Origin of the sequence: Streptomyces sp. NPDC051963 (assembly GCF_044593495.1) — a bacterium.
Taxonomy (GTDB): domain Bacteria; phylum Actinomycetota; class Actinomycetes; order Streptomycetales; family Streptomycetaceae; genus Streptomyces.
Window position 1 is genome coordinate 169,791 of record NZ_JBIUCC010000006.1, and the last position, 112,544, is coordinate 282,334.

A 112,544-nucleotide genomic window follows, 5' to 3' on the forward strand; every position below is an offset into this window, starting at 1 on the left:
CGCGCCGCGATGCCGCTGATGTGGCTACTGCAACAGCCCCCGATCGAGCGCAAGTTCCTGCGCCTGATGTGGGGACCCGACGGCACGAACCTCATCGAGTCCGCACGTGCGCTGCATCGCCAGGCGCTGGCCGAGCAGACGGCCGTCGAGCACACCCCATGAGCACGGGAGATCGGGCCACAGGAGCCTGGTCATGAGCGAGTCGCCGGGAGGCAGCCGTGCGACCGACCACGAAGGAAACTCGATGCGCGCAGCGATGTACGACCGTTACGGACCGGCGAATGTGTTGACGATCGTTGAACGACCCGAACCGACGATGCAGGACCTGATGGTCGAAGTCGTCGCGTCCAGCGTCAACCCCAAGGACACGTTCGTACGCAAGGGTCGATTCAAGTACCAGGCAGGAGCCCGGTTTCCCAAGGGCACCGGATACGACTTCGCCGGGATCGTGACCGCCAGCCGCGTCGACGACATGCCGGCCGGCACGCCTGTTTACGGCATGGTGAAAGGGTGGGGAGGACGGAGCGCAGCGGACCTGGTGTCATGCCGTCGCCAGGAGGCCGCGCCGGCCCCCCGGTCCCTGCCCCTGATCGACGCGGCAGCGATCCCGCTCGCCGGCCTGACCGCCCTGCAAGCCCTGCGCGACAACGCCTCACTCAGGCCGGGCCAGTCGGTGCTCATCAACGGAGCCAGCGGCGGGGTCGGCACCTACGCGATCCAGATTGCCAAAGCCCTCGGCGCAGAAGTGACCTCCGTGTCGAGCTCTGCCAGCCAGGAACACTGCCGACGACTCGGCGCCGACCACACCCACGACTACGGACGCGGACGACTCCCCCCGGGACAACGCTACGACGTGGTCTTCGACGTATTCGGCAACCTCTCGCGCCGCGAAGTGACCACCGTCCTCAAGCGGACCGGCCGCCACGTCACGACCGTCCCGTCGGCTGCCAATCTGGCTGCGACAGCGCTTACCCGGTTTCTCCCGCACAGGACATCCCTCGTTGTTGTGCGCTCCAACCACCACGACCTGCTTGAGCTCAGCCGCCTCGTGCAGGAAGGCGCACTGGTTCCGGAGGTCCAACGGCGCTTTCCCTTGACCGAAGTCGCGGCGGCCCATGCGCACGTCGAGAGCAAGCACACCCGAGGAAAAGTTCTTGTCGTCAACTAGCCCCGATCCTTCAGCGTCCGGTCAGTGGTGATCGGCTCGGTGGGGCACCTGGTTCTCCCTCGTGTTTGTGGGATCGAGAGCGCGTTCCCACACCTCCGCAGTGGCATGGATTGCCGACTGCTCGGCCTTGCGTTGTTCAGGGTGAGGGAGCGGGTTACTGAACAACCGGACGGGCGTTGGAATCGGTGTAGCGGGGCACGAGCAGCCGGTCCGGACCCGGGCACACCACGGCGCCCTGGGATCCGGCGGTGCGCAACCTCCCCGCCGTACCACCTCCGACCGACCGAAAGGGCAAAGACGTGAACCGTAACCGGATGGGCCGACACCCAGCCGCCACCCCGGTGAACACCGCCGGCATCCGCCGACGGACCGCAACGACTGCGGTGACACTGGCGATGGCGAGCACCCTCGGATTCGGCCTGATGACGCCGACGGCGTCTGCCGCCAACGGGCCCTGCTACGACGGGCGGTGCAAGACCACCGTGTCCGCACCCAAGACCATCACGGTCAACAGCCGCACGTTCGGGTTCGGGAAGCTGAAGATCACAAGCATCAGCTCCCGGTCCGTGAAGATGTCGGCCGCCAACGGAAGCCTCACCGGCAGCGCCAGCCCAGGCGGCACCGTCCAGTTCAACAACCTGAAGATCTGGGTGAAGTCGGTCTCCGGCAGCAAAGCCAAGCTCCAGCTCTTCCCCACACGTCACTGAGCCTGCCCTTGAATCCCGGCACGGTCCTCCGTGCCGGGATTCGCCCTTCCCGGTACCGGCAGTGCCGTAGGGCGTCCGCGCACTTCACCCTGGGTCCACACCCACTCCGGGTTCGACACCGGCCGTCACCGCCACGCAGAAACTCTCACTCCCAGACCACGACATTGCGCCGCACCGGCACCGTCGAAGCATCGGCCGCGAACAGTTCCGGCGAGTGCGCGCGGATGCGCTCGATGTCGCTGAAGACGGCGCGCAGATGGGTGCGCATGGCGGTGCGGGCGAGCGGGACGTTCCCGCCGACGATGGCGTCGAAGATCTCGAGGTGCTGGGTGGCGAAGACGGCCGGTGACACGTTCTCGTGCAGGCCGAGGCGCCGTGCCCGGTCCAGATGGCCTTTGGCCGCGGCGACGGTGGTCCAGACGTTGGCGTGTCCGCTCAGTCGCATCAGGCCCTGATGGAACGCCTCGTCCAGTGCGAAGAACTCCTCCAGGCCGAGGTCGGCGCGCTGCTGGCGCTTCAGGTTGTCCCGCAGTTCCTCGACCACCGCGGAGTCGAGCTGCTCCGGCAGATCCTCCAGCGAGGCGAGCTCCACCGCCTCCCGCAGGAACTGTGCGTCGGCGACCTGCGCCGGGTCCACCCGCGACACGAACGACCCGATCTTCGGGAAGACCTGCACCAGGCCCTCCTGGGCCAGCATGATCAGGCTCTCCCGCACCGGGGTGCGGCTGACGCCCAGTGACGCGGCGAGTTCGTTCTCCGACAGGGCGGCGCCCGGGGCGAGTTCGAGGGTCAGGACCATCTGACGCAACTTGATGTAGATGTCGCGTCGACTCGTCCGCCGCCCGTTCGATTGAGCCATGTGCACATCCTACGTAGCTGCGGAAAGGGTCTTGTCCATCTGCGCGACAGATGCTTGTATACAAGTACTGCACGACAGGATGGGAGCCGCAAAGTGAGCAAGATCGAGCGGGCCGAGGTGCTCGTCACCTCGCCGGGGCGCACGTTCGTCACGCTGCGTATCACGACGACCGACGGGGTCATCGGACTCGGTGACGCCACGCTCAACGGTCGCGAGCTGGCGGTGGCGAGCTATCTGCGCGATCACGTCGTACCGCTGCTGATCGGCAGGGACCCTGCCCGTATCGAGGACATGTGGCAGTACCTCTACAAGGGCGCCTACTGGCGGCGCGGCCCCGTCACCATGACCGCGATCGCCGCCGTCGACACCGCCCTGTGGGACATCAAGGGCAGGACGGCCGGCCTGCCGGTCTACCAGCTCCTGGGCGGCCGCTCCCGGGACGGCGTGCTGGTGTACTCCCACGCCAGCGGCACCGACGTGCCCTCACTGCTGGACGACGTCGAGCGCTATCTGGAGCTCGGCTACAAGGCCGTACGGGCGCAGGCGGCCGTACCCGGAGTCGGGGGGACGTACGGCGTGCGCAAAGGCACGGTCTACGAGCCGGCCGCGACCGACCTGCCCGACGAGCAACCCTGGGACACCGAGGCCTATCTCGGCTTCGCACCCACCTATCTGGAGGCAGTGCGGGAGCGCTTCGGCTTCGGTTTCCATCTCCTGCACGACGTGCACCACCGGCTGACGCCGATCGAGGCGGCCCGGTTCGGCAAGAGCGTCGAGGGCTGCCGGCTGTTCTGGATGGAGGACCCGACGCCGGCCGAGAACCAGGAGGCGTTCCGGCTCATCCGTGAGCACACCACGACACCGATCGCGGTCGGTGAGGTGATGAACTCGATCTGGGACGTCCAGCACCTGATCACAGAGCAGCTCATCGACTACGTACGCACCACCGTCGTCCATGCCGGCGGGATCACCCACCTCCGGCGGATCTTCGACCTCGCCGCGCTCTACCAGGTGCGCACCGGCTCCCACGGAGCCACCGACCTCTCCCCCGTCAGCATGGCCGCCGCCGTGCACCTCGACATCTCCGTGCCGAACTTCGGCATCCAGGAGTACATGGGCCACCCGGACGAAACCGCCGAGGTGTTCCGCACGGGCGTCACCTTCGCCGACGGCATGCTGCACCCCTCCGAGGAGCCGGGCCTCGGCGTCGAGTACGACGACAAGGCGGCCGAGCGCTTCCCCTACCAGCGGCGCTACCTCCCCGTCGCGCGCCGCCTCGACGGCTCGGTGCACGACTGGTGAGCGCCGTGCTGAACCGTGCGTCGGTCTCCCGGCTGGCCCCCGCGCTGCGGCCTGCGGTCGACCCTGCCGAACTGCGCACCCGCGTCGTCCACTTCGGCCTCGGCGCCTTCCACCGGGCGCACCAGGCGGTGTACACCGAACAGGCCGCGGCGCGGTCCGGCGAGCCCTGGGGCATCACCGCCGTCGCGCCGCGGTCGGCACAGACGGTGCAGGCCCTGCGGGAGCAGGACTGTCTGTACTCGCTCACCGAACGCCGTCCGGACGCAAACGTCTCCCGTGTCGTGGGCGCGGTGGTCGGCGCGCTGGCCATGGGACCCGATACCAAGGCCGTCGATGCCCTGCTCGCCGACCCCGAGGTGACGGTGGTGACCCTGACCGTGACCGAGAAGGGCTACCACCGGTCCCCGCTCACGGGCGGCCTGGACACCTCGGCCGCGCCCGTCGCCGCCGACCTCGCGGCAGACCCCGACGGGCCGCTCGGCACGGTGGTCGGGCGCCTGACCGCCGGGCTGGCGGCGCGGATGCGCGCGGGCGCGCCCCCGATCAGCGTCGTCTCCTGCGACAACATGGCGGGCAACGGCGCCGCGCTCGGCCGGGTCATCCACGACTTCGTGCGCGCGTCCGCCTGGCCGGACCGTGCGCAGATCCTGGACCGGCTGGCCGAGGCGGTCGCCTTTCCCGCAACGGTGGTGGACCGGATCGTGCCCGCCACCGGTGAGGCCGACCGGACGGCGGTCGTCACCGCGCTCGGGGTGCGCGACGCCCTCCCGGTGACGGCCGAGCCGTACCGCCAGTGGGTGCTGGAGGACTCCTTCGCCGCTCCCCGGCCGCCCTGGGAGTCGGACGGCGCCCTGTTCGTCCCCGACGTCGCGCCGTACCAGCTCACCAAGTTGCGCCTGCTGAACGGCTCCCACTCGGCCCTGGCCTACCTCGGCACTGCCGCGGGCCTCACCACCATCGCCGAGACCATGACGGCCGACTGGGGCGAACGCCTCGTGCGGGCCCTGTGCGCGGAGGTCGCCCCCACCCTCCCCGCCGGCCGCCCCGATCCGCTCGCGTACGCCGACGATCTCGTCATACGGTTCCGCAATCCCGCGATGCACCACCTGCTCCGGCAGATCGGCTCCGACGGATCGCTGAAGATCACGGAGCGCTGGCTGCCCGCCCTGCGCGAGCTGCGCGCCCGCGGCACGAGCACTCCGGTGCTCGAACTCGCCCTCGCCGCATGGGTGTTGAGCACCCAGCGGTCCGACGCACCCACCGACCCCGCGGCCGACGCGCTCGCCGCACGTTGGGGGCCCGCGACCCACCCCGCCGAGACGGTACGCGCGCTGCTGCGCGTCCTCGGCGCGGCCGACCTCGCGGACGACGACGCCCTCACCGCCACCGTCGCGGACCGGCTGCCCGCCCTGCGCGCCGGGCACATCGAGATCTGAGCGCGTCCCCCTCCGACCGTCTCACTTCCCCCTCCCCCACCTCAGTCCCCACTTCATTCCCCGAACAACGGAGTTCACGATGAAGGACAGCGTCATAGCCGCTCAGCAGACGCCAACCGCGCAACGCACCACGGGCGATCTGGCCCGTGCCGCCGTCTCGGGCTGGCTCGGCACGGCGATGGAGTTCATGGACTTCCAGCTGTACTCGCTGGCCGCCGCGATCGTCTTCAACAAGATCTTCTTCCCGGACGTCAGCCCGGCCATCGGGCTGATCGCCGCGATGGCCACGTACGGCGTCGGATACGTCGCCCGGCTCGCCGGAGCCGTCTACTTCGGGCGGATGGGCGACCGCATCGGCCGCAAGAAGGTCCTGTACCTCACCATCCTGCTGATGGGCGCCTCCACCACTCTCATCGGCGCCCTGCCCACCTACGCCACCATCGGCATCCTCGCGCCCATCCTGCTCGTCGCACTGCGACTGATCCAGGGGTTCGGCGCCGGCGCCGAGATCGCCGGGGCCACCGTGATGCTGGCCGAGTACGCCCCGGTCAAGCGGCGCGGCCTGGTCGCGTCGCTGGTCTCGCTCGGCACCAACTCCGGGACCCTCGCCGCCTCCGGGCTGTGGGCGGTGCTGCTTTCCGTGCTCAGTGAGGACCAACTGCTGTCCTGGGGCTGGCGGTTGCCGTTCCTGCTGAGCTTCGTCCTCATGCTGTTCGCGGTCTGGCTGCGCCGCGGCCTCAAGGAGAGCCCCGTCTTCGAGGAGCGCCCCGACGTGGTGGACGGCGTGGCACTGGCCCGGGACGAGGTCGAGTCCGCCATCGCCACCGCCGACGAGCAAGAGAGCAGCGTCCTGGCGGCCGGGATCCGTCAGCGCAAGGGCAAGGCGTTCTTCCTCGCACTGGGGCTGCGCTTCGGCCAGGCGGGCAACTCCGGGCTGGTCCAGACGTTCCTCGTCGGCTACATCGCCACCAACCTGGCCGTCGGCCGGTCCGTCCCGACGGACGCGATCGTGTGGGGCTCGCTGCTGGGCTTCGCGACCGTACCGCTGGTGGGTCTGCTCGGCGACCGCTTCGGACGCCGCGCAATCTATCTCGCGCTCACCGCACTGACCGTCGTCATAGCCTTCCCCGTGATGCTCCTCATCACCTCCGGCTCGACCCCGGGCGTGATGCTCGGCATGGTTCTCGGCCTGAACGTCGGCGTCCTCGGTCTGTTCTCACTGGAGAGCGTCACGATGGCCGAACTCTTCGGCTCCCGCACCCGGTTCACCCAGCTCGCGCTCGCCAAGGAGATCGGCGGCATCCTCGCCACCGCCATCGGCCCGGTCCTCGCGGCCACGCTCACCGCCGTCACCGGCAGCTGGTGGCCCATCGCCGCGATGCTCGTCGTCTACTCGCTCATCACCTTCGTCAGCGCGCTGCTCGCGCCCGAGACCCGCGGACGTGACCTCGTCCGGCTGGAGGACGCCGTATGAAGACCGTGACGGAACGCGACCCCCTGCGGGCGGTCGCCGCGCAACCCCGGATGCGGGCGGTCGTCGTGCACGGCCCCGGCGACCTGCGCATCGACACACGGCCCCGGCCGGTGCCGGGCAGGGGCGAGGTGCTGCTGGCCCTGGAGTGGGGCGGGATCTGCGGATCCGACATCGCGTACTGGAAGAACGGCGCGTCCGGCACCGCCGCGCTCGCGCACCCGCTGGTCCTCGGGCACGAGTTCGCCGGCCGCGTCGCCGCGCTCGGCGACGGGGTCAGCGGCCTCCGCGAAGGACAGCCGGTCACGGTCCACCCGGCCCAACTGGTCGGCGACGGCGCCCTTCCCGAGCGCATCGCCGGCCGCACCAACCTCTACCCGCGGGTCCGCTACTTCGGCTCGGCGGCCTTCGACCCGCACACCGACGGCGGGTTCAGCGAGTACCGGACGGTGCCCGCGAGCCAGATCCGGCCGCTGCCCGACGGCGTCGACACCCAACAGGGCGCCCTGGCCGAGCCGTTGGCGGTCGCTCTGCACGCCGTCGGCCGGGTCCCCGACCTGCGTGGCCGCACCGTCCTGGTCAACGGCTGCGGACCGATCGGCTCCCTGGTCGTCGCCGCCGCCCGGCACCGCGGCGCCGGCACGGTCATCGCGGCCGACCTGGCGGCCTCCTCGCTGCAGGTCGCCCGCGCCATGGGCGCCGACGAGACCCGGAACCTCTCCCACGGCGAGGCGCTCCCCGAGGACGTGGACGTGGTCTTCGAGGCGTCCGGCGCCCCGGCCGCACTCGGGCCGGTGCTGCGGGCCACGGCCCGCGGAGGCACCCTCGTCCAGGTCGGCAACCTGCCGGGCACGGCCGTGCCCGCCGCCCTCGGCGACCTGGTGACCCGCGAGATCAGCTGGATCGGCTCGTACCGCTTCGTCGAGGAGATCGACGACGCCCTGCGCGCCCTGGGCGACGGCCTCGACCTCACCCCGCTGATCACCCACCGCTTCCCGCTGGAGCGCGCCGAGGAGGCGCTCTCCGTGGCCGCCGACCCGACCAGCGGGAGCAGCAAGGTCATGCTGCGCCTCGCCGCCCAGGCGTGAAGCCGCCCAGGCGTGAAGCCCTCAGTCAGGAGAATCCCGTGACCGTCACCTCCCCCGTGGCCGACGTCGTCTGCGTCGGCGAGACGATGGTCGTCCTCAGCCCGCAGGACGACCGCCCGCTCGCCGAGCAGCCCGCACTCGGCCTGGCCGTCGGCGGCGCCGAGTCCAATGTCGCCTGCGGGCTGGCGGGCCTCGGGCATCGCGCCGCCTGGCTGAGCCGCGTGGGCGACGACCCGTTCGCCCGTCGCATCCTGGCCGAACTCACCGCGCGCGGCGTGGACGTGAGCGCCGTGGAGACCGATCCGGAGCGCCCGACCGGGGTCTACTTCAAGGACCCTGGCCCGGACCGCACCCGCACGCACTACTACCGCGGCGGCTCGGCCGCCACCGGGATGGGCCCGGAACTCGCCCATCACCCCGCACTCCGCCGGGCCCGGGTCGTACACCTGTCGGGCGTGGCCGCCGCCCTCTCCGACAGCTGCGCCCGACTGCTCAGGGCGATCCTCGACGGCCGCCCCACGCACGGACCGCTCGTGTCCTTCGACGTCAACCACCGCCCCGCGCTGTGGCGCGACGGCGGCGCGGACGCCGCGCAGAGCCTGCTGGCCCTCGCCCGATCCGCCGACATCGTGTTCGTCGGACGGGACGAGGCCGAGGAGGTGTGGGACACGGCACGCCCGGACGACATCGCGGACCTGCTCGGCCCCACGCCGATCGTGGTCGTCAAGGACGCCGAGCACGGCGCCACGTCCTACGCCCGCGGCGTGCGGACGTACGTGCCCTCGCTGCCCACCAAGGTGGTCGAACCGGTCGGCGCAGGCGACGCGTTCGCGGCCGGATACCTCGCCGGCGTGCTGGAGAACCGCTCCGAACGCTCCCGGTTGCGCCTCGGCCACCTGGCGGCCGCCGCCGCGCTGCGCACGCGGGACGACGTCCCCGTCATGCCGCCGCGCGCGGAGATCGACCGGTGCCTCGCCCTGGACGAGGACGCCTGGGCCGCCACGGCGCCCCGCTGAGCACTGCCGACCTGTCACCACCCCGCCGTAGGAGAACTCCCGCCCATGAACGCCGACTTCCTCTCCCAGCTGTCCGAGGACCGTGTGATCGCCGTCGTCCGCGCGCCGGAGATCCCCGACGCGGCCGCACTGTGCGCGGCCCTGCGCGCCGGCGGCATCCGCTGGATCGAGTTCACCCGCACCACCCCCGGGCTTGCCGAGCACCTGCGCCGGGCGGTGGCCGACGACGGGGACGGCATCGGCGCGGGCACGGTGATGACCGCCGAGCAGGCCGAGGAGCTGATCGACGCGGGCGCCGGATACCTCGTCACCCCCGGCTGCCGTCCGGAGGTGGCGAAGGCCGCGTCTGCGGCAGGCGTACCGCTGGTCATGGGGGCCCTCTCCCCGACGGAGGTGGGGCTGGCGCTCGACCTCGGCGCGGACGCGGTGAAGATCTTCCCCGCGCGCGCCTTCGGCCCCCGCTATCTCCGGGACCTGGCCGGCCCGTTCCCGGACGTACCGCTGGTGGCATCCGGCGGCGTCAACGCGGACAACGCGGCCGGCTTCCTCACCGCCGGGGCACGTGCGGTGTGCGCCGGCTCGGAAGTCGTTCCGCCTGCCGTGGTGGCGGCAGGCGACTGGGCGGAGATCACCAGGCGTGCCCGTGCCTTCACCGATGCGCTGCGGTGACGGGCCGTGCGGGCCATGCGCGAAGGCCAGTTACTGACCTTGTTGCCATGATGTCGTCCATGTGAGGCCGGTTTCGGCGCGCCGAGTTGCTGATGGGCGGCGATAGCCGGCTGCCGGTAGCCGGTCCAGATGAAACAGAGTCCGCCACACCGCTGGTGATCGGCGTGCCGCCCGGGTCGTAGACCAGGCGTTGGCGTTCACCGCGCCTGCGGCAAGCCGGCAACGATGGCTGCAATGAACCCAAGCTCCAGGCAGCATGGCGGTGTGGCTGATCTGCTGTGGGATGACGTGAAGTGTCTCCTCGACCCGGACCTGATGGGTTCGCTGCCGGACGTGCGTGTCCCTGATGCCTCAGTGCACAACTGGCAGGACGTCCTCGATCTCGTCGTGGAGAGGGGCTGGAAGTGCCAGTACTCCGAGGGAGAGACGGTGCTTCCCCTGCCCCGGGCGGAGGCCCTGCTGTCCCGACCAGCGGATGCCGAGTGCCCTAACCTGCGCATCTGGCTGACGGCTGATGTGCTGGTGATCTTCCGCTTCTATTCGGACGAGGAGATCGATTTCGACGTTGATCTGAGGGAGTTGCAAGGACAGGAACGACTCGATGTGTTCTGCGGCTTCCTGCGGGAGATCGGGCGGCGGTTGGGCAAGCCGGTGCTGATGGATCCGGAGGGCGCCTATGGCCGTCCCGTGCTCGGCTTCGATGTCGAAGCTGATCGAGTTGTCCTCCTCGCGGAGCCGCTGGTCTGGTGACTGAGGCTGAGGGCCGGAGTTCGTGAAGGTGCCATCGCGGAGCGGGATCCCGTTCAGCCACCTGGGCCGTGTGCAAGGTGGAGCAGATCTGCCAGGCGCAGCACACGTCCGTCGAAGCCTGGGAGTGGGACATGATCGCCGCGCGTATAGCGTCTTCGAAGCTGGTGGTGGTGCGCAGGGCCCAGACGGCGGAGCCCAGGCAGGGCCAGACGGCACCGTTGAACTCGGTCGCCTGATCTGGGTGCCAGTCGGGCGCGAGGACGGTGGCGTAACGGTCCCGGTGCTCGGGGTGGACAAGAGCCAGGATGTCCGGGGAGCGCTGTGAGGGGGGCGGTGTCCTCGAACGTGACGCGGATGAGTTCGTGGAAGATCGCGGTGCCCTCCCAAGCTGCGCGGTCGCCGTGGGTGAGGGCGGCGATGCGGCGCGCCGCGTCCATCGTGGCTTCCTGGCCGGCGGCCGCGAAGTGGACCGCGGAGGTCGATGCCCGCATCAAGGAGCCGTTTCCCGCTGCGCGCTGGTTGACCTGGAAATGGATCGCGGCGGCGAGGTCCCAGGGCATGCCATTGGTCAGGACGTCCTCGGTCTGCAAGCCGATGTCCTTCGGTTCTGACGCTGCCCACCGCTGGAAGCGGGCGAAGATGTCCGGCAGATCCAGTCCGCCTCGCTCCAGCAGGGACTCCGCGACGAGGACGGCCATCTGCGTGTCGTCAGTGGCCTCGCCGGGATCCCAGCCACCGCCTCCGCACATCTCGCCACCGGCACCAGGCGCGGGGAACCGTGCGGAGAAGGCTCCCTGGGGACCGAACTCGAAAGGGCCGCCCAGGGCATCACCCACCGCTGAGCCGACGATCGCGCCGACGGCCGCACAGCCCTGTTCCGTCTTCGGCTTCCCGAACCATCCGCGGCGAACGCGTCTCGTCTACGAAGGTGCGCCGCTTGAGGCGCCTTGGGTCTGAGACACCCGTACAGGTCACACATCGAGTGCCTGCCGACGGGCAACCCGACAATTCGACGCCGATACCGGCGGTGAGGCCGAGTGGCAGGACGCTCGCACTGAGGACCCCCTCCATAGAGCAGCTCACTCAAGCCATCGAGGACGCGCGGCCCGACACCACGCCGACGCTGATCCCGCTGCACAGCGTCACCGCCAACGTGCTGCGGATCAAGGTGGATTGGAGCCACACGCCGGGCAGCCGACCGACGAGGGCGACGGACCGGCACCCTCTGACTCAGCACACCGTGAGATTCGCTGTTCCGATGGCGTCAGCGAGTTGCTTCACGCGGTCGTCGCCGAGCCGTTCGCGGCGGGCTAGCCGCGGTGGCCGGCCAGGAAGTCCGTGATGTAGCTCATCGTCTTCTTGGTCGACCAGGGCCGTTCGCCGGTGCCGGAGGAGGCACTCGGCGAGCTCTGGGCGATGGCCGCCGTGACGGTCGTGTCGCCGTGACCGGCTCCGGTGAGAACGACGCGCTTGGCGTCGACTCCCTTGTCCTCGAGGGCGGTGAACAGGTTGAGCGTTTGGCTGGGCGAGACCAGCGGGTCGGCGCTGCCGTGCAGGAGAAGGAAGGGCGGTGTGGAGGAGGAGATATGCGTGGTGGGGTCGGCGGCGGCCATCTGGCTCGTGTACTCCTTGATGGACTTGGTGGTCCCGGCGCCGTAGACCCATTGCGCGGCGGGATTGCCCGCGGTGTAGTTGCCGTCCTTGGCTGCCTGGTCGTAGTCGGCAGCAAGTTCCGACAGGTTGGCCGGGCCGAACTCGTCCACCACTCCCTGGACCTCGCTGCTCTGGTCGAGGTGGTCGCCGACGTCGTAGGTCTTGTCGCCGTTGGTGACTCCGGTCATGGCCGCCAGATATCCGCCCGCCGACTGGCCCCACACGAAGACCTGGTCCGTGTCGATCCCGTAGGTGTCGGCGTTGGCGCGGAGGTAGCGGATGGCGGACTTCACGTCGGCGAGGGCGTCCTTGTACGTGGCGCCGCTGGTCGTGGTGCGGTATTGGATGCTGGCGACCACGTAGCCCTGGTCGGCGACATAGGTGCGCTGGTCGAGATTGGCGGTGCGGTCCGACATCATCCAGCCGCCGCCAGTGACGTAGACGACGAGGGGCTTCTTGCCCGAGGACTTGGGTACCTGGATGTCGAGCTTCAGGTCGGTCTTCTCACCGTGGGTGGCCGGCGAGGCGTAGGTGATGTCGTCGGTGGACCCGACCGCCGACGTGTCACAGGTGATCGCCGGGCCGGTGGGGTTGATGACCGTGCTGGTGCTGTTGTCGGCCTTCTTGATCGTTTTCGCCTGTACGAGGTTCACCCGGCCACCGTCCGAGCTTCCTGACGGCACGCCCGTAGGTGCGCCGTCGCTTCCTGTCGTCCCCGAAGTGGATGTCGGACAAGCGGAAGTCGACGCCGACGCCGACGCTGCGGTCTCTCCGGCCGATGAGTCGTCCCTCCCACAGGCGGTCAGTCCCCCACCTGTCACGAGAGCAACCACCACGAGGGCTGCGATCCGCCTCGGATGCCGAGGCCGTGCCTCCCGCTTCCGCTTGTAGTGACCTGCGACCGGGTCGTGTCCATGCATCGCGCCTTCTCCCACTGATATCGAACGGAAGTAGAAGCGGAGAAAGGATCTCCGTTTCCGAGTCCGCCCACCGTAACACGAAACGGAGACTAGATCTCCGTTTCGAGTGTGAGGTGCAAGGCCGCAACAGCCTGCCTGTGCCGCCGGGCCTGCGGGGGACGGTGCGGTCGTACGATGCACCAGGACGATCGCGCCTTCCGAAAGCGAGACCCCGCATGGCGGCACCCCCCGCATCCGGCGAGACCGGCGGCTCCGGCGGGGCACCGACGCCCAGACCACGGCGTGACCGCGAGCTGAACCGCCGTAAGCTCCTGGCCGCCGCGCGCGAGGTGTTCCGCGATCACGGCCTGAAGGCCACCCTGGACGACGTCGCCCGCCACGCCGGGCTCGGGGTGGGAACGGCATATCGCCATTTCCCCAACAAGCAGGCCCTGATCGACGAGCTGGTCGACGACATGTTCGCGCGCGTCGAGGAAGCCACTCGGGAGGGAGCCGAGGACACCGACACCTGGCGCGGACTGACGGTCAGCCTGGAGCGCGTCGCCGAACTTCAGGCGCTCGACCGCGGCCTGCGCGAGGTCATGCTCCACAGCGACCGTACGGCGTCGGCGGGGCTGCGACACCGGCACCAAATCAGGCAAAACGTCGATCTCGTGGTCGACCGGGCCAAGAAGCAGGGCGTTCTGCGTGCGGATGCGGAGCCCTGGGATCTGGTCATGATCCAGCAGATGCTGGCCGCGGTGACCGAGCGGAGCGGGCAGCCGGATCTGTGGCGCCGCTATCTGAGGCTGTTGCTGGACGGGCTACGAGCCGATCCCCGGCGCACACAGCCGCTACCCGGCGCGGACTACGGCAAGCGGTTCGACGTACCGGAACCGAATTGGATCGACCCGCCCCAGCCTGAAACGGCTGGGCCGCACCCGCCGCGCGGCTGAAGGACGATTCTCGACTTGGCTCTTGACGGGACGAGCCGCGCGCACAATCCCCTTCCACACCGGACACGCCGACACGCCGGACCGCACCTTCCGCACCATTGCGGGCTCGACGGATCAAGAGGTCCGGGCGGTGGTGTTGACCGGCATGGACATTGACGTCGAGCGCTATCGCCGAGCGCCGGCAGGTCACGTTCCACGCCAGGTGAAAGGTTCCCCACCACGACCGTCTCGTCGCGGTGCTCAGGAACGCCCTCGTTCCTCCTCCGCAGAGGAGACCTGGAGCCGTGGAGCTACTTTCCGAATGCCAGGCGGAAGTCCTGCCAGGTCTCCTTCGAGGCACCGTTCGCGCCGCATGCGGGAATGGTGTCGTTCTTGTCGGCAGCCACGATGTAATGCTGACCCACTGTGAAGGTCAGGCTTTCCGGGAGGGCGGGGTCGCTGTTCACCAGGACTGTGTCCGTACCACCACCACGCAGCCAGTGATCGACGTGGAAGGTGACCAGGGGTCCCTTCACAGAGGTGGCTGTGCCGTAGAAGAGCGTCGGGTATCCGGCAAATTGGTCGGGAACAGGCGCGGCGCACTTGCGGATGCCGTCGCCGGCGAGGGTGAGAGACAGCGGGGCGTCGGCTGTGGTCGAGTGGCCGTTTCCTGAATTCACTGTGATTCCTGCGGTGATACCCCCTCCGACAAGCAGAGCGGCGGCGGCCGCAAGCCCGAAGAGACGTCGGCGTCCCCTTCCTGCGGCGGCCTTCGCTGTGCGAGTTGTGGTGTCGGTGACGGTGTTGTCGGACAGGGATACGGTGTCGGCGCGCAAGGCAGCCTCCACAAGAAGGTTGATGTCAGGCAGCGGAGCTCGTGAGGTCAGTGCGGGGTCCGCGTCCCTCAGCAGAGCCAGCAACTCGTCGTCCTTCACTGACCGCTCCTTCCTTCACTCATCTTGTGTCCGGCGCGCTCGGCGTTCTTTCGCCCCGACTGGAGCTGTTCGGCGATTTTCTTCTTCGCCCGGTGCAGCCGCAGACTCACCGCATTGGACGTCATTCCGGTCGCCTCCGCGATCTGCCGCGGCGCCAGTTCCTCCCACGCCCACAGCCGTATCACCTCGCGATCCAGTTCCCCGAGTGCGTCGAGCGCGGCGTGCAGGTCGCCGTGGTCGGTGGCCACGGCCGGAGGCTCCTGCTGAACGCCGATCAGCCGCTCCACCAGGCGGAGCCTGCGTCGATCCGCCCGGCGGGCATTGGCCAGACAGCCCCGCGCGACCCCGTAACACCAAGGGAGCACCTCATCGCGATCGGGCAGGGACCCGTTTCTGACCCCGGGTACCTGGTCGATGCGACGCCACAGCACCAGCAACGTCTCGGACAGGACGTCCTCGACCATGTCAAGGGCCGATCGTCGCACCAGATACCGGTGCAGAGGCTCCGTCACCACCTGCGCCAGTCCTTCGAAGCGTGCCCGCCGCTGCCGACGGGTCTCCTGTTCCGTCATGGATTCCACGACCCATCCCTGTCCGACACCGGCCAACATCTTTCAACGCCTGTCAAGCCAGGGGTGTTCGGCCGCGGTTTGAAGCGTGTCGATGCCTGATCACTGAAGTCGTCCCTGGGCAACCTCGCCGGCACTCGGCGCATGCCCGCGGAAACGGGCGCCGACCAGTAACCTTCCGGGGCCTTGGCCCGGTACGACTGTGAACGTATCCCTCGCCCGTAGTACGGCGGCTGCCGTACAGCCCAGTGACGGTGCCCGGGGGATGTGCGGGTGCGCCGCGGGCGACACCTTTGGCACGTCGGACTCGACGCCAATTCATGAACCCTCGTCTTTCGCCCTGCCACATCCCATTGCGCGCGAACCGGCCGGAACATTTCGGTGCGGTCCGCGGGAGGACAGACCATGCAACGCCTATTCGTCGGCATCGCCGCCGCCTCACTGCTGCTCGCGGCCACCGCCTGTGGATCGTCCGGGAATTCCGGCGACTCCGCGTCGGAAAGTGGCGGCACTACCAAAGTCAAGGTCGGGGTCATTCCGATCGTCGACGTGGCCCCCATCTATCTCGGCCAGAAACAGGGGATCTACGAGAAGTACGGTCTCGACGTCTCGATGACGACGGCGCAGGGCGGCTCGGCCATCGTGCCGGGTGTGGTCAGCGGCCAGTTCCAGTTCGGTTTCAGCAACACGACCTCGCTGATGGTCGCGCAGAGCAACGGCATACAGGTGAAGGCGGTCTCCAGCGGTGTGGCGACCACCGGAGTGGACGGCAAGGACTACGGCGCGCTTGTCGTCAAGAAGGGGAGTTCCCTCAAGTCCGCGAAGGACCTTGAGGGGAAGACGGTCGCCGTCAACACGTTGAAGAACATCCTCGACACCTCGGTCCGCGAGTCAGTGCGCAAGGCCGGAGGCGACCCGGCGAAGGTGAAGTTCGTGGAGCTGGCCTTCGACCAGATGCCCGCCGCTCTGGAGAAGGGCCAGGTGGACGCCGCGATGGCGGTCGAGCCCGCGCTGACCACCATCCTGAACCAGGGGGGCGTGGAGATCGCGTCACCGTATGTGGACGTGGCCAAGGATCTGACGGTCGCCATGTACTTCACCTCTCGGACGTACGCCACGGAGAACCCCGACGTGGTGAGCAAGTTCCAGCAGGCCACCACCGAGGCGCTGACCTACGCGAACAGCCACCCTGACGAGGTCCGCGACATCGTCGCCACCTACACGGAGATCCCGGCCTCCGTCCTGTCGAAGGTGACGCTGCCGAAGTGGCCGCAGGACATCAGCCGGTCCTCGGTGGAGACCCTGGAGAAACTCGGCGAGCAGGACGGCCTGTTCAGGACCGCCCCGGACCTGGATGAGCTGCTGCCGTGAGGAATCCGAACATCGCACTCGGCGCGGCGGGACTCGCGACCTTCCTCGCCCTCGGCGAGGCCGTGCCGCGACTGGGTCTGGTCAGCGCGGACTACTTCCCACCGCCGAGCAGGATCGCCGGCGCGCTGGGCGACGAACTCGGCGACGACGCCTTCTGGTCGGCGCTCGGCGACACCCTGACAGGCTGGGTGATCGGCCTGGGGATCGCGTCGGGCGCGGGCATCCTCTGCGGCCTGCTCATCACGGTCGTACCGTTCCTGCGCCAAGTGACCTCGTCGACCATCGAGTTCCTCCGTCCCATCCCGTCCGTGGCGCTGATCCCACTGGCGGTGCTGCTGTACGGCACCGAACTGCGCTCGGTGCTGCTGCTGGTGGTGTACGCGTCGTTCTGGCAGGTGCTCATCCAGGTCCTGTACGGCGTCCAGGACGTCGACCCCGTCGCCGACGAGACAGCACGGTCGTACGGCCTTGGGACCTGGGCGCGCATCCGGCACGTGATGTGGCCGACCGCCCTGCCCTACGTCATGACCGGCATCCGGCTCGCGGCGGCAGTGGCCCTGGTGCTCGCCATCACGGCCGAACTGGTCATCGGCGCACCGGGACTCGGCTCACTGATCGCGGTCGCCCAGGCGTCGCAGGCCGTACCGCACATGTACGCGCTGATCACGGTGACCGGGGTCCTGGGTCTCCTGATCAACCTGGGGGCCCGCGCGGTGGAGCGACGGGCCCTGGCATGGCATCAGTCCATACGCGGGGAGGCCGCGCTGTGAGGGCCCTGACACGGCAGGTGCTGTTCGCGGTGGGTCTGCCCGCAGTGCTGCTGGGGCTGTGGTGGGCCGCGTCGGACGGGAGCACCGACCCGTTCTGGCCGCCGCTGCGCACGATCCTCCGCACCTTCCCCTCGGTGTGGACCGGCGAACGCCTGGGCACGGACGTGCTGCCCAGCGTGCTGCGCCTGGCCGGCGGCTACGCACTGGCGGGCCTCGCGGGCGTCGGCCTGGGCACCCTCATCGGTTCCCATCGCGGAGTGCGGGCCTTCTGCGAACCGGTGCTGGAGTTCCTGCGGGCCGTGCCACCGCCTGTGCTGGTGCCGGTGATCATGCTGTTCGCGGGCATCGGCGACACGATGAAGATCGTGGTGATCTCCAGTGGCTGCGTCTGGCCGGTGCTGCTCAACACGGTGGAGGGCGTGCGCGCGGTGGACTCGGTGATGCTGGAGACGGCGCGTTCGTATCACATCCGCGGTGTCGGGCGGCTGCGCCACCTGGTGCTGCCCTCGGCGAGTCCGCAGATTGTCGCCAGCCTGCGCCAGGCCCTCTCCATCGGCATCATCCTCATGGTCATCAGCGAGATGTTCGCGGCGAACAACGGCATCGGCTTCACCGTGGTGCAGTTCCAGCGCAGTTTCGCCATCCCCGACATGTGGACCGGAATCCTGCTCCTGGGACTGCTCGGCTTTCTGCTCTCCGTTGCCTTCCATTTCGCTGAGCGCCGGGTGCTCGGCTGGTATCACGGCCTGCGCGCGTCCACCCGGCGGTCGTGAATGAGCATCGCGAAAGGGCGAACCATGCTCGACATACGTGGCCTGCGGAAGACCTACCAGGGGTCCGGCCGGCAGGTGGAGGCGGTCCGCGACCTCACCTTCACAGTGAAGGCCGGTGAACTCGTCTGTCTGGTGGGACCGTCGGGCTGCGGCAAGACGACCCTGCTGAAGTGCATGGGCGGCCTGCTCAGTCCGACTTCGGGACAGGTGCTCCTCGACGGCGTGCCGGTGACCGGCCCGCCGCCCGGAATGGCGATCGTCTTCCAGGAGTACGGGCGCAGCCTCTTCCCTTGGATGAGGGTCGCTGACAACGTCGAACTCCCCCTGAAGGAGAAGGGGACACCGAAAGCGAAACGCCGGGAGCTCGTCACCGACGCCCTGCGGTCGGTGGGACTACCGGACGCCGCCGATGCCTATCCCTGGCAGTTGTCCGGGGGGATGCAGCAGCGCGTGGCGATCGCCCGTGCGCTGGCCTACGAGCCCCAAGTCCTTCTGATGGACGAGCCGTTCGCTGCTGTCGACGCCCAGACCCGCGCCGACCTCGAGGACCTGGTACGGGTCCTGTGGCAGGAGCGCGGGATCACCGTCCTGTTCGTCACCCACGACATCGACGAGGCGGTCTACCTCGGCGAGCGGGTCATCGTTCTCTCCGCCTCGCCGACGGTCGTGCAGGACGAGCTGCACATCGATCTGCCCGATGAACGGGACCAGTTGCACACCCGGGTCTCTCCTCGCTTCACCGAACTGCGCACGCACGTCTACGAGCAGATCCAGGCGGCGAAGCGAGCCACTCGGGCGGACGCGTCCACGATGTCGTCCGCGCCGGACCCCGACGGGCGTCCGGTCGGCTGAGCCGGGCCGACGGCCCTCCGGATCGCGGTCACCGTACCGGAGAAGCAATCTCCGTTTTGCCGTAGGGTGGCGGCATGAAGGACACCGCGATCCGGGTCGTCATCGCCGACGATCAAGCTCTGCTGCGGGGTGGATTCCGCATTCTTATCGACTCGGCCGACGATCTGGAGGTGGTGGGAGAGGCGGAGACCGGCCGCGAGGCCATCGAGATCGTCCGCCGCACCACACCGGACATCGTGCTGATGGACATCCGTATGCCGGAGCTGGACGGTCTCGCGGCCACGCGGGAGATCGCCTCGGACCCGGATCTGGACGGCGTCCGCATCGTGATCCTCACCACCTACGAGGTGGACGAGTACGTCCTACAGGCTCTGCGGGCCGGGGCGTGCGGCTTTCTGGGGAAGGGGATGCGTCCCGCGGAGCTGCCGGAGGCCATCCGGATCGCGGCGCGCGGCGAGGCGCTACTGTCACCCAAGGCCACCCAGACCTTGATCACGAGGTACCTCTCCCTGCCCGACGCACCACCGACAGTCCTCTCCGGCGAACTGACCGAACTCACCGACCGGGAGCGGGAGATCGTGGCGCTGGTGGCCGAGGGACTGTCCAATCAGGCGATCGCCGAGTACCTGGTCATCTCCCGTCAGACCGTCCGCACCCATGTGCACCGGGCCATGGCCAAACTCGGAGCCCGGGACCGGGCACAGCTCGTGGTGGTCGCCTACCGAACAGGGCTCGTCCGCCCGGCAGCTGCTGGGCGCTAGCCGGAACCGGGTCGAGGAGCGCAAGCCAGAACCGGCGTTCAGGGCTTCGCGGGAAGCGCGGGAAGCGCGGGAAGGAATGCGTCCACGCTGAACTCCTCTCGGCCCTCCACGATGTCGAGGCGACCACCGACGGATGCAGCCCGCTCACGCAGACCCAACAGGCCACGACCTGTGCCCCAGGAGAAATGCCGCTGATCCTCGGTGCGGGTCACCGGGTTGACCACCGAGACCCGGAGCCGGTGCGCTGCGAAGGACATACGGACCGTCGCGGTCCGGGGCGTGGCGCACTTGAGCGCGTTCGTCAGCGACTCCTGGATGATGCGGTAGCCGGCCATGCTGACGGCCGGACTCAGACCGAAGGTCCTGTCGCCGCGCTCCATGTCGACCGCCAGGCCGGCGGCTCGGAACCCGTCGAGGAGATCGTCGAGACGGTCCAGGGAGGGCATGGGATCCGGCGGCGGTGTCTCACCGTCGGGCTGACGCAGGACGGTCAGCATGGTGCCGAGTTCCGCGAGCGTGCTGCCGCTCGCCGTGATGACGTGCTCGATGGCCGCCTCGGCCGCCTCGGGCTCTCGGCGCAGCAGATGGGCAGCCGCTCCGGCCTGGAAGTTGATCACCGTGATGCTGTGCGCGACGATGTCGTGCAGGTCGCGGGCGAGCCGCAGGCGCTCCTCGACCACCCGCCGTGACGCCTCCATCTCCCGGGTCCGCTCGGCGCGCAGGGCGCGATCCTTGATGGCCTGGATGTAGGCGCGGCGGTTCCTGGTGGCGTCGCCGATGGCGACGGCCGCACCGAGCCACGCGATCAGCATGAGGTTGGCCGGATCGAAGATGCGCACCCCCGTCACGATCGCCGTGAAGAGCATGATCATGGTTCCGGCGATCGAGCCGGTCATCAGGGCGCGAGTGCGCGGGGCGGACACGGCCTCGGAATACAGGGCCACCAGACAGCACACGATTCCCGGGCCCGGCTCCCTCATCCACAGCAGGGCGACGAGGTAGCCGACGGTCGTTCCCGCGAGCGCGGCCGCCGGCGCACTCCGTCTCACCGTCAGCGGCGCCGCCGACAACAGCGTGAACAGAGTGGCGGGCCACACCGAGACGCCCTCCCTAAAGAATCCCGGGAAAATGAGGGCGGCCCAGACAAGGGCGATCAAACCGTCGACGAGAAGCGGATTGCCGAGCGCCCGGCCACGTATTCCGTCCAGCACACTCACCATCCCCGGACTCCGGTGGGTCTTTCCTCGCGACAGGTCGCGCACACAGCCCGCGCCGTTCACGGTACGCGCCTCAACTGGCCTGTACACCCCACCCGTCGTGCCGTACGCCGATCCACGTACACCGCAAGGCACGATACGGCGGGCGCCGTACGCGCGAGAGACGGTATTCAGGGGATGCGGAACCATTTTTCAGAAGGCAGTTTGAATCCATCACTTCCCCCACGCGACGAGGCCGTTGCATCCTCGTCGGTCCCACCGACCGTGCCGAGAAATATGCGAAGTGATTGCCCGATATCGACCGACCCGGCGCGACGCTCTTTCTCAGGAAAAGCACAGCATCAGTCGCTCGCCCCTGTCAAGGAGTTCCACTCGTCGTCAATAAGGTCACACAAACCCGCACCCCGACAAGGATGTTGATGTGAAGCGCCGAATATTCCTTTCCGGCATGGCAGCCACCGCCGCAGGAGCGACCGCCGCCCTGTACTACGGCGGATCGCAAGGCGCAGCGGCTTCGGCCGGAGGCACGCTGACGTTCCCCAAGGACTCCTACACCACGGAGACCAAGACGATCACAACGGCCGACGGTGCCGAGAAGAGCGTCACGTACCGACTCTGGGAGAACATCGTCTACGTCGCCAATCCCGTGGACCCGACCTACCAGTGCCTCAACGTCCAGCAGCCGGTCGAGATCGACGGGCGGGCCGTCGACGCCTCCCATGCCCCGATCTTCTTCTCCATCCCGCTCGGCGGTTTCCTCTCCGGCACACCCGCCGGCCGCACCAACCCCGGCGGGAGCCCGTCCCCGAGCGACAGTTCCTCGGCCGACCCCAGCGCCACCCCGACCGCGTCGCCCACGACCAGGCCCCCGCTGCCGCCCGGGGCGGGCGACCAGGGCGACAACTCGGCCCTGGCCCTGGCGGCCGGCTACGTCGTGGTCACCTCGGGCGCGCGCGGACGGGACAACGTCAAGGACGGCAAGTACTACGGCAAGGCTCCCGCCGCCCTCGTCGACCTGAAGGCGGCCTTGCGGTACATCCACAAGAACAAGGGCGTGCTGCCCGGCAATCCCAACAAGATCATCACCAACGGCGGCAGCGCCGGCGGCAACTTCTCCTCGATGATGGGCGCCTCGGTGGGCAGCACGCTGTTCGACCCCTACCTCCGAGAACTCGGCGCGGCCGCGGCGAGCGACGCGGTGTTCGCCTCCGCCGTCTTCTGCCCCATCATCGACCTCGGCAACGCCGACAAGGCCTACGAGTGGATGTACGGCTCGGCCAAGCTGGACGGCGAGCTGGTCGACCAGACGGCCTCGAAGCAACTGACCGCACAGTTCGCGGAGTACCAGGCCTCGCTCGGCCTCCGTGGCGTGGGCCGGTTCGGCCGGGTGACCGCCGCCAACTACGACCGGTACCTGCTGGAGAACTACGTACAGCCGGCCGCGACCAGCCATCTGCGGGCGCTCTCCGAGGCCGACCGGACGGCCTATCTGGCCGCCAACCCGTTCATCACGTGGTCGGGCGGCAAGGCGACCTTTTCCTGGGACGGCTACATCGCGCACATCGCGCGGTCCCGTCCGGTGCCCGCCTTCGACGACAAGGCCTTGGCGCAGCCGGAGCCGGGCTACTTCGGTGACGAGACCCATGTCTCGCGGCACTTCACCACCTTCGGCCTGCGGTACGCGACCGGTGACAAGACCGCCACGGTCGACCGCGACATCCCCCACAAGGTGCGGCTGACCAACCCGATGACCTACCTGGAGGAGCGCAACCCGCGCCGGGCGAGGCACTGGTGGCTGCGGATCGGCACCAGTGACACGACGCACTCCCTGACCGCGATCACCAACCTCGCCCTCAAGACGCAGAACCTCGGCGACGACGTCAACCTGAAGATGTACTGGGACGGCGGCCACGGCGCCAACGAGGACCCGGGCGACCTGATCAAGTGGATGGGCGAGATCACCGGCTACACCATCGGATAGCCCCACGGCGAAACCTGGCCGGACCTCCGCGACAGTTCGCCGTGGCGTGAACACCTGAGCGGGGCACCAGAACGGTGCCCCGCCTGCACTGCTGGTCAGCGTTGGAAGGCGCGGACCGTCGAGAAGGACGCGTATCTGGCGGGGGTCCGTCAGTCGTCGGCGATGCCGGTACCGCTGAGGGCGGGGACGGTGTTCTCCGGATGGGCCAGGGAGCGGGCGCTTGCCCGGAACTGGGCGAGCTTGTCGAGGATGGCGTGACCGACCGGGAGGTGTCCCCAGACGCTGATGCCCTGATGAGTGCTGGGTTCCCACGTCGCCTCGTCCACGACGACGGGGTTCCAGCCGACTTCCCAGTCGAAGCCGGAGGGGGTGCGAGCGTAGTAGGAGAGTTCACGGTCGTTGCTGTGCTGACCGACGGACAGCGAGCCGAAGCCGAGTTCGCGGACGCGCTGGTAGCTCTGAGCGACGTCGTCGAGGGTGTCGGCCTGGATGTTGAGGTGCTGCACGCGGGTGCGGATCGGGTCGATCGGCACCATGCGGGGGTTTGCCACCGCGATGGTGTGGTGGCGTTCGTTGACGCGAAGGAAGCGGATCTTGACTTTGACGCCGCTCATGGTCTCGTCGATGTAGTCGGTCAGGCGGGCGTCGAAAACGGTGTTGAAGTAGCCGCGGATCTGCGTCGGCCTGGTGGAGCTCAGGGCGATGTGACCCATGCCGGCATCTCCGGTGACGAAGCCGGAGGCGAGCATGCGCAGGGGCTCGGCGGACTTCACCGGGGTGGTGTAGATCTCCTGGGTGATGCCCTTGGGGCCGGGGAAGCGCAGCAGGCGTTCGACACCGCGCAGGGCGGCTTCTTCGTCGGTTCCGACGACGAGGGGCACGCCGTGGGCGCGGATGCGGGCCTCGATCTGTTCGAAGGAGAAGTGATCGTCGATGTGCCAGCCGGTGACGACGACGTCTTCGGCGGGGCCGCGCCGCAGAAGGAAGCGGCACTCCTGGTCGTCGAGGCGGAAGCGCATCAAATCACGGGAGAGCGCGTCGTGATGCATGCCGATGGCGTCGGCGCCGAACCGGCGCCAGTCGGCGAATCGGTTGGTCTCGATGATGATGTAGCCGAGGTGGACGGCTCCGAAGACCGACGGGGCGTCGTGCCCCTCATGCGTGTTCATCGGTGGCCTGCCAGGAAGTCGGAGCAGATGCGGTTGAACAGGTCTGCTCGCTCGAACTGCACCCAGTGCCCGGTGTTGGCCACCAGGTACAGGTCGCAGTTGGGCATGCGGTCGGCCAGCATGCGGGCACCGGAGGGGCGGTTGACCTTGTCCTCGGCACCCCACAGCACGAGGGTGGGCACGGACAGTCGGCTCAGTCGCGGGTCGCGGGTGAAGTCCGACTTCCACAGGGTGCGCAGTGCGCCCGGCCCGGAGGGAAGCTTGGCGGGCGGAGAAGCGATGACCTCGGGGTCGATGCTGGCCTGGTAACGGTCTTCGATGGCGGAGTCCGGGACACTGGCGGCGTTGAAGACGAGGTAGTTGCGGATGAACGTCTCCAGCTTCAGCCGGGACGGTCCGTCGCCGGTGTAGTAGCTGAGCAGGCTCTTCATGCCACGGGTGGGCACGGCGCGGGTGGTGCCGGCCCCGGCAGGGCCCATCAGCAGCATGCGGTCGACCCGGTGGGGAGCGTCCAGGGCCAGGCGTAGGGCACAGGCGCCGCCATAGGAGTTGCCGACCAAGTGGACCTTTTCCAGGCCGAGTTCGTCCAGCAGACCGCGGATGAGGCCGGAGAGGTAACCGAAGGGGTCGGCGCCGTCGACGCCCTTGCTGCTGCGGCCGTAGCCGGGCATGTCGGGCACGATGACCCGGTACCTCTCGGCCAGCCGGGCGATGTTGCGGACGTAGTTGGAGACACCCGAGGCGCCAGGGCCGCCGCCGTGCAGCATCACCACCGGCGGGCCGTCACCCGTCTCCGCAACGAAGATCTTCTTTCCGTCGACGTCATACGTCGTCTCCTGCATCGTCGGCAGGTCGGTCGGCGTGGTCATGTCGTTCCTCGCTTTGCGGTGATGGTCGGGTCGGCGAAGGGCTGTTGTCGGGGTGAGGCCCGTCGGCGACGGTGGCGCTGTGCGGCGACGGGCGCGGCGGCGTGGGCGCCGGGGCAGTTCTCAGTCCACGGAGACGGCTCGGGCACGCGAGAAGATCCTCGGCATCGCGATCGAGGGCTACGATCTTCGAATTACCGTAGCGATCGATACAATTAGAATGAGTGTTACGGTAACCGTGGTGCCGGATGCAGTCAAGGTTCGGCGTGATCAGGAGGGAAGTGCTCATGGCCGGGTCCCAGGCCACTCGCAAGAAGCGCGCGAACGGCATCGAATCGCGGCAGCGCATCCTCGACGCCGCCGTGGAGATCGCGGGAGAGCGCGGGTACGAGGGCACGTCCATCGCGGCCGTCAGCGTCAAGTGCGGGCTGCCTGCCAGCTCGATCTACTGGCACTTCAAGGACAAGGACGACCTGATCGCCGCCGTTATCGAGCGCAGCTTCGACACCTGGCTGACCGCGGTGGAGCTGCCGGGTGAGGGAACGGGGACGCCTTTGGAGCGGATCACCGTCATGGCCACGAGCGTGGCGAAGTCGCTGGTCGACGCCCCTGACTTTCTGCGCCTGGGCCTCATGCTCGCCCTGGAGCGACGGCCCAGTGAGCCCCGGGGCAGGACCGTTTTCCTCCAGGTCCGGGAGACCGCCCGCCGCAGGATCGCCGAGTATGCGCAGATCCTTTTCCCGGAGCTGAACGAGGACGCGATCCGAACGCTGACCACCTATGCCGTCGCAGGCGTTGACGGCTTGTTCGTGCAGCGACAGATCGACGGGAACTCCGTCGAACTGGTCGCATTGTTCGAACTGCACGCCCGGCTGGTGCACGATGCGGCACGCCTGATGGCGACCGACGAAGCCCGGTGAGCGTGAGGGCGTCTGAGCCCTCCGCTACGAAACAGCCCTTCCGCTACTGCGTCCTGCCCATGTACATCAGCTCCCAGATCGCGGAATCCGTGTGGCTCTCGACCACACTTCCCGCCCTGAGATGCTCGATGCGCAGCTCGCCCTCGAAGCGCAGGTAGGCGCCGTCGAAGCGAACCAGCTTGGCCGCCAGTCTCTTTGGCCCCTGGAGGCTGTCGATCAGCTTGTTCAAAGACAGATCGCGGTGGCGGGTGAAGGTGGCGGTGTAGGTGTCGTCGCCGTCAGCGTAGGTGTAGCGGACCACGTTCCCGACCGGCTTGCCCGTCGTGACGTCCGTATAGACGCCGAGCGTCTCGAAGGAGACCTTGGCCGGGTCGTCGGCGATCACCCGGCCGCCCTTGGCCAGCATGAAGACAGGCAGTGGCGTGCTGCCGTACGCCTTCTCGGCGGTGATGTACGAGGCGATCACGGCATAGGGGCCCGCGCCGCCGCGTCCCCAGTACCAGTGGTTGATGAGTGAGTTCATCGGGGCGTTGCCCCAGTTGTGGTCGTGATAGCCGACGCCGGCGGAGGAGCGGGCCGCACCGTCGACCGTGTAGGTCGCCATCACCCGGCCCTGGGGAACGGCGGGCAGCCAGTTGAACTCCTTCTCGCCCTCCGCGCCGAAGTACCAGTGGCCCGTCGCGGGCCGCCAGGAAGGGATGTCGCCGGTGAGAGTGACCTCGATGGCGACATTCTCGATCCGGGCACTGATCGTGTACGCGTGCAGATCGCCACGGAAGAAGTGGTCGCCGATCCGGACGTCACACCCCTCCTGGGACGCCGAGAACTTCTCGGGCTTCCACTCGGCGACCTTGCCGTGACTCCTGCCGTCGGGAAGGTCCAGGTCGATCCGGATCATGGGCGAGAGCGGTCGGCCGACGTCGGCGAAGTCCTTGGTGAAGAACGCCACGACCAACTTCGCACCGTCGTCGAGGTGGGCGTCGAAGTACCACCACTCGTAGGTCCCGGCGCTTCCGTCGGTGCGCCTGCCGTCCTCCCACGACTGCACGACGGCGGGCTCGATCCCGATGAGGTCGAAGTCTGCGGGAGCCGATCCCAGGCGAGCCAGTGACGTTCCCATATCAGGACCTTTCCGAGTTTGTTCAATTGCGCGACGCGCGACGGATCGGTGACTGCAGTGGTCCGTGGGCCTGTGCCGCCCTCGGCTACGAGGCGGTCTCGATGTGAAGCCTCGATGCGCTCCTGGGCATGGGCGCGTGTTCATCCGCGACCTGTCGCGCGGGCCCGAGTGTCGCCGCGGCAGGCGTGAGCGGGGGTGCTCACGGTGCAGCCGGGGCCGTATTCGGGAACGTAACACGCTATTGGCGACCCGACAACAGGAGGTACGAGCGGCCGGCGGGAGTGCCGGAGAGCGTCGCATTGCACGTGTCGGGAAGTCCTGCGGGCAGGGGGTACGTCGAAATCAGCGGGGTTGCTCCCGCCCGCGTACCGTCACTCCCCGCGGCTCTCCGGCCCGAACTCCTCGATGATCAACAGGAGGGTCCGCTCCAACAGGGCGAGTGTCTGCTCTCGACTCAGGGTGCCGCGGTTGAGCCACTCATGGGTCGCGGACCGTGCCATCGCGCCGAATGCGCGGCACATGCCGCGCAGCGGTCCGTCCGCCTCGGTGCCGGGGTCGATGCCGAGTGCCCGCAGGGTCTGGTCGACGGTGGCCTCCTCCGCCTCCCGCATGACGGAGTCGATGTCGGGGTCATGGCCGTGCGACAGCGCGTCCACGGTGACCAGCCACATGCCGCGGTTGCGGTCGACGACGCTGAGGAAGCGGTCGATGACGCCGTTCACCCGCTCCTGGAGGGTGCCCTTGGGTAGCCGCTCCAGCACGGAGTCGGGCACGGCGACCATCTCGTGCAGCACCGTCAGGTAGAGCTCTCGCTTGCCGCCGAAGTAGTGGTTGACCAGGCCTCGGGTGACGCCGGCCTCGCGTGCGATGTCCGCCAGTGACACCGCGCCGTAGGGCTTCTCGCCGAAGGCGCGGCGTGCGCAGGCGACGATCTGGTCGCGGCGCGCTTCCGGCTCCATCCGGGTCCGTGCCCGGCCTTCGGTGGGGACGGGGGCTGTCACGGTTTCATCCTTTCACGGCTCCTGCCGGCGAAGGTCGGCGCAAGCCGTGGTGGTACGCCGGGCGCCGCCTCCGGACTCCGCGGGGCTATCGAGTCGGGTGGAGGGCGATCAGTTTCGGGCCGGTCATGGGGGCGAGGACTCCGCGTGTGTGGGGTGCCGGTCCGGACACTCTCGCCGTTTATTGGCGACCCGTCAAGAAACGGGGGCGAAATGGCCCGGCAACTATTGACTGGGCGCCAATAGCGGGTCGACAGTGTTGCCACACCCACGCCCGGTGCGTGCCGGGCACCGCGGGCTCCGGCAGCCTCCTTCGAGTGAACCCGACTCCCCCGACAGCAAAGGAGCTGCACGGTGACGCCGACCACCCCCCGGACATTCTGCGAAGCGTTCCAGCGGACGGCAGCGCGCCAGGCCGACCGGCTCGCCCTGCGTACCGTCGGTGACACGACGACGCTGCTCTGGTCCGAGTACGCCGACCGGGTCCGGGCACTTGCCGAGGGGCTGACGGCGCTCGGTGTGCGCCGCGGCGACACGATCGCGCTCATGCTGCGCAACCGGGCGGATTTCCACGTCGCCGACACGGCCGTCTTCCATCTCGGAGCAATCCCGTTCTCGGTCTACAACACCTCCTCCCCCCATCAGGTGGCCCACCTGCTCAAGGACTCGCGGGCCCGCCTGGTGATCACGGAGGAGCGCTTCCTGCCCGTGCTCGACCATCCCGCTCGCGAGGTGGACGCGACGGTCGTCACCGTCGACGGCGCCTTCCCCGGGACCCTGTCGCTTGACGACGTCTCCGCCCGTACGGTCGAGGGCTTCGACTTCGAGGCGATCTGGCGCTCCGTACGGCCGGACGACGTACTCACACTGATCTACACCTCCGGTACGACCGGGCAGCCCAAGGGCGTCGAGATCACCCACCGCGCCGAACTCGCCCAGTGCGCGGGCGCGAACGAACGGCTCGGCATCAACGCCTGCGACCGGATGATCTCCTTCCTGCCCTCCGCGCACATCGCCGACCGCTGGTCCTCGCACTACACACAGATGACTGCGGGAACCGAGCTGACGACCGTCGAAAACCCGCGTGACATCGCAGCCGCCCTCGCCGACGTCCACCCACAGGTCTTCGGAGCGGTGCCGCAGATCTGGCAACGTCTCCACAACGGCCTCCGCGCGGCACTGGATCAGGCCGCGGACAGCGAAGCCGACCCGGCACGCCGACAGGCACTGTCCGACGCCCCCGGTCTCGCCCTGCGCTACGCCGAGGCCGTGGAGCGGGGACAGCTCACCGCCGAACTCGCCGAACAGTGGGCGGCGTTGGACTCCGAGGCACTGGCACCATTGCGCCGGCGGTTCGGCCTCGACCGACTGCGTGTGGCGGTCTCGGGGGCCGCGCCGATCGCGCCGAGGCTGCTGCTGAGCCTGCGCGGCCTCGGTATCCCGGTGAGCAATACCCTCGGCATGTCCGAACTATCGGGGATGTCGACCTACTCGCCTCCCGGTGAGGCCCCAGCCGCTTCGGTGGGCCGCCCGTTGCCGGGCGTTGATGCTTCGATCGCCGCGGACGGCGAGCTGCTGGTCCGCGGCGAGATCGTCATGCGCGGCTACCGGGATGCCCCCGAGAAGACCGCCGCCGCGCTGAACGCCGAGGGCTGGCTGCGGACCGGCGATATCGCGACCATCGACTCGGCCGGTGTGATCACCCTGGTGGACCGCAAGAAGGACCTCATGATCAGCACGGGCGGCAAGAACCTGTCACCCTCCGCCATCGAGGGAGCCGTCCTCTCCCACACTCCCTTGCTCGCCCATGTGGTCGTGATCGGCGACGAACGCCCCTTCGTGACCGCGCTGCTGGTGCCCGACCCCGATGCGGTCACCGCTTTCGCCGCACGGCACGGCCTGGACGGCGGACCTGCCGAACTGTGCCGGCATCCCGCGGTCCGCGCGGCGATCGAGACGGGGTTGGCCACGGCCAACTCCGTCCTGTCCCGGCCCGAACAGGTCCGCGCACACATCGTGCTGACCGAGGACTGGCAGCCCGGCAGCGAGTTCGTCACCCACACCCGCAAGACGCGCCGCGGGCCCATCCATGAGCATTACGCCTCGCAGATCGAGGCGATGTACACCGAGCACACCGCAGCCAACGGCACCGGCCGATCCGGATAAAACGCCCGTGCTGAAAGGAGCCGACCGGTGTCGGACAGGGATGGGTCGTGGAATCCATGACGGAAGAGGAGACCCGTCGGCAGCGGCGGGCACGCTTCGAAGGGCTGGCGCAGGTGGTGACGGAGCCTCTGCACCGGTATCTGGTGCGACGATCGGCCCCTGACATGGTCGAGGACGTCCTGTCCGAGACGATGCTGGTGCTGTGGCGTCGCCTCGACCAGGTACCCGGGGTCAGAAACGGGTCCCTGCCCGATCGCGACGAGGTGCTCCCTTGGTGTTACGGGGTCGCGCGGGGCTGTCTGGCCAATGCCCGCCGGGCGGATCGACGCAGGCTCCGCCTGGTGGAGCGGCTGATCGGCGTTCAGCAGGAGCCTCCGGCCGTGGCCACCGACCACGGCGACCTGCACGCCGCGCTCGACGCACTCGGGGAACTGGATCGCGAGGTGATACGGCTGTGGGCGTGGGAGGAACTGGCGCCGCGGCAGATCGCGGAGGCGACCGGAATGACGTCCAACGCGGTGAGTCTGCGGCTGCACCGGGCGAAGAAGAAAATCGCCGAACAGCTCCAGTCGGGGCGAAAGAACGCCGAACGCGCCGGACACAAGATGAGTGAAGGAAGGAGCGGTCAGTGAAGGACAACGAATTGCTGACCCTGCTGAGGGACGCGGACCCCGCACTGACCTCACAAGCTCCGCCGCCCGACATCAATCGTCTTGTGGAGGCTGCCATGAAAACCGACTCCGTAGCGCCGTCGGAAAACACCGACTTCGACACCACAACTCGCACGGCGAAGACCGCCACCGGACGGGGGCGCCGACGTCTCTTCGGACTCGCGGCGGCTGCCGCGCTACTCCTCGGCGGTGGTATCACCGCGGGAATCACGGCGAATTCCGGGAGCGGGCACGCGACCGAAGCCGTCAAGGAGCTGAATCTCACCGGGAACGGCAACGCCAAGTGCCAGGCACCTGTTCCCGACCAACTGGCGGGTTACCCGACGCTTTTCTATGGAACGGTCACCTCTGTAAAGGGGCCCTTGATCTCCTTCCACGTCGACCATTGGCTGCGCGGTGGTGGCACCAGCACGATCCTGGTGAGCAACAACCCGGACTTCCCGGAGAACCTGACCTTCACGGTCGGCCAGCATTACATCGTGGCTGCCGAAAGCGACGGGTCCATTCCCTCGTGTGGTGCGAACTGGGTCTCGGACGAGACCTGGAAGCAGTTCAGCGACGCATTCGGAAAGTAGCGTCACGGCTTCGGCCGCCGGTCCCGAGCACCATGACGATCTCGTCGCGGTACTCGGGACCGCCCTCATGCCGCACGCGGCGGGCCGCTGTCCGTCACCGCACCGCGACTTCGCACCGGATGGCATGGCGGCCGAGGACCGAGTCGTCGTTTGGTCGGTGGTGCCCCCGATCCAGCGGCCCCATGGGTAGGTGGGGGCAGTGCCGCCCTGGCCCGGAGGCCGATCGGGCGTTGCAGCCCGGTTCGCCGGTTTGATGGTCGTGACGGGCGGATGTGTGGTGACGCCTGATCCGCCCGGCAGGGCTGAGGTGTGCGGGTGTCAGCGGAGGTGGACGCGGTCGCCGGCTACCGGACTGCTGGTGGAGGTCAACTCCCGTTGCCGCCATGCTCCCGGCGGGTGTCCATGATGGCGCCGGAAGGCTGCGGCAAACGCGTAAGGCGAGCTGTAGCCGATCACGTCGGCGATTTTCGCCAGGCTCAGCTCGCCGTTGCGCAGGTGGTCGCGGGCCAGGGTCATACGCCAATCGGTGAGGTATTGCATCGGGGTCTGGCCGAGCACGTCTCGGAAGGTTCGCGCAAAGGCCGCCCGGGACAGTCCGCTGATCTCGGCGAGTTCGGGGACCGACCACGGGTGCCCGGCATCCTCGTGCATGGCTTGCAGGGCTGCACTCAGCCTGGGATCCGCCGATGCCCGGTACCAGCGTGGTGCGGTGGTGCTCTGGCGGAAACTGGTACGGATGGCAAGAACCAGAAGTATGTCGAGGAGACGGTCCAGCACAGTGGGGTAGCCCGGCTCGGGCGACGCCAGCTCCCGGGACAGCAGGCCGATCACGTCGCGGAGGGGATCGCCGATGGCTGCCGAGAGTGGCAACACCTGGGGCAGGGCATCGAGCAGGCCGCTGCCGATGTCCCCCGAAAATCGGTAGGCACCGCACAGGAACACCGTCGCCTGTGGGTCGTCCGAGCGACCGTCGGGCCCGTGCTGCGCCCGGAACTCCTCCGGTTCGAGGCAGTCGGCGCCGGGTTCGTGGCCGATGTAGTGATCGGGGCCCCCGCGGACGAGCGTCACGTCGCCCGGCGCGAGTTCCATCGGACTCTGGGAGGCGTCGTCGAACCACAGCCACCCGCGCCCCCGTACGACGGCGTGCACCGCGAGTTGGATGGAGCCCCCCAGCCGCAGCCCCCAGGGGGGTGCCGCCACCGTGCGGGCGAAGACGGCGCCCGAAGCGCGCGCCCGCGCGAGGTGGTCGTACAGCAGATCCATGCGTCAAGCATTGAGCAGGGCGGTCACGACAGTCAATTGCGTGAGCGTTTGAAACAAAGAACCAAGAGGATCACGCATTGATTCGCTCATTGAGCGGTCTCACCATGGATCCATGATCGATGCACAGCAGACGACACTCGTGCTCGGCGGTACCGGACGAACCGGATCGCTGGTCGCGCGGAAACTCATCGAGCGGGGCCTGAACGCACGTACGGCCTCGCGCCACGGCGCCGACGTGCTGTTCGACTGGGACGCCCCGGCCACCCACGCCCGCGCCCTGGACGGCGTCGACCGCGTCTACCTCGTCACGCCCGTCCTGCGAATCACGTACGCCGACCTGGTGTCCGACTTCCTCGACCGTGCCGCGGAGACCGGGGTGCGACACGTCACGTATCTCAGCACCCACGGCAGTGAACAGGCGCCATCGAAGGTCGACATCCGCGCCGTGGAGCTCGACCTCGCGCGCCGGGGAGCCTTCACCCACTCCGTCCTGCGTCCCGCATGGGTCATGCAGAACTTCAGTGACGAACACCTTCCAGTCATTGAAGGCGCCATCACCGTACCGACCCGTGGCGGCGCGGAAGCCTTCGTCGATGCCACGGACATCGCCGCGGTCGCGGTCGAGACGCTGGTCGACCCTGACGCCCATGCCGGCGCGCAGTACGCACCGACCGGCCCGCAGTCGCTCACGGTCGGCGAGGTCGCCGCCATCATCGCCGATGTGACCGGCACACCCGTCAGCCACAACGACATCGACGCCGACGCCTGGATCGGCGGCGCGGTCGCCGCCGGCCTCGTACCCGGCGACTACGCCGTGATGCTCCGCTGGCTGACGGAGACCATCAGCTCCGGCAACGGGTCCCGGCCGAACGACGACATCGAGAAGGTCACGGGCAGACCGCCGACCACCTTCCAGGAATTCGCCCGGCGAAACGCGGCCGCGTGGAACCTCGGGGCAGTCAAGTGACCGCGCCCATCAATGACTTCGACGACCTCGAAGACCTCAACTACAGCGACTACACGGCGCTGGACCCCTTCTTCCAGATCATCGAAGAAGGACTGGCCGGCTTCGTCGACGGACAGCACTTCTTCGATCTCCTGGCCGAGGACGTCGTCTTCGCCTACGTGATCTCTGTTCCCGGATACCCGCGACGGATCGAGGGACGCCGGGCCGTGGCCGAGCTGTACCGCGGCTACGGCAGCACCATGGTCCTGCGGAGCGCAGACGAACTGGCCGTTCACCGGGATCACGCGGCATCGGTGATCGTGCTGGAGTACGCGGTGCACGGGCAGGCCGTTCACACCGGGCGGGCCTACGACAACCACTTCGTCTCCGTGATCACCATCAAGGACCGCAAAGTCACGCACTGGCGGGACTACTTGGACCCCGTCGCAGTCTTCAACGCGATCGGCTGGCCCGAACAGTGACCAGCCAACGGGCCCGGCGGAGTGATCTCCACCCTCCCCGGGGCGGTTCGCCTACCGCACCGCACGCTGAGCGGCCGGCCGCCGGGCACGACGTATCAGATTCTGCGATCGGCTTGCCCCTTGCGAAGCAGTGGGTCGGACGAATGTCGAAGAGTCGCCATCGACGACCAGTTGGTGGAGCTCTCGGCGCCCTCAGTCGACTTGACGCCCCCAGGACGAACGGCCATTGTGGAACTAAGACGACCGGTCATATTGGCCGAGCGGAATGTCTGTCCGCGGACGGCAGTCGCGGGCGGATCTGGCGTGCGAGCCACCGACGAGCAGGGAGTGCCATGTCCACATACCGAGCGTTCGAGGTCACGGGGACGCGGAAGTTCGAGCTGGTGGAGCGTGAGGTACAGGAACCGCCGCTGGGACATGTGCGACTGCGGGTCGAGGCGTGCGGCGTCTGCCACTCCGACGTGGTGGCCGTCGAGGGGATGCGGCCCGACCCGTCCTCACCGGTGGTCCCCGGACACGAGGCCGTCGGCGTGATCAACGCGGTGGGTCCCGGGGTGACGACATGGCGGGTCGGCGAGCGGGTGGGTGTGGGATTCCTGGGCGGCCACTGCGGAGTGTGCAACTTCTGCCGGCGTGGTGACTTCGTCAACTGCGCGGACCAGCCGCAGACAGGCAGTGACGTCGACGGCGGATATGCGGAGTCGATGGTCGCCAGGGCCAGCGGCCTGGTCCGGATCCCGGAGGGGATCGGCTCGATCGACGCGGCGCCGCTGCTGTGCGCGGGACTGACGGTGTTCAGCGCGCTGCGGCAGATCGAATACGTCCCGGGCGCGCTGGTCGCCGTGCAGGGTATCGGCGGTCTCGGGCACCTGGGCGTTCAGTACGCGAACAAGCTCGGGTTCCGCGTCGCCGCGATCGCCCGGGGCACAGGGAAGGCGGAGTTGGCCAAGCGGCTCGGCGCCGACCACTACATCGACAGCTCCACCGAGGATGCGGGCGCGCAGTTGCAGAGGCTGGGCGGCGCAGTCGCGGTCATCGCGACCGCCGCGAGCGGTGCCTCGATGTCGCCGCTTGTCTCCGGACTGGCGCCGCGCGGCCGCATGGTGGTCGTCGGTGCCGCCATCGACCCGATCCAGGTGCAGACCACCGACCTGATCTTCGGTACCCGCACTGTCGCCGGAAGCCTCACCGGCAGCTCGATCGACAACGAGGACAGCCTCCGGTTCGCCAAGGCCCGGGATGTCCGCCCGATGACCGAAGTCATGCCGCTCGCTCAGGCGCCCCAGGCGTACGAGCGCATGATGTCCGGCGAAGCCCGTTTCCGTATCGTCCTGAATATGGCGGTCTGAAAATGAATGCGAAAGACAGCCTCAAGGATCTGACGATCGCCGCACACGGTGGCCTCGACCGGTGGACGGGGTTCACATCACTCACCGCGCACCTCCGCAACGGCGGACCATTGTGGGGGATCAAGGGGCAGGAGGGTGTCCTCGCTGACGCCCATGTCCGCGTCGACCTGCACAGCCAGTTCGCAAGCCACTTCCCGATCAAGGAGGAGGGTCGGCGCACTGCCCTCACCCCCAACCGCGTCGCGATCGAGACCGACGCGGGTGAGGTACTGGCCGAACGAGACAACCCGCGGGACTCGTTCGCCGGCCATGTCCTCGAAACCCCGTGGGACGAACTGCAGTTGGCGTACTTTGCCGGATACGCCATGTGGACGTATCTGACCGCGCCTTTCTCCTTCACCATGCCCGACTTCACGACCGAGGAGCTGACGCCCTGGGAGGAGGGCGGGCAGACGTGGCGGCGGCTGAAGGTGACGTTCCCCGACACCATCGCGACCCACTCCAAGGAGCAGACCTTCTACATCGGCAGCGACGGTCTGTTCAAGCGGCATGACTACAACGCCGAGATCGTCGCTGGCGGCCCGGCCGCACACTACCCCTCGGAATACCGCGAGTTCGACGGGATCAAGGTCCCGACCAAACGGCGGGTCTATGCCCTCAACGAGGATGGAACACCCAACCTGGATCTGCTGCTCGTCACCATCGACCTCGACAAGATCACGCTCGAATGACAGGCGCTGCACCACACCACCGACCCCTCGGCCGTCCGCGACCGGGGGCTCGGTGGTCGCGCTCCCGGGTCATGGAACCGTCGGGTCACGGAACCGAAGAAGCACCCCACCTACTCAGGCGAGCAGGGTGCCGAACACCGTGCCGAAGAACACCTCGTAGGAATCTTCCGAATGCTCGGACCGGGCGGAGATGAGCGTTCCCTCCCAGGCATTGAGGATGAACCGGGCGAGCGTCTTCGCATCTGTGGCTGCCGCGACCTGGCCCGACTCCTGTGCCTGGGCGATCGCAGCTGCGAGAGCCTCGGCCCAGCGCTCCAGGCTGACCCGTACCGCCTCGCGGATCACATCGCTGTGGTCGGCCATCTCCGTGCCGAAGCCGCCGATGAGGCAGCCGCGCGAGTAATCCCGGCCGGTGTTCTCGTCGCGGAGGAATTCGAAGTGGCGCCGCAGCCGCAACAGCGGATCGACCGACGCGTCGGTGAGCTCCGGGAGCCGGCGGCTCTCGCCGTACCGTTCCAGGGCCACCACGGCCAGCGCCTCCTTGCTCACGAAGTGGTTGTAGAACGACCCCTTCGGGACACCCGCGCTGTCGGTGATGTCCTTGACGCCCGCCGCGTTGAACCCGCGCGCGTGGAACTGGTCGACCGCCGCGTCGACGATCTCCTCGCGCACACTCCTTCTGCTCACCGGGAGTACCCCTTCACGGCAATATGACCAACCATCTTAAAACTTTACCATGCACTGTCAGTCACCATTCGGCCGCAGGCCATTACGTCTCGGTCGAAGCCTCCGCCAGGCGGGGCAGCGATGATGGAGCGCCCGCTGCACGAGGAGTTCACCCGCCGCCTCGCGGAGCGAGCGGAGAACGTCCCCGTCGGACTCCACTCCGACCCGGCGACGGAGGCGGGCGATCCCAGCCGGTCCCAGACCTCCAGCCGCTGATGCCCCAGTCCGCCGTCCAGTCCTCGACCCGGGACTCCCCCGACCGGAACAAGCCGCTGCCGGGTTCGGGGATTGCCCGGATAGAAAGCGCTCTCTATGCTGACAGGCGTGGATTCAGAAGGCGTCGTCGAGGACTCCTATTTCGACTACTGTCCCTGGGATTTCGCGCATCGGGCCTCCGCCGTGCAGCGCGAGACGCAGGATGCACACCAGAAGCGTCTGACTGACGAGGCCGGTGCGAGTCTTGGGCCGCGGTGTTATGTCTCTTCGGCCGCTGCCGTGTTCGCTGATGTTCTGTGTCTGGGCGCCGACTCCTACATTGCGGGGCATGCCTATGTCACCGGTGAGGTGCGGGCCGGGCGTGACTGTTCGGTCAATCCGTATGCGACGGTGCGGGGACGGGTGACGCTCGGGGACGGGGTGCGCATCGGAGCCCACACCTCTCTTCTCGGCTTCAATCATGGGTTCGCCCCGGACCAGCCCGTACACAGGCAGCCGCTCACCAGCGAGGGCATCGTCGTCGGGGATGACGTGTGGATCGGCTCGCACGTCGTCGTCCTGGACGGGGTGACGATCGGCGATCACTGCGTGGTGGGCGCGGGTGCGGTCGTCACCAAGGACCTGGCACCGTGGACGATCGCCGCCGGCAACCCGGCCCGCCCGCTGCGTGATCGTCGCGGGCTCGGCGGATCAGCGGCCGACCCGCCGGATCATGACCTGGGCGATGCCGTGGCCCGGTTCGCCGAGCGAGCCCGGGCACAGGCTGCCGATGTGCTGGCTCGTTGCTGGAGCGACGACACCCGCCGCTACAGCGACCGGCCGGGCGTGTCCGCGACGGTGCGCGCGCACTGTGATGCCGTAGAGATTGCCGATCTGCTGCTGGGTGCGCCGCCGGAACAGATGGCCGCCGCTGAGCATGCCGAGAGGCTGCGCCTGCTGCAGGATCCGGCGAGCGGACTGGTGCCTGAGCTCGCACCCGGAGGTGGCCCGGGCCTGCTGCCCGCGCCGGCCGACGATGGGTGGATCGAGGACGGCGGTGCCGAGTACCACGTGCTCTCGGTGGGCTGTGCGCTGGAGTTGCTGGGATCCCTCTTTGCCCACCCGGTGCATGTCGTGGACCGCATGACGGCTGGTCAGCTGGTGGCGCGGCTGGAGGCGTTGCCTTGGCGGACGGGCGCGTGGTCGGCGGGTGCGTGGGTGGACTGCTGGGCCACCGGTGCGTATCGCAATCTGGAGCTCGCGGGTGAGGCTTCCGGCGGTTCGGGTGCCATGGAGGCGTTGTTCGGCTGGCTGGGCACGCGGGTGGATCCGTGGACGGGGATGTGGGGCGCGGCGGCCTCGCCGGCCGAGGGTCGGCTTCAACTGGTCAACGGCTATTACCGGTTGACTCGTGGCTCGTTCGCGCAGTTCGGGCTTCCGGTGCCGTATGCGGAGCGGGTGGTGGACACCGTGCTGGCCCATGCTCATGACCCTCGGTGGTTCTCGGCGGGCCGTCAGAATGCATGCAATGTGCTGGATGTGGCGCATCCGTTGTGGCTTGCGGGACGCCAGACCCGTCATCGGGAGGGCGAGGCGCGGGCGTGGGCGAGTGAGCAGCTGGCGTCGGCGCTGGGGAACTGGCGTGACGGAGCCGGCTTCGGGTTCGGCCCGGCGGGAGAGGGCGGCTCGGGTCCCGGCCGGGAGCCGGGGCTTCAGGGCACCGAAATGTGGCTGGCCATCGTCTGGCTGCTGGCCGATCTGGTGGGAGTGGCGGACCGGCTGGGCTATCGGCCGCGGGGTGTGCACCGCCCCGAGCCCGTCCGGTCGCCCATGTTCACGACGCCCCACCGGGGTCTGTTGTGAATTGAGGGCATGGGTGCCCTCAATCGTCCTGACCGGGCATCGATCATGCCGCCGACCGACCGTGGGATGGAGACGCCGAAGTCGGACGCGACCTCCGGGAGCAGTCCCGTCATGACGAATTCGGTGTTCCGATCCCGAAGGTCCCGACCGCGAGGGCCAGAAGCGTGAGGGCGTGGCGTTCACGTTTCCGTCCAATGCGGGTGCGTTGTACGGGAGTTGCGCGGTGCCCGCCCCGTATGGGGGCCCGGGGCGGGCGCCCTTGCGAGGTCAGCCGAGGGCCGGGTAGTCGGTGTAGCCCTGCTCGTCGCCGCCGTAGAACGTCGCGGGGTCGGGCGTCGCGAACGGGCCGCCCTGCTGGAGCCGCTGCGGCAGGTCGGGGTTGGCGATGAAGAGCGCGCCGAAGGCCACCGCGTCGGCGGTGCCGTCCTCGACCAGGCTCAGCGCGTCCAGGCCCGTGGGGTTCGGGTGGGTGAAGGGGTTGAGGACGAACGTGCCCTGCCACTGCTTGCGCAGCTTGAGGGTCAGCTCGCGGTCCGGGCCCTCCATGAGGTGGACGTAGGCCAGGCCGAGTGGGGAGAGCGCCGTCAGCAGTTCGCCGTAGAGGTTCGGCAGGTCGCTCTCGACGATGTCGTTGAGGGGGTTTCCGGGCGAGATGCGGAAGCCGACGCGGTGGGCGCCGATCGCGTCGGTGACCGCCTTGGCGACCTCCGCACCGAAGCGGATACGGCCCTGGATCGTGCCGCCCCACTCGTCGTCACGGAGGTTGGCGTTGTCGGAGAGGAACTGCTGGATCAGGTAGCCGTTGGCGCCGTGGATCTCGACCCCGTCGAAGCCCGCGGCGATCGCGTTGCGGGCGGCGGAGACGAAATCGGCGATCGTCCCCTGGATCTCGGCCGGCGTGAGTGCCTTCGGGGTGACGCAGGGCTGAAGGCCTTCGGCGGTGAAGACCTTGGTGTCAGCGGCCACCGCCGAGGGGGCCACGGAGGTCACGCCTTCGGGCAGCAGGCTGGGGTGTCCGATGCGGCCGGTGTGCATGAGCTGGGCGAAGATCACGCCGCCCTTCTCGTGCACGGCGTCGGTCACCTTGCGCCAGGCCTCCACCTGGGCGGAACTGTGCAGGCCGGGGGTGTCGGGGTAGCCCTGCCCGACCACGCTGGGCTGGATGCCTTCGGAGACGATCAGGCCCGCCGACGCGCGCTGGGCGTAGTAGAGGGCCGTCGCCTCGGTCGGCGACTGGCCGGGGCCGTAGGCGCGGCTGCGCGTCATCGGCGACATGACGATGCGGTTGTTCACGGTCACGCCGGCGAAGTTGAGGGGCTCGAATGCGGTGGTCACGGGACTCCAAAATGTGGTCGACCAATCAATTCCTTCCGACTATACATTGGCCGACCAAGGAACATATTCGAGGGGTCTTTCGGTATCAGGCCGTGGAGGTGGCGCCGGAGGTGCCGTCCGCGGGCGGCGGGGTCGTGAGGTTCGCCTCGATCCGGGCCAGTACCTGCATGGCCTGGCGGTACTCCGCTTCGGTGAAGCCGGCCGCGGTGACTTCTTCCAGGTCGCGCCAGGCCTGCCTGACCCGGTCCCGCAGGGCCTGGCCGGCGCGGGTGGCGCTCACCACGACGGCCCGGCGGTCGTCCGGGGAGGGCTTACGGGTGACGAAACCGGACTGTTCCAGGCGCTGGAGCATCTTGGTCACGGTCGACGGATCCAGCCCTAGCGTCTTGATCAGGTCCGCCTGGCGCTGCTCGCCGCGCTCCCACAGCTGCATCATCAACAGCTCCTGGCCTGTGTACAGGCCGGTGTCGCGCAGCAGGCCGCCGGCCACGATCCGGTGCACACGGGCCGCACGGAAGAGGGCCTCGCTCATCGGAGCGTCGGCGACGGTCGGTACCGGCTCTTCGCTCCCCGGTACCGAAACGGATTCCCGTGGCATGGTTGTCGCTCCTCCTGGCAGATGGGCCCGTCCCCGGTAGTCCCGGCCGGGTAACGCTCACCCATCATTGCATTGGCCAGCCAACGGAATCCGCCGTGACCGACGGTTCGGGCCCGCGCGCCAAGGCGCGCGGGCCCTCCCACGTGATCACATGGCGGGTCAGCCGCCGATGCCGGACTGCCGGGCGGCTCCGATCAGTTCGGCCGGGCGGATGAATCCCGCGACAACCCCGTCCACGGTGGCGGCCGTCCACTGCCGGACGAACACGGCGCCCGTGGGATACAGGGCCGACAGCTTCTCGGCGGTGAACGGGATGGTCGTACCGAACAGGAAGCAGAACGACGCCCCGGACTGCCCGAGACCGGACAACGTGGCGACCGGTGCGTCGACCGACGGTGTGCGGATGCCGCCCTCGGCGTTGCCGTGAGCGTCTAGGACGAACGCGGGTGCCGAGCCGGAGGTGTCCACCTCGAGGCGGGGCGCCCTGGCCGGGGGGACACCGGTCGTCACCCAGCGGTTCAGCGCGAACTCCGCGGTGTCCAGGACGTAGTGCGCCTGACCGGTGTTGATCGGCGAGCCGCAGCCGGGCCGGGTGGGGGGACTGAGCATGGCGTTCAGCCCCTGGAGGCCGACCGCGCCGCTGCCGTCGTCAACCGTGCCGAGGCCGATGTAGGCGTCGGCGTGCGAAGTGCCGGCCATCTCCCAGAGCCGCAGGCGGGAGGAGTCGTCCTGCCGGGCCGACAGCGAACCCAGCGCGATCACGTCGGTTTCGGCCTGCACGGCGAGCACCGGTGCATCCAGGTCCGGGCGGAAACGGACGACGGCCGGAGTCGGGACGTCCTCCTGGGGGGCCTGCGACAGTGGCGCGCCGGTGTCCCGCCGGCTGTGCACGAGGAAGCCGTCGTACACGGACGCCAGGGGCTGGATCGCGTTGATGTACGTGGTGAGGCGGAACGCCGACTGCGACTCACCGTTGGCCAGCACGGTACGGGGGCGGAGCCCGTCGAGGACCGTGGCGGCGGAGTCCCTTACGGCCTGGCCGGCCTGGCTGAAGATGTCGTACGAGTAGCTGTCCCCGGGGTGGGACAGCGCCTCGTAGCGGACCGGATCCGCGGTCTCGGTGGCGGTCACTCCGGTGGCCTGGGCGGACACGCCGACCCAGGCATAGCCCTCGCGGATCAGTTCGTTGTGGGCGTAGATCCACTCCGGGGCTGCGTCCACCCCGCCGGTGACGTTCAGCCATTCCACTACGACGGTCCCGTTGAAGCGGGCCGGATCGGCGGGGCGGTTCACGACGACCCGGGTGGTGTACGACGCGGTGCTCGCCGGCGTCACCTGCCAGCGCCCGTCGGAGTCTAGGGGTGCTTCCGGTACGTAGGACTCGGCGTTCCCGGAGAGGAAGAACTCGGACTGCGTGTATCGCACGCTGCCGAGGTCGAATGCCGTTCCCGCCAGCACGACGGCACCGTTTCCGCCGGTCACCGGGCCGGTGACGGTCGGGCTCGCCGCCATGTGAGCGGCTGGGCCGTGGTCCGCGGCGACCGCGGAGGGAGCCGCGAGCGGGAGCGGGAATATCAGCGCAGCTGCCAGTAAGAGGTGGGGACGGACTCGTGCTGCCCACTTGAATTTCATGTGCATGACAACTCCTGCCTCAGAAAACGCGGCCGACGTCCTGGCGGACGATGGTCTGCATGCTGTGTTCTGCCAGGGCTGCGATGGTCATGGAGGGGTTGCAGGCGCCGGTGGAGCCGGGGATGCGGGCGCCGTCGAGGACGTAGAGGCCCTTGTGGCCCAGGACACGGCCGGTGAGGTCGACGGCGTCGCCCATCGGGACGCCGCCGAGGGCGTGCCAGGTGGAGGGGGCCTGCGCGTTGGTGTCGATCATCATGCCGCCGCCGGCCGCGGCGATGGCCTGCATACGGGTCGCGATCTGCGCTTGGAGCTCCGCCTCCGCCTCGGCGGGCCAGGTCAGGACGGCGTCGTCGGTGTCGGCGTCGTAGGCCCAGGTGCCCGCGCCCTCGACGATGCCGAAGCCGACGACGGTCAGTGCGGTGACGCCGGTCTGCTGGATGGGCGAGCCGGCGTGGATGACGGTGAGGGGGATGGAGCTGGTGGTGTCCGTGCCGCCGACGCAGGCGGGGCCGCCCTGGGTGGTTCCGGCGTCGCCGGCGGTCGGGTTGATCCAGGCCCAGATCCGGTCGCCGTTGTTGCCCCACTGGGTACCGATGGCGTCAGGCAGGTCCGGGATCAGGTTCTTGGCGCGAGACTTGACCAGGAGGCGGGTGGTACCCGGGGAGCCGGCGTTGAGGAACACGGCGTCGGCGGTGATGCGGATCTGCTCCTGAACCGTGCCGGTGGTGTCGATGCGGTCGACGGACAGGACCCAGCGCTTGTTCGCGTCCATCGCGAGGTCGCGCACGACGTGCAGGGGCGCCACCTCGACCAGGCCGGTGGACTCCGCCTGGGCGAGATAGGTGACGTCGATGGAGTGCTTGCCGCCGTTGTTGACGCCGAAGGCGATGTCGCTGGTGGTGTACGTCGGTTCGTACTGGCCGGTCAGCTCGCCCCTCACGTAGCTCCAGTCGACGGGCAGCGGCACCTTGAACGGGGTCAGTCCCGCCTTGGGTGCGACTTCCTGGAAGAGACGGGAGGACTTGTAGGCGTCGGAGGCCAGGATGTCGTAGGGGATGGTGGAGATGCCCAGCATCCGGGCGACGGTCGGGTAGGCCCACCGGTTCAGGTCGTCATAGAGGCCGGCCGCCACCGGGATCGACTGGGCGAAGTTCGCCTTCGTCGGCTGGAGGGTCATGCCGTGGTACATGATCGAGCCGCCGCCGACCGCCGCACCGACCATGGCGGTCATTCCCTTGCCCACGACGGGTTCGAGTACGCCGGTGTAGGGCTCCCACGTCTGGGTGCCGCCGCCGACGACGGCGTGGTCGGTCAGCCAGGCGGAGCGGTTGTCCATGTTGCCGAAGCGGCAGAACGTGGTGGCGTTGGGACCGGTGCGCCAGCGCAGTCCCCGCTCCAGGACCAGGGTGGACACTCCGGCCCGGGCCAGCCGCAGCGCGGTCACGCCGCCGCCGAAGCCGGTCCCCACGACGACGGCCCGTGCACGCCGTTCGGTCACGGATGCCGAGGCCGCGGACGTCGTGGCCGCCGCCTTGGCGGCGCCGGCCAGGGACCCGCCGAGTGCGGCCGCGCCGAGTGCCGCCGCACCGAGCATCTTTCGGCGGCTCACACCGGAACCGAGGTGAGGGGAAGAGCTGTCGGACATGAGACTCCCGTCGGGAGGGGCTTCTCGTGGCTGCGGGCTCACGAGGGCCGGACTGTGGGGGGCGAACTCATCGGCGGCTGGGGTGCTGCGTACTCCACCCGCTCGGGCTCGGAACAAGGCAGCGATGGCCTGCTCCTCGAAGTCGACCGGCAGCAACCGAGATTGGCGTGTCCATGAAGAAGTTGAAACGCCCGTCACCGTAGCATCAGCTGTCTCGCCGTGCCACAAAGTCGCAGTGCGACATGAATTAAGATCAGCGCAACTGTGTCGAGGAGGGGTGCATGGGCGGTCAGCCCGGTAGCCGCACGGGGCGACCGCCGTTGACGGAGCGGCGCCGCGAAGCGACGCGCATGGAGATCGCCGACGAGGCGGTCCGGCTCTTCGTCGCCCAAGGCGTGGCGGCGACCACCGCGGAGGACATCGCCTCGGCCGCCGGAGTGTCCACGCGCACCCTGTGGCGGTACTTCCGCTCCAAGGAGGAGTGCGCGCGCCCCCTGCTCACAGCGGGCCTGGACCTGGTGACCGAGCGCCTACGGGACTACTGGAGCGGAGGCAGCTCGCTCACCCGGGCCATGCCGAGCGCCGACGACCCCGGCGTGATCGGCGCGCGGCGCCTGGAAGCGCTGCGGGATCTCGTACGTCTGAGCCGTGACGAGCCCGGGCTGCGTGCCGTCTGGCTGGAGACACACTTCGACGCCGAGGCGGTGTTCGCCGCAGCGATAGCCGAAGGCACCGACCGGCCCGAGATCGACCTCGCCGTCCGACTCGAAGCGGGCATGTTCAACGCCGCACTACGCATCGCCGTGGAGGACTGGGCCCTCCAGCCCGACCGACCGAACAGCCCACCACTTCGCGAATCCCTCGCCCAGGCACTGCACGTGATGACCGAGCTCATCGATTCCGAGCGTTCCGCGACTCCCGGGCGGCGGATGATTCACTTCCCGGGGACGGGCACACGCCCCGGGTCATAGCGGGGCGCGACAACAAGCCGCCCCAGCCCTCGGCGGTCCGACGCAGACGCACCCACGGCCTTTCGAGCCACAGTGGGCTGCCGCGCGCCACGCCGCGACCCCCTCGGGGCTGAGCACCCGACACCGCATGCCCTGGGCATGGTTCCTGCGGTGAGGCCCCGTGATGCAGATCAGACCCAAGAGCCAGTCGCTTGGGTCGGCAAAATATTCACCCAGATGCAGGGAATGAATCCGATGCGGCGTACGCTGATGACACACGATTTGCCGACCAACTAATTAGGCTGATCGCCACACCACACGTCCGCACCCCTTGGAAGAGGTCCTGCCATGACCGCACAGACCGCTACGCCGTTCACCCCCGAGAACTCCGCCTTGCTCCTCATCGACCACCAGGTCGGCACCATGAGCTGGGTCGGTTCCATCGCCTTCGAGGAGATGAAGGCCAACGCTCTCGGCCTGGCCAAGGCCGCCAAGGCCCTCGACATCCCGCTGGTGCTGACCTCCTCCATGGAGGAGTACGCCCAGGGCCCACTGCTCGCCGAGCTCGCCGACATAGCGCCGCAGGAGTTCGCCGCACGCATCCAGCGCCAGGGCGTCGTCAACGCCTTCGACGACAAGAACTTCGCCGACGCGGTCACCGCCACCGGCCGCACCCACCTGATCATCGCCGGGGTCACCAACGACGTCTGCACCGTATTCCCCGTCCTCACCGCCCTCGCGGCCGGTCACCCCGTCCAGGTCGTCGCCGACGCCGGCGGCTCCCCCGCCAAGCTCGCCGACGACATCGCCATCCGCCGCATGGACAAGGCCGGCGCCACCATCACCTCCACCAACCAGCTCCTCGCCGAACTCGCCCAGAACTGGACCACCGAGAACGGCGGCAAGATCATCAACATCGTCATGGAACTCCTCCCCCAGAGCTGAACCAGCGACCACGGAACGGGGTGTGGGGTGAGCACCGCGCCACGCCACACCCCGCCCCACCACGGCACTTCTCGCCCGGGAGGGCTCCATGCAATTCGGCATCTTCAGCATCGGTGACGTCACGGCCGACCCCGCCACGGGCAGGCCCCGCACCGAGCACGACCGGCTCAAGGCGATGGTCGCGACCGCGGTCCACGCCGAAGAGGTCGGCTTCGACGTCTTCGCGACCGGCGAGCACCACAACCCACCGTTCGTCGCCTCGTCCCCGACCACCCTGCTCAGCAACATCGTCGCACGCACCGACACCATCATCCTGTCGACGTCGACCACGCTGATCACCACCAACGACCCGGTGAAGATCGCCGAGGACTACGCGGTGCTCCAGCACCTCTCCGACGGCCGCGTGGACCTGATGATGGGCCGCGGCAACACCGGGCCGGTCTACCCCTGGTTCGGCAAGGACATCCGCCAGGGCATCCCCCTCGCCGTCGAGAACTACGCGCTGCTGCACCAGTTGTGGCGCGAGGACGTCGTCGACTGGGAGGGCCGCTTCCGCACCCCTCTTCAGGGGTTCACCTCGACGCCGCGTCCGCTGGACGGCATCCCGCCCTTCGTGTGGCACGGCTCCGTGCGCAGCCCCGAGATCGCCGAGCAGGCCGCCTACTACGGCGACGGCTTCTTCGTGAACAACCTCTTCGGGTCCATGAGCCACTTCACGAAGCTGATCAACGTCTACCGCGAGCGCTACGCCCACTACAGTCACGGCACCGCGAAGCAGGCCGTCGTGGGAGCCGGCGGCCATGTCTTCGTGCGCAGGAACTCCCAGGACGCGGTGCGCGAGTACCGCCCCTACTTCGACAACTCGCCCGTGTACGGCGGCGGTCCGTCGATGGAGCAGTACATGGCGCAGACCTCGCTCACCGTGGGCAGCCCGCAGGAGGTCATCGACAAGACGCTGTCCTTCCGCGAGTACTTCGGCGACTACCAGCGTCAGCTGTTCAACATCGACATGGCCGGCCTGCCGCTGAAGACCGTCCTCGAACAGCTCGACCTGCTCGGCGAGGAGGTACTCCCCGTACTGCGCAAGGAGTTCGCCTCGGTACGCCCCAGCGGTGTTTCGGAGGCGCCCACGCACGCGTCCCTGCTCGCCGCGCGCTCCGAGGAGGCGGCCAAGTGAACGCGAACACGGCCCAGCGGCTGCACCTCACGGTCGTATCGGCCGGTCTCAGCGTCCCTTCGTCCACCCGCCTGCTGGCCGACCGCCTCACCGAGGCAGTCCGCGGGCAACTGGCCGACGCAGGGCGCGAGGTCGACGTCCAGGTCGTCGAACTGCGCGACCTGGCAGCCGACATCGCGGGCAACCTGGTCACCGGCTTCCCCTCACCCACCCTCGAGAAGGCCATCGAGACGGTCACCTCGGCGGACGGTCTGATCGCTGTCACTCCGGTCTTCTCCGCCTCGTACAGCGGGCTCTTCAAGTCGTTCTTCGACGTCATCGACAACGACGCGCTCACGGGCAAGGCGGTGCTGGCCGCCGCGACCGGTGGGACGGCCCGTCACTCGCTCGCCCTGGAACACGCTCTGCGTCCGTTGTTCGCCTACCTGCGCGCGGTCGTCGTGCCGACCGCGGTGTACGCGGCCTCCGAGGACTGGGGCGGCAACGGCGATCCCCTCACCGACACGCTCCCCCACCGGATCGTGCGCGCGGGCGGCGAGTTGGCCGGACTGATGCGGGGTCGTGCGGATTCTGCTGCCCGGACGACAACCGACGACACCGCCGTCGTACCGTTCGCGCAGCAGCTGGCGGCGCTGCGACCTGCCTGACGCGCATCACCCGAGGCCGGGATCTCGAGTGACGGGCGACCGCCTCCGTCACGCCGTTCCACCAGGACGCCGGCGAACAGGCGGCACGGATCAGCGCACCAGGGCACCCGCCATGAGCCTGCGGACCACCTCGGTCAGCAGATCGGTGCCCGCGCTGATGTCGTGGTCGTCCGTGAACTCGCCCTCGTTGTGGGAGATTCCCTCGATGCTGGGCACGAACAGCATGATCGAGGGGGCGACGTCCTTCATGTTGACCGAGTCGTGGCCCGCGATGGTCATCATGGTCTGGTGGCTGAGGCCCAGTTCGTCGGCCGTCCGGGCGGCGAGTTCGACGCCGGCCGCCGGGAACGGGGCCACACCCCAACCGTGGGTCTGAACCTGCTCGATGGAGACCGACGCACGCTCCTCGATGCCGGGGATCGACTCGGCCAGCTTCTTGGCCGCCGCGTCGAGAAGCGCTTCGTCGGGCGAGCGCAGATCGACGTGCATGCGCACCTCGCGTGCAACCACCACCGGGGAGTTGGGCTCGACGGTCATCTCGCTCACCGAGGTGTGCAACGGCACGTCCGTGCTCTGCTCGGCCAGCTCGCGCACCGCCACGACGAGGAGCGAGGCGCCGAACAGGGCGTCGCGCCGGTCCGCCATGATCGTCGACCCGGTGTGCGACTGCTCGCCGCGCACCACGACCTGGTACTTGCGTGCCGCCCAAGTGGCGTCCACCAGGCCGATGGTGAGCCCCTTGTTCTCCAGGTCGCGGCCCTGCTCGATGTGGATCTCGGCGTACGCCGCCACGTCCGGTCCGGGGTAGTCGCCGATCGTACCGATCTCGCGGAGGGCGGCCTCGACCGTGGTGCCCGCGGGATCGGTGGTCGTGAGGGCGGTCCGGGCCGGCAGCTTCCCCGTGAACACCGCGCTGCCCATCATGCTCGGCTTGAAGCGGGAGCCTTCCTCGTTGAACCAGTTGACCACCGCCACGTTGTACTTCGGCGCGGTGACCGAGTCGCCGCCGAACCGCTGCACGGCCCGGTGCGCGGCGTGCGCAGAGGCGAGGACGCCGTACGCCCCGTCGTAGCGGCCGCCCAGCGGCTGACTGTCCAGGTGGGAGCCGGTGAGAACGTACGGGGCTCCGGGGGTGACGGTGAAGAGGCCGAACTGGTTGCCGACGCCGTCGTAGCGGACCTCGGCGCCGCGGTCGGTGAGCCACTGGTGGAGCCAGGCGCGCTGTTCCCCGTCGGCGGCGGTGGCGGCCTGGCGGTCCACTCCGCCGGCGGGGGTGGCACCGAAGGCGGAGAGGGTCGCGAAGTCCTTCAGAAGGGTGGCGTCGGGGGTGCTCATGTTCACGTCCTGTCGGGGGGTGTGGGAGGGGGAAGTCGGGGGCTCAGGCGGCGGTCGCCGGTGCGCGGACCGCGGGGTCCTGGATCAGGTGCAGTACGGCCGGGAGTCCGCTCGCGCGGGCGCGGCGGAACGCCTCACGGAAGTCGCGGTGCGAGGTCACGGTCTCGCCGTACGCGCCGTACGAGCGGGCCCACGCCGCGAAGTCCGGGTTGGTCAGCCGGGTGCCCGACGGACGGCCCGGGTAGGCGCCCTCCTGGTGCTCGCGGATCGTCGCGTAGCAACCGTTGTCGACGACCAGGGCGACGAACACGGCGCCGTGTCCCACGGCGGTGGCCAGTTCCTGGCCGTTCATCAGGAAGCAGCCGTCGCCCGCGACGGACACGACCTCACGTCCGGGGAAGGCCAGCGAGGCGGCGACGGCGGCCGGTATGCCCATGCCCATGGCGCCGTTGCGGGGTGCGACGAGGGAGGCCGGGGTGCGGTGCGGAAGGTAGCGGGCCGGCCAGAGGGCGTGGTTGCCGGCGCCGTAGGTGATGACCGCGTCGGATGCGAGCTCCTCCCGCAGTACGCCCATGACCGCGGCGAGGTCGACATACGCGTCGTCCTCCGAGGCAGTCGGCTCGGGCGAGGGAGCGGGAGTGGGAGTGGTGAAGCGGGCGTGCGCCTCCCTGGCGGCCTCGAACCACTCGGCGTCCGTGTCCGGCGACGCGGACATGGTGACGAGGTCGAGGACGAAGGACGGCGCGTGCGCCGAGACGAACTGGTCGATACGGCCGCAGTGGCCCTGCGCGTCGCCGGGCAGGACGAGCACCGTCTCCGAGTCGAGGCCGCGGGTGTATCCGTCGCTGAGCACGTCGCCACGGGGGGTGCCGAGGAAGACCGTGAGGTCCGCCTCGTCCAGAAGTCGGGCGGCGTGGTCGCCGCGGCCGTAGCCGAGTGAACCGGCGTAGGCGCCGGTTCCTTCGAGGTCGTGGGGGACGGCGTCGTAGGCGCGGAAGTCGGCGAGGACGGGGATCGAGTGACGCGTCGCCCAGCGCATGAGTTCCTGGCCGCTCTCCGCGGTCCACCCCTCGCCGCCTACGACGACCAGCGGGCGCCGTGCGTGCTCGAACCGGCGCACCAGCTCCTTCAGCTCCGCCTCAGCGGCGCGGGGACGTGGTACGGCGAGCGGCCGGACCCCGCCGGTGGAGCCCGCGGGCAGGGTGAGGACGTCCTCGGGAATGCCGATCACCACGGGACCGGGCCGACCGCTCCGCGCCACGTGGACGCTTTCCGCGACGACACGGGCGGCGGCGGTCGGGTCGTCCAGCGTGACGACCTTCTTCGCGGTGCTGCCGAACCACCCGGTCAGGTCGAACTCCTGGAACGCCTCCCGGCCGCGGTCGGCCACCGGGATCAGCCCGACGAAGAGGAGCATCGGGGTCGCGTCCTGGTACGCGGTGTGCACGGCGATGAAGGCGTTCGCGGCGCCCGGCCCCCGGGTGACCATGGCCACCCCGGGCAGCCCCGTCAGCCTGCCCTCGGCCAGCGCCATGAAGCCCGCACCGCCCTCGTGCCTGGTCACCACCGTCGAGATCGGCGAATCGTGGAGGCCGTCGAGCACGTCGAGGAAGGATTCGCCGGGAACGCCGTACACCCGCCGTACGCCTTCGCGCTCCAGCTGCGCGACGATCAGATGGCCGGCGGAGAGCGGGCGCTCGGAGGGCTCGGGAGACTCGGGTGCGACGTTCGCCATCGGGGGTCTGTTCCTTCTCTTGAGGCCGCGGTTGCCCGGCCAGTGTTGCTTTCGGATCGGCCGGAGACACGGGGCAAAGGCCCCCGGATACGGGCGTCGCGGTGTGCAGATGAACAGGGCCGGGCATGCGATCGATGTACGTCCCCTGACTGTTCTTCTGCCCGACCCCACGTCCGTAACAAGAAGTTTTCATCCGGGCTCCGAAGCGCGACGTGGCCCATTGGTCATGTGCACAGTCGACGGTCCGTGGCGGTGTGCTTCTGCTCCTTGTGGCCGGTGAAGTGGTCGATGCACGGTGGGCCGACCCGATGGCGCCCGCACAGCACCCAGACGCTTCCTCTGCTCACACCGGAGTCCCCATGACCGCTCCCGCTTCCCCGCCAACCGCAGACAGCCGGCTCGACGCGACGAAGATGCGCAGGATCTCCCTCGCCAGCATGGTCGGCACCACGGTCGAGTGGTACGACCTGTTCCTGTTCGGCACCGCTTCCGCGCTGGTCTTCGGCGAGGTGTTCTTCCCCGAGTTCGACGGGGCCGTCGGCACGATCCTGTCGTTCCTGACGTTCGCCTCCGCCTACCTGGCGCGCATGGTGGGCGCCGTGCTCTTCGGTCACTTCGGAGACCGTCTCGGCCGCAAGTCCATGCTGCTGATCTCCCTGACAGCGATGGGCGTGGCCACCTTCTGCATCGGCCTCGTCCCCGGATACGACACCCTCGGCGTGGCCGCGCCACTCCTGCTGCTCGGCCTGCGCGTCGTGCAGGGCCTCGCGCTCGGCGGCGAGTGGGGCGGTGCCGTACTGATGACCGTCGAGCACGCACCGCAGGACCGGCGCGGATTCTTCGGCTCCATGGTCCAGATCGGCGTGCCGATCGGGACGCTGCTCGCCAACGGCGCGTTCCTGCTGGTGGCCTCCACCACGAGCAGCGACGCGCTGTACTCGTGGGGCTGGCGGATCCCCTTCCTGGCCTCGGCGATCCTCGTCGGCATCGGCTTCTACATCCGGCTCCACATCGAGGAGACGCCGTCCTTCCAGGCGGTCCGGCAGGAGGGGGCCAAGGCCAGGATCCCGTTCTTCGCCCTGATGGCCCGGTACTGGCGCCAGGTGCTGCTGGGCGGTGTCGCGACACTCTCCACCGGGTCGACCTTCACCTTGATGGTGGCCTCCGGTGTCAGCTACGGCACCAACGACCTCGGGCACTCGAAGAACCTGATGCTGTGGGCGGTCATGGTGTCCTGTGCCATCGCCTTCCTGGCCATCCCGTACTTCGGCCGGCTGTCCGACCGCGTGGGTCGCAAGCCCGTCATCTACGCGGGCATCGCGGCGGAGGCCGTACTCGCCTTCCCGTTCTTCTGGCTCCTCGACACCGGATCCGCGCCCCTCGTCTTCGTGGCCTACGCGCTGATGATGCTCGCGTTCTCCGCCAACTACGGCCCCATCGCGACCTTCCTCGCCGAGCTCTTCGGCACCCGGGTCCGGTACTCGGGCCTCTCGGTCGCCTACATGCTGTCGGGCCTGCTGGGCTCCGCGGCGACCCCGGCCGTCACCGCTTGGCTGCTGACGGCCACCGGAAGCAGCTCCTCGATCGCCTGGTACGTACTCGGCGCGGCGACCTTGTCCCTGCTGGCCCTGCTCCTCCTCGCGGAGACCCGCTTCGGGGACATCGACGAGCCGGGCGTTGCGTCCCCGCCTGCCGCACGGCCGATCAGGGCCGTCGTATGAGCACCGCGACAACGGCAGCAAACGGGGGCGGGATCACACGGATCGAGTCGGCGCCTGGCGTTCCGGCCGCCGTAGGTCCTTACGTCCAGGCGACGTCCGCCGGCGGCTTCGTCTTCACCACCGGCCAGATACCCGCCGCCCCGGGACAGTCGACCGGCACCTTCGAGGACGACGTGCACGCGACCCTGCGCAACCTCGAAGCAGTGCTCCACGCGGCGGGCTCCGATCTCGACCACGTCGTCAAGGTCAACACCTATCTCAGCTCATCCGACCAGCTCGCGCCCTACAACCAGGTCTACGAGTCGTACTTCGCAAACCGCCGGGCGGCGCGGACGACGGTGTGCGTGGGGCTGTGGGGCGTAACTCTGGAGATCGACTGTGTCGCGGTGGTCAGGTCGGAGGCGGCACGGTGAGCATCACGGCCCCGGACCAAGTAGCCCCCGGGCACGCGAAGTTGCTGGAACGACTCCAGCACGTCGACCTCCCGACCCTGGGCCACTTCCTCGAAGAAGGCTTCGTCGACCCGGCCGTACGGCGGCTGGGGCAGCCGCGGCGGATGGCCGGTACGGCCGCCACCCTGGCCCTTCACGCCCCGGACGCCACGGCGGTGAACCGCGCGCTCGTCGCACTGCGCCCCGGTGAGGTGCTGGTCGTCGACATGGGCGGCGACCACACGCACGCGCCGATCGGCGCCGTCACGGTCGCGGCGGCGCGAGCGCGTGGGGCCGTGGGCATCCTCGTCGACGGGGTGGTGACCGACGTGGACGCGCTCACGGATCCGCACTCCGGCCTGCCCGTCCACGCCCGGGGCACCACCTGCCTGACCACCAAGCGGCTGGACGGCGGAGGAGGGCGGCACCAGGTTCCCGTGGACATCGGCGGTGTCCGCGTCGCGCCGGGGGACATCGTCCTCGGCGACGCCAACGGCGTGATCGCCCTGCCACCGGCCGCGCTGGCCGCCGTAGTGCACGAAGCGGAACGGTCGGACGCAGCGGAGCCGGAGCTGCTCCGGCGGATCCGGGCGGGCGAGGACCTGCGGACGCTCCTCCACCTCGGCTGATCCACCTCGGCTCTGCGAATCAAGGAAGACACACATGACGGAATACAAGATCGTCGATCCGGCCACGAACACCCTCGTGCGGCGATACCCGACGTCGGACGACACCACGGTCGACCGCGCGGTCGAGGCAGCGGCAGCGGAGTTCGCGTCCTGGCGGCGACGCCCGATCAAGGAGCGCGCCGATCTCGTGCTCGCCGTGTCCCGGGAGTTCGAGAAGCGGCGCGAGGAACTGGCCGCGATCATCACCCGCGAGATGGGCAAGACCACCCGCGAGGCCCTGGGCGAGGTGGACCTGTCGGCGGCGATCTTCGCTTACTACGCGGAGCACGGCCCCGACTTCGCCGCGGACCAGCGGCTCGACATCCGCGGCGGCGACGACGCGGTCGTACGGTCCGAGCCGCTCGGTGCGCTGCTCGGTGTGATGCCGTGGAACTACCCGTACTACCAGGTCGCCCGGTTCGCGGCCCCGAACCTCGTCCTCGGCAACACCGTCGTCCTCAAGCACGCCCCGAGCTGCCCCGAGTCGGCGCAGGCCATCGAGGACATGATGAGGGCGGCCGGGCTCCCGGCAGGCGCGTACATCAACGTGTACGCGACGAACGACCAGGTCGCCCGCGTCATCGCGGACCCGCGGGTCCAGGGCGTCTCGCTCACGGGCTCGGAACGGGCCGGGCGTGCGGTGGGCGAGATCGCGGGCCGCCACCTCAAGAAGTACGTCCTCGAACTCGGCGGTTCCGACCCCTTCGTCGTCCTGCCCGACGCCGACCTGGAGGCCGCCGTCGGCGCGGCCGTCGAGGGCCGGATGGGCAACGCGGGCCAGGCGTGCACCGCCTCGAAGCGGTTCATCGTGGTCGACTCCGTCTACGACCGTTTCCTGGAGGCATTCACCGAGGCGGTGCGGGCCCTGACCGTCGGCGACCCCACCGACGACGGCGTCTCCTTCGGCCCCCTCTCCTCCGAGGAGGCCGCCCGGACGGTGATCGCGCAGGTGGACGACGCGGTGGAGCGGGGCGCGACGGCGATCACCGGAGGCAGGCGCCCGGCCCGCGAGGGCGCCTTCGTCGAACCGACCGTCCTCACCGGCGTCACCCCCGACATGCGCGCCTACCGGGAGGAGATCTTCGGCCCGGTCGCGGTCGTCCACCGGGTCCCCGACACGGCGGCGGCGATCCGCCTCGCCAACGACACGCCGTACGGCCTGGGCAGTGTCGTGTTCGGGCGCGACCTCGCCGCCGCGAAGGCGGTCGCCGACGCGCTCGACGTCGGCATGGTGTCGATCAACGGCCCCTCCGGCACCCAGGAGGACCTTCCCTTCGGCGGGGTCAAGCTCTCCGGTGTGGGGCGGGAACTGGGTGCGTACGGCATGAGCGAGTTCGTGAACCGGAAGGTCATCCGCGTACGGGGATGAGCCCGTGGCTGCCGGGCGAGGAGGAGCAGGCCAGGATGGAGCACATGCACACGCCGCATTCGCCCTCGGCCCTCCCTCCACCGGACCCGCATGTCGTCGCTCTGGCACGGCAGTGCCTGGAGGACATCGACAGCCTGGTCGACGAATGGGCCGAGTACGTGGGGCCGCTGCGTGCCTCCTACTCGGATCTGGTCTCCCCGCAGGACTTCCGCGACAGCGCCTGGCAGGCCTTCGAGGTCCTGCTGCGCACCGTCGCCCGACTGCCGGTGCCGGAACACATCGCCGGTGTCTCCGAGCGGGTCGGCGAACAGCGCGCCCGGCAGGGTGTTCCGCTGGACGCACTGCTCCAGGCTGCTCGCGTGGACTTCCGGGTCGTGTGGGCCGCCTTGGTGCGGCGCGCGGGTGACGAGGGCAAGGCCCAGTTGGTCAACTCCGCCTACTACGTGTGGGAGGCGGTCGAGCACCACGTCACCGGCATCATGACCGCCTATCAACGCACCGTGCTGGAGATGGGGAGGCGGACGGAGGACGAGCGGCGACTGTGGTTCAGTCGGCTCCTGGACAGCGACGGCCGCAATCCCACCGTGGTGCAGGACGCGGCACGGGCGCTCGGGTTCCAGGCGTCCGGGCGCTTCCTGTGCGCGGTCGCACCCGGCGGCGGTGAGGCGTCGCTGCGCGGAGTCGCGAACGCACTCCGTAACCTCGGTGCCCCGCTGCAACAGCAGGCGGTCGCCTCGGACATGGTCCTGGTCGTCCAGTTGAGCCCCCGGCTGACCCGGGACGCGGTGCTGACACAGCTTCAGGGAACACCATGCGGTGTCTCCTCCGAGGTGACCGGGCTGACCGAGCTGCCCCGCGCGGTGGCCCTGGCGACCGCCACGGCCCGCGTGCTCCCGCCCGACGCCACCGAACCGCATCGCCTGGAGGACAGCTGGCTCGACGTCCTGGTCCACCGGGCCGGGGACCTCGGCCGGGATCTGGCGGCCGACGTGTTCGGCGGGCTGCACACGGGAGTTCTCCCCGCGGAGGCGGACCGGCTCCTGGAGACCGTCCAGGTGCACCTGTCGGGCAGCGGATCCGTCGCCGACACGGCCGCCGCGCTGTACTGCCACCGCAACACGATCCAGCAGCGCCTCAACCGCTTCGCCGAACTCACCGGCCGCGACCCCAGACGCCCCGAGGACGCGGCCCTGGTGGTCCTGGCTCTCAGCGCACGTCGCCTGCGACAGGTGTGACGGTCCCAGTGCCCCGTAGGCCGGGTCGCCTACCTCCGAGATCGATCAGACCTCCCGCGGCCGTCACCCGGAGTGCGTCATGGGCAGCGTCGCCCTGACGTAGCCCTTGTCCTTGTCGACCACGTTCCGCAACGGACGGCCCTCCTTCCTGCGTCCGAGGTTGTCCAGGAACAGGTCGGCCAGGTCGGCGCGCCAGCCGGTGACCTCGCCCGCGGTGTGAGGGGAGACGATCACGCCGGGCAGGTCCCACAAGGGTGAGGCGGCGGGCAGCGGCTCCTGGGCGAAGACGTCCAGGGCCGCCCCGGCGAGCCGGCCGTCGGCGAGGTGACGGGCCAGCGCCTCCTCGTCGACGAGGGCGCCCCGGCCGATGTTGACCAGCCGGGCGCCGGGCTTCATCGCGGCGAGGACGGAGGCGTCGACCATGAGGCGGGTGGCCTGGGTGAGCGGGGCGGCGAGGACGACGTAGTCGGCGTCGGCCAGTGCGGTGCGCAGGCCCGCGCCGTCGCCCGCATGCACCGTGCCGAAGTCCGGGTCGTCCGCGCGTGCGGTGCGCCCGGCGCCGGTCACGCGCATGCCGACGGCGCGCAGCATGCGGGCGATGGCCCGTCCGATCGGCCCGGTCCCCCAGACCAACGCGCCGCGTCCGCCGATGCGTTCGCTGTCACGCGGCCGCCACTCACGGCGCCGCTGGTGTTCCCAGGTGCCGGGGAAGTCCTTGGCGAGGGCGAGGATCAGGCCGAGGACGTACTCGGCGATGGCCTGGTCGTAGACGCCGCGCGAGTTGGTCAACATGACGTTCGGGTTGCCGACCAGCGCGGGGAAGAGCTGTGAGTCCACTCCGGCGGCGGCCACATGGACCCAGCCGGGAGCCAGAGCGGGATCCTCGGGCCAGGCCGCCGCGACCGCCAGGGTGATCGAATGCCAGCAGAACAGGACGTCGGCGCCGGGCAGGAGGAGCGGCAGTTCCTCCTCGGTGGCATACACCGTGTCCGCGAGACGTTCGATGGCCCCGGCGTTCGGCGGCAGGATGCCCCGGTGCAGGACGACGAGCCGGTCAGCCACGGGCGTCCACCACGGGGATCGCGAGGTACTTGTACTCCAGGAACTCGTCGATGCCGACGCGCCCGCCCTCCCGCCCGAGCCCGGACTGCTTGACGCCGCCGAAGGGCGCCGCCGGGTTGGAGACCAGCCCGGTGTTGATACCGACCATGCCGGTCTCCAGCCGCTCCCCCACTCGCAGCGCACGATCGAGATCCTGGGTGAACAGATAGCCGACCAGACCCCATTCGGTGTCGTTGGCGGCCCGAACGACCTGCTCCTCGTCGTCGAACGTGAGGATCGCGGCGACCGGCCCGAAGATCTCGGCCTGCATCAGCTCCGAGTCCGCCCGAACCTCGGTGATCACGGTCGGCGGGTAGAAGTGCCCCGGCCCGTCCGGCACTTCGCCCCCGGTGATCACCTTGGCGCCGCGCGTCACGGCGTCCTGGACGAGTCCGTCGGCCTTGGACCGCCCCGCCGCATCGATCAACGGGCCCACCTGCGAGCCGGGGTCGGTACCGGGCCCGACCCTGAGCGCCGCCATCCGCTCGGCAAGCCGCACGGCGAACGCGTCCGCGACCGACCGGTGGACGAAGAAGCGGTTGGCGGCGGTGCACGCCTCCCCCATGTTCCGCATCTTCGCGACCATCGCGCCCTCCACCGCCCGATCGAGGTCGGCGTCCTCGAACACGATGAACGGCGCGTTGCCACCCAACTCCATCGACGTCCGTACGACCGTGTCGGCGCACTGGGCGAGCAACAACCGCCCCACCTGGGTGGAGCCGGTGAAGGACAGCTTGCGCACGCCTCCGCCGCGCAGCAGGGGTTCGACCACTGCGGCGGCGTCCGTGGTGGTCACGACGTTGAGCACGCCGTCCGGGAGTCCGGCCTCGGTGAGGATGCCGGCGAGGGCGAGACTGGAGAGCGGGGTCTGCGGGGCGGGCTTGAGGACCATGGTGCAGCCGGCCGCGATCGCCGGGCCGATCTTGCGGGTGCCCATGGCGAGCGGGAAGTTCCAGGGCGTGATCAGCAGACAGGGGCCGACGGGCTGGCGCATGACCAGGACACGGTTGGCACCGTCGGGTGTGCGGGTGAGCCCGCCGTCGATGCGTACGGCCTCCTCGGAGAACCAACGGAAGAACTCGGCCGCGTACCCGACCTCGCCGCGGGCCTCCGCGAGCGGCTTGCCCATCTCCAGGGTCATGAGGAGAGCGAGGTCCTCACGCCGGTCGAGGATGATCTCGTAGGCGCGGCGCAGGATTTCGCTGCGTGCGCGCGGGGCGGTCGCCGCCCAGGCCTCCTGCGCCGCCACCGCCGCGTCGAGGGCGCGTCGCCCGTCGGCGGGCGAGGCGTCGGCGACCTCGCACAGCCGTTGCCCGGTCGCGGGATCGTCCACGGGGAAGCGGGCGCCCTCGGTGGCGTCCTGCCAACTCCCTTCGATGAACAGCTGCTTGGGGACGGAGTCGATGACCTTCGTCATGAGGAGGTGCCTCCGGGCGGGTTCGGGTCGAGCAGTTGGGCCAGGTGCCGGGCCTGCGGGCCGTCGGGGCCGGTGAGGTGGGCCGCCTGGGTACGGCAGCTGAAGCCGTCGGCGAGGACGGTGTCGGTCGCTTCGAGGGCGGCGAGTTTCGGAGCGAGGGAGAGACCGGCGACGATCATCGAGGTGGCGTAGTGCTCCGCCTCGAAGCCGAAGTTGCCGGCCAGTCCGCAGCAGCCGCCCGCCTCGTCGACGTGGTCGACGCCCAGGCGGCGCAGCAGCGCGGACTGGGTCGTCTCACCGAAGACGGCGTACTCGTGGCAGTGGGTCTGGAGGGTGACGCGCTCGGGTACGACAGCCGGTTTCCAGTCGGCGTCGGCGAGTTCGGCCAGAGCCGAGGCGAAGGTACGGACGCGGGCGGCGACCCGGCGCGCTGCCTCCGTGCCCAGCAGCGCGGGGGCGTCATGGCGGAGTGCGGCGGCACAGCTCGGCTCGGGGACGACGATCGGCAACTCGCCCTCGGCGTCGAGGTGTTCGACGGTACGGGTCAACACGCGCCGCGCTGTGCCGAGTTGGCCGGTGGTGAGCCACGTCAGCCCGCAGCACAGTCCGCTGCGCACCGTCGCGGGGAGCCCGGCGTCGGCGAGGACGCGGGCCGCCGCTCCGGCGACCTCGGGCCGGAAGGCGCGGGTGAAGGAGTCGACGAGCAGGACGGCGGCGGGGTGTTCGGGCTGCGGAGGCAGCTGTCCGCGCAGGGCCCGGCGCGGGGCGAAGGCCGGGATGGAGCGCTCGGTGCTGACTCCGCCGAGCCGCGCGACGAGCCGCCCCAGGGGTCCGCCGAGTACGGCGTTGACAGGCCTGGCGGCCCAGCGGGCAAGCGCCGACCACCAGGGCAGCCAGCCCAGGCTGTAGTGACTGCGCGGACGCAGCCGGCGCCGGTAATGCCGGTGCAGGAACTCCGACTTGTACGTCGCCATGTCGACGCCGACCGGGCAGTCGGCGGCGCAGGCCTTGCAGGACAGGCACAGGTCGAGGGCGTCACGTACGTCCGTTGAGCGACTGCCGTCGGCGATCACGGTGTCGGGGCCGCCGCGCAGCATCTCCTGGAGCAGCCGGGCCCGGCCCCGCGTGGAGTCGCGTTCGTCGTGCGTCGCACGGTAGCTCGGGCACATGGATCCGCCGACGTCACTGCGGCACCGGCCCACTCCGATGCACCGGCCGGCCGCCTCGGCCAGTCCGCCTGGATCCTCCGGGAAGGTGAAGCCCGTGGCAGCCGCCCGCGAGGTGATCGGATACAGCGCCAGGTCCGCGTCCACGGCCGCCGGATCGACGATCACGCCCGGGTTGAGGAGGCCGTCGGGGTCGTAGAGCCGCTTGTAGGCGGCGAACGCAGCGCGCATCCGGGGGCTGTACATGGTGGCGAGGAGTGCGCTGCGGGCACGTCCGTCGCCGTGTTCGCCGGAGAGAGTCCCGCCGTGTGCGACGACCAGGGCGGCGGCCTCCTCCAGGAATGTCCGCATGGCCGCGGCGCCCTCCTCGGTCGCCGGATCGAAGTCGATACGGACGTGGACGCAGCCCGCCCCGAAGTGCCCGTACAGCACACCGGTGAAGTCGTGCTTGGCGAGCAGGGCGCGGAAGTCGCCCAGATAGTCGGCGAGTCGGTGCGGGTCGACGGCTGCGTCCTCCCAACCCGGCCAGGACGTACCGCCGTCGACGAGACGGGCGGCGAGCCCGGCACCGTCCTCACGCACCCGCCACAGCGAACGTCGCTCGGCAGGGTCCTCGACGACCCTCCCCGCCACCATCCGCTCCCCCGCACGGAGTTCACCGAGCAGCTCGGCCGCTCGCCGGTCGGCGTCAGCCTGGTCGGCGCCGTCGAGTTCGACGTACAGCCAGGCGGCGCCCTCGGGAAGACCGGTGACGGCCCCCGGCCCGCGCCGGTGTCGCAGGGTCGCGACGATGGCCTCGTCCATGCCCTCCACGGCGGTGGGCCGGTGGAGCAGGATCGCGGGGACGTCCCGGGCGGCGTCCACCACGTCCCGGTAGCCGAGCGCGAGCAGCGTCGTGGCCTCGGGCACCGGGTGCAGCCGAACGGTGGCGCGGGTGACGACCGCGCAGGTGCCCTCGGTGCCGACCAGGGCTCGGGCGGCATGACGGCCGTGCTCGGGCAGCAGGTGATGGAGCTGGTAGCCGGAGACCTGGCGGGGGATGCGGCCGAGTTCGGTGCGCAGGGCGGCGAGGTTGTCGTCGACGAGGCGGGTGAGGGCGGTGTCGAGTGCGGCGATCTCCGGGGCGTCCCCGGACAGGCCCCCGACCCCGGCCACTGCCCGGACACCGCCGGCCGTGACGATCTCCAGCTCCTCGACGTGCTCGACCGTACGGCCGTAGCGCACCGAGTGGTTCCCGCAGGCGTCGTTGCCGATCATCCCGCCGAGGGTGCAGCGGCTGTGCGAGGAGGGGTCGGGGCCGAAGAACAGGCCATGGGGCGCGGCGGCGCGCTGGAGGTCGTCGAGGACGACGCCGGGTTCGACGACAGCGGTGCGGGTGGCGGGTTCGATGGAGATCACCTGGTTGAGGTGACGGGAGAAGTCGAGGACCAGGCCGGGTCCGACGGCGTTGCCGGCCATGCTGGTGCCCGCCCCGCGTGCGGTGAGCGGGATGCGCAACTCACGGCAGGCCCGTACGACCGCGACCACGTCCTCGGCGGACCGCGGAAAGGCGACGGCGAGCGGCGGCACCCGGTAGTTGGAGGCGTCGTACGCGTACTGGGCGCGCCGACCGTCGCCGAAGTCGACCTCAAGTCCCGGCGCGGTACGCGCCAGCACGTCGACCAGGGAGCGCGCGTCGCTCATCCGGCCGTGCCCACCGCGACCGCCGCCGACCACGCACGCAGCCCCTCGTCGATCGCGGCCGCGTCGACGATCAGCGGCGGGATCATGCGCACCGCATTCCCCCACGGGCCGCAGGGCAGCAGGAGCAGCCCCTCCTCGACAGCGGCCTTCATCACCCGGGACGCGGCCCCGGGGTCGGGCTCACCGCTCTCGGTCACGAACTCGCTCGCCAGCATCAGCCCCAGCCCGCGCACATCACCGATCGCGGGGGTCTTCGCGGCGACCTCGTCGAGGCCCGCACGCAGCCGGGCCCCCATGGCGGCCGCGTTGGCGACCAGGCCCTCCTCCTCGACAACGTCGAGGGTGGCGAGGGCCGCGGCGCAGGCGACGGCGTTGCCGCCGTAGGTGCCGCCCTGCGAGCCGGGCCGGGCCTTGTGCATCAGCTCGGTGGACGCGGCGATCCCGGACAGGGGGAAGCCGCTGGCCAGGCCCTTGGCGGTGATGAGGATGTCGGGGCGGACGTCGAAGTGCTCGTGGCCCCAGAAGCGGCCGGTGCGGCCGACACCGGTCTGGATCTCGTCGAGGATCAGCAGGATGCCGTGCCGGTCGGCGCGCTCGCGCAGCCCTTGCAGGAAGGCGGCGTCGGCGGGGACGTAACCGCCTTCACCGAGAACCGGCTCGACGATGATCGCCGCGGTGTCCTCGGGATCGGAGACGGTCTGGAGCAGGTGGTCGAACTCGCGCAGCGCGAACCGGGTCGCCGTTTCCTGGTCCCAGCCGTAGTGGAAGGCGTGCGGGAAAGGCGTGATGACGACGCCGCCCATCAGCGGGGCGAACCCGGTGCGCATCTTGGTGCCCGAGGTGGTCATCGAGGCGGCGGCGACCGTACGGCCGTGGAAACCGCCATGGCACACGACGATGTTGGGCCGCCCGGTGGCCTGGCGGGCGAGCCGCAGCGCGGCCTCGACCGCCTCGCTGCCGGAGTTGGCGAAGAACAGGCTGTCGAGCCCCTCCGGCAGGACCGTGCCGAGCCGCTCGACCAGGCGTTGCAGCGGCCGGTGCATGACCGTCGTGTACTGGCCGTGGATCAGTGTGGCGACCTGCTCCTGCGCGGCGGCGACCACCTTGGGGTGGCAGTGACCGGTGCTGGTGACACCGATGCCCGCCGTGAAGTCCAGATAGCGGCGGCCGTCCGTGCCGTAGAGGTGGACGCCCTCTCCGCGTTCGGCGACGACGGGTGTGGCCTGGCGCAGATGCTCGGACAGTTGGCTCATACGGCGGCTCTCCCACGGCGTGAGAAGGGTGCGGGGGACACCTATCACCCTGTGGGCTGTGGGGTGGGAACGTCAACGAACAGACTGTCCACTCGGCGTTCTCCGGCGGAACACCGTGCTCATTGACGGTGGCCGTGAGCTGAACCAGGGTGATGGCCAACCCCGGACCGCCTCACCGCTCACACCCCACACCTCGGTGACCTGTCGGTCTCTCCGGCGTACAGCGGCGTACGCATTCGAATGCTTGACGCATGACCTCCTCCGTTCCGCGTCCCCCCAGGAGCCTCAAGCATGTCCCTGACCTCATCCACCACCGGTGGGGCCGCGTCGCTCGACGACGCGCCCGTCAGTCCCTTCCACCGCCGGATCATGGCCGTCGCCATGGGCGGCCCGTTCTGCGACGGCTATCTCCTCGGCGTGATGGGCGTCGCCCTCGGCCTCATCACCCCGGCCCTCGCCCTGGACACCCTCTGGACCGGCCTCATCGCCGCGTCCGTCCTGGTCGGCGTGTTCATCGGCGGCGCGGTCTTCGGACCGGTCACCGACCGGGCGGGCCGCCATCTGATGTATGTCCTCAACCTGGCCGCCTTCGTGGTCTTCTCGGCGCTGCAGTTCTTCGTCACCGAGGCCTGGCAGCTGATGGTGCTGCGGCTGCTGATCGGCATCGCGATCGGCGCCGACTACCCCATCGCGTCCGCCCTCACCACCGAGCTGGTGCCCCGCAGGCTGCGCGGCCCGGCGCTGTCCGGCCTGGTGCTGGCCTGGTGGGTCGGGTACGGCGTGAGCTACTGGGTGGGCTGGGCGCTGACCGGCCTCGGCGACGACTCCTGGCGCTGGATGCTGGCCTCCGGCGCGATACCGGCGCTGGTCTTCCTCGTCTTCCGGGCCGGTATCCCCGAGTCGCCGCGCTGGCTGGCCTCGCGCGGCCGGATCGACGAGGCGAAGGCCGTCGTACGCAAGCACCTCGGCCACGACATCGACACCGACGAACTCCTCTCCGAAACCCGGCAGGAGCAGCGCGGCGGCTCCGGCCTCGGCAATCTCGTCGAGATCTTCAAACGCGGCTACACGGTCCCGGTCGTCTTCTGTTCCGTCTTCTGGATCTGCCAGGTCGCACCCGCCTTCGCGGTCCGCTCCTTCCAGCCGCAGATGCTGTCCGCGTTCGGGGTGGAGAGCACGTACGGCGCCAGCGCGCTGATCACCACGATCGCGGTGGCCGGCATCGCGCTCGGCCTGGTGGTCGTCAACCGGATCGGCCGCCGCTCGCTGCTGATCAGCACGTTCATCTGCATCAACGTCTCACTGATTGCGCTGGCCGTGCTGCCGGTGCACTGGGCGTTCTTCGTGGTCGCCCTGTTCGCCGCCTTCCAGTTCTTCGAAGCGGCGGGCAGCGGCCTGCAGTTCGTCTACCCGAGCGAGCTGTTCCCGACCGACCTGCGCGCCACGGGCGTCGGCATCGCCACCGCGATGAGCCGCGTCGGGTCCGCCACCTCCACCTTCCTGCTCCCGATCGCCGCCGACGACCTCGGCGTGCGCGGCACCCTCGGCATCGCGGTCGTGATCACCCTGATCGGACTCGCCGTGTCGTACTTCCTCGCCCCCGAGACCAAGGACCTGGGCCTGGCCGAGGCCAGCAGCCGTTCCTGAGCCCCTTTTGAACACCCCTCCCCCACCTAGGAGTTCACTCCATGCGCAAGGTCGTCAGCTTCGACTGCTACCGCACCCTCATCAACTTCGACACCCGAGCCGCCACCCACGAGATCGTCAAGGACCGGCTCGCCGAGTTCGGCGTCGACGCGGACCGGTTCCACCACGACGCGTACGTCATGCGCTTCCAGGGCGTCGTCGACGAGTACCGCCCCTACCGCGATGTCGTCCGCCGCACCCTGCGCAACGTCATGCTGCTGCACGGCCTGGAGTACCGGGACGAGGACGGCGACGCGCTGATCGAGGCCATCAAGGAGTTCAAGCCGTTCCGCGAGGTCCCGGACGCGCTGCGCCGTCTGAAGAGCGAGTACGACATCGCCATCCTGTCCAACAGCGAGGACGACCTCATCCAGTACGCGGTCGACGAGTTGGGCGTGGAGTGGGACTACGTCCTGACCGCCGAGCAGGCCGGCGCCTACAAGCCGCTCCCGCAGGCCTTCGAGTACCTGATGAAGGCGACGGGCCGCGGCCCCGAGGACATCATCCACACCGCCCAGGGCTGGGAGTACGACATCATGCCGACCAAGCGGTACGAGGGCATGCGGCGGATCTGGGTGAACCGGTACGGCTTCCCGGGCTCGGCCGCCTACCAGCCGTACGAGGAGATCAAGGACCTCTCCGGGCTGCCCCCACTGCTCGGCGTCTGAACCCGGCCCATATGAAAGGACGTTGAAAGGACACTCCGTGAGCACCCGCACGTTCGGCCACTCCACCCCGGCCAATGGCCGGATCTCCCACTGGTTCGCCGAACTCCCCACCCCCCGCCCGGCGTTGCCCGGCGACCGCGACGCCGACGTGTGCATCGTGGGTGCCGGTCTGACCGGCCTGTGGACCGCGTACTACCTGAAACTGGCCGACCCCTCGCTGCGCATCACCGTCCTGGAGGCCGAGTTCGCCGGCTTCGGCGCCTCCGGCCGCAACGGCGGCTGGGCGTCCGGGCTCGTCCCCGGCAACCGCGACCGGCTCGCGCAGCAGTACGGCCGCGAAGCCGTGCTCGACTACCAACGCGCCATGAACGAGTCCGTCGACGAGATCATCGCCGTCGCCGCACGCGAGGACATCGACGCCCACATCGTCAAGGGCGGCACCCTGCGCGTGGCCCGCACACCGGCGCAGGCCACGCGGCTGCGGCACAAGACCGAGGCCGACCACGAGTGGGGAGTCACGGACGCCGTGATGCTCACACCCGAGGAGGCCGCGGACCGCATCCGCATCGCCGACGTGACGGCGGCGGCCTGGACTCCGCACTGCGCGCGACTACAGCCCGCCGCCCTGGTCCAGGGCCTGGCTGAGACGGTCGTACGACTCGGCGTGACCCTCTACGAGAAGTCCCCGGTGACGGTCATCGAACCGGGTCGGGCGGTCACCCCGCACGGCACCGTCACGGCACCGGTCGTACTGCGCGCAACCGAGGGCTTCACCTCGTCACTCAAGGGGCTGCGGCGGACCTGGCTGCCGATGAACAGCTCGATGATCGTCACCGAGCCGCTGCCGAAGGAGGTGTGGGAGGAGATCGGCTGGGCGGGTCGGGAGACGCTCGGCGACACCGCGCACGGGCACCTGTACGCCCAGCGCACGCCGGACGACCGGATCGCGATCGGCGGGCGCGGAGTGCCGTACCGCTTCGGCTCACGCACCGACACCGACGGACGCGTCGATGACCGTACGATCGCGCAGCTCACCGAAACCCTGTACGCGGCGCTCCCGCAGACCACCGGCGCCCGCGTCGAGCACGCCTGGTGCGGAGTGCTCGCGGTCCCCCGCGACTGGTCGGCGACGGTGGGCCTGGACCGCGCCACCGGCCTCGGCTGGGCCGGCGGCTACGTCGGCCACGGCGTGACCTCGACCAACCTCGCCGCGAGAACGCTGACCGACCTGGTGCTGGGCCGTGAGTCCCGACTGACCCGGTTGCCGTGGACGGGGCATCGCCCCGGCACCTGGGAGCCGGAACCGTTCCGGTGGTTGGGGGTGCGCGGGCTGTACGTGGCCTACCGACTGGCGGACCGCCATGAGGCGGGCGACCGGCTGCGGACGTCACCGATAGCAACCATCGCGGATCTCATCGCACGGCGACCATGACGCCCCGCGCCGGACCGACGCGCCCCTGAGCTGCTTGCGCGTCCCTCGCACCACCCCTCAGAGTGGTCCGGAACCACGTGCCGGACCACTCGGCACCACGTCTCCCGGGAGACCGCGCCATGCCGTTCCTCACGGTCGCCGACGTACTGCGACTGCCCGTCATCGCGGCCGGCCTCCCCCGGGTGGCGGCCGGTGAGGAGCAGCTGGACCGAACCGTCCGGTGGGTCCATGTCACCGAACTGCTCGACCCCGCCTCCTTCCTGGAGGGGGGCGAGCTGGTGCTGACGACCGGTATGCCGCACCCGTCGGATCCCACCCAACTACGGGGGTACGTCGACCAGTTGGCCGACGTCGGCGTAGCGGGCCTGGTCGTGGAGCTGGGCCGCCGGTACCAGCAGGCGCCCGGGGAACTGGTCAGCGCCTGCCGGGAGCGCGACCTGCCCCTGATCATGCTGACGCGCGGGGTGCGCTTCATCGAGGTCACCCAGACCGTGCACGCACTGATCCTGGACGCGCAGGGCGAGTTGCTGCGGCGCGCTCAGCAGGTGCAGGAACTGTTCACCTCGCTCACCCTGCGCGGTGCGGAAGCCGAGGAACTCGTACAGACCGCCGCGGACCTCGCCGCATGCCCGGTGGTGCTGGAGAACCTGATCCACCACGCGCTGATCTGCGCACACGCCGGCCGCACGGACGGGCAGGTCCTGGAGGCCTGGCCGCGCCGCTCGCGCACCGCGGAGACGCCGGACCGGGCGGCGGTCAGCGGGCCCGAGGGCTGGCTGGTCGCGGGTGTCGAGGAGCGGGGCAGCCGGTGGGGGCGGCTGATCATGCTGCCCCTGGCGTCCGGGCCGCCCTTCGGCCCGGAGCACACGATGATCCTGGAGCAGGCTGCCACCGCCCTGACCCTGGCCCGGCTCACCGGCCGCCCCGCATGGGACCGGCGTGCCCACAGCTCCGTCCTGCTCGATCTGCTGCACTGGCGCTATCGCAGCCGCACGGAGGCGCGGCTGCGGGCCGAGGCCCTCGGACTCCCCACCACGGGCCATCGCCTCCTCCCGGTCGTCGTCGACCACCCGAAGGCAGCGCACGGCGGCACGTCGGTGACCGATCACCTTGCCAAGGAACTGCACACCGCGGGCGTCAAGGCACTGGTCGGGGACCTCTCCGAGCGGCGTACCGGGCTGCTGATGGCCCTGGCCCGAGCGAGCGCGTGGCAGCCCGTCGTCGAGCGACTCGCCCGCGATCTGCGCGCCGTGGCCGGGCAGGACGTCGTCGTGGCGGTCGGCCCCTCGGTCACCGAACTGGGCGAGGTCACCCGGTCGTTCCGCGAGGCCGAGCAGGTCGCCGACGCCATCGGCCCCGCGTCACGGGGCCGCCCGTTCCATGTCACCTCCGACGTCGGCCTGCCGGAACTGCTCTACTCCCTGCGCGACGACGTCCGCGTCCAGAAATACGTGGAACAACATCTCGGCCGCCTCGTCCAGCACGACGCGCGCCACGGCAGCGACCTTCTCAGCACCCTGCACGCCTACCTCGACGCCGCCGGCAACAAGTCGATCGCCGCCAAACACGTGGGCCTGTCCCGCCAGGCCTTCTACCAGCGCCTGCACACCATCGAACGACTCTTGGCCACAGACCTGGAGTCCGGCGCCCAGCGCACCCAGCTCCATGTGGCGGTGACGGCACTTGAGGCGCTGCACGGCCGGGATGCGGCAGAGGTGCTCGACAAGTCTCCGCTTTGATCTTCGACGGGGTGGGAGCGGTATCGGCTGTGCCGCCGGCACCACGCCATCGCCCGCGTCAGGCGTCCAGCGCTGCCAGCACCACGGACCTGGCCTCCTCCTGGACCCGGCGCAGATGGTCCGGGCCGAGAAAGGACTCCCCGTAGATCTTGTAGACGTCCTCGGTGCCCGAAGGCCGGGCGGCGAACCAGGCGTTGGCGGTCGACACCTTGATACCGCCGAGGGCGGCGCCGTTGCCGGGTGCCTCGGTGAGCACCGTGGTGACGGGCTCGCCGGCGAGGGTGTCGGCGGTGACCTGGCGCGGGGACAGCTTGGCGAGCAACGCCTTCTCCTCACGGGAGGCCGGTGCGTCGACGCGCGCGTAGGCGGGGGCGCCGAAGCGCTCGGCGAGCCGGGCGTAGTGCTGCGAGGGGGTCTTGCCCGTCACAGCCGTGATCTCGGAGGCGAGCAGGGCCAGGATGATGCCGTCCTTGTCGGTGGTCCACACCGAGCCGTCGCGCCGCAGGAAGGACGCGCCGGCCGACTCCTCGCCGCCGAAGCCGAGCGTGCCGTCGGACAGGCCGTCCACGAACCACTTGAATCCGACGGGGACTTCGACCAGCGGCCGGCCGACGTCCGCCGCGACCCGGTCGATCATGCTGGACGACACCAGGGTCTTGCCGATCCCGGCGCCCACGGGCCACTGCTCCCGGTGGGAGAACAGGTACGAAATCGCCACGGCCAGATAGTGATTGGGGTTCATCAGCCCCGCGTCCGGCGTGACGATGCCGTGCCGGTCGGCGTCGGCGTCGTTGCCGGTGGCGATGTCGAAGCGGTCGCGCTGCTCGATGAGCGAGGCCATGGCGTACGGCGAGGAACAGTCCATGCGGATCTTGCCGTCCCAGTCGAGCGTCATGAAACGCCAGGTGGGGTCGGCGAGCGGGTTGACCACCGTCAGGTCCAGCCCGTGCTGTTCGGCGATCCGGCCCCAGTAGGCGACCGAGGCACCGCCCAGCGGATCGGCGCCGATGCGCACGCCGGCGGCCCGGATCGCCTCCAGGTCCAGCACGTTCGGCAGGTCGGCCACGTAGGTGCCGAGGAAGTCGTAGCGGCCGGTGCCGGGTGCGGTCAGCGCGCGGCTGTACGGGATGCGCCGTACGTCCTTCAGACCGCCGGCGATGATCTCGTTGGCCCGGTCCTGGATCCAGGAGGTGGCCTCGGAACCGGCCGGGCCGCCGCTCGGCGGGTTGTACTTGAAGCCGCCGTCGGCGGGCGGGTTGTGCGAGGGGGTGACCACCACACCGTCGGCGAGCCCCGAGGTGCGCTGACGGTTGTGGGTGAGGATGGCGTGCGACACCGCCGGGGTGGGCGTGTATCCGTCGGCCTCGTCGATGAGGACGGTCACCTCGTTGGCCGCGAACACCTCCAGCGCCGTGATCCGCGCGGGCTCGGACAGGGCGTGGGTGTCGGCGCCGAGAAAGAGAGGGCCGTCGGTGCCCTGCCCCGCGCGGTACTCGCAGATCGCCTGGCTGGTGGCGGCAATGTGGTCCTCGTTGAACGCCGCCACGAGGGACGAACCGCGATGCCCCGAGGTGCCGAACGCCACCCGCTGCCCCGGCTCGGCCGGGTCCGGGTGCAGCGCGTAGTACGCCGTGACCAGGCGGGCCACATCGATCAGGTCCTCGGGCCCGGCGACCTGCCCCGCTCGCGCGTCCTGCATGTGCCCGCTCCTCCACAAGGGTCGACCATTCAGTACGGCCCTCATTCTTCCCTGCCCGGCCCGCCGCTGCGCACTCAGCTGCGGTCGAGTTCCGCTGCGCCTACCTGACACGATTCCGGGGTGACGTCGCTCCACGTTTCTGGATGCTGCCCACCGGTCAGGATGGTCCCGGAGAAACGTCGTCATCGCAGATCGGAAGGCACTTCTTCGTTTCCGGAGAAACTGTCCACAGGTGTCAGGTCGGTGGCTGCGAGCGCAGGTCGCGGCTCGCTCGGTGCCAGCCGCCGGAGCAGCAACGGGGTCATCCGCCGATAGGCCGCGGGATTGACCGCGCCCAGCCAGTGCGAGGCCCGGACCGTGGCACCGATGTTCAGACCGAGGTCGCCGAGCACCTCGTCGACGTTGTGCATCGAGAACGGGATGATCTTGGTGCCGCGGCAGTGATGCGTGTCCGTGGCCTCGTCCATGAACGCCAACTGCTCGACGACGGCCCGACGCATGGCCTCGGGGTCGGGCAGCGCCACCGCCTCCGCGAGGTCGGCCGCGATCCACAGGGCCGCCATCTCGGCGTTGAGCGGACTGAAGAACGAGGAGTTGTAGCCGTTGAAGTAGAGCCCGGGAACGCCGAGGGGCAGGATCTGCCGGTAGAGCATGAAGTTCCCACGCTCGTCGAGCAGTTGACGCCGGGTCTCCTCGGGCAGGAACGGCACGCCCTGGGTGAAGCCGGTGGCGCAGAGCACCAGGTCGGCGCGGAGCGTGCTGCCGTCGCTCAGCTCGGCCGCGGGACCGCCAGGCCCGCCGAGAAGCCGCGTGATGGTCCGGTCGCGGTGGACGGTGATGCTCCCGTCCGCGACGCCCTCGAAGAAGCCCTCGCTCGCCAGCCCGATGGCTCCGCGAACGATGTCCTCCATGTGGCCGGCCGGAACCAGGCCGAGCTTCGCGAGGCCGAACTGCCGTACCGAGACCGATCCGATGGAGTTGATCATCCGGCGGCGCAGGCCGTTGCCCGGGCCGTGCAGGAACTTCTCGACACCGCGCAGTCGCAGGTAGCGGAAGAGTCCTTCGCCGAGCCGGGTGAGCAGCAGCAGCTTGAAGTTGAGGAACCCGGCGATCTTGCGCGGTACCTTCCACAGCAGCTGACGGGCGATCACATCGGTGCCGGCGGCGACGCCGCTGATCGCCGCCGCGACGTCGCAGGCCGACTTGCCGTACCCGACGACGAGTACGTGCTTGTCGCGGGCCTCTTCGGCGTCGTGGAACTCGGTGGCCGCGCGCAGCCGCCCGCCCGCCGCGGTGAACTCCTCAAGGCCCGGATACGCCGGGACCAGGGGTTCGCAGAACACTCCGTTGGCGATGACGAGTCGGTCGAACTCCTCGACGGCCTCCGCTCCCCCGGCGTCGCGGGTCTCGACCGTCCAGCGGCCGTCGCCGACCGGGCGTGCCGCCGTCACCTCGGTGTTCAGGCGCAGGGCGGATTCGAGGCCGAACTCGGCGGCGTACGCGGCGAGATAGGCCTGCACCTGGGCACCACTGGGCCATTCCGGGTAGCTCTTGGGCATGGGGAAGTCCGAGAGCGAGTACTGGGCCTTCGGGCTCTGCGTCGTCACGCCCGGGTAGCGCCTGGTCCGGCTCCACACACCGCCGACGTCCGGGGACTTGTCGAAGACCCGCACCTCGTGGCCGGCCTGGGTCAGCACTTTCGCGGTGGCGAGACCGGCGAAGCCGGCTCCTATGATCGCGAGCCTCATGGCTGGGCGACCTCGGGCGGCAGCTGCAGCTCGATGCCGAAGTCCTCCATGATCTTCTTCATCAGCGAGATGTCCTTGGGGCCGGGCGGCATGTCCGCCAGCGCCTGGTAGTAGCGCTCGAGCCCGGCGGGCGAGACCACGGAGATCACCCGCGACTCCTGCTCGTACGGGTTACGGAAGGCGTGCACCACGTCCCGCGGCAGGAACAGGTAGTCGCCGTGTTCCAGGACGAAGTCCTCGCCGCCGAGGTGGACGTCGAGGCGCCCGGCCAGGCAGATGAAGGACTCGTCCTCGCGGGTGTGCACGTGCGGGGGCGGCCCGTCGGTCCGCGGGGGGATCGTGTACTCGAACAGCGAGTACGCGTCACGGGTCGACTCGCCGTCGGCCTTCTTCGTGATGCCGAGCCCGATCGCCGCGATCGCCTGTCCCTCGCGCGAGGGCAGCATGTAGCCGCCGCCTAGAGTCATCGTCGTCTCCTTGAGGTCGCCGCACCGGCCAGCCGTCGGTGTATCAGCGCTCACAGCGTGCGGGCCGCCCGGCCCGACCGGCAATCAGGAGTCCCACTCAGCGGGACTCCCTTCTGGCCCGCGGCAGTCAGTGACAGCCGGCGACGGTCACCGACGCGAGCAGTAGGCCCGGGACGCGGCCGCCGCGGCCAGGCGCACGGCGGGGCCGATCGCCTGCGGCCGGATCAGGCCGGAGGGGCCGGTGACGGACAGCGCGGCCACGACCTCGCCGAGCGGGCCGAAGACCGGGGCTGCCACGCAGCTGACCCCGATGTTGCCCTCCTCGCGTTCGACCGCCCAGCCGCGCGGCGGGATCGCGGTCAGCTCGCGCAGGATGGCCATCGGATCGGTCAGCGTGCGCGGCGTCCTGCGCTCCAGGCCTGCGGCCAGCACCGCGTCGATGGTCGCGGTGTCGCTGTAGGCCAGGATCGCGCGGCCCAGCGCCGAGCAGTGCGCCGGGATGATCCCGCCGACCTGGGAGAGCATCGGCATCGGCCGATGGCCGGTGATCTTCTCGACGACCAGGATCTGCGCGCCGTCGAGCACTCCGAGCTGCACGGTGACCTTGGTCGCGCTGTGCAGGTCCTGGAGGAAGGGCAGCACCGCCTCCCGCAGTTGGAGCCGGATCGGGGCCAGGCTCGCGATCTCGAACAGGCGGTTGCCGATCCGGTACCGGTCCTTCGGCTTGTCGAGCCAGCCGAGCCGGATCATCCGGTCGGCGGTGCGGTGGGCGGTGGAGCGCGGCAGACCACTGCGGGCGACGAGGGCGGCGAGGGTCAGGTCGCGGTGCGTCGCGTCGAAGGCACCGAGGATCGCCGCGGCGCGATCGAGGCCACCCGCGGCCGGAGCGTCGCTGTCCCGCTCAGCGGGACTCAACGTTGGTTCCCGGGTTCATGCGGCCCACGATAGACCCGTCTCGACCGGTGACCCGGTCCGGGAATCTCAGTGCCCGCGAACTCCGGTGCGAGGAACCAGCGGTGCTCGAAAACAGCGGCATTCGGAACCAGCAGTGCTCGGAACCAGCAGTGCTCGACAACAGGAGGCTGCCATCAACGCTCGCAACGCCCTCGTCGGCGGGGGCAGTGCCGGAATCGGGTACGCCGTCGCCGAACAGCTCCTGCGGTCGGGCCACCGCGTCGTCATCACCGGGCGGCGTTCCGAGCAGCTGGAGTCCGCGGCACTGCGGCTCGGCAGGGACACCGGTGGCACCGTCCACACGCTGGTCAACGACGTGTCGGAGCCGAAGTCCGCCGTGGCGGCCCTCGACGAGGCGGAGAGCCGGTACGGCGCGCTCGACGTCCTGGTGCTCAACGCCGGCGGGCCCCCGCCCGGCCGCATCCTCGAAGTCGATGACGAACACTGGCAGCAGGCCTTCGAGTTGCTGCTGCTCGGCCCGCTGCGCCTGGCGCGGCTCGCCCTGCCGGGCATGGCCGCACGGGGCTTCGGCCGGGTCGTCTTCGTGACCTCCGCGGCGGTGCGCCAGCCTCAGCCCGACCTCGCGACGTCCGTGGTCGTGCGGTCCGCGGTCACCGCGGCCGCCAAACTGCTCTCCCGGGAGTTCGCGGCCGATGGGGTCACAGTCAACTGCGTGGCGCCCGGCGCCACGGCGACCGAGCGCCGCCGCGAGATCCTGGACGCCCGCGCCCGGACCACCGAGGTCCCGTACGAGGACCTCGACGCGGCGGACGCGGCGGGCATCCCGGCCGGTCGGGCCGGGCGGCCCGAGGAGATCGGGGCGGCCGTGACCTTCCTGGCCTCGGCTGCCGCGGGCTACATCAACGGGACCGTGCTCACGGTCGACGGCGGAAGGACGGAAACGATCTGATGGCACAGTCAGGAGACGGATTCGCGCTGGCAGACTTCCTCGGCGCGCTCTCCGACACCGTACGGCCCGGCGCCGCGCGCCCGGTCGTCGTGCACGCGGCGGAGCTGGAGACCCTGCCGGCCGACCAGGTGCACAACCCCACCACGCTCTCGATCGCCGGGAAGCTGCCGACCACCACCTTCGAGATCTTCCGGCAGACCATCCCGCCGGGGCTCAGCTCGGACATGCAGCGGCACCACCACGAGACGGTGCACTTCGTCATCAGCGGCGAGGGGTACAGCGAGGTCGAGGACGAGACCGAGTCCTGGTCGGCCGGCGACTTCGTCTACACCCCGCCGTGGACCTGGCACCGCCACTACAACGCCTCGGCCACCGCGCCGGTCGAGTTCCTGACCATCGAGAACTCCCGGCTGCTCGGCCTGCTGGGCGTCGGACGGCGGCAGAGCGCGGGCCTGGCCACGGTCGCCGAGGCCCGGGCCCGCTTCGGAGAGGACTCACGATGAGCGCACTGCCCGAACACATCAGCCTCTGGGGCGAGTTGGCCGACGTCGACCACGAACTCCGCCACGTCGACGTGGGCGGCGTACGCACCCGGGTGCTGCGGGCCGGGTCGGGCCCCGACCTGATTCTGCTGCACGGCACCGGCGGGCACCTGGAGGCATACGCCCGCGACATCGCGGGCCTTGCCGCGGACTTCCGCGTCACGGCCTACGACATGGTCGGTCACGGCTGGTCCGACCTGCCGGACAAGCCGTACACCATCGATGTCCTGTCCGACCATCTGCTCGGGCTGATGGACGCCCTGGGCATCGGCTCGGCGCACCTGTCCGGCGAGTCGCTCGGCGGCTGGGTGGTCGCCTGGACGGCCGCGCACCACCCGGACCGTGTCGCGCGGCTCGTTCTCAACACTCCCGGCAACATCGCCGACAAACCGGAGGTGATGGTCCGGATGCGCGAGAGCACGCTGGCCGCCGTCCGGGATCCGAGCGACGAGACGGTACGCCGCCGGGTGGAGTTCCTCTTCCACCACAAGGAGATGGTGACCGACGAACTGGTCAACCTACGCCGCGCGGTCTACGGCCGCCCCGGCTTCCTCCAGGCGATCACCAACACGCTCGTCCTCCAAGACCCCGAGGTACGCAAGGACTTCGCCTGGCGCCCGACCTGGGTCGGCAAGGTGATCGCGCCGACGCTGCTCCTGTGGACCGACCACGATCCCACCGGCGGGCTCGACGAGGCCGAACTGCTGCTGCGCTGGCTGCCCGACGCCCGCCTGCACGTGATCACCGACGCGGGCCACTGGCCGCAGTGGGAGAAGCCGGGCGAGTTCCTGCGCGTCCACCGCGACTTCCTCGTCCTGGGCAAGGACCCCTCATGAGCGAGATCATCGGCCTGGTCGGCATCTCGCACTCGCCGTTCGCCACCATGACTCCGCCGCGTGGGCCCTCGGAGCCCGGCGGCAGGTTCCTCGCCGACACCGCCCGGGTGGCCGAGGCCGTGGCCCGGCTGGCGCCCGACGCCGTCGTCGTCATCGGCCCCGACCACTTCCACGCGAACTTCTACGACCAGATGCCGCCGTTCGTCCTGGGCGTCGAACAGGCCGTGGGATTCGGCGACTTCGGCAGCCGGTCCGGGCCACTGCCGGTCACCGCACAGCTGGCCTGGTCGGTGCGCGACACGCTCGCGGAGGCCGGATTCGACCTGTCCCTGTCCTACTCCCTCACCGTCGACCACGGAGTGACACAGGGCTACGACATGGTCTGCGGCGGGCGTCCGGTCCCGCTCGTACCGCTGATCGTGAACACCGCCGCCCCGCCGCTGCCGAGCATGCCGCGCTGCGTGCAACTCGGCCGAGCCCTCGGCGAGGCCCTCCGCGGCGCCGACTTCCCCGTGCGCGTCCTCGTCGTCGCCAGCGGCGGGCTCTCCCACTGGCTCCCGCCCAACGATCCGCGCGACCCCGCGGTGGCCGGCGAGCGGCGCGAGGCCGTCATCCACGGGCGCGCGAATCTCCAGGCCTTCGCCGCGGCGCGCGAACCCCGGGTCCGAGCCATGGGTGGCGATCCACACGCGCACGTCAACTCCACGTGGGACCGCTGGTTCCTCAAGCAGCTGGCCGCCGCGGACCTCTCGCCGATCACCGCTCTGGGAGACGAGGGCTTGGAAGAGCAGGCCGGGAGCGGCGGGCACGAGATACGCACCTGGCTCATCGGCCAGGCCGCCGTGGACAGGCCGTTCGTCTGGACGAGCTACGAGCCGGTCCCCCAGTGGATCACCGGCATGGGTATCGGCACGACCTTCGAGGTGAACTGACAGGCCCGCACCCGCTTCCACGCTCCACAGCAGCGCTGGTGAGGCGCTGAACCGGCTCCGGCGGGGCACCGACGCCCAGACCACGGCGTGACCGCGAACTGAACCGCCGTAAGCTCCTGGCCGCCGCACGCGAGGTGTTCCGCGATCACGGCCTCAAGGCCACCCTGGACGACGTCGCCCGCCACGCCGGGCTCGGGGTGGGAACGGCATATCGCCATTTCCCCAACAAGCAGGCCCTGATCGACGAGCTGGTCGACGACATGTTCGCGCGCGTCGAGGAAGCCACTCGGGAGGGAGCCGAGGACACCGACACCTGGCGCGGACTGACGGTCAGCCTGGAGCGCGTCGCCGAACTTCAGGCGCTCGACCGCGGCCTGCGCGAGGTCATGCTCCACAGCGACCGTACGGCGTCGGCCGTCGGCATCGCGCGGTTATCGGGAGAGGCCGGAGGACTGCTGTCGGTCCTGGCCCTCGGCGAGTGTGGCCAGGGTTTCGGCGATGCCCGGCAGGAGGTCGGCCGGGATGTGGTCGAGGACCCGGCGCCGGGCGCTGGCGAGGTGGGCGGGCTGAGCCGCGTGCATGGCCTGCAGTCCGGCATCGGTGAGGACGGCTTCGCTGCCGCGTGCGTCCATGCCGTGGCGTTCCTTGCGCACCAGGTCATGGCGGGACAGGCCTTCGATGATGCGTGTGATGCGCGGCGGGGTGACACCGGAGGCCGCCGCGAGCGCGGACATGCGCATGCGGCGGTCGGGCGCCTCGCTCAGCAGCAGCAGGACGGCGAACTCGGTCATGGTCACACCGGTGCGGGCCATGTCCTGCTCCAGCGCGCGCGGCAGGGAGTGGACCAGACGTCCCAGGCTCTGCCACAGCAGCAGCTCATCGGCGGTCAGCGGATCACTGGCGGGAGTGGTGTCGGTGGCGGGGGGCTCCATGCCTCCACTCTATTTGACTAGTTAAGCAAGTGGTGTGATGCTTGCTTAACTAATTAAGTAAGAGGTGATCGCATGTCTCCCCGAGCACCCGCACCGGATGGATTCGAGCACGCCGTCGCCGATGTCGGCGGTGTCCGACTCCACTACGTGACCGGCGGATCCGGCCCCGCAGTCGTCCTCATCCACGGCTGGCCGTTCAGCTGGATCGAGTGGCGGGCGCTGCTGCCCCCGCTCGCGGCGCGAGGCTTCACGGTCATCGCACCCGACCTGCGCGGATCCGGCGACTCACAGATCCCGGCCGGCCACTGGACCAAGCGTGAGGAGGCCGATGACCTGCACCGCCTGCTGAGGCACCTGGGCCACGACCGGGCTTTCGTGGTCGGCACCGATGTCGGCACGATGACCGCTCACGCCTGGGCCCAGAGCCATCCCGACGACGTGGTCCGGCTGGTGCTCAGCGAGGCGTTCCTGCCCGGCTACGGCCTGGAGGAGCACATGAACCCCGCCACCGGCGGCTCGTGGCACTTCGGCTTCCACGCCCAGAGCGACCTGGCCGCCATGCTCACCGCCGGCAAAGAGGAGCCGTACCTGTCCGGCTTCTGGTCGATGATGACCGGCGGCGGCATCACCGACGCCGACCGCGCAGACCTGCTGCGCGCCCACACCCGCCCCGACGCGATGCGCGGCGGCTTCGAGCACTACGCCACCCTCGTCCAGGACGGGCAGACGGCCCGCGCCGGTGATCGCCTGACCATGCCCGTCCTCGTTCTGAACGGCGAACACGGCCTGCCCCAGGACGTGTTGCTGGCGGGCGCCCGCGCCGCCGCGACCGACGTGCGCCACGACACCGTCCCCGGAGCCGCGCACACCTTCGCGGCCGACAACCCGGCCTGGACGGCCGACCGGCTCGCCCGGTTCTTCACCACCACCCCAGCCGCCTGAACCCCGTCACCTGGCCTCCGCCGCCTGACGCGCGGCACGACACAGCACACGGAGCACCCCTCATGCAGATCCTCGTCATCGGCGCCACCGGCTACGCAGGCCGCCGTGTCTCAGCCGCCCTGGCCCGCGCCGGACACACCGTCCTGGGCCTGGCGCGCGACACCTCCGCCCCCGCGGCCCTCGCCCTCACCGCCGACGAAGTCACCCCGGTCGAGGGCGACTTCACCAAGCAGGACACCTGGCGCGGACACCTCGACGGCACCGACGCGGTCGTCCACCTGCTGATGGACATGAGCGACCCCGTCGGCAGCGACCAGCGCCTCTTCGCCGAACTGCTCGCCGCCCAGGAACGCGACGGCCGCCGCCGCCACCTGGTGTTCACCACCGGCATCTCCTCCTACGGCCGCACCGGCCTGCCCCTCATGGACGAGAACACCCCCGGAAACCCCGAGAGCCCCATCGGCTTCCGCTTCGCGCTGGAACGGGAGTTGGCCGCCTCCGGCCTCGCCCACACCGTGGTCCGCCCCGGGTTCATGTACGGCGGCCCCGCGAGCACCTCCATGACCGGCCAGTGGTTCGCCGCCGCCGAGGCGGGCAGCCCCGTCTTCTACGGCGACACCGGCAAGCGCTGGAGCTGGGTCCACGTCGACGACCTCGCCGACGCCTACGTCCGCATCCTCGACAACCCCGCCGCCGTCAACGGGGAGACCTTCGTCATCGCCGACGACCAACGGCTGACCGCCCTGGACATGCAACGCACCGCCGTACGCGCCGCCGGCCACACCGGTGAGATAGCCCTGGCAAGCGCGGAGGCGGGCGGCATGATGCAACTGGCCGCCGACCAGGACGAGTTGGTCACCAGCGCCAAGGCCCACCGCCTCCTGGGCTGGACCCCCCGCCACACCTCGTTCACCGACGACCCGACCCGCCACTACCGCGCCTGGAAGGCCGCCCGTCCCGCCGCATGACAATGCCGCCGGGCGCGGGCAACGCGTCCGGCGCCCCGCTCTCCGGTCCCCGCCTCCCCCGCCGCACGGGCACCGCGTTCCGGGCCAGGGCCCAGAGCCCGCCCTGCCCGGATCAACCCACGATCTCGCTGCTGCCGACGCCACAGGATCACCGACGCCCTCGCCGGGGCGGGCCTGAAGGGCCCCTCAGTGGTTCCGCGCGGCCGGATCGGCATACTCCGTGGGTGCGGTGCCCTTGGCCGGGAACGAGGAGGGGCCGGCGAGAAGACGGGCGATCGTTGTGGAGCCGACTCCGTGGAGCAGAACGCTTCCGAGCACGGTGAGCGTCATGGCGTTGAAGGCGGTCTCTGCGTAGATCCCGTCCGGGAGGGCGTTGTAGGCGAGCAGGCCGAACACGATCGAGGTGGTACCGCGTGGTCCGAGCGCTCCCAGCATGAGCCGTTCACGCCAGGTGAAACGGGAGCCCAGGAAGGCCAGCAGGATGGGGAGAATCCGAACGACGGTGAGCGCGGCGACGCAGAGCAGTGCCACGGGCCAGCCGATGTCTTGACTCAGCACGTCCATCGCTGCGTTCCCGAAGAAGAACCACATGCACATCGTCATCATCGAATTGGTGTCCTCGATGAGCCGGAAGTCCGAGGTGTCGGGAGCCGGGGCTCCCCGTCGGCGGGCCGGCGCCTGGCGCAGGTAGCGGAAGGCGATGCCGCACACGAATGAGGCCACGAAGCCGTTCCCCTCGACCGCCACGGTCACCGTGTAGGCGAGCAGCGGTGTGACCAGCACGAGGATCCGCCGGGACTGCGCGGTCATCCAGTGCTTGTCCTCGGCCAGGTTCATCAGCCATCCGAGGAGAAGCCCCAGCAACAGGCCGGCCACGAGCGCCTTCGCCGCAAACGGCACGGCGGTACCGAGCGCCTGCATGGGCGTGTGCGTCTGGGCCGTCGAACCGGCCAGGATCAGCGCGAACAGGAAGACGGGTGACACGATCCCGTCGTTGTAGCCGCTCTCCAAATTGAGGACGCTGCGTACCCTGGCCGCGATGCGCGGGTCGCGCACCAGTGTCTCGGCCGGGGCGAAATCCGTCGGAACGATGATGCACGCGATCAGCAGCAGCATCACCAACGGCAGGCTGGGCACCAGCAGCGAGCCCAGCAGGACCATCGCAAGCAGGCTCAGCGGCATGGCCACCAGCAGGGCCCGGCAAGCCGAGCCCGGGTCGTTGCCGAGCAGTCGTCCGCCCGGCAGTTCAGTGGCGTCGACGAACAACAGGACCGCGAGGATGACCTCGGCCACGTGCTGGGCGACCTCGGAGTTCATAGTGGCGGCGATCTCGCTGTGCGTGAACACGCCGGTGGCGATTCCCGCGAGGACCAGCACCAGAGGAGCCCGGACATGCCACTGTTCCAGCCTCCCGGCGACAAGCGACCACCCGCCGGCCACAACGGTGATCACGATCAAGATAGAGGTCATTTGGTGTCCGGCCGAGCCGCCTTGCCTTTCGGTGCACGCAGAATTCTCTGAGAAAGCGCGGAACATTCAACTGCTATGGGATGGAACTAGGTTGAGCGTTTGCCTACTCGCCTGATGAGTTCGGCGGCCGTCTTCTTCCCGCTGTCGTGCGAGAAGTCGACCTGATCGGTGATCACGCCGGCCCAGAACAGGGTGTCGTCGACCGGCCGGTAGATCTCCCGGCCGCCCGGCGCCTCCTCCTGTGCGAAGGCGGCCCGGGCGAACGGGTCCTTGATCCATTCGTGCTCGATGACCTTGACGGGTGTGAGCTTGCGGTCGCCCGCCACGCCCCGGATCACGTCCAGGACTTCACGGTGACGGCGTCCGGCGGGCATGGCCAGCAGACGCCTGGCCTCGTCCCCCTCCGCCCCCATGTCGACCACCTGCCCCGAGAAGCCGGGCACCCCCTTGGAGGCGTTCCACAGGTACCAGGGCACGCCGGCCTCGACGATGTCGTCGGCGTCCTCCGGGATCACCGGCCTGGCGAACTCCATGAGGACCTTGGTGACCACGACGTGCCGTACGGCCTTGAAGGCCTCCACCTTCGCGGCCGGCAGCGGCGGAGAGAACTCGACGGTGTCGGCCGCCAGTACGGCGACGGGCAGGGCCACCACCGCGGAGCGGGCCCGGTAGGTGACGCGGCGTCCCTGCCGCTCGGCGTGGACCACGACTCCGGCGGGCGAGTGCTCCACGCGCCGTACCACCGTGCTGAGTTGGACGGGCAGCTTGTCGGCGAGCGGGGCGAGGATCTGGTGGTAGCCGCCGATGACACGGAAGTTGATCAAGTCGGTGTCGGCGGGGGGTTCGGTGGTCTTCTTCCACGGGCCGCCCGGTCGCGTACGGGAGATCGTGACGGTGTGGGCGTGGGTCTTCAGCCGCTCCGCGCGGACCAGGTCCCAGGTCGAGGCGTTCGCTCCGTGGATGAACTCCGGCCCGCATTCCACCGGCACGGACATCCCGGTCCGATCGGTCCACAGGCGGCCGCCTATGCGATCACGGGCCTCGACGACCACGACCTTCCTCCCGGCATCCGCCAGGACCCGGGCGGCGCTCAGCCCCGCGGCTCCCGCACCGATGACGATGACGTCGAGGTCGCCTCCGCGCGCTCCTCCCGTGCTCGGCGTCGAAGGGTCGGTCCGTGCCGCGCCGGCCGAGCATGCGGCGAGGGAGCCGGCCAGGAAGCCTGCGGCGGTACCGATGATGACGCCGCGACGGCCCACCAGGGGGCGTTCGTTTTCCACTGCGCCTCAGCTCTTCCACTCGTGAACGGTGTGCGCACCAGTTGCGCGCACCATCCACGCTCGCCGACCCGACGCCGGCTCCGACAGCCCCTGACCGGCGGGTGTATCCCCGCCGGGTGGGGGGGTGCGGCATCCGCGAATCCGGTGGTCAGGGCAGCCGGCACGGTGTCAGGTGAGGGTGTTGCTGAGGAGGCCGGGCACAGGGCGGGCAGTCGGTGGCGGGGTGCTGGTCGGCCGCGGCCCAGGCCAGTTCGGTGGCGGTGAGCCCGTCCGCGCTCCCCCCACGCGTCAAAGGCGGCGAGGGCGACCAGCGCCGCGTCGACGGCCTGAGCAGGCACCTTCCGCCTGATCGTCACCGGCCATCCCGCGCGTCGATCCTTGACCGTGCCGGTGCCGACAAGGGCATGCAGGTGTCGAACGGCGCCCGTAGATCACAGGACCCCGCCTCGGGCCACGGACGATCCGATGCCGACCCCGACAAGAAGAGCGCTGAGGACGCGTCGCAGGCGGGGCTCCACCTCGACGACGGCGTGGCCGAGCCGCGGGTCGCTTTCGTAGAGCTCCCGAAGTTGCGGGCCGGGAGTGGCCATCTGCCACAGGGCCCCGGCCATGCTGGTCGCAGCTGCGACGGTGTCGACGCCCTGCAGCTCACCCAGTCCGAGCAGCCGCCGCAACTCGTCCCCGATCCGCTCGACCTCGGCGAGTGTCACCAGCTTGAAATCACGCACCGAGTCGATGGACACGTTGCGTTCGAGGTTCATGGGCGCCTGCGCGAGCAGGTCGCAGAACATGGGGCGCGCCGCCAACGTGGCGGCGATGACCGAGGCAACCTCTTCGGGGGTGGCGCGCTCCCTGCCCGCGAGATCACCGCACAGCGCGGCGGACCACTCCCGCCATCCTTCCGCGGTGAGCTTGAGGAAGATCTGCTCCCGCGTCTCGAAGTAGCGCAGCAGCGCGGACTTGTGCATGCCGACTTCCGCGGCGATGTCGGTGAGCGTGACGTCGCGGATGCCGCGCCGCCGCCCGAGCACACGGGCCGCGTCCAGGATCGCCGCTTCGCGCGCCTGCTTGGCCTCGACGCTGCGGGCTCGCTGGAAGACGGGCTCAGTCATGCAGACATCATAGGAGCACGTAAGGCAACGTCGTTGCGTTATTAGCGCAACGGTGTTTCACTAAATACATGAGTACCGACATGAAAGAACAGGTCTGGTTCATCACCGGCTCGTCCCGCGGCTTCGGCCGCGCCCTGGTCGGCGCCGTCCTTGAAGGCGGCGACCGCGTCGCAGCCACCGCTCGCCACCCCGAAGACCTCGCGGAGGAATTCAAGGAGTACGGCGACCGCATCCTCCCGCTCGCCCTGGACGTCACCAACCCGGACGCGGCTCACGAAGGCGTCCGAGCGGCACTCGCCCACTTCGGGCGCATTGACGTGCTCGTGAACAACGCCGGCTACGCGAACGTGTCCCCCATCGAGACGACGGACGACGACGACTTCCGCGCCCAGTTCGAGACGAACTTCTGGGGCGTCTACAACGTCACGAAGGCCGCGCTGCCCGCCCTGCGCCGGCAGGCATCGAGCACGGTCGTACAGTTCTCGTCGGTCGGCGGGCGCGTCGGAGGTTCGCCGGGAATCGCCTCCTACCAAGCGGCCAAGTTCGCAGTGGACGGCTTCAGCCGCGTCCTCGCAGTGGAGACCGCACCGTTCGGCGTACGCGTCATGGTCGTCGAACCAAGCGGTTTCGCCACCGACTGGTCCGGCTCCTCCATGACGGTCCACCCGGTACCCGACGCCTACGACGTGACCGTGGGCGCGATGAACCGGCTGATCCGCCAGAACACGGCCGGGGCGGCCGGGGACCCCCAGCGCGCCGCCGAGATCATCGTGCGCACCGTCCGGGGCGGCCGGGTACCCAGCCATCTCCTGCTGGGCGTGAACGCAGTGACCATGTCCCTCGACTACTCACGCCGCCAATTGTCCGAGGCGACCGCGTGGGAGAAGGTCAGCCGCTCAGCCGACTTCGGCGAGCCGTACCCCGTGGAGTTGCCGACCGAGAACACGGCCGACTAGGGCCTGGCAGCAGAACGCTGCCGGTGACAATCGCCATGCCCACCAGTGACAGGACCATGTGCAGGCACGCAAGTCCGGTCATGAGCGGTGTGAGAGCGAGCACTTGCTGCAGGTGGTAGGCGAGGAACTGGAAGGCGCCGAGCATTCAGATGCCGCCGATCGCGACCATCAGACAGGCGGCGCCCCGGTTCCGGTCGCGCACGACCCGCATCGGCAGCAGGGGCTGGTCGACCCGGGTCTCGATCCACACGAACAGCCCTAGGCACAGTACGCCGGCGACGAGCGACCCGCTACCGCGCCCGATCTCTGGGCCCTCCCTACGGAGGTGCGGGCGACGCCGGCCGGTCCGTGTGGTCGTCCTGGTCGTGGTCGCCGCCCGCCCGGGGACGGTCACGACCCGGATCACCGCTGAACGTCCGTAACCCCTGTCCAGCCGTCGAGTACGGCCCGTGTCGGCATGGCCTCCCAATCCCCGGGGACCGTGCACAGCAGGGCGCCCGCGAGGGCGGCGGTGTCGAGGCACCGTTTGACGTCGGCGCCAGCCATCAGCTCGCTGAGGTACGCGCCGACGAAGGCGTCACCCGCGCCGACCGGATCGACGACCTGGACCGGGACGGCGGCCTGCCGGTGGTGGACGCCGTCCACGAGGGCCGCGGCCCCCTCGGCGCCGAGTTTGATCACGGCACCGGCGGGGCCGAGGTCGGTCATTGCCGTGGCCAGTTCCTCGGGGTCGTCGCTACGCTCGCGGCCCAGCACGAGGGCGGCCTCGTCGTCGCCCGCGAAGACGATGTCGGCCCGCTCGACCAGCCTGCGCAGGACGGGTGCCGCCGCCTCGGGCGACCACAGTGCGGACCGGTAGTTCACGTCGACCGACACCTTCACCCCCGCCTCACGAGCGACGTCCACGGCGTGGAACACCGCCGCGGCAGCGGTCGCACCGAGGGCCGGAGTGATGCCGGTGACGTGGAGCAGCCCGGCGCCGGCGACGAGTGCGTCGTCGACGTCCGCCGTAGCCAGCCGGGCACCCGCCCCCTGCGCGCGGTAGTACCAGACCTTCACCGCCCCACCCGGCAGCCGCTCCTTGAGCATCAGACCGGTCGGCGCGTCCGAGTCCCGTACGGCGTGCACGTCAACGCCTTCCGCGGTGAGTTCGCGTACGACGCGGTCGCCGACGGAGTCCGCGCCGAGCCGGCCGATCCAGCTCACCGGGGTGCCGAGCCGGGACAGCGCGATCGCCACGTTGCTCTCGGCTCCTCCGATGCCGAGCGCCATGTGGGGCACGTGTTGCAGATGCCCGACGGTCGTGGCGGCGAGCAGGCCCATCGTCTCGCCGAGGGTGACGACCCCGCCGCCGCTCATGAGCGGGCCTCGACGACGGCGTCGAGGGCACGCCTGGCACGGGCGGCGAGTGCCCCGAGGTCGCCTCCGGCCAGCGCGTCGCCGGACAGCGCGCCACCGAGTCCGACGGCCAGGGCACCGGCCCGTATCCAGGTCCCGACGTCGTCGACGCCGATGCCGCCGCTGGGCATCACGCGCACGTCGGGGTAGGGATCGGTGAACGCCTTCAGGTGCGCGGGGCCGACGGTCGAAGCGGGGAACAGCTTGACCGCCGTCGCCCCGGCGTCCCAGGCCATGGCCAGCTCGGTCGGGGTGAGCCCGGCCGGATAGACCGGGACACCGGCCTGCCGGGCCACGGCCACCACATCGCCACGGAAGCCGGGCGAGACGAGGAAGCCAGCTCCCGCGTCCAGGCTGCGCCGGGCCTCCTCGGCGGACCGCACGCTGCCCATGCCGAGGTCCGCGGCCTCGCCGAGGTCCTTGCGCAGCCGCTCCAGCTCGTCGAGGGCGCCGGGGGTGGTGAGGGTGAGTTCGAGGCAGACGAGTCCGGCGTCGGCCAGGGTCCGGGCCGCGGGCAGCAGATGCTCGGGGGTGTCGGCGCGCAGCACGGCCACGACTCCCGTGCGCAGCAGCGCGTCGGCGGGTTCGGTCCGCTGGGCGGAGAGGGTGTGGGTCACGAGGTGCTCTTTTCGGGCATGGGCTTCGGCGGGGCCGTCGCATCGTTGAGGAGGGTGAGGTCCCGGTCGCGGGTCTCCGGCGCCATCCGGGCCGCGACCAGGCTGATGATCATCATCAGAGTCATGTAGGCGGCGACCGGCACCCATGAACCGGAGAACGCGGTGAGCAGGGAGGCGCAGATCAGCGGGGCGACACCGCCGCCCAGCACCGAGGAGAACTCCCGGCCCAGGGTGACGCCGGCGTAGCGGTAGCGGCTGCCGAACAGTTCGGGGAAGTAGCTCATCTGCACGCCGACCGCGCCCTGTCCGGCCAGGACGAAGCCGAGGATGATCGCCACGGTGATGGCGTACGGCGACCCGGTGTTCAGCGCGATGAAGGTCGGTCCGGGCAGCAGCACGAGGGCGGCCAGGATCGCCATGTACACGGGCCTGCGTCCGACGCGGTCCGAGAGGATGCCGAATCCGATCGCCGCGATACCGCCGCAGGTCGCCCCGATCATCAGCACCTTGGGCACGAACGAGGAGTCGACGCCGACCGTGGAGACCAGGTACGAGGCCATGAAGACCTGGTAGGTGTACGACTGCGCGCTGATGCCGACGTTCATGAAGAGCACCAGGAGCATGGGCTTGCGGCCGTGCTGGAAGACCTCCTTCACGGGCGACTTGGGCTTCTCGTGCTGCTTCTTGAGCTCCTGGAAGACCGGGCTCTCGCTGAGCCTGCGCCGGATGAGGACGGCCACGACGGTGACGACCAGGCTGCTGGCGAAGACGACCCGCCAGCCCCAGGCCATCAGGGCTTCCTCGGACAGCGTCTGGGCGAGGATCCAGGCGAGGGCGCCCAGTACGGTGCCCAGGGCGGCGCCGGTCATGACGAGCGAGGCGAGCCTCCCGCGCCGTCCGACCACCGCCGTCTCGGTGAGCAGGGTCGCGCCGCCGGACTGTTCGGCGCCGGCTCCGAAGCCCTGGAAGAAGCGGCACAGGACGAGCAACGCCGGGGCGAGCAGGCCGACTTGGGAGTACGTCGGCAGCAGTCCGATGGCGAACGTCGAGACGCCCATCAGGAAGAGCGTGGTGACCAGGACCCATTTGCGGCCGAGCCGGTCGCCGTAACGGGAGAAGAACAGGCCGCCGAGGGGTCGGGCGGCGAACCCGACGGCGTAGGCGGCGAAGCTGGCCAGGAGGGCGACCGCCGGCGTGGCGTTGGGGAAGAACAGGTCGCCGAAGACCAGGGCGGACGCGGTGCCGTAGATGACGAAGTCGTACTGTTCGAGCGCCGTGCCGACGAGGCCGGCCCACGCGGCGCGGCGGATGGCTTCCGGGTTGGCGGGGGTGTCCGTGGCGGGGGCGGGGGGTGCGGAGTCGCTTGCTATGGGTCCGGTGGACGTGTCCATCAGCCATGCCTCCTTGAATGGGATGGATCGGGGACGAAAGAAGGGCAAAGCGGTACGGAAGGGTGCGGCGAACTGCCGGGCCGCCTCAACGCGGCTGTCGGCTTTGGATGTTCAGGCAGCGGTGCCGTGCGGCCGGACGACGACCTTCAGGTGCGTCGGGTCCGTGACCGGCGCGCGCAGGGCGTCGGTGGCACGGTCGAGGGGAAAGCGGCCCGTGAGGACGGACGAGAGGTCCACCCGGCCGTCGGCCGCCAGGGCCAGCGCGGTGGGGAACGCGTGGGCGTAGCGGAAGGCGGTGACGAGGTCGATCTCCCACCGCTGGAGGTGCGCGAGTGGCAGTCCGTCGACGGCGGGAGCGGCCTGTCCGACGACGGTGGCGCGTGCGGCGGGCTTCAGGGTGCGAAGCCCCTGCCAGAGTGCGGCGGGGTGGGCCGAGCACTCCAACAGCCGGTCCATGCCGGTGAGTTCGAGGTCCTGTGCGGCGGTGTTGACCACCGCCGTGGCGCCGAGCTTGCGGGCCTGGGCGAGCCGGGCGTCGTTCACATCGGTGACGATCACCTCGGCCGCTCCCGCGGCCCGCGCCACCTGGGCCACGAGGATGCCGATCGGTCCTGCTCCGGTGATCAACACCCGGTGTCCGAAGGTGACTTCGGCCCGTCGCACGGCCCAGACCGCGACCGCCAACGGCTCGATCAGTGAACCGAGCTCCAGCGGAACCCCGTCCGGCAGGGGATGGACGGCCCGGGCGGGGACGACGACGTGTCCGGCGAGGACTCCATGTGTCGGCGGTGAGCCCAGACAGGTGCCGTGCGGACAGAGGTTGTAGCGGCCCGAACGGCAGGTCTGGCAGGTGCCGCAGCCGACGGCGGGTTCGATCGCGACCGGGGTACCGGCCTCGACACCGGCCTGGGGGCCGGCCGCAGTGACGACACCGGATGCTTCATGACCGAGGACGGTCGGCTGTCGGAGCACGTTCTGGCCGTTGCGGCCGCTCGCGAAGTAGTGCATGTCGGAGCCGCAGATGCCCACGGCGTCGATCTCGACGAGCACTTCGTCGGGGCCGAGGGTGCGCAGGGGGACCTCTTCGATGCGGAGGTCGTCCGGGCCGTGCAGTACGGCGGCTCTGGTCGTGGTGGGTGTTCTGGGAACTGACACGGTCTCACATCCTTGTGAGAGGGGTTGGGTTGGAACTCAGGCCGCCAGCAGCGGCTCCGAGTCGGCGGCCTCGGCCGCGGCGCCCGCCGCCGCGTCCGTGCCGTGCCGGGCGAGGATGCCGATGAACTCGGCGACCCGCTCGGTGAATTGGGGGTGCTCGGCGAGCCGGTCGCCGAGCAGGCCGCCGTTGATGACGGCGGTGACGAAGTCCCGTACGGACGTGGTGCGTTCGGCTGTCCGCCGCAGCCCCTCGCGGGCCGGGTCCGCCATCGCGGCGGCGTGCGGACCGGCATCGAAGCCGATTGGGGGCGCCATGCAGCACAGGTACGCGGCGACGGTCAGCGCGAGATGGTGGGGCATCCGTCCGCCGCGCAGCTGCCTGAGCGCCGGGTCCGGCACCCGCTGGCGCAGCTTGACGGAGCCGTCCGAGCCGACCTGCTGGGTGCGGTGGCCGAGGGCCGTGTTGGCCCAGCGGTCGAAGAGCTGTGCCACGTAGGCGTCGAGGTCGAGGCCGGCGGGGACGGTGAGGCTGGGCAGGTAGTCGTCGTGCAGGACGCGGCGCGCGGCCTCGGCGACGACGGGCCGGGCGATCGCGTCCGGGATGGTGGCCCGGCCGTCGAGCGCGCCGAGGTAGGCGATGAGCGAGTGGGTGCCGTTCAGCAGTCGCAGTTTGAGCAGCTCGTACGGCTCGACATCCTCGGTGAACAGCGCGCCGCCGTGCTCCCAGCCGGGCCGTCCTGCGGCGAAGCGGTCCTCCAGGACCCACATGGTGAACGGCTCGGCGGCCACGGGGACTTCGTCCCGCAGGCCGAGCCGGTCGGCGACCGTTCGGCGGTACGCGTCGGTGGTGGCCGGGACGATCCGGTCGACCATGGTGTTCGGGAACGTCACGGCGTCGGCCAGCCACGGGAGGAGTTCGTCGCGCTCGGCGGCCGGCAGTGCCTCGGCGAACTCCCGTACCAGGCGCGCGGTCTGCTCTCCGTTGCCGGCCAGGTTGTCGCAGCTGAGCACGGTGACGGGCGTGGCGTGCGAGCGCAGGCGGCGCTGAAGGCCTCGTACGATCAGGCCGATCGTGGTCCGCGGCGGTGTGTCGCCGCGCAGGTCGGACCGTACGCCGTCGTGGTCAGTGTCGAGGTGCCCGGTGCGCGGCGAGAAGGTGTAGCCGTGCTCGGTGACGGTGAGCGAGACGATCCTGGTGGCCGGGGCGGCGACGGCGTCGAGGACGGCGTCCGGCTGCTGGGTGGCCACCAGAGCTCCGGTGTGCACGGCGGGAATCGTGACGCGGGATTCCGTCGGCGAGATCTCGACCACGCCGTAGCGGAAGTCCTGGGCCCGCAGCGCGTCGGCCACGGTCGCCGAGCGGCTCGCCACTCCGAGGATCCCCCAGGGGCCGTCGGTGTGGTCGAGGGCGGCCGCGGTGTAGACGGCCTGGTGGGCGCGGTGGAAGTTGCCGAGTCCCAGGTGCACGATGCCGGTGTCGGCGAGCGTGCGCCGGTGCAGGAGCGAAGAGCCCGTCACCGTACGGGAGTTGAGGGTGGGAAGGTCCGTGGTCGTCATCTCGGCGGTCACCAGTCCGTCATCGAGCCGTCGCGGCGGCGGGCCACGGGCAGGTAGGCGGGTTCGTACGGATACCGGGCGGCCAGGGCCTCGTCGACGTCGACGCCGAGGCCGGGGGCGTCGCCGGGGTGCAGATGCCCGTCGGCGTAGCTCCACTCGTGCCGGAACACCTCGTGGACCAGCGGCTCGTAGCCCATGTACTCCTGGATGGCGAAGTTGGGCGTGGCGAGGCCGACGTGCAGGGACGCGGCCAGCGCGACGGGTGAGACGTCGGAGGGGCCGTGCGGGCCGAGCTTCACCTGCCAGACCTCCGCCAGGGCGGCGATGCGGCGCAGATGACTGATGCCGCCGGCGTGCGTGACGCAGGTGCGTACGTAGTCGATCAGCTGCTCGGTGATGAGCGTCTGGCATTCCCAGACGGTGTTGAAGACCTCGCCGATCGCCAGCGGTGTCGTGGTGTGCCGGCGTACGTGGCGCAGCACTTCCTGGTTCTCGGCCGGGGTGACGTCCTCCAGCCAGAAGAGGTCGACGTCCTCCAGGGCACGGCCCAGGCGTGCGGCCTCGTTCGGGGTGAGGCGGTGGTGGGCGTCGTGGAGGAGCTTCACCTCGGGACCGACGTGCTCACGGGCCGCGGCCAGCGCGCCGGGGGCGTGCCGCAGATAGGCGGCGGTGTCCCAGACCTCCTCGACGGGGGCGGCGCCGCGGCCGGCCGGCTCGTATCCGGCGTCCGGACTGCCGACGCCGTAGACGATGTCCAGGCCGGGCACACCTGTCTGGGCCCGGATGGCCTGGAAGCCGCGCTCGCGCTGGGCGTCGAGGGAGTCGAGCAGCTGCGGGACGTCCCAGCCGGTGGCGTGGGTGTAGGTGAGGACCCGGTCGCGGACGGCGCCGCCGAGGAGTTGGTAGACGGGCTGGTCGGTGGCCTTGCCCTTGATGTCCCACAGGGCGAGGTCGACGGCGCCGATGGAGGTCATGGTGACCGGGCCGCGCCGCCAGTACACCCCGCGGTACAGGTACTGCCAGGTGTCCTCGATACGGGCCGGGTCTCGGCCGATCAGCAGCGGGGCGACGTGGTCGCGGAGGTAGGAGGCGACGGAGAGTTCGCGGCCGTTGAGGGTGGCGTCGCCCCAGCCGACCAGCCCCTCGGCGGTGGTGATCTTGAGGGTGACGAAGTTGCGTCCCGGGCTGGTCACGATGACGTCCGCCGAGACGATGGTGTCGTGCTTGCTCATCGGACCCTCTCCACAACGTTGTGCAGCCCCTCGCCGGCTGCCAGCCGGCGGATGTTGGCTGTGATGTCGGACATCCGGCGGGCGAAGGTCTGCCGGGTGAGCCCCGAGGAGTGCGGTGTCATCAGCACGTTGGGCAGCTCGTGGAAGGCGTGACGGCTCGGCGCCCCCGTGTTGCCCGAGGCCGGGTAGTCGTACCAGACGTCGATCGCGGCGCCCCCGATCACGCCGTCGCGCAGGGCGGCGTACAGCGCGTCCTCGTCGACGACCGGGCCGCGGCCGACGTTGACCAGGACGGCCGACTCGCCCATGCGGGCCAGTTCCGGCGCGCCGATCAGCCCGGTGGTCCGCTCGGAGAGCGGTACCGAGACCACGACCACGTCCGCGGTGTCCAGGAGTGCGTCCAGGTCGTCGACGCGCCCCGCCCACACCAGCTTCTCGGCGACCGCGTCGACGTCACCGCGTCGGGTGACGGCCACGCCCCGGGCGCCGAACGCCCGGAAACGTTGCCAGGTGCGTGCGCCGATGTGCCCGAACCCGACGAAGCCGATCGTGGTGTCCGCCAGCGCGTCGGGCCACGGCGTGCCGGACGAGTAGGCGGGCGAGTCCCAGGTGTCGCGCCGCAACGCCGCGTCCTGACGCAGGAATCCGCGCCGCAGCAGGACCGTGGCGGCCACGACGTACTCGGCGATCGAGTCCTCGTGGTGGAAGGTGTTGGCGACGAGGGTGCCCGGGGGCAGCGCCGCGACGTCGATCTTGTCGATACCGGCACCGGCGGCGTGCACCAGGCGCAGCCCCTTGCCGGCCGCCGCCATCTCGGGCGAGCACACCCCCGACACCAGCACGTCGGCGTCGCGAAGGGCGTCGACGACGGAGGCGGTGTCCGCGGGGGCGGGCCAGCTCACGGTGGTCCGGCTGGGCAGATCGGCCTCGAACTGCTCGCGCAGGGGGGCCAGATTGGGGTCGGCGACGACGACGTTCAGAGTGCTGTCAGGGTGTGTCACGCGTGCTCCCGGGTGACGGGAGGCGTGCGGGTCGTCGCGACCGGTCCGGTGGAGCCGCGGACCACGAGCTGGGTGGGCAGCCGCAGGGTACGCGGCTCACGGTGCTCGTCGGCAATCGCATGGGAGAGCATCTCCAGGCTGAGCGCCCCGGCCCGGTCCATGGGAACCGCGATGGTGCTCAGCGCGGGGTACGCGGTCGCGGCGAGCGGCATGTCGTCGATACCGACCACGCTGAGGTCGTCCGGGACACGCACCCCGAGCTGCCGCGCTCCGGCGATCACGCCGAGGGCGACGAGGTCGTTGTGCGCGATGACGGCGGAGGCGCCGGACGCGATCACGCCGGCCGCCGCGGCGGTGCCGCCGGCCACGGTCTCGGACTGCCAGCCGAGCACCTCAAGCTCCAGGCCGACCCGCTCGGCCTGGGCACGGGCGAGGTCGACGCGGTGACTGTTGGACCACGAGTGCTGGGATCCCTGGACGTAGGCGAGGTGCCGGTGGCCCAGCGCCGCCAGGTACTCGACGGTCTGGCGCAGGCCGTCACCGGCGTCGGCGAGGACGCAGTCCGCGGTGGTGGTCTCGCGGTTGACCAGGACGACGGGGGTGTCGCCGCAGAGGTCGAGGACGTCCTCGGCGTCGAGCCGCGGCGAGCACACGACGAGCCCGGCGGACCTGGCTCGCAGCTGCGTGATCACCGCCCGCTCCCGGTCGGGGTCGAAGTCGGTGTCGGCGAGCACGATGGTCTGCCCGCTGTGCCATCCCTGGCTCTGCGCGGCCTTCACGAAGGCACCGAAGACCGGGTTGGCGATGTCCGGCACGATCACGGCCACGGTGGCGGTGTCCGACGGCAACTCGGCGGGACGCGGTGGGGGCGGTGGCTCGTAGCCCAGCTCTTGCGCAACCTCCAGAACCTTGCGCAAGGTTTCCGGCCCCAGTCGCTGGGGGTCGCTGAACGCCCGGGAGGCCGTGGAAAGCGCCACGTTGGCGCGCTTCGCGACGTCGGTCAAGGTGGGGGCCACGCTGCCACTCCGTTCCGCAGTTACCGCTGCACGAACTCTGCGTTACCCATACTCGGCAAGCTTGCGCAACCTTGTCAATGCTTGCCGTGAGGTGAGTTCCCGAGGTGACTTGGGACCGGCGCGTGGCGCACAGGTGACTGACCACCACGAGGTGGCAGCCCTCGGCGGCCGGCGCCTTCAGCCCCGCGGGCACCACGGCCTCGTGACCACGTATCGCAAACTCAACTGCGTTCTCCCCGTCAAAGATCTCCAGCGGTCGCCGCCGGCCACTCGCGGGGAAAGGGGACCGCCAGAGATTCCGCGGCGATCGGCGTGTGCTCGGCGCCGGCTTGCAGGCGTCCGTCGCGCAGGACGACCGCGCCGCTGCGGAGCATCGAGGCAACCAGTTCGGCGGCGAGTTCCTCGGGAGTCCTGCCCAGCAGCCGTGCCGCATCGGTGAGCCAGTCCCGCGCATGCAGGTAGGGCTCGATCTCGTCGGCCGGTAGCCCGTCGCGGATCATCAGGGCGAAGGCGAAGATCCGCCGCGCGCCGTACCAGACGGCTCCGTCCGGGTCGTCGACGAGGCGCTGCGCGCGGCGCAGTGCGGTGGTGAACGCCGTGCCGGTGTCGGCGGGGATCGGACCGTGCGAGGGCAGCAGCACCCGGGGGTCGAGAGAGACCAGCCTCTTCAGGGAGGCGAGTGCGGTGACGGCTGCATCGTGGCCGTCGAGGGCGAGGTTGACCCAGCCGACGTCGTAGTCCGACAGTGCGTCCCCGACCACGAGCAAGCGCTCATCCGGCTGCCACAACGCGAGGTGGCCCGGAGTGTGGCCGGGCGTGCAGATGACCTGCCAGTCCGTATCTCCAAGGCGGAGGATCTGCCCGTCGTCGAGCGGTACATCGACCGTGTACGGCGCGACCGGTTGGTCGAGGTACTCGGCCGCGCAGCAGCCGGGGTCCCTGCGGGCGATCGCCTCGGCTTCCGGGGCACCGGCCGCGATGCCGGCACCGCTCGCCTGCAACAGGGCGTTGCCACCGACATGGTCGGAGTGCCAGTGGGTGTTCACGACCAGGTCGATGGGTCCGGCGTGGGCGCGGGCCCAGTCGGCCGTCTGTTCGGCGTGGCCGACGAACCCGCTGTCGACCAGGGCCGGCTGCCGCCCGTGCAGCAGCAGGAGGTTGGCGTCGGGGAACGGCCTTTGCAGCCAGCTCACCCAAGACGGCAGCGGCTCCTCACTCACTGTTCGGGCCTGTTCACACGGATCAGCGTCTGCTGCCCGTTGGCGACGAGTTTCCGCCGCCCGTCCTGCACGCCGAACACCTCCAACTGGCAGACGGTCAGGGTGCGTCCGGACTTCAGGACGGTTCCGACCGCCTCAATGTGGTCGCCGACGGCGGGCGCGAGGAGGTTGATCTTGTACTCGACGGTGAGCACCTCGGTGTTCTCGGGGAACAGCGTGAAGGCCGCATAGCCGCCGGCACTGTCCGCGATGGCACTGGTGGCACCGGCGTGGAAGTAGCCGTGCTGCTGGGTGACTTCGGGCCGACTGGGGAGCACGATGTGCACGCGGCCGGGACCGATATGGGCCACACGCGCGCCGAGGTGACTCATCAGTCCCTGGCGGTCGAAGCTCGCCCGGATGCGCTGCTGCACCTCGGGGCTCGCCTGGTCTTGCTGCTTCTGGTCTTCCACGTGCTCTCCTTCGCATGGACATCACAGTGTCTGAACGGTGAGCGGGGCGAGTTCGTCAACAGGCCAGGCGTTCCACCAGCAGGAACCCGCCGATGACGATCATCATGGCACCGGAGGTCCTGGTTTCCGAAGGCCCGGCCCAGGGCCGGGTGACGGTCCGCGATCCCATGAGCTCAGTCCGCGCCCGGGCTGAACACCAACAGCTGATCCACGGGTTCGGTGGGGCCGGCTGGGATTCGGTTTGTTGCCGGGCGTTGCCGTTCTCGATGTCGCCTCGTTCAGCAGGGCAGGTGGCCGACGGGGAGGGAAGCACGTGCCTGGGCAGTGCGTACGAGAAGTGGTGCGGGACATCCTCGCCGAGCAGGCCCCGCGGGAGGCGAAGCTGCTGGATGGCATGGCGTCGCTGAGCGACAGGCAGATCACGCGGGTGTTCCGCCGCTCCCGCTCGCGAAGGGATCCACTCGGTTTCGGGGTCACCGAGGTGGCCGCCCTGGTCGCGCCAGTGGTGTGGGTGGTGGTCAACGAGGTGGCCCAGCGGTCGGCGGCAACAGCCGTGGACGGGGCGAGCCGTTGGGGCAGCGCATGGTTGCGTCGAGTGCGCCGTCTCCCCGATCCGTCGACGGAGGTCCCGGCCTTGTCCCGCGGTCAACTGAAGGACGTACGCCGGATGGTCGTCGAGCGGGCGCAGGCCTCGGGCTTGGAAGCAGCAGCGGCCGAAGCGCTGGCCGACGCGGTGGTGGCCCGGCTCGCCACGTCGCCCGGCGATGGCTGACAGCGGCGCTCCCCGCCGCGACCAGACGCCGGACAGCTACCTCTCCGCCCTCCACCTCCGCAGCACCGTCATCTGGCTTCACAGCCTCCAGCCAACACCTTGATCGCGACTCCCCACAGGCCCTAGTCGCCCATGAACCACAAGTAGCTGCCCGGCGTTGCCGCGCACGCTTCAAGAAGCTCGGCAAGGTCAAGCAGAGCCGCCTTCTGCTGCTCGTCAGTACACCGTTGTGACAGGGCAGCGACTTCCTGACGGGCGACTTGGGCTTCCTGCTCGTTGAACAGCGTGTCGCCGTACGGGTCCACCCAGCCGAGCTTGCCCGAGTTGTGCCGGTCGAGAGTGCTCAGCACCCGCGCCAACGCTTCACCGTGCTCATAAGACCCTCGCAACAACGTGCCCCGGGACGACCCCTTTCGCGCGGGCCGCCCCGAGTGCAGTTCCAGCTCAATCCCCATAACCCCGCCTTCGGACTCGACACCGAATCTTCGCAGGGATCATGAGCCGCTGCCGCCGCAGAGTGAGCGGCCGTTTCGCTACTCGACCACGGTGACGTGCGCCCCAGCCCGACCCAAGGTTCAGGTGGAGTTCTATTCCATGATTGGCCCACATGGTCACTCTTGAAATGGACCACATGTCCGGGTCACTGGCTGCCTAGGCTCGACATCAATCCGAGAGGAAGAGGATCTGCTGTGAAGGCGTGCGGAGTGTCCGGGGCGGAGAAGGAAGTCGCCCTGCTGGAGTTGCCCGAACCGTCATCTCCCGGGCCCGGTCAGATCCTGGTGTCGGTTGAGGCGGCCGGGGTCGGCCCGTGGGACGAGCTGTTGAACGGCGCCGGCTGGGACGTGGGACTGCGTCCTCCGGCGGCGCTGGGAGTGGAGGGTGCGGGCAAGGTGCTGGCCGTCGGCGCGGGTGTCACCGGGTTCGACGTAGGCGATCAGGTGCTCGCGCACGAGGCCCCGCTGCCCGGGGGAAGCGGCTTCTGGGCCGAACGCGTTCTGATCAGCGCGGATCACGCGGCAGCCTGTCCACCCGGGCTGGACGCCGTGCGCGCGGCGGCGCTCCCGGTCAACGGACTCACCGCGTTCCAGGCGCTGGAGAAGCTGGACCTCGGCCGAGGGCAGCGGCTCCTGATCACCAACGGAGGCGGGGCCACCGGAGCCCTGGCCATCCAGCTCGCCGCGGCCAAGGGCATCGAAGTGACCGCGACCGCGTCTCCTGCTGCCGCGGAGCGTCTGCTCGGTCTGGGAGCGACGGAGGTCGTCGACTACCACGACCCGGACTGGCCGGCCAAGGCACGCGGCGGATTCGACGCCGCCCTCATCATCGCCGCCGGCACGGCGGACGCCGCCCTGCCTTTGGTGCGGGACGGCGGCCGACTGTGCTCCCTGACCTCGGACGCGCCTGCGGAGGAACGAGACATCACGAGCTGGGACCTCTACGTCGAGCCCAACGCCGCGCAGCTTGTCCAGCTGGCGGAGCAGGCCGTCGCGGGAACCCTGAAACTCGTACCGGAACCTCTGCCGCTGAGCGAGGGACCGGCCGCGTTCGCCCGGGTGGTCATCGGACGGGCCGGCGGCAAGAAGATCGTGCTCACCCGAGCTTGACCCGACCGGGCACCGCCCGATCCCGAGGCTGCACCGCGGCCGCTACGGCAGGACGTAACCCATACCGCCGACAACGGCTAACAGGACGAGCCGAGTTGTCGATGCATGATCAGGCAGCTGGCGAGCCTGAGGAACCCTGTGTGGATGCCAGCCCGTCGTTCCCATCGGATCCGCAGACATCGAAAGCCGTGCAGCCACGTGATGCTCCGCTCGAGCACCCAGCAGTAGGTGCCCAGTCCGACGCCATGGCGAGTGCCGCACCGTGCGACGGCAGGCACGATGCCTCGGTCTCAGACCTGGCCACGGGCGGTTGGCGCGGGTCAGCAGGGCAGCGAGCGGAGTGCCCTGGCCATCCGTGATCAAGTGGCGCTTCGAGCCGGCCCGGCCCCGGTCGACCGGCACGTACAGGGTCCCGCACAACACTTCGCGGTCCGGCAACGGCGTACGACCCGGGTAGCGCAAGCGCCGCTCACCCTGCGGCGGCAGTCGCTCCATGAGGACCCGCAGCTCATCCGGGACGATCCACGGCGACGTCCCCACATCGAGCCGAATGCTCAACTCCCGCCTCAGGAGGTGGTCCGGTTCGTGGTGAGGAAGTCCAGGACGAGAGGGCTCGCGACGGCGCGATGCTCCTCGAAATAGGCGTGCCGCGCTCCGGGGATCATGTGCTGCCGGGCGCCGGGGATCCGGTCGGCGAGCAGGTGGGCGTTGGCTGCGGGGTTGAGCAGGTCGTCGGTGCCATGGACGACGAGGGTGGGTGCGCTGATGCTGGGCAGGAGCTGCCACGCGTCGTGCCCGTTGCTGGCGGCCAGGTGGCGTCGTTGCGCGTGGGCGGGCATGTTCGGGTCGCCGAGCGTCTGGTACGGGCCGGGGTTCGCCGCCAGCCAGGCGGGGGTGTACATCAGCTCCAGCAGCGCCTGCCGCGCCGCAACCGGTTGCGTCTGCACCAGCGACCTCCGCACGTCGTTGGTGCGTTCGACGGCGTGCGGCCCACCGGGCGACGTGCACCCGAGCACCAAAGCGCGCACCCGGTCGGGATGGCGGGCTGCGAGCTGCTGGGCCACGCGCCCACCCATGGACGTGCCGTAGACATCGGCCCGGTCGACACCGAGGTCGTCGAGCACCGCGATCACGTCCAGGGCGAACAGCTCGGTGCTGTAGGGCTCGTCGGGCTTGTCGCTCTCCCCCGTACCGCGGTAGTCGAGCGTGATGGTGCTGCGGTCGGCGTGGAAGTCATCGCGCACTCCGTCCCACCAGTGGTGGTTGTTCGCCTGGCCCGCCAGCAGGACCAGCGGCGCCGCGCCCTCGCCCTGGACCTGGACCTGATAGGCGATACCGACCCCGTCGGGCGTCGTCGCGTGCGGCATGCAGATCGTCACTCCTCATGGTCAGGGTTCAGCGCGTCGTGACACCGGGGTTCCGCGGGCCGGCTCCCGCAGATCGCCGAGGCAGAGTCCAGAGACTGAGCCACACGCCGCTGCGTTCACCTTCGGCCATCGGCGTGGTGCAGGGTCAGACCTAGCATTGCAGTACTGGCCGGAACGCCCCGTGCGCGTCCGCCGCACGCCCGCTACGGCAGCCAGCGCTCCAGTGCCATGTCGGCGATGTCCTGGAGTTCGTCGCGGCTGAGGCCGCCGGCGGCCTGGACGGCGATGCCGAACGTCACCGTCATGACATATCGGGCGAGTTGTCGGGGGTCGGCGTCGCGCGGAAGATCGCCCTCGTCGACGGCCCGCTGGAAGCGCTCCTCAAGGCGTAGTCCCGAATCGTTCCGCCACTCGACCAGCATGTCGTGCGCGGGCCGACCCGCATCGCTCGACGCCAGCGCGCCCTGCACGACCAGGCATCCCGCAGGGCCTCCGGGACGCGTCGTGGTCCGAACCGCTCCGCGGAGCATCGCCTCGGCCACGCCTCGCGCGGTCGGCTCCTCCAGGGCGCGCGTCCCATATTCGGCCGGACCCTCGGTGTAGCGCTCCAGAACTTTGCGGAACAGCTCCTCTTTGTTGCCGAAGGCCGCGTACAGGCTTGGCTTCGTGATGCGCATGGCCTTGGTCAGATCGGTGAGGCTGACCCCCTCGTATCCCCGTTCCCAGAACACCTGCATGGCGCGCTCGAGCGCCTCGTCGATATCGAATTCTCGAGGCCGACCCATAACGGCACTCCGCGAACCAGCCATGTGTGCAGCGTACTCCCGAGCGACGATCGACCCGACTTCTGTACCGATCGGAATAGAACGCTTGCACCCTCGGTTCCTGCCCACGACGGCAGTCACCACGGCGAGTTCGCGGAAGGGCGTCGTCGCAGATCGACCATCGTCCGAATACACGCTCCGCGGTTCGGGGCGGCAGAGAGGTCAGCATGTCCGAGAAGGAAGTACGCGAAGTCTTCGAGCGTTACATCGAGGCGCTCAACGCCCATGAGTTCGACCGGATGACCGAGTTCATTCATGACGAGCTCACCGAGAACGGCAGGCCGGTCACGCGGGACGACGTCATCGCGGAGCTGAAGGGGCACGGCGACGCGGTGCCGGACTTCACCTGGCGGGTACGGGACGTGGCCATCGACGGTGACCGCGTCGCAGCCCGTCTGTTCAACAAGGGCACCCCCGCGAAGGAGTGGTTCGGCGTCGCTCCGACCGGCGAGACGATCGAGTACGCCGAGTACTCCTTCCACAAGGTGCGTGACGGACGCTTCTACGAGATGAACTACCTGATCGACGCCCAGGCCGTACAGCAGCAACTCGGCATCTGACCTCCGGAGGCGACCCTCGCCCGCACTGAAGCCACCGCACCTCCGAGAGCCCGGCCACCGGCCGGGCTCTCGTTGCGTGTCGAGGATGTCTCGATTCGGATGTCTCCCGTGCCCCCGGAGGGATACCGCCTACAGGCGGAAGCCGCCGGTGGCGTCGATGAGTTGGCCCGTGATCCACCGGGCGTCGTGGGAGGCGAGAAGGGCGACTACGTCGGCGACGTCGGCGGGTTCGCCGATGCGGCCGAGGGCGTTCTGTGCGGCGATGGAGGCGACGAGTTCGGAGTTGCCGCGCAACCAGGACGCGTTCATGTCGGTGTCGGTGGTGGCGGGGACGACGGTGTTGACGGTGATGCCGCGGGGGCCGAGGTGCTGGGCGAGGGGCAGCGTGAGGGCGTCGATGGCTCCCTTTGTCATGGTGTAGCCGATGAGATCGGGGAGGGCGACGCGGGAAGTGCCTGAGGAGATGTTCACAATGCGTCCGCCGTCGGCCAGGCGCGGCAGAGCGGCCTTGATGATCAGGAACGGTGCGGTGGCGTTGATCTGCTGCTGGCGGATGAAGTCCTCGGCGCTGAACTCCTCGATGGAACCGTGCAGGGCGATCCCGGCGTTGTTCACCAGCACCCGCACGGGAGCGTCGCGCAGCGAGCCCGCAGCCGCGTCGTAGGCCGTCCAGAAGGCGGTGCCGGTATCGGGTGCGGCCAGGTCGGCGGCGAAGGAGAACGCCGTGCCACCGGCCGCGGTGATCTTCTCGACGACATCGGCCGCGGCGGCCGAGTCCTGGCGGTAGTGAACTGCGACGGTGTACCCGTCGGCGCCGAGACGGCCGGCGATGGCCGCCCCGATGCCACGGCTGGCGCCGGTGACAACGGCGATGCGGTCGGCCTCACGGGCGTCGAGCGCTTCGATGTCGCGCAGGTCGGTGTCAGACATGATGCCTTTCTGTCGCCCCGGATCGGGCGGTTCTGGGTGCAGATGGCGTGCGACGCCCTCCCGCGCTCTCGTCGCGGCGGCTGTCACGAAGGGGGAACCTCGACCCCGCGACTTATATTCCGAACGGTACATAAGTCGTCGCGTCGGCGATACGGGTAGCAGTGGGCGCTGATCGAACCCGTGATCACGGCGTGGAAGGCCCGGCATCCTTCGGTGAGCGGCCATCAGGGGCGCTACAAGATGCGCGCGATGGTCGACGCGCTGTTCCACCAGAACCGTTCCGGCTGCCAGTGGAGCCTGCTGCCTGCGGATTTCCCTCCGCCTCGGCCGTGAAAGACGCATCAGACAGAGACTCGTTTTCGCGCCCTCTTAGGACCAAGGGCGTGAAGCTGCGAGCTCCCGCTGGTACGAACATGTTCGGTAGGCTCGCTGCATGACTGCCCGACCTCAGCCCATCAGCCGTCGTGAGCGCCCGGCCAAGCCGGCCCTGACTCGTGCCGGAATCGTCTCGAGTGCGGTCCGAATCATGCGGGCCGAGGGGTTGCAGCGGGTCACGATGCGCCGCCTGGCCAAGGAGCTCGACACGGGCCCTGCGTCGCTGTACGTCTACGTCGCCAACACTGCCGAGCTGCATGCGGCGATCCTCGATGAACTGCTGGGCGAGGTCGACCTGGGGCCGGCCGTTGGGGGCGAGGACTGGCGCGAGGGGATCGAAGACGTTCTCGCTTCCTACACTCGCCTCCTCTACCAGCACCCGAGCCTGGCCCAGTCGGCGCTGGTCGCCCGACCGTCAGGCCCCAACTACTTGAAGCTGCTGGAGACGCTGCTGGCGCTGCTCAGCCAGGGTGGTGTACCGGACGGTCAGGCGGCCTGGGGCGTGGACGTGCTGCTCCAGGTGGCTACCGCCACCGCGGCCGAGCACGCCGTGCGGGACGGTTCGCCCGACTCCGAGGCGGAGTGGAACGCTGTCACCGCCGCCGTGGAGAACGTCTCCGAAACCGAGGCGCCCCATGTCGCCGCGCTTGGTTCCGAGCTGCTGTCGGGGACCCCGCGAATGCGTGCGACATGGCGGATCAACATGCTCCTCAACGGCATCCTGCACACACCGCGCGCTACACCCTGAGCTTCCTTGGCCACCCCGTGCCCGACAGGGATGGGGGGCAGTCGTATGTGACACGGCGAGCAGGGCTCGTAACGAGCACTGCTCGTCAAATGAGTTTATTGTGTGGTTATGCCTGAAAAGTTCCATCACGTTCCAGTGAGCAGGCGAGATCGCCCGGCCAAGGCTCCATTGAGCCGGGAGGTCATCGTCCGGACGGGACTGGATCTGCTGGAACAGGGCGGTCTGGCGAACCTGAGCATGCGCAAGATCGCGACGGCTCTCGATACCGGATCAGCGTCCTTGTACGTCTACGTCAAGGACCTGAACCATCTGCGCGCCCTGATGCTCGACACCGCGCTGGAAGACGTTCAGGACAGCCCGGACCTGCCGCCGGTCGACCGGGTGAAGGCAATCCTCCGTTCCTACCTGCACGTGCTGCTCGACCGGCCGGGGCTGGCGGGCATCGCCGCGGTCACCATGCCGCGGGGCACGGGCAGCATGCGGCTGAACGAACTGCTTCTGGACGGCCTGCTGAACGGCGGCGTCAGGCCCGAACGCGCGGCCTGGGGCGTAGACCTGTTGACGCTGCACGTCACCGCCAAGGCGGCGGAACTGGCCGCCTGGCGCGAGCAGGGCGACGACGTCGTCGGCGACACGGAGAGTGCATACGAGCGCGCCGACGAGACGACCTACCCAAGGCTCGCCCAGCTGCACCACCTGCTCTTCGCCGGACCGGGACCCCGCCGTTTCGACTGGGCGTTGCACAGCCTCATCAACGGCATCACCCAGACCCCGCTGCCGCCCCAGGTTGCCCCTGAGCACGACACGGACAAGGAAGCCCGCCATGTCCAGTGAGTCCGGCCAACCGCATCGCATAGCCATCCTCGCGGGCCTGATCCTCACCCCGACCGGTGGCAGCGGGCCCCTCGGCGACGTCGGCGCCGAAGAAGCCGGCAGCGCCGGCGGATTGCTCAGCGCCATCCAGCAATCGGCAACCGTCATCGGCTCCGCCGTCCTGGCCACCGCGTCCTTCCACACGCTCGGCGGCGGCCGCACCGCCGACTGAGGCGGGTCGGACCACCGATTCACCTGGCGCAAGACCACTCACCCCGGCAACGAACTTGTTCGCTACGAACATGTTCGGTACGGTGGATGGAGCCCCCTCCCCCGTGCTTCCGAAAGAGGTGACCTGCCATGTCCGCACCCACCGCACCCACCGCCGACGACACACCCGCCGTGCCGAAGAACATCCGCTGGATCATGCTCGGCATCCTGTTCGCGATGCTGCTGTCGATGCTGGACGGCCTCATCGTCGGCACCGCGATGCCCACAGTCGTCGCGGACATCGGCGGCATCGACCACATCTCCTGGGTGGTCACCGCGTACACCCTGACCGCCGCCTGCTCCACTCCGGTGTGGGGCAAGATGGGCGACCTGTTCAACCGCAAGCACATGTTCCTGGGCTCGATCGTGGTGTTCATGATCGGCTCGGTGCTCTCCGGCCAGGCGTCCTCGATGAGCGAGCTGATCGGCTTCCGTGCTTTGCAGGGCATCGGGGCCGGCGGTCTGATGGCCGGAGCCTTCGCCCTGATCGGCGTGCTGCTGCCGCCCCGCGAGCGCGGCAAGTACCAGGGCATGGTGGCGATCACCCAGGCCGTCGGCAGCATCGGCGGTCCGCTGGTGGGCGGTTTCGTGACCGGTCACTTCGGCTGGCGCTGGGCCTTCTACATCAACATCCCCATCGGCCTGATCTGCCTGGTGTGGTGCGGGATGCTCCTGCATCTGCCGGCCGCCCGCCGTGGCAAGGTCGTGATCGACTGGCTCGGCATCACCCTGATGACCGCGATGATCAGTGCCGTGGTGATGGCCGCGACCTGGGCGGGAAGCACCTACGCCTGGGGCTCCTGGCAGATCCTGTCGCTCGCAGCGGCGTCCGTGTTGCTGCTCATCGCCTTCATCGCCTCGCAGAAGCGGGCCGGCGAGCCGCTGCTGCCGCTGCGGATCTTCACCGGGCACCGCAACTTCCCGATCTCCGCGGTGCTGCTCGTCGTCGCCGGTGTGGCCATGTTCGGCGCCACGCTCTACCTGCCGCTGTTTCAGCAGAGTGTGCAGGGCGCATCCGCCTCCAGCTCCGGGCTACTGCTGCTGCCGATGATGGCCGGCACCGTCGCCGCGTCCTTGGTCGCGGGCAAGGTGATGACGAAGACCGGCAAGTACAAGATCTTCCCCGTCGTGGGTGCCGCCGCACTCGCCATCGGCATGGGGCTGCTGTCCACCATGGACACCACCACCTCCCGCTTCACGACCAGCACCTACATGGTCATGGTCGGCATAGGCACCGGCTTCACGATCCAGATGGCCAACACCATCGCCCAGAACGCTGTCGAGCTGCGGGACATGGGCGCGGCCTCCGCGGCCACCAGCCTCTTCCGCACCCTGGGCGGTTCGCTCGGCGTCGCGGTCTTCGGGTCCCTCTTCACCCGCGCCATCCAGGGCCAGGCGGGAGCCCCGGCCGAGGGCGGCCACACCGACACCTCTGCTGTCGAAGGGATGTCCCGGACGGCCAAGGACGCCTACTTGCACGCGGTGGCCCACGGCACCCAGCAGATCTTCCTGGTCGGCGCCCTGTGTGCCGCAGCCGCCTTCGTCGCCGCGGTGTTCATCAAGGAGGTCCCCCTGCGCGGCAAGCCCGGCAGCGCGCCGAAACCCGAGACCGTATCGACCAAGGCCTGACCCAACCGCCAGGCAACGCCACGCCCACCCCTCCCCCACATCCATCCCGGACACCGCCGGGATCCACAGCCGGTTCACGCCGGCGGGCAAGGAGCCACCATGAACACGCATCACCCCATCACCATCGTCGGCGCCGGACTCGGCGGACTGACCCTGGCCCGCGTCCTGCAAACCCACGGCATCGAAGCAGCCGTCTTCGACCTGGAAGCCGACCGTCGCGCCCGCACCCAGGGCGGCATGCTCGACATCCACACCTACAACGGCCAGATCGCCCTGCGCACCGCCGGCCTCTACGACGGTTTCCGCGCGCTGGTCCACTCCGGCGGCGAAGCCACCCGTGTCCTCGACAAGCACGCCACCTCCCACTGGGAAGAGCCGGACGACGGCACCGGGGACCGTCCCGAAGTCGACCGCGGCCAGCTGCGCGACCTCCTGCTCGACTCGATTCCCGCCTCCACCGTCCGCTGGGGGCACAAGGTCACCGCCGCCCGCCCCCTCGCTGACGGCCGGCACGAAATCACCTTCGCCGACGGCGCCACCCACACCACTGACCTGCTCATCGGCGCCGACGGTGCCTGGTCCCGTGTCCGTCCCCTGGTCTCGGACGCCCGGCCCACCTACACCGGCATCTCCTTCATCGAGACCAACCTCCTGGACGCCGCCGTCCGCCACCCCGAAAGCCTCGCCGTCGTCGGCGGCGGTGCGCTCTTCGCGCTCCAGGAGAACAAGGGCTTCTTCGCCCACCACCAGACCGACGGCAGCCTGCACATCTACACCGCGCTGCGGATCGCCGAGGACTGGCTCGACACCATCGACTTCACCGACACCGAAGCCGCCAAGGCCGCCGTAGTCGCCCAGTTCGCCGGGTGGGACGACAGCCTCACGTCACTACTCGCCACCTCGGACACCGCCCTTGTCCCCCGCAAGATCAACGCCCTGCCGATCGGCCACCGTTGGAACCGCGTCCCCGGCGTCACCCTGCTCGGCGACGCCGCACACGTCATGTCGCCGTTCGCCGGTGAGGGCGCCAACCTGGCCATGCTGGACGGCGCTGAACTCGGCGCAGCCCTCGCCGAGCACGAAGGCGACATCGAGAAGGCCCTTGCCGTCTATGAGGATGCGCTGTTCCGGCGCAGCGAGGAGAAGGCCCAGGAATCGGCCGAGGGGCTCGAGCTCTGCTTCAGCGAGAACCCGATCGACGAGCTCCTCAGCATCTTCACGGCGTCGCCTGCGGACTCCGCCTGAACCGCACGCCACATGCGTGTGCGCCCGGCAGCGCAAGCCGAGCCTGATCGTCTCCCCTGCCGTTACCGCCCGAGGCCGTCGGCGTCCATTCGGACCGGCGGCCTCGGGCGCAGGTGGCGGGCCCGCTGTCATCCGCCCTGTGGAACCGCGGGCCGAAGCCTGGCCGGCGGACGCGTACGGTTCAATGCGCCGCCGCGCGCAGCTCGGCGTAGAGCTCGGATCCCGACCACTGGCGCGGCGTGGATTCTGCCTCGTGTACGAGGGCGACGAGCCGCGCGCTGGCCGGGGCGCTGCGGCCGTGGGCGGTGGCGAGGGCGACGATCTCGCCCTGGAGGGTGTCGATTTCGGTGGGCCGGCCGCGCTGTAGGTCCTCCCACATCGAGGAGCGGGCGTGCGCGTCGATCCGCAGCGACGCCGCCGCGACCCGGCGGAAGGCGGCGTCGGGCAGACCGAGTGCGTAGGGCGTGATGCCGGGCGAGGTCGGTCCGAGGCGTGCGGGTGTGACACCCGCGGCGCGGAAGGCGGCGAGTGCCTCGCGCTGGCACAGGGCCAGGCAGCGGCGGTACGACCGCTGGCCGAGCTGGTCGCGCAAGGGCAGCCCGGACAGTGCGTTGATCGCGTTGTTGAGGTTCATGAGCAGCTTGGCGTGCTGCACTGCGGGCATGTCGGTACGGGCCTCGATGGCCAGGCCCGCGGTGCGGATGGCGGCGTGGAGGGCTTCGTCGGGCTCGGTCATGAGCCGCCCGGGCATGCCCTGGTGCACGGTGCCGGGTTCCGGCTGCACCACGTTGTACGGCACCATCCCGGCGAGCACGGTGTGGCCGGGGAGCTCGGCGCGCAGGGTGGCGGGGTTGTGCAGCCCGTTCTGGAAGCTCACCACGACGGCTCCCGGGGCGAGTTGGGCGGCGAGGTCCTTTGCCGCGGCTTGCGTGCCCATGGTCTTGACGGTGACCAGCACATAGTCGGCGTCGGCTGCGGCCCCGGGGGTCGTGGAGAGCGTCAGCCGGTCCGCCGCCAGATGGACGGGCTGCCGCACCGAGGAGCTGAGCGTGAGCCCTCGCTCGCGCAGTACGTCGAGGGTGGCGGGCCGGCCGATGAACGCCACGTCATGTCCGGCGGCGACGAGATGGCCGCCGAGGTGACAGCCGATGCTGCCGGCGCCCATGACGGCGATCCGTGGACGGGTGGGTTCCTCTGCCGATGCCGGGAGGGGTGGGGGCATGGGACTGGCCTTCTGTCGGGACGCGCCTGGGGGCCGCGGGTGCAGCCCACCCGGCCGGTCTCATCGGACAACGACGGTGGAGAAAAAGGCTCTTTCGCCGCGGTCGATGACGCGGCGTTCGCCGCTGACGGTGACTTCGACGGCGAGGCGGATGTCATCGGAGCTGGACCCTAGTCGCAAGGAGACCGGTTCGGGGTCGACGACCAGGTCGTCGGCGGTGTTGGTGTAGGCGAACTGGGTCAGATCCACGGTGAAGCGGATACGCGCCGACTCCAGGGGCTTCAAGTGGATGCGGGCGAACCCCAGGAGCTCCTGTGCGGGCCGTGTCATGCCGAGGACCGGCTGGGTCCCGTAGAGCTGGACGATTTCGGTGCCGGAGACCGGGCCGGAGTTGGTGAGCGTGAATTCCAGCTCGATGCTCCCGCTGACGGGTACCTCTCCACCGTCCACGGTCAGGTCCTCGTACCCGAAGTCGGTGAAACTGAGGCCGTGCCCGAAGCAGAACTGGGGGGTTGCGGGCATGTCGAGGTAGCCGTGGTGGATGTCGGCCGGAGTACGCCGGTATCCGCTGCCCGTGCGCTGGTAGTGGTAGATCGGCACCTGGCCGGAGTGCCGCGGCATGGTGACCGGGAGCTTCCCGCTGGGGTTGATCTCACCGAATACGGCCTCGGCGGCCGCGCGACCGGTGGCCTCGCCCGCGAAGGGCACGGCGACCAGGGCGTCGAGGTGATCGAGGACCTCGCCCAGGGCGAGCGGGCGCCCTTGGTACAGGACTCCCACGCAGGGCTTGCCGAGGGCTGCCACCGTGCGAACGAGTTCGGCCTGGGCGGCGGGAAGGGAGATGTCGGCGCTGTCGCCGCCCTCGCCCTCGGTGAAGTCCTTGCCGAACCAGCCGCCGATGCCGCCGATTGCAAGGACGACGGCTTCGGCGTCCCGGGCGGCCTCCACCGCCAAGTCGAGGCCGCCGTCCAGGCTGGTGAGGGGGGCGCAGCCCACGGCGTGCCGGACTTCCGCGCCGGGGGCCAGGCGACGTACGGCCTCTACGAGGGTCTCGGCCTGGTGGTGGTCGCGTACGTAGGCCTCGGACCCCATGCTGACGTAGGGGCCCAGTTCCTGCGCGACGGTAGTGAAACCTTCGGCGGTGATCTGGCTGCTCATTCCTTCGATGCCGGCCATACCGGCGGAATCCTGGCTGGCGAGGGTGGCGAGCATGGCCATGGCCGCGGGGAAGGTGTAGGCGGGGAAGCCGACGGAGGCGTTGTCGGCGTAGGGGCCGATCACCGCGATGGTCCGCAGGTCGGGGGCGAGCGGCAGGAGGCGCTGCTCGTTCTTCAGGAGGGTCACGCTCTGGCGGGCGAGGTCCAGGGACAGGTCGCGGCCGTCGCCGGGCAGGGTGTGGAGTTCGGCGGCGTCCTCGCGGACGTACGGCTGATCGAACAGGCCGAGTCGGAACTTCGCCGTGAGGACCCGCAGGACGGAGTCGTCCAGGTGTTTCTCCGAGACCAAGCCCTGGTCGACGGCGCGCTCCAGGTGAGGGCCGAAGCTGTGGAGGTAGGGCAGTTCGACGTCGAGGCCGGCGCTGACGGCGAGGGCTGCGGCCTCTTCACGGGTGCGGGCCACGAGCTGGCGGTCGATGAACCCCGAGACCGTGCTGTAGTCGGAAACGACGCTGCCGGTGAAGCCGAGGGTGTCCCGCAGGAGGTCGGTGAGCAGGGCGCGGCTGGCGCCTACGGGTTCGCCGTCGAGGTCGGAGTAGGAGTTCATGACGGATGCCAGTCCGGCATGGCGGATCGCCGCCTCGAAGGGGCGGGCGAACACGTCCAGGATTTCGCGGTGGCTCAGGTGGGTGGTGGCCATGTTCTGGCCGCCTTCCGTCAGACCGTAGCCCAGGAAGTGCTTGGCGGTGGCGATGGCGCCTTGGGTCAGGTCCTCTCCCTGCATGCCGCGGGTGAAGGCGACCGCGAACGCGGAGATGAGATAGGGGTCTTCGCCCCAGGTCTCATGGACACGTCCCCAGCGGGCGTCGCGGGCGATGTCCATCACCGGGGACAGGGCCTGGTGGATGCCGACGGCGCGCATCTGCCGCGCGGTCAGCGTGGTCATCTTCTCCACCAGGTCGGGGTTCCATGTGGCGGCCTGCGCAATTGCCGTGGGGAACTGGGTGAAGTGGGCGGCCATCAGGCCGTTGAGTGCCTCGTTGTGGACGATCGCGGGAATGCCCAGGCGGGTTCGCTCGACCAGGTACCGCTGGATGGCGTTGGTGGTGGCGGCCAGCTGCACGGGGGTCTTGTGGGCGAAGTTCCCCATCGCGGAGATGTGCCCGATCCCGTGCCCCAGGACCTCCTTGCAGCGGCTCTCGTCGATGCCGTCGCTGCCGTACAGGGACAACGGGAGCGCGGCGCTGAGTTGCTGGGCCTTCTCCAGACGCGTCATGCGTGCCAACAGCTCGATGGCGCGCTCAGCCGGGCTCAGCCTGGATTCGTGCATGTGGGTCCTCGGGTGGGATGGCACGCACACCGGTCGGCGCACGCGGTGGATCGGATGGTGGCCGGCGAGGCCAGGACCTCGCAGACGATGCCGCCGCCGACGGACAGGAGGAGGACCGGTGCCCCTGCCCCGGTAGCGAGGCGGTGGCTGAGGCAGAGGCACCGGGGATCTAGGCCCCCAGGGGGGACGGGAGTGCGCGGCTCAGGACGCGGTCGCGGCCGATCGCGCCGAGCCAGGCTGCGGACTGTTTCGGCGTACGAGCGAAGGTCTTCCGGTCTACGGCGATCAGCCCGAAGGTCGGCGCGAAGCTGCCCCACTCGTAGTTGTCGAGGGCGGTCCAGTGGAAGTAGCCGCGCACGTCCACACCGTCCGCCATGGCTTCGGCCATCCCGGCCAGCGCCTCGGTGGTGTAAGCGATGCGGCGGCTGTCGTCGTCCGTCGCGATGCCGTTCTCCGTGACGATCAGCGGCACGCCCGGGATGGCGGCAGCGGTTTGGCGCAGCGCATCGCCGAGCGCCGCCGGATAGAACTCCCAACCGGTCAGCGTGCGTTCGGCATCGTCCGGTACGGGCAGCGGGCCGTCGGGGCCGATCAGATGACGGCTGTAGGCCTGCACACCGAGCCAGTCGTCGGTGCGGGCGGCTTCCAGGAAGACGTCCTCCCGTGGCCGCCGGAACTCCTCTGCCACTGACTCTGCGCCGGGCAGTGGATGGCAGACGTGGCTCGCGATGGACCAGCCGGTGCTCAGGCGCGGGACGATCGCCTTGATCGCGTCGACCACGGCACGATGGGCGCGGATCAGCGCCTCGGTGGTGGCCTCGTCGGGCAGCAGCATGCCGGCCTGCGGCACCACCCCGGCGTCACTCCCGAGGGCGCCGCTCATGAGGGCGTTGCGCACACTGGCCATCGCTGCGAGCATGTTCGGCTCGTTGATGGTGCACAGGTGGTCGACCCCGTCCCCGAGTGCCTGGACGACGGCTTCGGCGTAGCGGACGAAGAGTTCGACCGCACCGTCGGCGGTCCAGCCGCCGCGTTGTGCGAACCAGAGCGGGTTCGTGAAGTGATGCAGCGTCACCATCGGGCGCAGCCCGCGCTCGCGTGCTCCTTCGACCATGCGACGGTAGTGGTCGAGCGCGGCCCGGGAGAACTCACCGGGCGCCGGCTCGATCCGCGCCCATTCGACGCTGAACCGGTAGTCGGTGAAGCCGAGTCCGGCGAGCAGGTCCATGTCCTCGCGCCAACGGTGGTAGCTGTCGCAGGTGTCCCCGCTCGGCTCGCTGATGATCTGGGTCAGCCCGCTGTGCTCGAACCCCCACCAGTCACTGTTGGTGTTGCCGCCCTCCGTCTGGTGGGCGGCGGTTGAGGCTCCCCACAGGAAGCCGTCGGGGAGGGTGAATGGCTGGTTCATCGTGGTGTCCTTCCAGGGCAGTGCGGGTGCGGATTGGAGGTGGGTGGTGGTGGGCGATCAGGTCACGCGGCGGATCGGCAGCATGCACAGCCCGCCGGCGGCTGCGAGGACGATGGAGATCGCCAGCAGGGGCCGGTAGCCGAGGCCGGGGACGACCGCCACGGCGATCACCGGGGCCAGCACCTGCGGCATCGTGTTGGCGATATTGAGGATCCCGAGGTCCTTCGCACGGTGTTCGCCGTCCGGCAGCACCTCTGCCATCACCACCTGGTCGACGGCGACGTAGCAGCCGTAGCCGAGACCCGCGACGACGACGAAGGTGAAGAAGGCGCCCAACGAGGGGACGATCACCAGCGGCAGCACGCTCACGGCCGCGGCCGCGGCAGCGGAGACCACGAAGATCTTGCGGCGTCCGAGCCGGTCCGAGAGCGGGCCGGCAGTCGCGATACCGATTCCGGCGGTGACGGCCGTGAGCGCTCCGGCCACGGCGATGACCGATCCGGCGTGGCTTGTGGAGAGGTTCAGGTAGTCGGTCAGGATGTAGAGCTGGTACACCAGCACCAGGTTGAGGCCGAGGCCTGTGAGCAGCCGCCCGAGCAGCGCCCAGAGGTAGTCGGCGTCCCGGGGTGGCAGCGCCGTTTGCAGCAACTTGCGTACGGTGAACGGCTCGCGCGCCAGAGCGGCCGAGGACCGATCGGGCGCGGCCAGCCAGA

At 69.8% G+C, this 112,544-nt stretch carries 103 protein-coding genes and 4 pseudogenes (2 of these 107 cut by a window edge); 57 read left to right on the top strand and 50 right to left on the bottom strand.

The features are described 5' to 3' along the window. The 3 genes from ACIHFB_RS25270 to ACIHFB_RS25280 form a co-directional block, all read left to right on the top strand. A protein-coding gene (locus ACIHFB_RS25270; RefSeq protein WP_400127973.1) for an oxygenase MpaB family protein crosses the window boundary here: on the top strand, positions 1–162 show its 3' portion. Its footprint begins 951 nt before the window's first position; 162 of the gene's 1,113 nt are visible here — the last part of the coding sequence; its start codon lies beyond the left edge, outside the window; its stop codon occupies positions 160–162. Positions 163–193: 31 nt separating this feature from the next. After that, a complete protein-coding gene (locus ACIHFB_RS25275) occupies positions 194–1,168 on the top strand; it encodes an NADP-dependent oxidoreductase (protein ID WP_400127974.1) in 975 nt (324 codons plus the stop codon). A 314-nt stretch (positions 1,169–1,482) separates the two neighbouring features. Then, positions 1,483–1,875 carry a hypothetical protein gene (locus ACIHFB_RS25280; protein WP_365281808.1) on the top strand — a complete coding sequence of 131 codons (393 nt, stop codon included), beginning with the start codon at positions 1,483–1,485 and terminating at the stop codon, positions 1,873–1,875. Between the two features lie 145 nt (positions 1,876–2,020). Here the strand turns inward: ACIHFB_RS25280 and ACIHFB_RS25285 are convergent, their stop codons facing one another. Continuing rightward, entirely contained in the window at positions 2,021–2,734 is a 714-nt protein-coding gene (locus ACIHFB_RS25285) for a GntR family transcriptional regulator (protein WP_365281809.1), read from the bottom strand. Between the two features lie 93 nt (positions 2,735–2,827). Between ACIHFB_RS25285 and manD (ACIHFB_RS25290) the strand changes: the two genes are divergently transcribed. From manD (ACIHFB_RS25290) to ACIHFB_RS25320, 7 genes are all read left to right on the top strand, one after another. Beyond that, positions 2,828–4,036, top strand: coding sequence for a D-mannonate dehydratase ManD (manD, locus tag ACIHFB_RS25290; RefSeq protein ID WP_400127975.1), 1,209 nt, complete (start codon positions 2,828–2,830; stop codon positions 4,034–4,036). Further along, positions 4,033–5,472, top strand: coding sequence for a mannitol dehydrogenase family protein (locus ACIHFB_RS25295; protein WP_400127976.1), 1,440 nt, complete (start codon positions 4,033–4,035; stop codon positions 5,470–5,472). Before manD (ACIHFB_RS25290) ends, ACIHFB_RS25295 begins: the two co-directional genes overlap by 4 nt. 79 nt (positions 5,473–5,551) lie before the next feature. Next, on the top strand, positions 5,552–6,946 hold the full coding sequence (locus tag ACIHFB_RS25300) for an MFS transporter (protein WP_365281812.1): 1,395 nt from the start codon (positions 5,552–5,554) through the stop codon (positions 6,944–6,946). Beyond that, a complete protein-coding gene (locus tag ACIHFB_RS25305; protein WP_400127977.1) occupies positions 6,943–8,031 on the top strand; it encodes an L-idonate 5-dehydrogenase in 1,089 nt (362 codons plus the stop codon). The genes ACIHFB_RS25300 and ACIHFB_RS25305 overlap by 4 nt, the downstream gene beginning before the upstream one ends. Positions 8,032–8,069: 38 nt before the next feature. Further along, positions 8,070–9,047, top strand: coding sequence for a sugar kinase (locus tag ACIHFB_RS25310; RefSeq protein WP_365281814.1), 978 nt, complete (start codon positions 8,070–8,072; stop codon positions 9,045–9,047). Positions 9,048–9,092: 45 nt separating this feature from the next. Next, positions 9,093–9,716, top strand: a complete 624-nt coding sequence (locus tag ACIHFB_RS25315; RefSeq protein ID WP_365281815.1) for a bifunctional 4-hydroxy-2-oxoglutarate aldolase/2-dehydro-3-deoxy-phosphogluconate aldolase — start codon at positions 9,093–9,095, stop codon at positions 9,714–9,716. Positions 9,717–9,980: 264 nt separating this feature from the next. Further along, positions 9,981–10,466 (top strand): hypothetical protein, encoded by a 486-nt coding sequence (locus ACIHFB_RS25320; protein ID WP_400127978.1) that lies wholly within the window; start codon positions 9,981–9,983, stop codon positions 10,464–10,466. A 53-nt stretch (positions 10,467–10,519) separates the two neighbouring features. Here the strand turns inward: ACIHFB_RS25320 and ACIHFB_RS25325 are convergent. Further along, positions 10,520–11,317: pseudogene (locus tag ACIHFB_RS25325) on the bottom strand (ADP-ribosylglycohydrolase family protein). 459 nt (positions 11,318–11,776) lie between these two features. Then, positions 11,777–12,772 carry a prolyl oligopeptidase family serine peptidase gene (locus ACIHFB_RS25330; RefSeq protein WP_400127979.1) on the bottom strand — a complete coding sequence of 332 codons (996 nt, stop codon included), beginning with the start codon at positions 12,770–12,772 and terminating at the stop codon, positions 11,777–11,779. Between the two features lie 482 nt (positions 12,773–13,254). Between ACIHFB_RS25330 and ACIHFB_RS25335 the strand changes: the two genes are divergently transcribed. Then, positions 13,255–13,974, top strand: a complete 720-nt coding sequence (locus ACIHFB_RS25335) for a TetR/AcrR family transcriptional regulator (RefSeq protein WP_400127980.1) — start codon at positions 13,255–13,257, stop codon at positions 13,972–13,974. 290 nt (positions 13,975–14,264) lie between these two features. Here the strand turns inward: ACIHFB_RS25335 and ACIHFB_RS25340 are convergent, their stop codons facing one another. Then, positions 14,265–14,888 carry a hypothetical protein gene (locus ACIHFB_RS25340; RefSeq protein WP_400127981.1) on the bottom strand — a complete coding sequence of 208 codons (624 nt, stop codon included), beginning with the start codon at positions 14,886–14,888 and terminating at the stop codon, positions 14,265–14,267. Then, complete coding sequence (locus ACIHFB_RS25345; RefSeq protein ID WP_400128269.1) at positions 14,885–15,460, bottom strand: RNA polymerase sigma factor; 576 nt, start codon at positions 15,458–15,460, stop codon at positions 14,885–14,887. The genes ACIHFB_RS25340 and ACIHFB_RS25345 overlap by 4 nt, the downstream gene beginning before the upstream one ends. Before the next feature lie 402 nt (positions 15,461–15,862). On the opposite strand from ACIHFB_RS25345, the gene ACIHFB_RS25350 reads away from it, so the two are divergent. The 5 genes from ACIHFB_RS25350 to ACIHFB_RS25370 all read left to right on the top strand — a co-directional run bounded on the left by ACIHFB_RS25350 (position 15,863) and on the right by ACIHFB_RS25370 (position 19,984). Then, a complete protein-coding gene (locus tag ACIHFB_RS25350) occupies positions 15,863–16,828 on the top strand; it encodes an ABC transporter substrate-binding protein (RefSeq protein ID WP_400127982.1) in 966 nt (321 codons plus the stop codon). Next, a complete protein-coding gene (locus ACIHFB_RS25355; protein ID WP_400127984.1) occupies positions 16,825–17,598 on the top strand; it encodes an ABC transporter permease in 774 nt (257 codons plus the stop codon). Before ACIHFB_RS25350 ends, ACIHFB_RS25355 begins: the two co-directional genes overlap by 4 nt. After that, positions 17,562–18,371: an ABC transporter permease gene (locus ACIHFB_RS25360; protein WP_400127985.1), complete on the top strand. Its 810-nt coding sequence runs from the start codon at positions 17,562–17,564 to the stop codon at positions 18,369–18,371. The genes ACIHFB_RS25355 and ACIHFB_RS25360 overlap by 37 nt, the downstream gene beginning before the upstream one ends. Positions 18,372–18,395: 24 nt before the next feature. After that, on the top strand, positions 18,396–19,223 hold the full coding sequence (locus ACIHFB_RS25365) for an ABC transporter ATP-binding protein (RefSeq protein ID WP_365281826.1): 828 nt from the start codon (positions 18,396–18,398) through the stop codon (positions 19,221–19,223). Between the two features lie 74 nt (positions 19,224–19,297). Continuing rightward, the gene (locus tag ACIHFB_RS25370) at positions 19,298–19,984 is read left to right on the top strand and encodes a response regulator (RefSeq protein WP_400127986.1); all 687 of its coding nucleotides are present in this window, start codon (positions 19,298–19,300) and stop codon (positions 19,982–19,984) included. 38 nt (positions 19,985–20,022) lie between these two features. Here ACIHFB_RS25370 and ACIHFB_RS25375 read toward each other — a convergent pair whose 3' ends face one another. Continuing rightward, a complete protein-coding gene (locus tag ACIHFB_RS25375; protein ID WP_400127987.1) occupies positions 20,023–21,204 on the bottom strand; it encodes a sensor histidine kinase in 1,182 nt (393 codons plus the stop codon). A 445-nt stretch (positions 21,205–21,649) separates the two neighbouring features. On the opposite strand from ACIHFB_RS25375, the gene ACIHFB_RS25380 reads away from it, so the two are divergent. Further along, positions 21,650–23,182 (top strand): subtype B tannase, encoded by a 1,533-nt coding sequence (locus ACIHFB_RS25380; protein WP_400127988.1) that lies wholly within the window; start codon positions 21,650–21,652, stop codon positions 23,180–23,182. A gap of 149 nt (positions 23,183–23,331) precedes the next feature. On the opposite strand, the gene ACIHFB_RS25385 is transcribed toward ACIHFB_RS25380, so the two are convergent. Together ACIHFB_RS25385 and ACIHFB_RS25390 are read right to left on the bottom strand one after the other, a co-directional pair. Continuing rightward, the gene (locus ACIHFB_RS25385) at positions 23,332–24,351 is read right to left on the bottom strand and encodes a VOC family protein (RefSeq protein WP_400127989.1); all 1,020 of its coding nucleotides are present in this window, start codon (positions 24,349–24,351) and stop codon (positions 23,332–23,334) included. Continuing rightward, positions 24,348–25,220 (bottom strand): alpha/beta fold hydrolase, encoded by an 873-nt coding sequence (locus ACIHFB_RS25390; protein WP_400127990.1) that lies wholly within the window; start codon positions 25,218–25,220, stop codon positions 24,348–24,350. The genes ACIHFB_RS25385 and ACIHFB_RS25390 overlap by 4 nt, the downstream gene beginning before the upstream one ends. Before the next feature lie 284 nt (positions 25,221–25,504). On the opposite strand from ACIHFB_RS25390, the gene ACIHFB_RS25395 reads away from it, so the two are divergent. Next, positions 25,505–26,137: a TetR/AcrR family transcriptional regulator gene (locus ACIHFB_RS25395; protein ID WP_400127991.1), complete on the top strand. Its 633-nt coding sequence runs from the start codon at positions 25,505–25,507 to the stop codon at positions 26,135–26,137. Positions 26,138–26,180: 43 nt separating this feature from the next. On the opposite strand, the gene ACIHFB_RS25400 is transcribed toward ACIHFB_RS25395, so the two are convergent. Both ACIHFB_RS25400 and ACIHFB_RS25405 read right to left on the bottom strand, forming a co-directional pair. Beyond that, entirely contained in the window at positions 26,181–27,257 is a 1,077-nt protein-coding gene (locus ACIHFB_RS25400) for a hydroxyneurosporene dehydrogenase (RefSeq protein WP_400127992.1), read from the bottom strand. A gap of 371 nt (positions 27,258–27,628) precedes the next feature. Then, positions 27,629–28,258 carry a TetR/AcrR family transcriptional regulator gene (locus tag ACIHFB_RS25405; protein ID WP_400127993.1) on the bottom strand — a complete coding sequence of 210 codons (630 nt, stop codon included), beginning with the start codon at positions 28,256–28,258 and terminating at the stop codon, positions 27,629–27,631. 351 nt (positions 28,259–28,609) lie between these two features. Between ACIHFB_RS25405 and ACIHFB_RS25410 the strand changes: the two genes are divergently transcribed. From ACIHFB_RS25410 to ACIHFB_RS25420, 3 genes are read left to right on the top strand one after another with little or no spacing between them, the layout of a single operon-like run. Then, entirely contained in the window at positions 28,610–30,421 is a 1,812-nt protein-coding gene (locus ACIHFB_RS25410; RefSeq protein WP_400127994.1) for an AMP-dependent synthetase/ligase, read from the top strand. 56 nt (positions 30,422–30,477) lie between these two features. After that, a complete protein-coding gene (locus tag ACIHFB_RS25415; protein ID WP_400128271.1) occupies positions 30,478–31,053 on the top strand; it encodes an RNA polymerase sigma factor in 576 nt (191 codons plus the stop codon). Next, positions 31,050–31,667: a hypothetical protein gene (locus ACIHFB_RS25420; protein ID WP_400127995.1), complete on the top strand. Its 618-nt coding sequence runs from the start codon at positions 31,050–31,052 to the stop codon at positions 31,665–31,667. The genes ACIHFB_RS25415 and ACIHFB_RS25420 overlap by 4 nt, the downstream gene beginning before the upstream one ends. A 318-nt stretch (positions 31,668–31,985) precedes the next feature. Here the strand turns inward: ACIHFB_RS25420 and ACIHFB_RS25425 are convergent, their stop codons facing one another. After that, the gene (locus tag ACIHFB_RS25425; RefSeq protein ID WP_365281836.1) at positions 31,986–32,930 is read right to left on the bottom strand and encodes an AraC family transcriptional regulator; all 945 of its coding nucleotides are present in this window, start codon (positions 32,928–32,930) and stop codon (positions 31,986–31,988) included. Positions 32,931–33,042: 112 nt separating this feature from the next. Here ACIHFB_RS25425 and ACIHFB_RS25430 point away from each other — a divergent pair, with 112 nt between their 5' ends. The 4 genes from ACIHFB_RS25430 to ACIHFB_RS25445 all read left to right on the top strand — a co-directional run bounded on the left by ACIHFB_RS25430 (position 33,043) and on the right by ACIHFB_RS25445 (position 36,438). Then, a complete protein-coding gene (locus ACIHFB_RS25430; RefSeq protein WP_400127996.1) occupies positions 33,043–33,897 on the top strand; it encodes an NmrA family NAD(P)-binding protein in 855 nt (284 codons plus the stop codon). Next, positions 33,894–34,358, top strand: a complete 465-nt coding sequence (locus tag ACIHFB_RS25435; protein WP_400127997.1) for a nuclear transport factor 2 family protein — start codon at positions 33,894–33,896, stop codon at positions 34,356–34,358. The genes ACIHFB_RS25430 and ACIHFB_RS25435 overlap by 4 nt, the downstream gene beginning before the upstream one ends. Positions 34,359–34,690: 332 nt before the next feature. Continuing rightward, on the top strand, positions 34,691–35,707 hold the full coding sequence (locus ACIHFB_RS25440; RefSeq protein ID WP_400127998.1) for an alcohol dehydrogenase: 1,017 nt from the start codon (positions 34,691–34,693) through the stop codon (positions 35,705–35,707). Positions 35,708–35,709: 2 nt separating this feature from the next. Next, positions 35,710–36,438, top strand: a complete 729-nt coding sequence (locus ACIHFB_RS25445) for a hypothetical protein (protein WP_400127999.1) — start codon at positions 35,710–35,712, stop codon at positions 36,436–36,438. A gap of 114 nt (positions 36,439–36,552) precedes the next feature. Here ACIHFB_RS25445 and ACIHFB_RS25450 read toward each other — a convergent pair whose 3' ends face one another. Beyond that, positions 36,553–37,125, bottom strand: coding sequence for a TetR family transcriptional regulator C-terminal domain-containing protein (locus ACIHFB_RS25450; RefSeq protein WP_365281841.1), 573 nt, complete (start codon positions 37,123–37,125; stop codon positions 36,553–36,555). A gap of 120 nt (positions 37,126–37,245) precedes the next feature. Here ACIHFB_RS25450 and ACIHFB_RS25455 point away from each other — a divergent pair, with 120 nt between their 5' ends. Both ACIHFB_RS25455 and ACIHFB_RS25460 read left to right on the top strand, forming a co-directional pair. Continuing rightward, a complete protein-coding gene (locus tag ACIHFB_RS25455) occupies positions 37,246–37,380 on the top strand; it encodes a hypothetical protein (protein ID WP_365281842.1) in 135 nt (44 codons plus the stop codon). A 96-nt stretch (positions 37,381–37,476) separates the two neighbouring features. Next, the gene (locus tag ACIHFB_RS25460) at positions 37,477–39,222 is read left to right on the top strand and encodes an acyltransferase (protein ID WP_400128000.1); all 1,746 of its coding nucleotides are present in this window, start codon (positions 37,477–37,479) and stop codon (positions 39,220–39,222) included. A 267-nt stretch (positions 39,223–39,489) separates the two neighbouring features. Here ACIHFB_RS25460 and ACIHFB_RS25465 read toward each other — a convergent pair whose 3' ends face one another. The 4 genes from ACIHFB_RS25465 to ACIHFB_RS25480 all read right to left on the bottom strand — a co-directional run bounded on the left by ACIHFB_RS25465 (position 39,490) and on the right by ACIHFB_RS25480 (position 44,432). Next, positions 39,490–40,557, bottom strand: a complete 1,068-nt coding sequence (locus ACIHFB_RS25465; RefSeq protein ID WP_400128001.1) for an alkene reductase — start codon at positions 40,555–40,557, stop codon at positions 39,490–39,492. A gap of 85 nt (positions 40,558–40,642) precedes the next feature. Beyond that, positions 40,643–41,155 carry a MarR family winged helix-turn-helix transcriptional regulator gene (locus tag ACIHFB_RS25470; RefSeq protein ID WP_365281845.1) on the bottom strand — a complete coding sequence of 171 codons (513 nt, stop codon included), beginning with the start codon at positions 41,153–41,155 and terminating at the stop codon, positions 40,643–40,645. Positions 41,156–41,314: 159 nt separating this feature from the next. Continuing rightward, positions 41,315–42,793, bottom strand: coding sequence for an alpha/beta hydrolase domain-containing protein (locus tag ACIHFB_RS25475; protein WP_400128002.1), 1,479 nt, complete (start codon positions 42,791–42,793; stop codon positions 41,315–41,317). Positions 42,794–42,806: 13 nt separating this feature from the next. Next, a complete protein-coding gene (locus ACIHFB_RS25480) occupies positions 42,807–44,432 on the bottom strand; it encodes a GMC oxidoreductase (RefSeq protein ID WP_400128003.1) in 1,626 nt (541 codons plus the stop codon). Between the two features lie 281 nt (positions 44,433–44,713). On the opposite strand from ACIHFB_RS25480, the gene ACIHFB_RS25485 reads away from it, so the two are divergent. The 4 genes from ACIHFB_RS25485 (at position 44,714) to ACIHFB_RS25500 (ending at position 48,151) form a co-directional block, all read left to right on the top strand. After that, complete coding sequence (locus ACIHFB_RS25485; RefSeq protein ID WP_365281848.1) at positions 44,714–45,403, top strand: helix-turn-helix domain-containing protein; 690 nt, start codon at positions 44,714–44,716, stop codon at positions 45,401–45,403. Between the two features lie 327 nt (positions 45,404–45,730). Further along, entirely contained in the window at positions 45,731–46,327 is a 597-nt protein-coding gene (locus tag ACIHFB_RS25490) for an isochorismatase family protein (protein ID WP_365281849.1), read from the top strand. Positions 46,328–46,415: 88 nt separating this feature from the next. Then, positions 46,416–47,504: an LLM class flavin-dependent oxidoreductase gene (locus ACIHFB_RS25495; RefSeq protein ID WP_400128004.1), complete on the top strand. Its 1,089-nt coding sequence runs from the start codon at positions 46,416–46,418 to the stop codon at positions 47,502–47,504. Then, positions 47,501–48,151, top strand: a complete 651-nt coding sequence (locus tag ACIHFB_RS25500) for an FMN reductase (protein ID WP_400128005.1) — start codon at positions 47,501–47,503, stop codon at positions 48,149–48,151. Before ACIHFB_RS25495 ends, ACIHFB_RS25500 begins: the two co-directional genes overlap by 4 nt. 90 nt (positions 48,152–48,241) lie before the next feature. Here the strand turns inward: ACIHFB_RS25500 and ACIHFB_RS25505 are convergent, their stop codons facing one another. From ACIHFB_RS25505 to ACIHFB_RS25515, 3 genes are all read right to left on the bottom strand, one after another. Further along, the gene (locus ACIHFB_RS25505; RefSeq protein ID WP_400128006.1) at positions 48,242–49,486 is read right to left on the bottom strand and encodes a M20 family metallo-hydrolase; all 1,245 of its coding nucleotides are present in this window, start codon (positions 49,484–49,486) and stop codon (positions 48,242–48,244) included. A 43-nt stretch (positions 49,487–49,529) separates the two neighbouring features. Beyond that, entirely contained in the window at positions 49,530–51,221 is a 1,692-nt protein-coding gene (locus ACIHFB_RS25510) for a thiamine pyrophosphate-dependent enzyme (RefSeq protein ID WP_400128007.1), read from the bottom strand. 224 nt (positions 51,222–51,445) lie between these two features. Beyond that, a complete protein-coding gene (locus ACIHFB_RS25515; RefSeq protein ID WP_365281854.1) occupies positions 51,446–51,568 on the bottom strand; it encodes a hypothetical protein in 123 nt (40 codons plus the stop codon). A 12-nt stretch (positions 51,569–51,580) separates the two neighbouring features. Here ACIHFB_RS25515 and ACIHFB_RS25520 point away from each other — a divergent pair, with 12 nt between their 5' ends. The 5 genes from ACIHFB_RS25520 to ACIHFB_RS25540 are packed head-to-tail and all read left to right on the top strand — an operon-like array spanning position 51,581 to position 56,645. Beyond that, complete coding sequence (locus ACIHFB_RS25520) at positions 51,581–52,942, top strand: MFS transporter (protein ID WP_400128008.1); 1,362 nt, start codon at positions 51,581–51,583, stop codon at positions 52,940–52,942. After that, on the top strand, positions 52,939–53,355 hold the full coding sequence (locus tag ACIHFB_RS25525; RefSeq protein WP_400128009.1) for a RidA family protein: 417 nt from the start codon (positions 52,939–52,941) through the stop codon (positions 53,353–53,355). The genes ACIHFB_RS25520 and ACIHFB_RS25525 overlap by 4 nt, the downstream gene beginning before the upstream one ends. Beyond that, the gene (locus tag ACIHFB_RS25530; protein WP_400128010.1) at positions 53,352–54,002 is read left to right on the top strand and encodes an RraA family protein; all 651 of its coding nucleotides are present in this window, start codon (positions 53,352–53,354) and stop codon (positions 54,000–54,002) included. Before ACIHFB_RS25525 ends, ACIHFB_RS25530 begins: the two co-directional genes overlap by 4 nt. A gap of 34 nt (positions 54,003–54,036) precedes the next feature. Continuing rightward, on the top strand, positions 54,037–55,410 hold the full coding sequence (locus tag ACIHFB_RS25535) for an NAD-dependent succinate-semialdehyde dehydrogenase (protein ID WP_400128011.1): 1,374 nt from the start codon (positions 54,037–54,039) through the stop codon (positions 55,408–55,410). Positions 55,411–55,454: 44 nt separating this feature from the next. Continuing rightward, a complete protein-coding gene (locus tag ACIHFB_RS25540) occupies positions 55,455–56,645 on the top strand; it encodes a helix-turn-helix domain-containing protein (protein WP_365281859.1) in 1,191 nt (396 codons plus the stop codon). Positions 56,646–56,708: 63 nt separating this feature from the next. On the opposite strand, the gene ACIHFB_RS25545 is transcribed toward ACIHFB_RS25540, so the two are convergent. The 4 genes from ACIHFB_RS25545 to ACIHFB_RS25560 are packed head-to-tail and all read right to left on the bottom strand — an operon-like array spanning position 56,709 to position 63,265. Continuing rightward, entirely contained in the window at positions 56,709–57,707 is a 999-nt protein-coding gene (locus ACIHFB_RS25545; RefSeq protein WP_400128012.1) for a D-2-hydroxyacid dehydrogenase, read from the bottom strand. Next, complete coding sequence (locus ACIHFB_RS25550; protein WP_400128013.1) at positions 57,700–59,163, bottom strand: NAD-dependent succinate-semialdehyde dehydrogenase; 1,464 nt, start codon at positions 59,161–59,163, stop codon at positions 57,700–57,702. The genes ACIHFB_RS25545 and ACIHFB_RS25550 overlap by 8 nt, the downstream gene beginning before the upstream one ends. Next, positions 59,160–62,012 carry an FAD-binding and (Fe-S)-binding domain-containing protein gene (locus tag ACIHFB_RS25555; RefSeq protein WP_400128014.1) on the bottom strand — a complete coding sequence of 951 codons (2,853 nt, stop codon included), beginning with the start codon at positions 62,010–62,012 and terminating at the stop codon, positions 59,160–59,162. The genes ACIHFB_RS25550 and ACIHFB_RS25555 overlap by 4 nt, the downstream gene beginning before the upstream one ends. Then, complete coding sequence (locus ACIHFB_RS25560) at positions 62,009–63,265, bottom strand: aminotransferase class III-fold pyridoxal phosphate-dependent enzyme (protein ID WP_365281863.1); 1,257 nt, start codon at positions 63,263–63,265, stop codon at positions 62,009–62,011. The genes ACIHFB_RS25555 and ACIHFB_RS25560 overlap by 4 nt, the downstream gene beginning before the upstream one ends. 291 nt (positions 63,266–63,556) lie before the next feature. Between ACIHFB_RS25560 and ACIHFB_RS25565 the strand changes: the two genes are divergently transcribed. The 4 genes from ACIHFB_RS25565 to ACIHFB_RS25580 all read left to right on the top strand — a co-directional run bounded on the left by ACIHFB_RS25565 (position 63,557) and on the right by ACIHFB_RS25580 (position 68,790). Continuing rightward, positions 63,557–64,912, top strand: a complete 1,356-nt coding sequence (locus ACIHFB_RS25565; protein ID WP_400128015.1) for an MFS transporter — start codon at positions 63,557–63,559, stop codon at positions 64,910–64,912. Positions 64,913–64,953: 41 nt separating this feature from the next. Continuing rightward, the gene (locus ACIHFB_RS25570; protein ID WP_365281865.1) at positions 64,954–65,619 is read left to right on the top strand and encodes an HAD-IA family hydrolase; all 666 of its coding nucleotides are present in this window, start codon (positions 64,954–64,956) and stop codon (positions 65,617–65,619) included. Positions 65,620–65,656: 37 nt separating this feature from the next. Then, complete coding sequence (locus ACIHFB_RS25575) at positions 65,657–67,051, top strand: FAD-dependent oxidoreductase (protein WP_365281866.1); 1,395 nt, start codon at positions 65,657–65,659, stop codon at positions 67,049–67,051. A 119-nt stretch (positions 67,052–67,170) separates the two neighbouring features. Next, positions 67,171–68,790 (top strand): PucR family transcriptional regulator ligand-binding domain-containing protein, encoded by a 1,620-nt coding sequence (locus ACIHFB_RS25580; RefSeq protein ID WP_365281867.1) that lies wholly within the window; start codon positions 67,171–67,173, stop codon positions 68,788–68,790. 58 nt (positions 68,791–68,848) lie between these two features. Here ACIHFB_RS25580 and pgm read toward each other — a convergent pair whose 3' ends face one another. The 4 genes from pgm to ACIHFB_RS25600 form a co-directional block, all read right to left on the bottom strand. Further along, positions 68,849–70,489, bottom strand: coding sequence for a phosphoglucomutase (alpha-D-glucose-1,6-bisphosphate-dependent) (gene pgm, locus ACIHFB_RS25585; protein ID WP_365281868.1), 1,641 nt, complete (start codon positions 70,487–70,489; stop codon positions 68,849–68,851). Positions 70,490–70,671: 182 nt separating this feature from the next. After that, entirely contained in the window at positions 70,672–72,237 is a 1,566-nt protein-coding gene (locus ACIHFB_RS25590; protein ID WP_400128016.1) for a flavin-containing monooxygenase, read from the bottom strand. Next, positions 72,234–72,704, bottom strand: coding sequence for a cupin domain-containing protein (locus ACIHFB_RS25595; RefSeq protein ID WP_365281870.1), 471 nt, complete (start codon positions 72,702–72,704; stop codon positions 72,234–72,236). Before ACIHFB_RS25595 ends, ACIHFB_RS25590 begins: the two co-directional genes overlap by 4 nt. Before the next feature lie 147 nt (positions 72,705–72,851). Then, positions 72,852–73,619, bottom strand: a complete 768-nt coding sequence (locus ACIHFB_RS25600; RefSeq protein ID WP_365281871.1) for an IclR family transcriptional regulator — start codon at positions 73,617–73,619, stop codon at positions 72,852–72,854. Positions 73,620–73,752: 133 nt separating this feature from the next. Between ACIHFB_RS25600 and ACIHFB_RS25605 the strand changes: the two genes are divergently transcribed. From ACIHFB_RS25605 to ACIHFB_RS25625, 5 genes and pseudogenes are all read left to right on the top strand, one after another. Then, positions 73,753–74,568, top strand: coding sequence for an SDR family oxidoreductase (locus ACIHFB_RS25605; RefSeq protein ID WP_365281872.1), 816 nt, complete (start codon positions 73,753–73,755; stop codon positions 74,566–74,568). Next, positions 74,568–75,071, top strand: a complete 504-nt coding sequence (locus ACIHFB_RS25610) for a cupin domain-containing protein (RefSeq protein WP_365281873.1) — start codon at positions 74,568–74,570, stop codon at positions 75,069–75,071. The genes ACIHFB_RS25605 and ACIHFB_RS25610 overlap by 1 nt, the downstream gene beginning before the upstream one ends. After that, a complete protein-coding gene (locus ACIHFB_RS25615) occupies positions 75,068–75,946 on the top strand; it encodes an alpha/beta fold hydrolase (protein ID WP_400128017.1) in 879 nt (292 codons plus the stop codon). Before ACIHFB_RS25610 ends, ACIHFB_RS25615 begins: the two co-directional genes overlap by 4 nt. After that, positions 75,943–76,878, top strand: a complete 936-nt coding sequence (locus ACIHFB_RS25620; protein WP_400128018.1) for a 2,3-dihydroxyphenylpropionate 1,2-dioxygenase — start codon at positions 75,943–75,945, stop codon at positions 76,876–76,878. The genes ACIHFB_RS25615 and ACIHFB_RS25620 overlap by 4 nt, the downstream gene beginning before the upstream one ends. 116 nt (positions 76,879–76,994) lie before the next feature. Further along, positions 76,995–77,117 (top strand): annotated as a pseudogene (locus tag ACIHFB_RS25625) (helix-turn-helix domain-containing protein); the annotation flags it as partial. Between the two features lie 192 nt (positions 77,118–77,309). Here the strand turns inward: ACIHFB_RS25625 and ACIHFB_RS25630 are convergent. After that, positions 77,310–77,810, bottom strand: coding sequence for a MarR family winged helix-turn-helix transcriptional regulator (locus ACIHFB_RS25630; RefSeq protein ID WP_400128019.1), 501 nt, complete (start codon positions 77,808–77,810; stop codon positions 77,310–77,312). Between the two features lie 72 nt (positions 77,811–77,882). Here ACIHFB_RS25630 and ACIHFB_RS25635 point away from each other — a divergent pair, with 72 nt between their 5' ends. Both ACIHFB_RS25635 and ACIHFB_RS25640 read left to right on the top strand, forming a co-directional pair. After that, positions 77,883–78,752 (top strand): alpha/beta fold hydrolase, encoded by an 870-nt coding sequence (locus tag ACIHFB_RS25635; RefSeq protein ID WP_400128020.1) that lies wholly within the window; start codon positions 77,883–77,885, stop codon positions 78,750–78,752. Positions 78,753–78,814: 62 nt separating this feature from the next. Then, on the top strand, positions 78,815–79,720 hold the full coding sequence (locus ACIHFB_RS25640; protein ID WP_400128021.1) for an NAD-dependent epimerase/dehydratase family protein: 906 nt from the start codon (positions 78,815–78,817) through the stop codon (positions 79,718–79,720). A gap of 186 nt (positions 79,721–79,906) precedes the next feature. Here the strand turns inward: ACIHFB_RS25640 and ACIHFB_RS25645 are convergent, their stop codons facing one another. From ACIHFB_RS25645 to ACIHFB_RS25655, 3 genes are all read right to left on the bottom strand, one after another. Beyond that, positions 79,907–81,190, bottom strand: coding sequence for a cation:proton antiporter (locus ACIHFB_RS25645; protein ID WP_400128022.1), 1,284 nt, complete (start codon positions 81,188–81,190; stop codon positions 79,907–79,909). An 86-nt stretch (positions 81,191–81,276) separates the two neighbouring features. Continuing rightward, positions 81,277–82,470 carry an NAD(P)/FAD-dependent oxidoreductase gene (locus ACIHFB_RS25650; RefSeq protein ID WP_365281881.1) on the bottom strand — a complete coding sequence of 398 codons (1,194 nt, stop codon included), beginning with the start codon at positions 82,468–82,470 and terminating at the stop codon, positions 81,277–81,279. Positions 82,471–82,901: 431 nt separating this feature from the next. After that, the gene (locus ACIHFB_RS25655) at positions 82,902–83,582 is read right to left on the bottom strand and encodes a TetR family transcriptional regulator (RefSeq protein WP_365281882.1); all 681 of its coding nucleotides are present in this window, start codon (positions 83,580–83,582) and stop codon (positions 82,902–82,904) included. Positions 83,583–83,650: 68 nt separating this feature from the next. On the opposite strand from ACIHFB_RS25655, the gene ACIHFB_RS25660 reads away from it, so the two are divergent. Further along, positions 83,651–84,538: an SDR family NAD(P)-dependent oxidoreductase gene (locus tag ACIHFB_RS25660; RefSeq protein WP_400128023.1), complete on the top strand. Its 888-nt coding sequence runs from the start codon at positions 83,651–83,653 to the stop codon at positions 84,536–84,538. A 402-nt stretch (positions 84,539–84,940) separates the two neighbouring features. On the opposite strand, the gene ACIHFB_RS25665 is transcribed toward ACIHFB_RS25660, so the two are convergent. The 10 genes from ACIHFB_RS25665 to ACIHFB_RS25710 form a co-directional block, all read right to left on the bottom strand. Next, on the bottom strand, positions 84,941–85,897 hold the full coding sequence (locus ACIHFB_RS25665) for a sugar kinase (protein WP_400128024.1): 957 nt from the start codon (positions 85,895–85,897) through the stop codon (positions 84,941–84,943). Next, positions 85,894–86,553, bottom strand: a complete 660-nt coding sequence (locus tag ACIHFB_RS25670; protein ID WP_400128025.1) for a bifunctional 4-hydroxy-2-oxoglutarate aldolase/2-dehydro-3-deoxy-phosphogluconate aldolase — start codon at positions 86,551–86,553, stop codon at positions 85,894–85,896. The genes ACIHFB_RS25665 and ACIHFB_RS25670 overlap by 4 nt, the downstream gene beginning before the upstream one ends. Further along, a complete protein-coding gene (locus ACIHFB_RS25675; protein WP_400128026.1) occupies positions 86,550–87,944 on the bottom strand; it encodes an MFS transporter in 1,395 nt (464 codons plus the stop codon). Before ACIHFB_RS25675 ends, ACIHFB_RS25670 begins: the two co-directional genes overlap by 4 nt. 111 nt (positions 87,945–88,055) lie before the next feature. Next, positions 88,056–89,099: an NAD(P)-dependent alcohol dehydrogenase gene (locus ACIHFB_RS25680; protein ID WP_400128027.1), complete on the bottom strand. Its 1,044-nt coding sequence runs from the start codon at positions 89,097–89,099 to the stop codon at positions 88,056–88,058. Between the two features lie 36 nt (positions 89,100–89,135). Further along, positions 89,136–90,656, bottom strand: a complete 1,521-nt coding sequence (locus ACIHFB_RS25685) for a mannitol dehydrogenase family protein (RefSeq protein ID WP_400128028.1) — start codon at positions 90,654–90,656, stop codon at positions 89,136–89,138. Positions 90,657–90,664: 8 nt separating this feature from the next. Beyond that, positions 90,665–91,888 carry a D-mannonate dehydratase ManD gene (manD, locus tag ACIHFB_RS25690; RefSeq protein ID WP_400128029.1) on the bottom strand — a complete coding sequence of 408 codons (1,224 nt, stop codon included), beginning with the start codon at positions 91,886–91,888 and terminating at the stop codon, positions 90,665–90,667. Then, positions 91,885–92,889 (bottom strand): 2-hydroxyacid dehydrogenase, encoded by a 1,005-nt coding sequence (locus ACIHFB_RS25695; RefSeq protein WP_400128030.1) that lies wholly within the window; start codon positions 92,887–92,889, stop codon positions 91,885–91,887. The genes manD (ACIHFB_RS25690) and ACIHFB_RS25695 overlap by 4 nt, the downstream gene beginning before the upstream one ends. Continuing rightward, positions 92,886–93,905 (bottom strand): LacI family DNA-binding transcriptional regulator, encoded by a 1,020-nt coding sequence (locus ACIHFB_RS25700; protein WP_365281892.1) that lies wholly within the window; start codon positions 93,903–93,905, stop codon positions 92,886–92,888. Before ACIHFB_RS25700 ends, ACIHFB_RS25695 begins: the two co-directional genes overlap by 4 nt. Positions 93,906–94,144: 239 nt before the next feature. Then, positions 94,145–95,125, bottom strand: a complete 981-nt coding sequence (locus ACIHFB_RS25705) for an MBL fold metallo-hydrolase (RefSeq protein ID WP_400128031.1) — start codon at positions 95,123–95,125, stop codon at positions 94,145–94,147. Further along, entirely contained in the window at positions 95,122–95,577 is a 456-nt protein-coding gene (locus ACIHFB_RS25710) for a PaaI family thioesterase (RefSeq protein ID WP_365281894.1), read from the bottom strand. Before ACIHFB_RS25710 ends, ACIHFB_RS25705 begins: the two co-directional genes overlap by 4 nt. A gap of 313 nt (positions 95,578–95,890) precedes the next feature. Between ACIHFB_RS25710 and ACIHFB_RS25715 the strand changes: the two genes are divergently transcribed. Further along, a complete protein-coding gene (locus ACIHFB_RS25715) occupies positions 95,891–96,349 on the top strand; it encodes a hypothetical protein (protein WP_400128032.1) in 459 nt (152 codons plus the stop codon). Positions 96,350–96,471: 122 nt separating this feature from the next. Here ACIHFB_RS25715 and ACIHFB_RS25720 read toward each other — a convergent pair whose 3' ends face one another. Continuing rightward, entirely contained in the window at positions 96,472–96,804 is a 333-nt protein-coding gene (locus ACIHFB_RS25720) for a hypothetical protein (protein WP_400128033.1), read from the bottom strand. Positions 96,805–97,053: 249 nt separating this feature from the next. Between ACIHFB_RS25720 and ACIHFB_RS25725 the strand changes: the two genes are divergently transcribed. Next, entirely contained in the window at positions 97,054–97,953 is a 900-nt protein-coding gene (locus ACIHFB_RS25725) for an NADP-dependent oxidoreductase (protein WP_365281897.1), read from the top strand. Positions 97,954–98,030: 77 nt separating this feature from the next. Here the strand turns inward: ACIHFB_RS25725 and ACIHFB_RS25730 are convergent. The 3 genes and pseudogenes from ACIHFB_RS25730 to ACIHFB_RS25740 form a co-directional block, all read right to left on the bottom strand. Continuing rightward, positions 98,031–98,523: pseudogene (locus ACIHFB_RS25730) on the bottom strand (hypothetical protein). Continuing rightward, the gene (locus tag ACIHFB_RS25735) at positions 98,520–99,320 is read right to left on the bottom strand and encodes an alpha/beta fold hydrolase (RefSeq protein ID WP_400128034.1); all 801 of its coding nucleotides are present in this window, start codon (positions 99,318–99,320) and stop codon (positions 98,520–98,522) included. Before ACIHFB_RS25735 ends, ACIHFB_RS25730 begins: the two are co-directional and overlap by 4 nt. Before the next feature lie 203 nt (positions 99,321–99,523). Continuing rightward, a complete protein-coding gene (locus ACIHFB_RS25740; protein WP_400128035.1) occupies positions 99,524–100,129 on the bottom strand; it encodes a TetR/AcrR family transcriptional regulator in 606 nt (201 codons plus the stop codon). 182 nt (positions 100,130–100,311) lie between these two features. Here ACIHFB_RS25740 and ACIHFB_RS25745 point away from each other — a divergent pair, with 182 nt between their 5' ends. Beyond that, a complete protein-coding gene (locus ACIHFB_RS25745; protein WP_326726587.1) occupies positions 100,312–100,704 on the top strand; it encodes an ester cyclase in 393 nt (130 codons plus the stop codon). 129 nt (positions 100,705–100,833) lie between these two features. On the opposite strand, the gene ACIHFB_RS25750 is transcribed toward ACIHFB_RS25745, so the two are convergent. Continuing rightward, complete coding sequence (locus tag ACIHFB_RS25750) at positions 100,834–101,634, bottom strand: SDR family oxidoreductase (protein ID WP_365281900.1); 801 nt, start codon at positions 101,632–101,634, stop codon at positions 100,834–100,836. Between the two features lie 168 nt (positions 101,635–101,802). Here ACIHFB_RS25750 and ACIHFB_RS25755 point away from each other — a divergent pair. From ACIHFB_RS25755 to ACIHFB_RS25780, 6 genes and pseudogenes are all read left to right on the top strand, one after another. Then, a pseudogene (locus ACIHFB_RS25755) lies at positions 101,803–101,955 on the top strand (transposase); the annotation flags it as partial. Between the two features lie 112 nt (positions 101,956–102,067). Continuing rightward, positions 102,068–102,757: a TetR/AcrR family transcriptional regulator gene (locus ACIHFB_RS25760; RefSeq protein WP_400128036.1), complete on the top strand. Its 690-nt coding sequence runs from the start codon at positions 102,068–102,070 to the stop codon at positions 102,755–102,757. A 135-nt stretch (positions 102,758–102,892) separates the two neighbouring features. Further along, positions 102,893–103,591, top strand: coding sequence for a TetR/AcrR family transcriptional regulator (locus ACIHFB_RS25765; protein ID WP_400128037.1), 699 nt, complete (start codon positions 102,893–102,895; stop codon positions 103,589–103,591). Further along, positions 103,581–103,802: a hypothetical protein gene (locus ACIHFB_RS25770; RefSeq protein WP_365281903.1), complete on the top strand. Its 222-nt coding sequence runs from the start codon at positions 103,581–103,583 to the stop codon at positions 103,800–103,802. The genes ACIHFB_RS25765 and ACIHFB_RS25770 overlap by 11 nt, the downstream gene beginning before the upstream one ends. 128 nt (positions 103,803–103,930) lie before the next feature. Continuing rightward, positions 103,931–105,469 carry an MDR family MFS transporter gene (locus tag ACIHFB_RS25775; protein WP_400128038.1) on the top strand — a complete coding sequence of 513 codons (1,539 nt, stop codon included), beginning with the start codon at positions 103,931–103,933 and terminating at the stop codon, positions 105,467–105,469. A 99-nt stretch (positions 105,470–105,568) separates the two neighbouring features. Continuing rightward, positions 105,569–106,714 (top strand): FAD-dependent oxidoreductase, encoded by a 1,146-nt coding sequence (locus tag ACIHFB_RS25780; protein WP_400128039.1) that lies wholly within the window; start codon positions 105,569–105,571, stop codon positions 106,712–106,714. Between the two features lie 181 nt (positions 106,715–106,895). On the opposite strand, the gene ACIHFB_RS25785 is transcribed toward ACIHFB_RS25780, so the two are convergent. The 4 genes from ACIHFB_RS25785 to ACIHFB_RS25800 all read right to left on the bottom strand — a co-directional run. Next, positions 106,896–107,936 (bottom strand): 2-dehydropantoate 2-reductase, encoded by a 1,041-nt coding sequence (locus ACIHFB_RS25785; protein ID WP_400128040.1) that lies wholly within the window; start codon positions 107,934–107,936, stop codon positions 106,896–106,898. Between the two features lie 60 nt (positions 107,937–107,996). Continuing rightward, a complete protein-coding gene (locus ACIHFB_RS25790) occupies positions 107,997–110,423 on the bottom strand; it encodes a glycoside hydrolase family 3 N-terminal domain-containing protein (protein WP_400128041.1) in 2,427 nt (808 codons plus the stop codon). Positions 110,424–110,592: 169 nt separating this feature from the next. Next, positions 110,593–111,831 (bottom strand): glycoside hydrolase family 1 protein, encoded by a 1,239-nt coding sequence (locus ACIHFB_RS25795; RefSeq protein ID WP_400128042.1) that lies wholly within the window; start codon positions 111,829–111,831, stop codon positions 110,593–110,595. 57 nt (positions 111,832–111,888) lie between these two features. Further along, positions 111,889–112,544, bottom strand: partial view of an MFS transporter gene (locus ACIHFB_RS25800; RefSeq protein WP_400128043.1) — the 3' portion only. Its footprint extends 604 nt past the window's final position; the window shows 656 of its 1,260 coding nt (coding positions 605–1,260); its start codon lies beyond the right edge, outside the window; it ends in the stop codon at positions 111,889–111,891.

Excerpts from the sequence above, each read along its gene's own strand:
- ACIHFB_RS25640 (WP_400128021.1), top strand. The coding sequence starts at position 78,815 with ATGCAGATCCTCGTCATCGGCGCCACCGGCTACGCAGGCCGCCGTGTC.
- ACIHFB_RS25770 (WP_365281903.1), top strand. The coding sequence starts at position 103,581 with ATGTCCAGTGAGTCCGGCCAACCGCATCGCATAGCCATCCTCGCGGGC.
- ACIHFB_RS25610 (WP_365281873.1), top strand. The coding sequence starts at position 74,568 with ATGGCACAGTCAGGAGACGGATTCGCGCTGGCAGACTTCCTCGGCGCG.
- ACIHFB_RS25285 (WP_365281809.1), bottom strand. The coding sequence starts at position 2,734 with ATGGCTCAATCGAACGGGCGGCGGACGAGTCGACGCGACATCTACATC.
- ACIHFB_RS25345 (WP_400128269.1), bottom strand. The coding sequence starts at position 15,460 with ATGACGGAACAGGAGACCCGTCGGCAGCGGCGGGCACGCTTCGAAGGA.
- ACIHFB_RS25385 (WP_400127989.1), bottom strand. The coding sequence starts at position 24,351 with ATGAACACGCATGAGGGGCACGACGCCCCGTCGGTCTTCGGAGCCGTC.
- ACIHFB_RS25430 (WP_400127996.1), top strand. The coding sequence starts at position 33,043 with ATGATCGATGCACAGCAGACGACACTCGTGCTCGGCGGTACCGGACGA.
- manD (WP_400128029.1), bottom strand. The coding sequence starts at position 91,888 with ATGAGCAAGCACGACACCATCGTCTCGGCGGACGTCATCGTGACCAGC.
- ACIHFB_RS25510 (WP_400128007.1), bottom strand. The coding sequence starts at position 51,221 with ATGGCGAACGTCGCACCCGAGTCTCCCGAGCCCTCCGAGCGCCCGCTC.
- ACIHFB_RS25415 (WP_400128271.1), top strand. The coding sequence starts at position 30,478 with ATGACGGAAGAGGAGACCCGTCGGCAGCGGCGGGCACGCTTCGAAGGG.
- ACIHFB_RS25780 (WP_400128039.1), top strand. The coding sequence starts at position 105,569 with ATGAACACGCATCACCCCATCACCATCGTCGGCGCCGGACTCGGCGGA.
- ACIHFB_RS25660 (WP_400128023.1), top strand. The coding sequence starts at position 83,651 with ATGAGTACCGACATGAAAGAACAGGTCTGGTTCATCACCGGCTCGTCC.
- ACIHFB_RS25275 (WP_400127974.1), top strand. The coding sequence starts at position 194 with ATGAGCGAGTCGCCGGGAGGCAGCCGTGCGACCGACCACGAAGGAAAC.
- ACIHFB_RS25350 (WP_400127982.1), top strand. The coding sequence starts at position 15,863 with ATGCAACGCCTATTCGTCGGCATCGCCGCCGCCTCACTGCTGCTCGCG.
- ACIHFB_RS25620 (WP_400128018.1), top strand. The coding sequence starts at position 75,943 with ATGAGCGAGATCATCGGCCTGGTCGGCATCTCGCACTCGCCGTTCGCC.
- ACIHFB_RS25590 (WP_400128016.1), bottom strand. The coding sequence starts at position 72,237 with ATGAGGCTCGCGATCATAGGAGCCGGCTTCGCCGGTCTCGCCACCGCG.
- ACIHFB_RS25595 (WP_365281870.1), bottom strand. The coding sequence starts at position 72,704 with ATGACTCTAGGCGGCGGCTACATGCTGCCCTCGCGCGAGGGACAGGCG.
- ACIHFB_RS25520 (WP_400128008.1), top strand. The coding sequence starts at position 51,581 with ATGACCGCTCCCGCTTCCCCGCCAACCGCAGACAGCCGGCTCGACGCG.
- ACIHFB_RS25390 (WP_400127990.1), bottom strand. The coding sequence starts at position 25,220 with ATGACCACGCCGACCGACCTGCCGACGATGCAGGAGACGACGTATGAC.
- ACIHFB_RS25445 (WP_400127999.1), top strand. The coding sequence starts at position 35,710 with ATGAATGCGAAAGACAGCCTCAAGGATCTGACGATCGCCGCACACGGT.
- ACIHFB_RS25475 (WP_400128002.1), bottom strand. The coding sequence starts at position 42,793 with ATGCACATGAAATTCAAGTGGGCAGCACGAGTCCGTCCCCACCTCTTA.
- ACIHFB_RS25360 (WP_400127985.1), top strand. The coding sequence starts at position 17,562 with ATGGCATCAGTCCATACGCGGGGAGGCCGCGCTGTGAGGGCCCTGACA.
- ACIHFB_RS25400 (WP_400127992.1), bottom strand. The coding sequence starts at position 27,257 with ATGGGAACGTCACTGGCTCGCCTGGGATCGGCTCCCGCAGACTTCGAC.
- ACIHFB_RS25440 (WP_400127998.1), top strand. The coding sequence starts at position 34,691 with ATGTCCACATACCGAGCGTTCGAGGTCACGGGGACGCGGAAGTTCGAG.
- ACIHFB_RS25540 (WP_365281859.1), top strand. The coding sequence starts at position 55,455 with ATGCACACGCCGCATTCGCCCTCGGCCCTCCCTCCACCGGACCCGCAT.
- ACIHFB_RS25280 (WP_365281808.1), top strand. The coding sequence starts at position 1,483 with ATGGGCCGACACCCAGCCGCCACCCCGGTGAACACCGCCGGCATCCGC.
- ACIHFB_RS25375 (WP_400127987.1), bottom strand. The coding sequence starts at position 21,204 with ATGGTGAGTGTGCTGGACGGAATACGTGGCCGGGCGCTCGGCAATCCG.
- ACIHFB_RS25300 (WP_365281812.1), top strand. The coding sequence starts at position 5,552 with ATGAAGGACAGCGTCATAGCCGCTCAGCAGACGCCAACCGCGCAACGC.
- ACIHFB_RS25485 (WP_365281848.1), top strand. The coding sequence starts at position 44,714 with ATGGGCGGTCAGCCCGGTAGCCGCACGGGGCGACCGCCGTTGACGGAG.
- ACIHFB_RS25535 (WP_400128011.1), top strand. The coding sequence starts at position 54,037 with ATGACGGAATACAAGATCGTCGATCCGGCCACGAACACCCTCGTGCGG.
- ACIHFB_RS25370 (WP_400127986.1), top strand. The coding sequence starts at position 19,298 with ATGAAGGACACCGCGATCCGGGTCGTCATCGCCGACGATCAAGCTCTG.
- ACIHFB_RS25665 (WP_400128024.1), bottom strand. The coding sequence starts at position 85,897 with ATGAGCGGCGGCGGGGTCGTCACCCTCGGCGAGACGATGGGCCTGCTC.
- ACIHFB_RS25565 (WP_400128015.1), top strand. The coding sequence starts at position 63,557 with ATGTCCCTGACCTCATCCACCACCGGTGGGGCCGCGTCGCTCGACGAC.
- ACIHFB_RS25685 (WP_400128028.1), bottom strand. The coding sequence starts at position 90,656 with ATGACGACCACGGACCTTCCCACCCTCAACTCCCGTACGGTGACGGGC.
- ACIHFB_RS25460 (WP_400128000.1), top strand. The coding sequence starts at position 37,477 with ATGCTGACAGGCGTGGATTCAGAAGGCGTCGTCGAGGACTCCTATTTC.
- ACIHFB_RS25455 (WP_365281842.1), top strand. The coding sequence starts at position 37,246 with ATGATGGAGCGCCCGCTGCACGAGGAGTTCACCCGCCGCCTCGCGGAG.
- ACIHFB_RS25495 (WP_400128004.1), top strand. The coding sequence starts at position 46,416 with ATGCAATTCGGCATCTTCAGCATCGGTGACGTCACGGCCGACCCCGCC.
- ACIHFB_RS25655 (WP_365281882.1), bottom strand. The coding sequence starts at position 83,582 with ATGACTGAGCCCGTCTTCCAGCGAGCCCGCAGCGTCGAGGCCAAGCAG.
- ACIHFB_RS25630 (WP_400128019.1), bottom strand. The coding sequence starts at position 77,810 with ATGGAGCCCCCCGCCACCGACACCACTCCCGCCAGTGATCCGCTGACC.
- ACIHFB_RS25335 (WP_400127980.1), top strand. The coding sequence starts at position 13,255 with ATGGCGGCACCCCCCGCATCCGGCGAGACCGGCGGCTCCGGCGGGGCA.
- ACIHFB_RS25735 (WP_400128034.1), bottom strand. The coding sequence starts at position 99,320 with ATGCCGCACGCGACGACGCCCGACGGGGTCGGTATCGCCTATCAGGTC.
- ACIHFB_RS25525 (WP_400128009.1), top strand. The coding sequence starts at position 52,939 with ATGAGCACCGCGACAACGGCAGCAAACGGGGGCGGGATCACACGGATC.
- ACIHFB_RS25480 (WP_400128003.1), bottom strand. The coding sequence starts at position 44,432 with ATGTCCGACAGCTCTTCCCCTCACCTCGGTTCCGGTGTGAGCCGCCGA.
- ACIHFB_RS25615 (WP_400128017.1), top strand. The coding sequence starts at position 75,068 with ATGAGCGCACTGCCCGAACACATCAGCCTCTGGGGCGAGTTGGCCGAC.
- ACIHFB_RS25580 (WP_365281867.1), top strand. The coding sequence starts at position 67,171 with ATGCCGTTCCTCACGGTCGCCGACGTACTGCGACTGCCCGTCATCGCG.
- ACIHFB_RS25785 (WP_400128040.1), bottom strand. The coding sequence starts at position 107,936 with ATGCCCCCACCCCTCCCGGCATCGGCAGAGGAACCCACCCGTCCACGG.
- ACIHFB_RS25790 (WP_400128041.1), bottom strand. The coding sequence starts at position 110,423 with ATGCACGAATCCAGGCTGAGCCCGGCTGAGCGCGCCATCGAGCTGTTG.
- ACIHFB_RS25490 (WP_365281849.1), top strand. The coding sequence starts at position 45,731 with ATGACCGCACAGACCGCTACGCCGTTCACCCCCGAGAACTCCGCCTTG.
- ACIHFB_RS25555 (WP_400128014.1), bottom strand. The coding sequence starts at position 62,012 with ATGAGCGACGCGCGCTCCCTGGTCGACGTGCTGGCGCGTACCGCGCCG.
- ACIHFB_RS25720 (WP_400128033.1), bottom strand. The coding sequence starts at position 96,804 with ATGGGGATTGAGCTGGAACTGCACTCGGGGCGGCCCGCGCGAAAGGGG.
- ACIHFB_RS25675 (WP_400128026.1), bottom strand. The coding sequence starts at position 87,944 with ATGGACACGTCCACCGGACCCATAGCAAGCGACTCCGCACCCCCCGCC.
- ACIHFB_RS25795 (WP_400128042.1), bottom strand. The coding sequence starts at position 111,831 with ATGAACCAGCCATTCACCCTCCCCGACGGCTTCCTGTGGGGAGCCTCA.
- ACIHFB_RS25750 (WP_365281900.1), bottom strand. The coding sequence starts at position 101,634 with ATGTCTGACACCGACCTGCGCGACATCGAAGCGCTCGACGCCCGTGAG.
- ACIHFB_RS25635 (WP_400128020.1), top strand. The coding sequence starts at position 77,883 with ATGTCTCCCCGAGCACCCGCACCGGATGGATTCGAGCACGCCGTCGCC.
- ACIHFB_RS25425 (WP_365281836.1), bottom strand. The coding sequence starts at position 32,930 with ATGGATCTGCTGTACGACCACCTCGCGCGGGCGCGCGCTTCGGGCGCC.
- ACIHFB_RS25745 (WP_326726587.1), top strand. The coding sequence starts at position 100,312 with ATGTCCGAGAAGGAAGTACGCGAAGTCTTCGAGCGTTACATCGAGGCG.
- ACIHFB_RS25570 (WP_365281865.1), top strand. The coding sequence starts at position 64,954 with ATGCGCAAGGTCGTCAGCTTCGACTGCTACCGCACCCTCATCAACTTC.
- ACIHFB_RS25305 (WP_400127977.1), top strand. The coding sequence starts at position 6,943 with ATGAAGACCGTGACGGAACGCGACCCCCTGCGGGCGGTCGCCGCGCAA.
- ACIHFB_RS25560 (WP_365281863.1), bottom strand. The coding sequence starts at position 63,265 with ATGAGCCAACTGTCCGAGCATCTGCGCCAGGCCACACCCGTCGTCGCC.
- pgm (WP_365281868.1), bottom strand. The coding sequence starts at position 70,489 with ATGCAGGACGCGCGAGCGGGGCAGGTCGCCGGGCCCGAGGACCTGATC.
- ACIHFB_RS25380 (WP_400127988.1), top strand. The coding sequence starts at position 21,650 with ATGGCAGCCACCGCCGCAGGAGCGACCGCCGCCCTGTACTACGGCGGA.
- ACIHFB_RS25740 (WP_400128035.1), bottom strand. The coding sequence starts at position 100,129 with ATGGCTGGTTCGCGGAGTGCCGTTATGGGTCGGCCTCGAGAATTCGAT.
- ACIHFB_RS25315 (WP_365281815.1), top strand. The coding sequence starts at position 9,093 with ATGAACGCCGACTTCCTCTCCCAGCTGTCCGAGGACCGTGTGATCGCC.
- ACIHFB_RS25645 (WP_400128022.1), bottom strand. The coding sequence starts at position 81,190 with ATGACCTCTATCTTGATCGTGATCACCGTTGTGGCCGGCGGGTGGTCG.
- ACIHFB_RS25550 (WP_400128013.1), bottom strand. The coding sequence starts at position 59,163 with ATGACGAAGGTCATCGACTCCGTCCCCAAGCAGCTGTTCATCGAAGGG.
- ACIHFB_RS25505 (WP_400128006.1), bottom strand. The coding sequence starts at position 49,486 with ATGAGCACCCCCGACGCCACCCTTCTGAAGGACTTCGCGACCCTCTCC.
- ACIHFB_RS25365 (WP_365281826.1), top strand. The coding sequence starts at position 18,396 with ATGCTCGACATACGTGGCCTGCGGAAGACCTACCAGGGGTCCGGCCGG.
- ACIHFB_RS25395 (WP_400127991.1), top strand. The coding sequence starts at position 25,505 with ATGGCCGGGTCCCAGGCCACTCGCAAGAAGCGCGCGAACGGCATCGAA.
- ACIHFB_RS25775 (WP_400128038.1), top strand. The coding sequence starts at position 103,931 with ATGTCCGCACCCACCGCACCCACCGCCGACGACACACCCGCCGTGCCG.
- ACIHFB_RS25470 (WP_365281845.1), bottom strand. The coding sequence starts at position 41,155 with ATGCCACGGGAATCCGTTTCGGTACCGGGGAGCGAAGAGCCGGTACCG.
- ACIHFB_RS25760 (WP_400128036.1), top strand. The coding sequence starts at position 102,068 with ATGACTGCCCGACCTCAGCCCATCAGCCGTCGTGAGCGCCCGGCCAAG.